Here is a 112977-nt window from a genome sequence, read left to right as displayed (position 1 = left end):
CTCGTCGGTCTGGAAGGCGGCGAGATCGCCGCCGGGGAACTGCTCCTGCGCATCGACATCGCCCAACTGCTGACCACCACCGCCCTGCGCGTCGGCCCGCACCGCGCGGTCGCCGCCGCGGCCGAGGTCATCGGCGCGGACCGGACCGCCACGGCCCTGCCCCTGCTCCAGCCCCTCGCCCTGTCCCGGCGCACGCGCGCCGCCCTCAAGGGCCTTCGCAAACGGCCCCGCCCGGCGGACACCACCCCGGCCCGGCGTCCCGTACCCGACCTGCTCGCCCAGCTCCGTGAGGAGATCCTGCGCACCCGCCCGCAGGCGGAGGCCGAGCCGGAGAAACTCGAACGCGTCCGCCCCCGCACGCTGATCACCCTGCTCGGCGGCGCCGCCGCCGGTTACGCCTTCCTGCTCCAGCTCTCCAGCGACGACGGGAACCCCCTCGCCGTCGTCGCCCAGGCGCGCCCCGGCTGGGTGGCCCTCGGGGCCCTCGCCTCCGCGGCGAGCTACCTGGCGGCCACCGTGGGCTTCGCCGGCTTCGTCCCCGAACGCCTCAGGCTCGGCCGGGCCGGGCTCGCGCAGGTCGCCGGATCCTTCGTCAACCTCGTCTCGCCCAGCGGCCTCGGCGGGCTCGCCCTCAACGTGCGCTTCCTGCAGTGCGCCGGGATCCCGACGCCGCTGGCACTGTCCAGCATCGGCGTCACCCAGGCCGCCGGCCTGATCCTGCACACGCTGCTGGTGGTCCTCTTCACCTGGCTCGCCAGCAGTACGTACGACTCCCCGCTGCCCTCCGGCGCCACCCTCACGAGCTGCTTCCTGGTGCTCGCCGTCCTGGTCGCCGCCGTCCTGGCGCTGCCCGTGGCGCGGCGGTGGCTGGCCGTGCGGCTGCGCCCGCTGCTGAGCGACGTGCTCCCCAGGCTCTTGGACCTGCTGCGCGACCCGCTCAAGCTCACGGCGGGCGTCGTGGGGCAGCTGCTGATCTCCCTGATGTCCGTGGCCTGCCTGTACTGCTGCGCGCTCGCCTTCGGCCAGCACCCCGACTTCGCGGCCGTCGCGGTCGCCAACCTCGTCGGGGTCGCCGTCGGCTCCGCCGTCCCGACGCCGGGCGGTGTCGGGGGCGTGGAGGCCGCGCTGGCCTTCGCCCTGGAGAAGATCACCGGGATGCCCGAGGGCAGCGCGATCGCACCGGTCCTGCTGTTCCGGCTGCTGACCTTCTGGCTGCCGGTCCTGCCCGGCTGGCTGGCCTTCGTCTGGCTCCAGCGGAACAAGGCGATCTGACGGCGCGGCCGCGCCGCGGCCGCCGCCGTCGAAGGCCCGTCAGTCGGCGTCGAGGTGGTACGCGCCGGCGGTGGCGTCGGCGAAGAGGGTGAACTGCACGGCGGGCGGCCCCGACGCGTCGTCGGTGTCCAGCTCCACCGGTTCCGCGTCCACGAGTACGTACTCGCCGTACCCTTCGAAGTCGCCCGGGGCGTCACAGACTCCGATGTGGATCGGGGTGTCGTCCGCCAGGCCCGCCAGTGCTTCACGAAGGCGCCCGGCGGTCCAGACGCTCGGAGTGTGGTCGAACATCTCAGCCATGCCAGCGAGGCTAGGGCCACCGGGCACCGAACGGTCCGCGCCGCGCCGCAGGCAGCACCCTGTCGGGCGCGGTCAGCCGTCGAAGCGGCGCCAGTCGACGGCGAGGCCGGCCAGCGGGGCCAGGGCGCCGCGGTGGCTCGCGCCGGCCCAGACCTCGAACTCCTCCCCGTCCTCGGTGCCGACCTGCACGACGAGCCCGGGGGCCACGTAGAAGCGGGTGGGGACCCAGGGCCAGAAGGGGCGCAGCGGTACGGGGTGCAGGGCGCGGGTCAACTGCTCGGCCCGGTCGGCGGTCAGGCGCCGGGGCAGGGCCAGGTAGTCGGCCGTCATGGACGCCTCGAAGAGGGAGAACTGGAGCAGGAAGCCGCTCAGCGGTTCCTGTTCGGCGACCGGCGGCTCGCCGGGCTCGCGGAACCAGACGGTCGGATCGGCCTCGGGCCCGTCCAGCGTCCACAGCAGCGACCAGAAGAAGCCGCCCTGGTTCTCGACGCCGAAGACGAGCATCTCCCCGAGCGCGTCGGTGTGCACCTCCGGCGGGGGCAGGATGCGGTTCTGGCCCCCGAGGACGGCCGGCCGGTGCCGTGCGAGCCGGTGGAGCTGCCTCAGCCCGTCGGGCAGGGGCACGGCGGATCCGGTGGCGGGCGGTCCGGGGGCGCGGGGGGCGGCGGGGACGGCGGGGTACCAGCCGGTGAGGAACTCCTCCAGGGCCTTCGCGCGGTCACCGTCGACATGGCCGAGCCACCCCAGCCCCGGCAGGCCCACCGGGGGCAGCGGCGGCCGCACCCGGTCGAGGAGGTCCCTGCCGAGGGGGGTCGCCAGGAGCAGCGCACAGTCGGTGAGCACGCCGTCGGCGGTTCCGCCCCGGCTCACCCGGGCGGTGCCCAGGTACAGGAGCTCCGCCCCGGTGCGGACCGCGACGTGGACCGGCAACGCCCGGGCGTCCGTACCCCAGGGCGCCCCGAGGAGGCGCTCGGTGACCGGTGCCGGCGCCGGGCCGAGCAGTCGGACCTCCACCGCGTTCCACACGCCGCTCCGGGACGGTACGTCGCCCGCCTCCACGACGACCGCCGTCCCGGCCGGGCCGAGCAGGACGCGGGCGCCGCCCACGGTGAAGGGACCCGCCGTGTCCGGACCGCCGACGAGCGCGGACAGCCAGGGCTCCTCGACCGCCCGCCCCGGGGCCACGGCAGGAACCTGATCAGTCATGCCCGCATCATCCTCGACGGCGGGCGCAGCCCCGACCCGGGGGTGGCCTACCCCTTCGGCGGCTGGCCGGCCCGGTCGGTGACGCCGCGTCCGGTGATGGCCACCGAGGTCACGGCCGTCCCTGCCTTCCCCCAGGCACTGTCCCGCAGGGTCACGGTGCGTTCGCCGAGCAGGCGCAGACTGTCCCTGTCGAAGATCCATTCGGTGCGCTCGCCCTTGTGGACGCGGGCGACCGCGACGCCCGTCCGTCCGGCGGCGTCGGTCGCCTCGGGGACGAGGACGACTCCGGGGATGCGGGCGGCCGCCCGGTAGAGGGCCGCGCTCACACCGGGCGGGGCCTCCATGCTCCGCAGCAGGTCGCCGATCGTGACGAAGGCTCCCTGATCGGGGCCGGTGGTGGAACCGGTGCCGGCGCCGTGGTTCGGGCGGGTGTCGGCGTAGATCACCTCCAACAGCCGGGCGGGGTCGGTCGGGAGGGATTCCAGGAACCGGTAGGTGGGGCCGTTCAGGGTGGGTTCGGCCTTGCCGTTCACGGGAGCGGTCCAGTCGCCGCTCGCGGTGCGCGCGAGGGTGCCGGCCGATCCGTCGACGGACACCCACCGCTCGGCGGACGCGTCCGAGGGCGAAGCCTCCATCCCTCCGCCCGGGGTCTCGGTCAAGGTGGTGGAGTGCCCGGTCGTCCGCGTGTACAGGAACTGGTCGTCGCGGACGGCAGGGGCCGGTTCCCGCTGCGCCGCGAGGGCTACGCGGTCCAGGAGCCGTACGGCGTCCGGCTGGGGCGGCGCCGCCGACGGGTGTCCGCCGGGCCCGCCCGCTCCGAGGCCGACGGCGACGGCCGTCGCCGCGACGGCGGCCGCGGCGGAGAGGGCCAGGACCAGGGCGCGGCGCGGCCGGGCGCGGGCGGGGGAGGCCCCGTCGGCGGCCGCTTCGCGCATCAGGTGCTCCCTCAGGCGGTGGTGCCCGGGGAAGGGCAGGTCCGTGTCGTCGAGCCCGGGCAGGCTCCGGAGGGTCTGCGCGTCCTCGGACGGGCCGGTGCGGGGGTGGTCGGCGGAGTTCACAGGGTTCCCTTCCGGGCGGTACGGGGGGCCGGGGCGGGGGTCGGCGCCGGGCCTTCGGGGCTTCGGCGGGCTTCGGCGAGCCGGGCGGCGGTGAGCTCGCGCAGGCGGGCGCGGGCCCGGGACAGCCGCGAGCGCACGGTGCCCACGGGCACGCCGCACGCCCGCGCCACCTCGTCGTGGCTGAGGCCCGACCACACGTGCAGCAGGATCGCCTCACGGTCCGCCCGGCGCAGCCGGTCCAGGACGGCGAGCGCCGCGGCGGCCCGGGCCGTGTCCGTGATGCGGGAGACGACCGCGTCCGCCGGGTCGGGCACGGCGGCGGGCGGGGGCAGCCTCGACATCGCCACCCGGTGGCGGCGCGCCGTCCGGCGGGTGTTGCGCATGACGTTCGTGGCGATGCCGAGGAGCCATCCCCGATGGCTGGTGACGGTGTCGAGGGTGCCGCGCAGGCGCCAAGCCTCGAGGAAGGTGAGGGACACGACGTCCTCGGCCCCGGCACGGTCGGCGGTCATGCGGAAGGCATGCGCGTACACGGCCCGGGCATGGGCGTCGTAGAGGTCCGCGAACAGTTGGTGGTCCACGCCCGGTAGTGTCCGCAGCCCCCGCCGCGTTGCACGTGATCTACGTCACCACCGCGGGCGGAAGTGGATCAGCCCCGAGGCGGATCCCGCCCCACCGGGGCGTGTTGCAGAATGCCGCCATGTACCTGATCACCTCCCCGGCCCGGTGGCGCACCGTCCTCGCGCTGGGCGCCGCCGCCCTCGCCGCGGCCGACCTCGCCCTGAAGGCCTGGGCCGAGGACGCGCTCGCCCAGGCGCCGGTCGGTCCCGGATTCGCCCAACTGCGCCTGGCCCACAACTCCGGAGTCGCCTTCTCCATGGGGGCCGAACTCCCCGCCTGGACGGTGATCGGCTTCACCGGCCTGATCACCGCCGCGCTCGCCGTCCTCGCCTGGCGTACGGCGGCCCGCTCGCAGGCCACGGCCGCGGCGCTCGCCGTGGTCCTCGCGGGCGCCGCCGCGAACCTGGTCGACCGTGCGGCCCACGGCGCGGTGACGGACTACCTGCACACCGGCTGGTGGCCCACCTTCAACCTCGCCGACGTGTTCGTGTGCTGCGGCGGCCTGGCCGTCGTCGCCCTGTCCTGGCGCCACCCGGCCCCCGCGCCGCAGGCCACGACGGCCCCGTAGAACGGCGTCAGGCAGACTGGACGGACCCCTCTCCGGCGCCCGGAGCGCTGCGGCTACGCTGTGCAGTCGCTTGACGCCGCGTCACCACGCGGCCCGGGGTGAACGGGGGGTACGTGGAGGACTTGGAGCCGCAGGATCCGCGCGAGGTCGGCGGATACCAGGTGGTGCGCAGGCTCGGCGCGGGTGGCATGGGCCGGGTCTACCTGGCCCGCGACGAGGGCGGGCAGCAGCACTTCGCGGTCAAGGTGGTGCATCCGGCGCTCGCGGGCGACCGCGTGCACCGCGAGCGCTTCGCCCGCGAGGTGCGGGCGGCGTGGAAGGTGCGCGGCCCCGGCGTGGTGCCCGTCCTGGCGGCGGACCCGCACGCGGACGTGCCCTGGCTGGCGGCCGCGTACGTGGCCGGACCGAACCTGGGGCAGGCCGTCGCCGAGCACGGGCCGCTGCCCGGGTACAGCTGGTGGCTGCTCGCGCGGGGGCTGACGGAGGCCCTGCACGGCGTGCACCGCGCCGGGGTGATCCACCGTGACCTCACCCCGGGCAACGTGCTGCTCGACCAGACCCGGCCGTGGCTGATCGACTTCGGCATCGCCCGCGCGGCCGACGAGAGCGGCCTCACCCGGGGCGGAGCCATCGGCACGCTGCGCTACATGGCGCCCGAACGCCAGCTCGGCCACGAGGCGACCCCCGCCTCGGACGTCTTCGCACTGGGCGCCGTCCTGGCGTACGCGGGCACGGGCCACCACGCGTACGGGCCCAGCACGGTGAACAGCGCGCCGCTGCTCGGCTCCCTCGAACCGCACCAGAGGTCGCTGGTCCTGGCCTGCCTCGACCCCACGCCGCACGCCCGCCCCTCGCTGACGGACCTGCTGCGGCGGATCGACGGTCGGCGGAGCGCCGCCGGGCCGCAGGACGTGACCGTACCGGTGGGGGAGCCGTGGCTGCCGAGGGACATCGCGGCCGACATCGTCGCGCGCATCCAGCGGCTCCAGCAGCTCGACGCCGGGAAAGGGGCGCGGCGCGGGGAGCGGCAGGCGCGCACGACGACCCGTACGAGGACAAGAGCCCAGGACCGGACGGCCCGGACCCGCGTCGGCGCGCCGCCCTGGGAGCCCCGCACCGGACAGCGGGACGACGGCCCCGGGGCAGCCGCCCGGCCGCCGCGCGTCCTGACCGCCCTGCAGCGCAGCACCCCGACGGGCCTGTCCCGCCAGGACCTGCGGCTGCTGTGGCGGGAACGCGCCCTGGGCCGCCACCTGTTCGCCGACGGCACGGGCACCGCCCCCGGGCGCGGGCCGGACCGTACGCTCGTCCTGCCCCTCGGCACCGACGAGGCCACCCGAGGCACGGTCACCCGGATGACCGTCGACCAGCCCTGCTTCGGCTGCGGGGGCACGGGCGCCGCCCCCGACAGCGGCCCCGCACGGCGCTGCCCCGCCGGCTGCCTCACCGGCTTCCGCGCCGGCAGCCGGGGCATCTGCCCGGCCTGCGACGGCCGTACGGCACTGCCCCGCACCCCCTGCCCCGCCTGCGACGCGGGCCGGGTCCCCTGCACCGTGGACGTGCGCGTCCCCGCCGGGGTCGCCGAGGGGCAGCGGCTGCGCGTCACCGGCAAGGGCGAGCCCGGGCGCCACGGCGGGCTGCCGGGCGACCTGTATCTGACCGTCACCTTCCGCGGGGCCAAGGTCGCCACCTCGGCGACCACCGTGGACGACGGCCCGGAGTACCGGCGCGCCCTGCGCGCCCGCCGCCGTTTCCTCCAGCTGCGCCCGCCGACCCCGCACCGGCCCGGGGCGGACCGGGAGCAGGAGCTCCGGCTGTGGCCCCGGGCGGCCCTCACCGGGGCGGTCCGGGAGGTCACCGCCGCGCGCTACGTCACCTGCGGGCAGTGCGGCGGCGGGGGCGTCCCCGCCGAACGGCTGCGCACCGTCGCCTGGTACCGCTGCGAGCCCTGCCGCGGCGCCGGCCACGTACGGGGACTGGACCACTGCCTGGGCTGCCTGGGGCTGGGCTCGGTCACCCCGACCCCCTGCCCGGGCTGCGAGGGGCGCGGTGTGGCGCTCACCCGGGAGAGGTTCAAGGTGGCGGTGCGGGGCGGTGTGAAGCAGGGGGACCGCATCCGGGTCACCGGGAAGGGCGACGCGGGCGCCATGTCCGGTTCCACGGGAGACCTCTACCTGCGCGTCAGGATCCGGTCCTCCGCCCTGCGTCGCGGAGCCGTCTGACGGCCTGCGGTCCGTCCTGCGGTCCGTTCCGCGTGAGGTGGATCACACCCTCATTCTCGTCTCTATGACGATAATCGTGATGTGGGCATGGTCAAATGGGCTGGCGCGCGCCCGGTGACCAGGTCCGGTGACGATGCCGGACCCTCGGGCGTACGCGAATCACCTTCCGGAGAGATCGAATTGACCAACCGTCAGCGTCTGACCGCGCAGGCGAGCGCCCTGCCCAACCCTCTGTCGGCGGCCCGGGCCCTGACCGGCACCGCCGCCGGGGACCGCATCGAGGACCCGGTCATCGCCGTGATGCAGCGCGTCCGCACGGGCCTGGGGCTGGTGGCCACCCTCTGGCTCCTGCTGGCCTACCCCCTGCGCGAGGGGCGCCAGGACTTCGTGCTCGGCAAGCTGGAGGAGCTGCTCATCGGCTGCGCCATCGTCGTGGCGGCCGCCGTGATCGGCGTCGGCGTCTGCGTCCTGTCGGCCCGGCCGCCCCTGCGGGGCATGTACGCGCGCCGCCTCGGCGGCCCGCTGACGGCGCTCGGGGCGCTGCCGCTCGGCGCCGGGGTGGTCTGGCTGCTGTGGGCCGTCCTGCGCGGGGACTTCAACGACATGGTGGAGATCGGCCCGCACGACATCACCTTCGGCCTCTTCGGCAGCTTCCTGGGCACGATCTTCACCGGACTGCTGATCGGCCTGCTGTTCGTACTGGCCACCATCGCCTGCGCCGCCGCCCTCGTCGCGGCCGTGCTCTTCACCCTGGCCGCCGCCGTCACCGGCCTGAACTCCGGCTTCCGCACGGGGGAGGTGCACGAGCTGCTGCCGGCCCTGATCGCGCCGCTGCTCGTCTGGTCCCTGTACTGCTTCCAGCTCTTCGACGGCCCGGACGTGGCCGCACCGCCCGTCGTGCTCTACGCCTTCTCGCTCGGCGCCCCGCTGTCGGTGACGGCCCTGTCCCTGTGGGAGATCCGGCGCCTGCGCACCCGGTACGGGGTGCACCTGCGCTCGCTGCTCGGCCGCTGAGCCCCGCCCGGCGGGCCGGCCGCCGTCCCGCCCGGAGAGGTGCTCCGGGGCGGGACGGCGGCCGGCTTCAGCCGTCCTGGGATCAGGTGTTGACGCAGACGTTGCCGAGCGTCGGGTTGAGCAGGCCGATGATGTTGACGCTGTTGCCGCACACGTTGATCGGAATGTGGATGGGCGCCTGGATGACGTTGCCGGACAGGACGCCGGGGGAGCCGACGGCCAGCCCCTCGGCGTGGGCGTCGGCGACGGCGGCACCAGAGGCGCCCAGGATGCCGGCCGCGGCCAGGACGGTGGCGGCGATCGCGGTTCGAATGCGCATGTCACTCCAAGGTAGATGACGGAACGTCGAAGCAGGATCACACCGCCCCCGGGGCCCTGAGCCCGGGCATTCACCTGACCACCGGCGTGTCACGGACAGGCGATGACGAGGAGCGTCCGCGCCGCGTCCGGGCCCGACAGGCGGCAGCGGTGCGGGACTTCACCGCGGTGGTGCGCGCTCTGGCCCGCCCGCAGGGTCAACGGCTCCTCGCCCTCCACCTCCAGGACGACCTCGCCCTCCAGGACGTACAGGAAGTCCTCGCCGGGGTGTTCGAACCAGCCCCGTTCGCCCTGGCCGGGCTCGAAGTGGTGCTCGTACGCCTCCATCAGGGAGCTGCGTCCGCCCGGGATGAGCACCCGCGCGAGCTGGCCCGCGGCCTCGTTCACCCGGATCACCTGCGGGTCGCTCTCGTGGCTGACCGCGCCCGGCCGTTCGGGGGGCCGCAGGAAGGTGCCGGGGGTGACGTCCAGCGCCTCGGCGATCCGGTAGATGGAGCTGAGGCTGGGCGTGGCGAGCCCGCGCTCCAGCTGGCTGAGGAAGGGCTGGGAGAGGCCCGAACGGGTGGCGAGTACGGCCATGGAGACGCCGCGCTGTTTGCGGCAGCCCCGGATCACCCGCCCGACCTCGATCGCCTCGGGCGTGGGTTCGGATCGTGACACGCACGTGAACGTACCCCATCGCCTTCCGGCGCTCCCGGGGCCCCCGGAGAGGTTTCGCACCGCTGCAACACTCCCGTCATAAGCGTGGTCAATTATTGACCTCACTTATCCCCGTCAGGTGGACGAGTGAAGGAACAGACAACCCCCGCCCGACCACGCCCAGGGAGCAGACCCGTGCACGCCACCCCCTCACCGCCCGGCCGGCTCCTCGGCCGGGCAGGACCGGCCCTCGGCACCGCCGCCGCCGTGCTCGCGCTGTGGTACCTGCTGGCCCGCTCCGGCGCGGTGGCACCCGGACTGCTCCCCACCCCCGCCCAGACGGCGGCCGCCCTGGCGGACAGCGCCCGCAGCGGCGTACTGGCCGCCGACCTCGGCGCCAGCCTCGCCCGGGCCGGACAGGGCTTCGCCCTCGGCGCACTCCTCGGCGCCGCCCTCGGATTCACCACCGGCTACCTGCCCAAGGTGTCCGCGGCCGTCACCCCCGCCGTCTCCTTCCTGCGCCCCATCCCCGCCATCGCCCTGGTGCCGCTCGCCACCGCCTGGTTCGGCATCGGCGAGAGCGCCAAACGGCTGCTCATCGCCTACGCCGTCCTGCTCGCCGTCTGGCTCTACGTCCACGACGGGGTGTCCCGGGTCCCGGCCAGCCACCTGCGCGCCGCCCGCTCGCTCGGAGCACCGCTGCACCGGCGGTTCACCGAGGTGCTGCTGCCCGCCGCCGCGCCCGCCGTCCTCGCGGCCCTGCGCTACGGCGCCTCGGTGGCGCTGCTCGCGCTGGTCGCGGCGGAACTGGGCGGCGCCGACAGCGGGTTGGCGTACCGCCTCCAGGTGGACGGCCAGTTCCTGCGCGTCGACCGGATGTTCGCGGGGCTGCTCGTCCTCGGGCTGCTCGGAGTGGCGGTCGACCTCGCCCTGGCCTCGATCGGCCGCCGCTTCGCCCACTGGAGCACCTCATGAGCCTGGACGTACGCCTCGAAGGGCTCCGCGTGACGTACGGGTCCGCGCCCGTACTGGAACGCACCGAACTGGAGCTGCCCGCAGGGTCCTTCACGGCGCTCCTGGGGCCGAGCGGCTGCGGCAAGTCCACCGTGCTCGGCGCCGTCGCCGGCTTCGTACGGCCCACCTCCGGGCAGGTGACGGCCGGTTCGGTGCCGGTGCGCGGACCGGGCCCGGAGCGGGGCGTGGTCTTCCAGCACTACGCGCTGTTCCCGTGGCGCACCGCCCGCGGCAACGTCGAGTTCGCCCTGAAACGGCTCGGCCTGCCCCGGGTCGAACGGCGCCGGCGCGCCCTCGCCGCACTGGAAGAGGTCGGACTGGCCGACGGGGCCGAGAAGTACCCGGCCCAGCTCTCGGGCGGCATGCAGCAGCGCGTCGCCCTGGCCCGCGCGCTGGCGGCCGAGCCCGAAGTGCTGCTGATGGACGAGCCGTTCGGGGCGCTCGACGCCCTGACCCGCACCCGGATGCAGAGCTTGCTGCGGGAGCTGTGGCAACGCCGGGGAACCACCGTCCTGTTCGTCACCCACGACATCGACGAGGCGCTGGCCCTCGCCGAACGGGTCGTCGTCCTCGGCGGCCCGCCCGGACGGGTGCTGGCCGACCACCCCGTACCCGCCGGACCGCCCGACCCCGCCCTGCGCGCCCGGATCGCAGCCCACCTCGGCGCCCCCTGACCCTCCGCCTCCGCCTCCGCTTCCCCCGACCGTCCTGAAAGGCCCAGCCGTGCCCCCTTCCCCCGCACCCCGCAGACCCGCCGGCCGCCGCCGTCCCCGCGTCCTCGCCGCCGCCTTCCTCGCGGCCCTGCTCGCCGCCACCGCCACCGCCTGCGCCGACCCGGCCGCCCGGGGCCACGGCGGGCGCCACGCCGTCACCGTCGCGGCCGGCGACCACCTCGGCGGCGCGCCCGTCTACGTGGCCCAGGAGCGGGCCCTGTGGCCCGCCGAGGGCGTCGACGCCACCGTCACCACCCAGCCGACCGGCCGCGACGCCCTCAACGCCGTCCTCGGCGGCCAGGCCCAGCTCGGCGTCGTCGGCGACCTGCCCGCCGTCACCGCCGCCCTGGGCGGGCGCGACCTGCGGATCGTCGCCGACCTGTCCCGCTTCTCCGACTGGCGGCTGCTGACCCGCACCGACACCGGCATCACCGCCTTCGCCGCGCTCAAGGGCCGCAAGGTCGGCGTCCCGCAGGGCACGAACGTCGAGTACGCCCTGTCGCGGATGCTCGCCTCGGCCCAGCTGTCCGCCGCCGACATCACCGTCGTCAACCTGGCCCCCAACCAGGTCCCCGCCGCGCTCGCCCGCGGCGACGTCGACGCCGGGGTCACCTTCCCCAGCTTCTACGACGCCACCCGCACCGCCCTCGGCGCCCGCCACGCCGAACTCCCCTTCACCGGCTACACCGCCAGGACCCTCCTCGTCGCCGGTCCCTCCGCGACCCCGGAGGGCACGGCCGCCGCGGTCCGTACGCTGCTGCGCGCGCAGCGCCTGATCACCGAGGACCCCGCGGCGGCCCGCAAGGACCTCCTCACCCAGTCCAAGGGCGCACTCCAGGCCGGCTACGTCGACGCCTTCCAGCCGCGCTACGCCTACGGGGCGACCCTCTCCCCGGAGCTGCTGGCGGAGCTGGCGCAGGAAGCGGCCTGGGCCAAGACCGCCCAGGGCCTGCCCGGAGCCGCGGACCAGGGCGCGCTGGCGCGGTACCTGGACCCCGGCCCCCTCACCGCCGCCGACCCGTCCGCCGTCACCGTCACCGGCGCGGGCCGCTGACCCGGATCCCCGCACCGACCCACCCCCACCAGCACAGGAGTTCACCATGACCGTCGATCAGAACACCCTCCGCCGCCGGGGCACCGGCCTCGTCGCCCACGACCCGGACCGCAGCTTCGGCGGGTACACCCTGTACACGCCGATCACCAGCGCCGGCGAGATCCACCTCGTCGACATCGAGGGCCGCACCGCCCACACCTGGACCTCTCCCCACCCGCCCGGCCGCCAGGCCCAGCTGCTCCCCGGCGGCAACCTCTTCTACGCGGCCAAGGACACCTCCGGCCCCTCCCTCTTCCCCATCTGGGACGTCTACCACGGCGGCATCTTCCAGGAACTGGCCCCCGATTCCACGGTCCTGCGCGAGGTCCGGCACCCCTTCCACCACCACGACGCCTCCGTCCTGCGCAACGGCAACCTCCTCATCACGGCCGTCGAGCCCCTGGACCCCGCCGACGCGGCCCGCATCCAGGGCGGCATCCCCGGCTCCGAGGCCCCGGGCGGCGTCATCTACGGCGACGTCGTGTACGAACTGACCTGGGACGGGGAGGTGGTGTGGCGCTGGGCCGCCATCGAGCACCTCGACCCCGAAGAACTCCCCCTGAACCGGCACTTCGCCCGCGAGCACTGGCCGATGGCCAACACCGTCAACGAACAGGCCGACGGCTCGGTCATCGTGGGCTTCCGCAGCGCCTCCACCACCGTGTCCGTCGACCGCGCCGACGGCTCCGTACGCTGGCGCATCGGCCCCGACGTCCTCGCCCAGCAGCACCACCCGCACGAACTGCCCGGCGGCACCGTCCTGGTCTTCGACAACGGCACCTACCGCGACACCACCTCGGTGCCCTACTCGCGCGTCCTGGAACTCGACCCGCACACCGGAAAGGAAGTGTGGTCCTACGAGGACAACCCGCCGCAGAACTTCTTCAGCCCCTACATGTCCAGTGCCCAGCGGCTGCCCAACGGGAACACCTTCGTCGCCGAAGGCTCCTTCGGGCGGCTCTTCGAGGTGACCCCCGGAGGTGACGTGGTCTGGGAGTTCGTGGTCCCGCAGTTCCGGTCCTTCGGCGACGGCATCGGCCTGGAGTCCTCCGCGGGCGCCCAGAACTCCGTGTTCCGCGCCTACCGTTACGCCCCGGAGCAGCTTCCCTGGCTGTGACCCGACCTCGTGCCCACGGCACCTCGCCGGCCCCGCGGACACCGTCCGCGGGGCCGGCAACACATCTGCCAAGTTCTCTTCACAATGCGGTCATTGTACGGGCCAGGCATCGGGCGTAGCGTTTTCCGAAGAATTCCGGAATCGATCGAACAGAAGAATTGCCGGCTTCGCTGACGGGACGAATTCACGCACCCGCACCGGACCACTTCCCGCACGCCCATCAGGAAGGCGCATTCCGACGTGCCCGTTCCCCCGTCCTCCTCCGCTTCCCTCCCGCCCACCGCACGAGCACCCCTGCACCTCGCCGTCGCCCTCGACGGCGCCGGCCGGCATCCCGCCGCCTGGCGCGAGCCGGGGGCGCGTCCGGAGGCGCTCCTCACCGCCCGGTACTGGGCCGACGCCGTCGCCGAGGCCGAGGCCGGACTCCTGGACTTCGTCACCTTCGACGACGCCTTCTCCCTCCAGTCCTCCGCGCCCGACGGCCCGGACGGCCGCACGGACCGGGTCCGGGGACGGCTGGACGCCGTACTGACCGCCGCCCGCGTCGCTCCGCTGACCCGGCACCTCGGACTCGTACCGAGCGTGACCACCACCCACACCGAGCCCTTCCACATCTCCAAGGCCGTCGCCACCCTCGACCACGTCAGCCGCGGCCGGGCCGGACTGCACCTGCGGATCGCCGGACCACCCCACGAGGAACGGCACTTCGGCCGCCGCCCCGCCCCGCTCCCCGCCGCCGCGCGGTACGAGGAGGCCGCCGACCACGTCGAGGTGGTCAGGCGGCTGTGGGACAGCTGGGAGGACGACGCGGAGATCCGCGACGTGGCCACCGGCCGCTTCGTGGACCGGGACAAACTGCACCACATCGACTTCGAGGGCCGCCACTTCAGCGTCCGGGGCCCCTCGATCACCCCGCGCCCCCCGCAGGGACAGCCCCTCGTGAGCGCGGCCGCCGCGCCCGCCGGCCACCGGGACGCCGAGGCCTCGTACCGCCTCCTCGCCCGGTCCGCCGACATCGGGTACGTGGGCCTCCGCGGCCGGGCCGAGTCCCTCGCGGCCGTCGCCGCGATCGGGCACGCCCGGGAGGCCGCCGGACCAGGCCTGGCACCGCTGCGCCTCCTCGGGGAACTGACCGTGTTCCTGGACGGGGACGGCCCGGCGGCCGCCGCCCGCAAGGAACGCCTCGACGCCCTCTCCGGCCACCCGTACGAGCAGGACGCCGAGGTGTTCACCGGGACCCCCGCCCAGCTGGCCGACCTCCTCGAAGAGCACCGGTCGGCGGGGCTGGACGGCTTCCGCCTGCGGCCCGGCGTACTCGCGCACGACCTGCCCGCCGTCACCCGGGCCCTGGTGCCCGAACTCCAGCGCCGCGGCCTCTTCCGCACCGCGTACGAGGCGGACACCCTGCGCGGACTGCTCGGACTGGAGCCCCGTCCCGCCAACCGCTACGCGAGCGCCCGCACCGCCTGAGCGTCCGCACGGCCCGCACCGCCCGACAGGCCGACCGCCCGACCGCCTGATCCCGACGATCCGGAAGGACGAATCAACCATGAGCACCAAGCCGCTCAAGCAGATCCACCTCGCGGCCCACTTCCCGGGCGTCAACAACACCACCGTGTGGAGCGACCCGGCGGCGGGCAGCCACATCGACTTCGACTCGTTCGTCCACTTCGCGCGGACCGCCGAACGCGCCAAGTTCGACTTCCTCTTCCTCGCCGAGGGACTGCGCCTGCGCGAACAGGGCGGCGAGATCTACGACCTGGACGTGGTGGGCCGCCCGGACACCTTCACCGTCCTCGCCGCCCTCGCGGCCGTCACCGAACGCCTCGGCCTGACCGGCACCATCAACTCCACCTTCAACGAGCCCTACGAGGTGGCCCGCCAGTTCGCCTCCCTCGACCACCTCTCCGAGGGCCGCGCCGCGTGGAACGTCGTCACCTCCTGGGACGCCTTCACCGGGGAGAACTTCCGGCGCGGCGGATTCCTGCCGCGCGAGGATCGCTACTCCCGCGCCCGCGAGTTCCTCTCCACCGCCGTCGAACTGTTCGACTCCTGGGACGGCTCGGAGATCGCCGCGGACCCCCGGGCCGGTACCTTCCTGCGCGACGCCCGCGCCGGAGCCTTCTCCCACCAGGGGCAGCACTTCGACATCGAGGGCCGTTTCGACGTCCCGCGCAGCCCCCAGGGCCGACCGGTGATCTTCCAGGCCGGGGACTCCGACGAGGGCCGGGAGTTCGCGGCCTCCGGCGCCGACGCCATCTTCGGCCGGTACGGGACCCTGGAGGAGGGCCGCGCGTTCTACGCCGACGTCAAGGGCCGGCTCGCCCGGTACGGGCGCACCCCCGACCAGCTGAAGATCCTGCCCGCCGCCACCTTCGTCCTCGGGGACACGGACGCCGAGGCCCACGAGCACGCCCACGAGGTCCGCCGCCTCCAGGTCAGCGGACAGACGGCCGTCAAATACCTGGAACACGTCTGGAACCGGGACCTGTCCGGCTACGACCCCGACGGCCCGCTGCCCGACGTCGACCCCGTGGTGGGCGAGAACACCGTGGCCCTGGGGCGCGCGAGCGTACGCCAGTTCAGCGACCCCCTCGCCACGGCCCGGCAGTGGCGGGAGCTGGCGGAGGCCAAGAACCTCTCCATCCGCGAACTCGTGATCGCGACCACCTCCCGCCAGACCTTCGTCGGCAGCGCCGCCACCGTCGCCGCGTCCATCGACTCCCTCGTGCAGCAGGACGCCGCCGACGGTTTCATCCTCGTCCCGCACCTCACCCCCGGCGGCCTCGACGTCTTCGCCGACACCGTCGTCCCGCTGCTCCAGGAACGCGGGGTCTTCCGCAGCGAGTACGAGGGCAGCACCCTGCGCGACCACCTGGGCCTCGCCGTCCCCGAAGCCCGGCGCGGAGCCCTGGGGCCTGTCGTCGAACTCCCGTCCGCCCCGGCCCCGTGACGCCGCCGCCCGTCATCCGGACCCGCACGACCCGACCTCCAAGGAGCTGAGCCATGTCCGGCATCCCCCTCGGTGTCCTCGACCTCGTCCCGGTCACCTCCGGCTCCACCGCCGCCGAGGCCCTCCGCCAGAGCATCGAACTCGCCCGGCAGACCGAGCGGTTCGGCTACGCCCGCTACTGGTTCGCCGAGCACCACCTGAACCCCGGCGTCGCCGGGACCTCACCCGCGGTGCTCCTCGCCCTGACCGCCTCCGCCACCTCCACGATCCGCATCGGCTCCGGCGCCGTGCAGCTCGGACACCGCACCGCGCTGTCCACGGTGGAGGAGTTCGGCCTCATCGACGCCCTGCACCCGGGCCGCCTCGACCTGGGCCTGGGCCGCTCGGCGGGCCGCCCGCCGCAGCCGGCGCCGGACGCCGCGCCGCCCTTCGAGGGGTGGACGCCGAACGGCCTGCGGATACCGGCCCGCTTCTCCTTCGCCCACCTCCTCGGGCACCCCCGCGTGGCCCTCCAGCAGCGGCTGCTGAACCTGCCCGGGGCCCGCCCGCAGGACTACGCCGAACAGGTGGCCGACGTACTGGCCCTGCTGCGCGGCGACTACCGCTCCCCGGAGGGCCTGGAGGCGCACCCCGTCCCCGGCGAGGGGGCCGACCTACAGGTGTGGATCCTGGGCAGCAGCGGCGGGGTGAGCGCCGAGACGGCCGGCCGGGAAGGCCTGCGCTTCGCCGCGAACTACCACGTCAGCCCCGCGTCGGTGCTGGAGGCCGCCGAGGGCTACCGGGCCGCCTTCAAACCGTCGGCCGCACTGGACCGGCCCTACCTGACGGTGTCCGCCGACGTGGTGGTGGCCGAGGACGACGCGACGGCCCGCGAACTGGCCGCCGGATACGCGCCCTGGGTCCACAGCATCCGCACCGCCGAGGGCGCCATCCCCTACCCCACCCCGCAGGAGGCCCGGGCCCTCACGGACCGCTGGACCCCGGCCGACCACGCCCTCGTCGAGGACCGCGTGGAGACCCAGTTCGTGGGCTCCCCGAAGACGGTCGCCGACCACCTGGAGCGCCTCCAGGAAGCCACCGGCGCGGACGAGCTCCTCATCACGACGATCACCCCCACCCCCGCCACCCGCATCAACTCCTACCGGCTCCTGGCGCGGGAGTGGGCCCGCCGCTCCTGACCCGCCGAGGCAGCGGCGGCCGCCGTCACGCGCCGACGTACGCCGCGAGGTGCTCGGCGGTGACGGTGGAGCGGGCCGCCACCAGATCGGCAGGGGTGCCCTCGAAGACGACCCGGCCGCCGTCGTGCCCGGCGCCGGGGCCGAGGTCGATGATCCAGTCCGCGTGCGCCATGACCGCCTGGTGGTGCTCGACGACGATCACCGACTTGCCGGAGTCCACCAGCCGGTCGAGCAGCCCGAGCAGCTGCTCGACGTCGGCGAGGTGGAGCCCGTTCGTCGGCTCGTCGAGGACGTAGACCCCGCCCTTGTCCGCCATGTGCGTGGCCAGCTTCAGCCGCTGCCGCTCGCCCCCCGACAGGGTGGTGAGCGGCTGGCCGAGGGTGAGGTAGCCGAGACCGACGTCCGCGAGCCGGTCCAGGACGCGCCGCGCGGCCGGGGTGTGGGCCTCGCCGGAGCCGAAGAACTCCCGGGCCTCCTCCACCGGCATCGCGAGCACCTCGCTGATGTCCCGGCCGCCGAGGCGGTGCTCCAGCACCGACGCGTCGAACCGCTTGCCCTCGCAGTCCTCGCAGGTGGTGGCGACGCCCGCCATCATCGCGAGGTCGGTGTAGATGACGCCCGCGCCGTTGCAGCTGGGGCAGGCGCCCTCCGAATTGGAGCTGAACAGCGCCGGCTTCACCCCGTTGGCCTTCGCGAACGCCTTGCGGATCGGGTCGAGCAGCCCGGTGTACGTCGCCGGGTTGCTGCGCCTGGAGCCGCGGATCGCGGTCTGGTCGACCGACACCACGCCCTCGCCGCCAGGGATCGACCCGTGCACGAGCGAGCTCTTGCCGGAGCCGGCGACGCCGGTGACGACGACCAGGACCCCGAGCGGGATGTCGACGTCGACATCCCGCAGGTTGTGCGTCGTCGCGCCGCGCACCTCCAGCGCGCCGGAGGGCGTGCGTACCGTCTCCTTGACGGAGGCCCGGTCGTCGAAGTGCCGGCCGGTGACGGTGTCGCCGGCCCGCAGCTCCTCGACCGTGCCCTCGAAGCAGACGGTGCCGCCCGCCGGGCCCGCGCCGGGGCCGAGGTCCACGACGTGGTCGGCGATCGCGATGGTCTCCGGCTTGTGCTCCACCACCAGCACCGTGTTGCCCTTGTCGCGCAGCCGCAGCAGGAGGCCGTTCATCCGCTGGATGTCGTGCGGGTGCAGACCGGCGGTGGGCTCGTCGAACACGTACGTGGTGTCGGTGAGCGAGGACCCGAGGTGGCGGATCATCTTGACGCGCTGCGCCTCGCCGCCCGACAGGGTGCCCGCCGGCCGGTCGAGCGAGAGGTATCCGAGGCCGATCTCCACGAACGAGTCGAGGGTCTGCCCCAGCGCCGACAGCAGCGGCGCCACCGAGGGCTCGTCGAGGGCGCCGACCCAGGCGGCCAGGTCGCTGATCTGCATCGCGCAGGCGTCGGCGATGCTGATCCGCCCGATCTTCGAGGCCCGGGCCCCCTCGCTGAGCCGCGTGCCCTCGCACTCGGGACAGGTGGTGAAGGTGACGGCCCGCTCCACGAACGCCCGGATGTGCGGCTGCATGGCCTCCTTGTCCTTCGACAGGAAAGACTTCTGGATCTTGGGGATCAGCCCTTCGTAGGTGAGGTTCACGCCCTCGACCTTGACCTTGGTCGGCTCCCGGTAGAGGAAGTCCTGCATCTCCCGCTTGGTGAACTTGGCGATGGGCTTGTCCGGGTCGAGGAGGCCCGACTCGGCGTAGACCCGCACGGTCCAGAAGCTGTCGGACTTCCAGCCGGGGATGGTGAACGCGCCCTCGGCGAGCGACTTGGAGTCGTCGTAGAGCTGGGTCAGGTCGATGTCGGAGACCGTGCCCCGCCCTTCGCAGCGCGTGCACATGCCGCCGGTGCGGTTGAAGGTCGCCTTCACCGTCTTCTTGTTGCCGCGCTCGACGGTGATGGCCCCGCTCGCCCGGACCGAGGGGACGTTGAAGGCGTACGCGCTGGGCGGCCCGATGTGCGGCTCGCCCAGACGGCTGAAGAGGATCCGCAGCATCGCGTTGGCGTCGGTGGCGGTCCCGACCGTGGAGCGCGGGTCGCCGCCCATCCGCTGCTGGTCGACGATGATCGCGGTGGTCAGCCCTTCGAGGACGTCGACCTCGGGCCGGGCAGGCGTCGGCATGAACCCCTGTACGAAGGCGCTGTAGGTCTCGTTGATCATCCGCTGCGACTCCGCGGCGATCGTGTCGAACACCAGCGAGCTCTTGCCCGAGCCCGACACCCCGGTGAACACCGTCAGCCGGCGCTTGGGGATCTCGATGCTGACGTCCTTGAGGTTGTTCTCCCGCGCCCCGTGCACACGGATCAGGTCGTGGCTGTCGGCACGGTGCGGTGCGGGCGACCGCGTGTCCGAGGTCCTGGCCTTGCTCATCGTGTCTCCATCCGACGGCGGCGCCGCCTTCGCCCGGCTCGGTCCGACCGGCTTCGTGCAGATAGGTCTGGTTCTACTTCGTCGGCGCGATCAAGGCAACGGTCCGCCACCGTCCGCCCGCCGCGCCCCGCTCAGCGGAGCTCGTTGAAGCGGACCAGGTTTGGTGATGTCCATGGCCCTCACGCTAGGCGGGGGCCCCGTCGCGGTGCTTCTCCGATCCTGACCGATCGCCCCGCAGGTGCAGGGCGCGGGCGCGGACGGTGTCGACGGGACCTTCCGCGGGCACGTGCAGGAAGTGCTCCACCTGCCAGGCCTGGCTCCCACGGGCCTGCCGCGCGACGGTGACCGCCCACGGCGGGTAGACGCGGAAGCCCCGCTTCCCGCCCGCCCCGCCCCGGGACACGACGCCGCGTTCGACCAGCACGTCCCTCGGGAACACGAACTGTCCGAAGTGCGAGCCCTCACGCGCGCTGACGACGAACAGGTCGACGGGATCGGCGGCGTCGAAGGGCTGGATCGGCCCGCTCCCGGACCTCTTCCACACCGTGACGAACTGACCGGCCTTCTTCGGGGTCGTCTTCGCCACGCGGAACCGGACGCGCAGACCGTCCAGGGTGAAGGCGCACGCCGCGTACTCGGCGCTCTCCGGTTCGGCGACCGGCCGCGAGCAGCTGAGCCCGGCCGGGTCGTAGACCTGCTGCTTCGCCAGCAGAAGGTCGGCCGGGATCTCCGCGCCGCCCGGCCAGGCCCCGCCCGGGCCGTCGTGTTCCGTCGCCATGCCCCACGTCCTGTCCTGGCCGTATATCGAACACGTGATCCTATCGGTCGGGGGTGTGCGGTCAGGACGCGATCGGGTGCCGGGCCAGGAAACGGACCAGGGCCTCGGCCACCGGCTTCGGGCGTTCGATGTGCAGCAGATGGCCGACCCCGTCGATGACGCTCTCCTCGACCTCGGGCACGGCCCCGCGCAGGAACGCGGCGACCTCGATCCACAGCGGCTGGGTCCTGCTTCCCCGCATCGACAGCACCGGCCGGCGGATCGCCGCGGCCTCGGCGGGACCGAACTTCCACTCGGCCAGGCCGGGGAGCTCGACCCCGAAGAACGTGTCGGCGTCCTTGACCGCCTGAGTGAAACTGCCCGGTATCCGCCGCTCCAGCAGGGCCCGGCAGTGCGGCGGGGTCATACCGCTGACGAGGGACAGGAACAGCCCGAGGGCGCGTTCGGCGTCACCGTCGGCGTACGCCTGGAAGGCGGGCCCCGCCTGCGCGAAGAACGCCTCGCCCGCCGGCACCGACAGCAGGGACAGCTCCAGCAGGGCCACCGTGGCGACCCGGTCGGGGTGGTCCTGGGCCAGCTGGGCGGCGACCGCCGCGCCGCTGGAATGTCCGGCCAGATGGGCGCGGCCGATGCCGAGGGCGTCGAGCAGTGCGACGGCGTCCGCGGCGTGGTCGGCGACGGAGACCGGACCCGGGGTGTGGGTACTGCCGCCCCAGCCCCGCTTGTGGTAGCGGATGACCTGGTAGCGGCTGGTCAGCGCCTCCTGGGCGACGAGCGGGACGAACCCGTCGGCGAGGACGGGGCTGATGAGCAGGACCGGCTCCCCGGTACCGCGGATCTCGTGTTCCAGGCGGATGCCGTTGACCGTGATGGTGTCCATGATGTCCTCCGATGCGGATGTGGCTCACCATGAGGGCGTAAGCGAGAGCGTTACCGCCGTAACCACCCCGTACGTACCGGGACCGGAGGAAACGATGACGCAGGCCTCCGACGACGGATCCGCGCTGGATCGGGCCCGCGGCGCCGCGGGCCGCGGCGCGTGGGCCGAGGCGTACGCCGCCTACCTCGAGGCCCGGGAGGCGGACGGGCTGGGCCCGGCGGAGCTCGCCGACTTCGCCGGTGTCGCCTACGCGGCGGGTCACCTCGACGTCGCCATCGAGACCTGGGAGCGGCTCCACGCCGATCTGGCCCGGCTCGGCGAGGACAACGGCGCGGCCGGGGCCGCCGTACGCGTCGCCATGCACCTGCTGTTCGACACCGCGCTGATGGCACCCGTACGCGGCTGGCTGCGCCGCGCCGAACGCCTCCTCGACCCGGCGGAGGTGACCGGCGCCCACGCGTGGTTCGCGGTGGTGCGCGCCTTCGAGCGGCTCCTCAGCGGCGACCTCGACGCCGCCCGCACCTGGGCGGCGCGGGCGGTCGAGGCCGGTACGGCCACCGATCCGGCGGCAGCGGCGATCGGGCGCGTGGCCCAGGCCCGGCTGGTGATCCTCGGCGGTGACGTCGAACGGGGCCTCGGGCTCCTCGACGACGCCGGCACGGCGGCGATGTCCGGCGACCTCGACGCGCTGTCGACCGGAGTCGTCTACTGCGAGCTGGTGTGCGCCCTGCAGGGCCTGGCCCAGTACGACCTGGCCGAACAGTGGACGGAGGCGATGGAGCGCTGGGCGCGCACGAACGCGGTCGGCAGCCTGCACGGCCGGTGCCGGGTGCACCGGGCGGAGATCATGCGCCTGCGCGGCCGGCACGCGAACGCCGAACAGCAGGTGCTGCTGGCCTGCGAGGAACTGCGCCCCTACGTACGCCGCGAGCTGGGCTGGCCGCTGACCGAACTGGGCCGGATCCGGCTGCGGCGCGGCGACCTGACCGGCGCCGAGGACGCCCTGCTCGCCGCGCACCGCCTCGGCTGGGATCCCGAACCGGGGCTCTCGCTCGTCCGGCTCGCCGGGGGCGACGTCGACGCGGCGGCCGCCGCGATCCGGGAGGCGCTGGCCAGGCCGCTGCCGGTGCCCTCGAAGGAACTGCCCCCCACCTCCGGGCTGCGCCGGGCTCCGCTGCTGGACGCCCAGGTCAGGATCGCCGTCGCGGGCGGCGATCTGGAGACGGCGCGGATCGCGGCCCGCGAGCTCGACGAGGTGGCCGTCCGCTTCGAGAGCACCGCACTGGCCGCGTCGGCATGCCGCGCGCGCGGCGAGGTCCTGCTCGCCGGGGGTGACGCGGCCGCCGCGTCGGAGTCGTTCGCGGAGGCGGCCCTGGCCTGGAGCGAGGTCGGCGCCCCCTACGAGACGGCCGAGTGCCGGCTCCGGCTCGCCGACGCCCAGCAGGCCCTGGGCAACCGCCGGGCGGAGGCCCTCGAACGGGAGGCGGCGCGTACCGAACTCGAACGGATCGCCCACGAGCCCGCGGCCGAGGCCTCGCAGCCGGCCACGGCCGAGCGGACCACGGTCGAGCAGACCACCGCCGGGCGGACCACGCCCGAGCGGGCCACCGTCGAGCCCGCCGCCATCGAGCCCGCCGCCATCGAGCCGGACACCTTCGTCCGGGAGGGCGACCACTGGAAGGTCGTCCTCGACGGCCGCCGCGTGAGCGTCCGCGACAGCAAGGGCATGCACCACCTCGCCCGGCTGCTCGCCGCACCGGGCCGGGAGTTCCACGTGCTCGACCTGGTCGCCGCCGACAGCGACGACCCCGCCGTGGCCGCGGTGCTCCTCGGCGCGGGGGACGCCGGCCCCCTCCTGGACGACCGCGCCAAGCAGGCGTACCGCCGGCGGCTCGCCGAGATCGAGGAGGACATCGAGGAGGCCGGCGCCGGCCACGACACCGCCCGGCAGGAGCAGGCCGCGCTGGAACGGGATTTCCTGATCGGCGAACTGGCCAGGGCCGTCGGGCTCGGCGGCCGTGACCGGCACGCCGGAGCGGCCTCGGAACGGGCCCGGGCCGCCGTCACCCAGGCCGTGCGCAAGGCCATCGGCCGCCTCCGCGACGCCTCGCCGCCGCTCGGCGACCACCTCGACCGCACGATCCGCACGGGGACCTACTGCGCCTACGCCCCCGATCCCCGCTTCCCTTCCCCGTGGGCCACCTGATCCGGCCTCAGGGAACGAGGAGGATCTTTCCCCGTGCCCGTCCCAGGTGCTGGCGGGTGATGGCGTCCGCCGCCCGGGGAAGGTCGTACGTGCGGTCGATGACGGGTTTCAGTTCGCCGGCCTCCACGTACCGTCTGAGGACGTCGAGGTCCTCGCCGAGTTCCTTGGCCATGAACCCGCGCAGGGTGTGGCGTACGAAGGGGTTCAGCAGTCCCGCGCGCAGGACCCGGTCGGTGCCGCCCAGCCAGCGGCCGCCGCCCTCCCCGCCGACGATGACGAGGGTGCCGCGCGGGGTGAGGGCCCGCCGCAGGAGCGACAGGGGGCGGTTGCCCGCGGTGTCGACGACGAGGTCGTAGCGGCGTCGGCCGTCGGTGATCTCCTCGCGGCCGCGGTCGACGACCTCGTCCGCGCCGAGTGCCCGCACGAGGTCCGTCTTGCCCGTGCCGCACACCCCGGTCACGTGGGCGCCGAAGGCCTTGGCCAGCTGGACCGCGAGGCTGCCGACCCCGCCGCCCGCTCCGATGACCAGCACCCGCTGGCCCGCCCGGACCCGGCCCGCGTCGCGCAGCGCCTGCAGCGCGGTCAGCCCGGACACGGGCAGGGCCGCCGCCTGATCCAGGGGGAGTCCGGCGGGCTTCGCCGCGAGCTTGTCGGGCCGGGCGAGCGCGTACTCGGCGAAGGAGCCCTCGCATATCCCGAACACCTCGTCACCCGGGCGGAAGCGGGTCACGCCCGCTCCGGCCGCCTCGACGACTCCGGCGACCTCCCGCCCCCGGACGGGGACCTTGGGCGCGCGCAGCCCGTAGCCCATCAGCCTCAGCAGGTACGGCATGCCGGTCATGAGGTGCCAGACGCCCGCGTCGACGGCGGCGGCGCGGACCCGGATCAGCACCTCGTCCGGTCCGGGCGAGGGCCTCTCGATCTCGGTGAGCTCCAGAACCTCGCAGGAGCCGTAGACGTGCTGAGCGATCGCCTTCACGGCGTCTTCCCTTCGTCGTCCGTCCACTGGAACACCTGCTCCAGCGGTACCGCGAACACGCGGGCGATCCGGAAGGCCGTCTCCAGCGAGGGCGAGTAGCGGCCCTTCTCGATGGCGATGACGGTCTGGCGCGTCACCCCGATGCGCCGGGCCAGCTCCGCCTGGGTCATCTCCTCGCGCTCGAAGCGCAGGGTGCGGATCCTGTTCGTGATCCCCGTCGGCTTCACCACGACTGGAACCCCCACCGGTAGGCGGCGATCTTCACGAGGGAGCCGAGGACCGCGGACAGGGCGAACCCCAGGTAGATCGCGTTGGAGATCCAGAAGTGGCCCGCCTCGGCCAGGGAGAGGCCCAGTGCCGTCACGGCGCCGACGACCAGGAAGGACTGGCCGGCGTACTCGCCGAGCCGGCCGATCTCCCGGTCCCGCTGGTCCTTGACGCCCGCGTCCTCGGGGGAGGCGACGGCGATCGCGATGCCGAGCGCGATCGAGGCCGCGATGGATGCTCCGATGCTCCACAGCATCGGAGCCATGTACGGCACTTCGGCGAGGGTCACACCGCCGCCCGCCCGTCCGAGGACGACGGCCAGGTAGGCGGCGTACCCGCCGATGGCGGTCACCGCCATGATCCACGCGCGCTTCTCCTGGAAGGCCACGCCCCTACCCACTCTCCATGTAAAAGAACTTTGACACCCGCAAGGTAAAGGCACCTGTACTCGGTGTCAAACAAACCAGACATGGGCGGGTGTCGTTCCCGAGGCGGCCGGGGTCCGCCGGGGCGGGTCAGAGGTTGCCGCGGTAGCCGGGGTCCGGGAGCTGGCGGGGGGTCCACCACGTGGTGAGGCCCCATGTGCCGAGCGCGAGCGCGGCCACGGCGGCGAGGGCCGCGACCCAGGGCCGCCGGGTCCAGCGCACGGTCAGGGTCCAGGCGGAGAGGGGGATCAGGGCGCCCCCGAGGAGGATGAGCGGCAGGTCCACGAAGACCACGCTCAGGTCGCGGGCATGGCCCTCGAAACCGCCGTCGATGCTGAAGGCGGCCCGGGGCGCCCACACCAGCAGCGCGATCGCCGCGCCGAGACCGGCGAGGAGGCGTCCCCCGAGGGTGGTGCGTCCGGCCTCAGGGCCCGGCCCTGTTGAGTTTGTCGTCATGCTCGCGACAGACGCGCGGGGGTGGTGGGTCGGTTGCGGTGGGACGAGGTGCGGTGCGGGAGCCGCTCAGGCCTTCCGGCACCATGACCCGATGACCTTGATGTCCGGCACCCGTGACCGCACCGCCCCCGCAGGGCGGGCGCGCACCCGCGCCGCGGCGGCAGCCGCCGCGGCGCTGACCGTCGGCGCGGGGCTGGGGCTCAGGGCCGTGACGGCGGGGGACGTGGCCAAGTACGGCGGCGACGCCCTGTACACCGTCCTGCTGCTCACCCTCGTCGTGGTGGCCGCCCCGAAGGTGACGCCCCTGAAGGCCGCGGCGATCGCCCTGGCCGCCAGCTGGGCCGTCGAGTTCCTCCAGCTCACCGCGGTCCCGGCGGAGCTCTCCGAGCGGAGCACGGTCGCCCGCCTCGTGCTCGGCTCCACCTTCAACGCGCCCGACCTGTTCTGGTACGCGGCCGGCGCCGCCGCGGGCTGGCTCGTCCACCGCGCACTGCGGCGGGAGCCCGCGCGTCCCTGACGGCTCAGAAGCCGGGCAGGGCGCCGATGACGCGGTCCCACACGGAGCGGGTGGCGCCGAAGCCGCTCTCGTGCACCCAGACATGGGTGCAGGCGGGGCACTGGAGGTGCAGGAGGCTGCCGGTGTTGGTGAGCAGGTAGCGCCAGTGCGTGGAGCACGTCCGCCGTTGCCCGCAGGGCTCGCAGCCGCGCGCGTCCTCGCACTTCGGGCAGGCCACCCAGGCGCGGCGCCCGGGGTCGGCCTGCGGGTCAAGCGGCAGCACGGCCGTCTCCCCGCAGGGGCAGCACACCGGCCGCGACGAGGTCGTCGTAGAGGCGCTGCTGCTCCGCGTCGAGTCCGGAGTACAGCAGGTCGTACGCGGCCGCCTCGCCGAGCAGCACCTCCACCGGATCCCAGTCCGGGCCGAGGGCCTCCATCACCTGGGCGCGCCGCAGCACCTCCTGCGAGGTGAGGTCGACGGCGAAGTCGGTCAGCGCGGACGGGCCGGGCGCGCCGGCCGCGTCGGGGGAGGGGGTGGGGTCGTGGGGGGCCATGACATCGAACTTAGGTAACCCTTCCTTTGCAGGTCAAGGGAGGGTGTGCGGAGTCACAGACCCGGCCCGGCGGGCGCGGCGCGCGCGGACGGAAGATGACTGGAGAGCCCCCGGCACGGTACGAAGACCTTCGTGAACGCACAGAGCCACGCCGAGACCCGTCGGATATTCATCGCCCTCGCCCCGCCCGACGACGCCAAGGCGGAACTGGAGCGGGCGCTGGGCCCCGCCTACGAGGCGTACCCGCGCATGCGGTGGAACCGGATCGAGGACTGGCACATCACCCTGGCCTTCCTGGGCGAGGTCCCGGCCGCGGCGGCCGCCCTCCTCGGGCCGCCGCTCGCCGAGCTCGCGGCGGCGCATCCGCCCCTCCGGCTGGCGCTGCGCGGCGGCGGCCACTTCGACGAGCGCGTGCTGTGGAGCGGGATCGACGGGGACCTCGACGGGCTGCACGTCCTCGCCGCCGAGGTGCGGGCCCTGGTCAAGGAGTGCGGCATCGCCTTCGAGGGCCGGCCGCTGCGCCCCCACCTGACCTTGGCCCGCGCCCGTCGGGGCGACCTCGCCAGCGCGGTGGAGGCCGCCGCCGGGCTGGCCGATTTCACCGGCCGTCCCTGGCGCACGGAACGCCTCCACCTGGTCGGGAGCAACTTCGGCCGGGGTCCCGGGCCGATCCACTACCGCGACATCGAGTCCTGGAACCTCGGCGGCGAGGACAGAATTTTGCATGAACATGCGTTGTGATGCATACTCTTCCCATGTCCAAGGTCCTCACCTCTCTGCCCACCGGCGAGCGCGTCGGCATCGCCTTCTCCGGCGGCCTCGACACCTCCGTCGCCGTCGCCTGGATGCGCGACAAGGGTGCCGTCCCCTGCACCTACACCGCCGACATCGGCCAGTACGACGAGCCCGACATCGCCTCGGTGCCCGGCCGCGCCCAGGCCTACGGCGCCGAGATCGCGCGCCTGGTCGACTGCCGTGCGGCCCTGGTCGAGGAGGGCCTCGCCGCCCTCGCCTGCGGCGCCTTCCACATCCGCTCGGGCGGCCGCGCCTACTTCAACACCACCCCGCTCGGCCGCGCCGTCACCGGCACCCTGCTGGTCCGGGCGATGCTCGAGGACGACGTACAGATCTGGGGCGACGGATCGACGTTCAAGGGCAATGACATCGAGCGGTTCTACCGCTACGGCCTCCTCGCCAACCCCCACCTGCGCATCTACAAGCCCTGGCTGGACGCGGACTTCGTCACCGAGCTCGGCGGCCGCAAGGAGATGTCGGAGTGGCTGCTCGCCCACGGGCTGCCCTACCGCGACAGCACGGAGAAGGCGTACTCGACGGACGCCAACATCTGGGGCGCCACCCACGAGGCCAAGACCCTTGAGCACCTGGACACCGGTGTCGAGACCGTGAACCCGATCATGGGCGTGCGGTTCTGGGACCCGGCGGTGGAGATCGCCGCCGAGGACGTCACGATCGGCTTCCAGCAGGGCCGGCCCGTGACGATCAACGGCAAGGAGTTCTCCTCCGCGGTCGACCTGGTGATGGAGGCCAACGCCATCGGCGGCCGCCACGGCATGGGCATGTCGGACCAGATCGAGAACCGCATCATCGAGGCGAAGAGCCGCGGCATCTACGAGGCGCCCGGCATGGCGCTGCTGCACGCCGCCTACGAGCGCCTGGTCAACGCCATCCACAACGAGGACACCCTCGCCCAGTACCACAACGAGGGCCGCCGCCTCGGCCGCCTGATGTACGAGGGCCGCTGGCTCGACCCGCAGGCCCTGATGGTGCGCGAGTCCCTCCAGCGCTGGGTCGGCTCGGCCGTCACCGGCGAGGTCACGCTGCGGCTGCGGCGCGGTGAGGACTACTCGATCCTCGACACCACCGGCCCGAACTTCAGCTACCACCCCGACAAGCTGTCGATGGAGCGCACCGAGGACTCGGCGTTCGGCCCGGTGGACCGGATCGGCCAGCTCACCATGCGCAACCTCGACATCGCCGACTCGCGCGCCCGGCTGGAGCAGTACGCCGGTCTCGGCATGGTCGGCACCGGCCAGGCCGCCCTCCTCGGCGCCGCGCAGGCGGCCTCGACCGGGCTGATCGGCGCCATGCCGCAGGGCGGCGCCGAGGCCATCGCCTCGCGGGGCGAGGTCTCCGGCGACGAGGAGATGCTCGACCGCGCCGCGATGGAGTTCGGCACGGACTAGCGGCCATCCGTACGTGAGCGGACGGGCCCGGTGGACATCCCACCGGGCCCGTCCGCCGTTCCGGGCCCGCCGCTGACGGGGTCCGCCGGTGACGGGCGCGCGGTTCCGCGGCCCCGCGCGCTCCTCCGCCGGGGTGGTTCCCCGGGGACCAGGTGGACGCGGTACGGCACGGGCGCTTGGGGTACGGCGGGCCGGGGCGGTACGACACTGTGCGCTCCCTCTGACCCGCCCGAACCGGAGGTTCGTACACCCATGCCCCTCGCCCCTCCCGGACGACCCCGCAGACGCTTCCCCCGGGCCCGGCTGCTGGCCGCCGCCGGGCTGGCCCTCGTCCTCGCGCTGCCCGGCACGGCCGTGGCCGCCCCCGGCGACCTCGATCCGGCCTTCGGACCCGACGGCCGGGTGACCACCCCCTTCGACGGGGGCGCGGAAGGCCACGACATCGCCCGGCAGGCCGACGGCAAGCTGGTCGTGGCGGGGGTGAGCGCGGGCGGTTTCTCGCTCGCCCGCTACCTCGCCGACGGCACCCTCGACCCCGGCTTCGGCGGCGACGGCACCGTGACCAGTGACTTCGGCGGCGGCGCCCACGTGGCCAACGCGGTCGCCGTCCAGCCCTCCGACGGGAAGATCGTCGTGGCGGGCACCACCGAGGTGTTCGCGGAGGAGGGCGGCGGCTGCTGCTTCTTCTCCGTGGCCCGCTACAACACCGACGGCAGCCTGGACGCCGGCTTCGGCGACGGCGGCCTGGTACGGGTCGAGGAGTTCGGCGGATCGGCGGACGGCGCGGACCTGGCGGTGCAGCCCGACGGCCGGATCATCGCCGCGGGCAAGGGCGGCGGCGGAGGCTTCGCGCTGGTCCGCCTGAACACCGACGGCAGCCTGGACCCGGGCCTCGGCGGTGACGGCGCGGTGGTCGCGGGCTTCACCCCGAACTCCCCCCAGGACGCCGGAGGCATCGCCCGCGGCATGACCCTCCAGCCGGACGGCAAGATCCTCGCGGTCGGGTACGTCGGCAACACCGCCTTCGACATCGGCGTGGCCCGCTACCTCCCGAACGGCACCCTGGACACCACCTTCAGCGGCGACGGCATGGTCACCGCGGACTTCGGCGGCACCGAGTTCGGCGAGGCCGTCGCCGTGCAGACGGACGGCAAGATCCTCGCCGCGGGCTCCGGCGGAGCGGGCTACGCCCTGCTCCGCTACAACGCCGACGGCAGCGCCGACACCGGCTTCGCCACCGGCGGCCGCACCTCGGTCGCCTTCCCCGGCGACGGGGGAGTGGCCTACGACATGGCACTCCAGCAGAACGGCAAGATCGTCCTCGCCGGACGCGCCGACGACCCGAACAGCTCGGAGGCCAACGACTTCGGCCTCGTCCGCTTCCACACCGACGGCACGGTGGACACCGGCTTCGGCGGCGACGGCTTCGTCGTCACCGGCTTCCTGGACTGGGACGAGGCCCGCGCGGTCCTCGTACAGCCCGACGGGAAGATCGTCGCGGCCGGCGTCGGCGCGGGCTTCGCCTTCGCCCTCGCCCGCTACCAGGGCGGCGACGGCACCCCGCCCCCGCCGCCCGTGCGGGCCGACCTGTCGGTGACGAAGACCGGCACGGCCACGGTGAGCATCGGCGACCCCGTCTCGTACACCGTGCGGGTCTCCAACTCCGCGACCTCCACGGCCACCGCCACCGGCGTCACCCTGACCGACACGCTCTCCGGAGCCGCCGCGACCCTCACCTCGGCCACCCCCTCCCAGGGCACCTGCACCACCACCGCGACCGGAGCCACCTGCACCCTCGGCTCCCTGGCCCCGGGCGCCAGCGCCACGGTCACCCTGACCGCCGAACCCCGCGCCACCGGCACGCTCACGAACACGGCCTCCGCCACCGCCGCCCAGACCGACCCGGTGACCTCGAACAACACGGCCGTCGCGAGCACGTCGGTGAACAACGCCCGCGGCTGCACCATCATCGGCACCAGCGGCGCCGACACCCTCAACGGCGGCTACTTCAACGACGTGATCTGCGCCCTCGGCGGCAACGACACCGTCCGCGCGAGCTACGGCAACGACACCGTGTACGGGGGCAACGGCAACGACAACATCGACGGCGGCTACGGCGACGACACCCTCAACGGACAGGTCGGCAACGACACCCTGACCGGCTACTACGGCAACGACCGCCTGACCACCACCGACGGCGTGTCCGGCAACGACACCGCCAACGGCGGCTTCGGCACCGACACCTGCACCACCGACCCCGGCGACATCCGCGTCAGCTGCCCCTGACCCACCGGCCCCGCTCCGCACCGCGCCGCGCCCTCCACGAAGCCGTGGGGGCGCGGCGCCCGCGTTCTCCCCTCACAGGTCGGCGATCAGGGCGTACCGCTCGTCGTCCACCGGGCCGCCCCACAACTGCGGGTCCCCGCTGAGCGGTTCCACGCGCACCGCCGCGACCAGAGGACGCACGGCCGCCGCGAGTTCCCCGGCCCCGATGCCGCCGCTCCACGGCAGGGACTCGGCGCCGGCCACGTACGGAACACCCTTCTGGCCCGCCTCGCGCCACCGGCCCTCGATCAGCAGCAGCCTGCCGCCCGGCCGCAAGCGGGCCACCCACGCGCGCAGCGCCGCCTCGGGATCGGGCAGCGTCCACACCAGATGCCGCGAGAGCACCACGTCGAACCGCTGCTCCCCGGTCGGCGGCGCCATGGCGTCACCCACCAGGAAACGGCCCTCCAGACCGGCGGCCTCGAACTTCCCGCGCGCCCGTTCCACCATGCGCGGCGCCAGGTCGACACCGGTCGGCCGGTGTCCGGCCCCGGCCAGCAGCAAGGACACCGAACCGGTGCCGCAGCCGACGTCGAGCACGTCGACCGGACCGGCCGGCATCAGGGAACCCAGGAGCCCGGCCCAGGCGGCGCGGGTGCCGTCGGGCCGCAGCCCGTGATCGGGTTCCTCGTCGAAGTCCGCCGCGGCGGCGTTCCAGTAGGCGGCGATCTGAGCAGCACGGTCCGTCATGACTCCATGCTCGCAGCAGGCACTGACAGTCCGGCAGCCCTGTGACCGGGGCAGTCCGCGCAAGTCCGGGCAGGCGGGCGGCCCAGGCCGCCTCCGCGGTGGGCCTGGGCGGGGGAACGGGCCCGCGCGGGTGTGTCGGGGCGGGGAGGCACGGCGGGGGCGGTGAGGATCGGGGCATGGGCTTCGTACTGCCGGTCCTCTTCGCGCTGTTCGCGGCGCTCAGCAACGCCCTCGCCACGGTGCTCCAGCGCCGCGCCGCGCTCACCGTGCCGCAGAGCGGGGGCTTCCGCCTCGGGCTGGTCCGCGACCTGCTGCGGCGGCCGCTGTGGATCTGCGGGATCCTGGCGGTGATCGCGGCCGGCGTCGGGCAGGCCGCGGCGCTGGCCACGGGCGCGCTGGCCCTCGTACAGCCCCTGTTCGTCCTGGAACTGCCGCTCGCGCTGCTCATCGCCTCGCTCGTGGCGCGCAGCCGGCTGCCCGGGGCGACATGGCTCGCGGTGGCGGGGGTGGTCGCCGGGCTCGGGATCGTGCTGGTGGCCGCCTCACCGACCGGCAACCGGACCTACGTCCCCCTCGACCGCTGGGCGCTGGCCCTGGCGGCGTGCGCGGGGGCGGTGGCCGTACTCGCCGTGGCCGGACTGCGGCGCCCGCCCGGCCGGATGCGCGCCGGATGCCTCGGCGCGGCCACCGCCGTCTGCTACGCGCTCACGGCCGCCCTGATGAAGTCGGCCGTGCACGTACTCGACGAAGGCGGCGTCGGTGCGTTCCTCACGACCTGGGAGACCTACGCCTTCGCCGCGAGCGGCGTCTGCGCCCTGCTGCTCCTCGAACACGCCATGCAGGGCGGCCCGCTGGTCGCCTCGCAGCCCGCGCTGACCCTCGGCGACGCGGGCGTGAGCGTCGCGCTGGGGGTGCTGCTGTACGAGGAACACCTACGGGCCCAGTGGTGGCTGCTGCCCCAACTGCTGGGCCTGGCCCTGATCTGCGCCGCGGTCCTCGCCCTGGTGAGGGCCGAAGCGGGGACCGCGGCCGACGCACCCTGACCGGCCCGCACCCGCCGGGCCGCCCCTCCAGGGGCCGGGTGCACCGTACCGGAATCATGCGCTACGATTGATCTTGTTCGCGCCGCCGGGATCCACGGCAGCGTGACCGGCGTTGGTGGTCCAAGGAAAGACACCCCACTTCCCGTGGGGGAATGCAGGTGCAAGGCCTGCCCAGCGCTCGATCAAGGCCCCGGCCTCCTTCTGGAGGCCGGGGCCTTTCGCCGTGCGCGGACGCCGCCGCGCGGCTCCCGCGGTTTCCGCGGTTAGGCTGGCCGCATGACTGTGCTCGTGTACGAAGACTTCGGTACCGGACGCCACCGCGAGGCCTCCCTGATCAGGCATGCCCTGGGCAGCGTCCACGACGAGGAGCTCGTCGCCGGACTGGCCGGCGGGATCGGCTTCATGTACTTCGTCTTCGAGTACGAGGGCCGGCTGCCCATCGCCACGATCGTGGCCCAGTCCCACCCCGAGCCCTGGGTGCAGGTCGCGCTCGGCCGCCTGGGTGTCCCGTACGACGCCACGCGCGCGATGAAGCCCCGCTGGGGCCGGGTCCGTGCCGCGCTCGACGAGGGCCAGCCCGCCTTCTGCGTCGTCGACCGGTCCTCCCTGCCCTGGCACGAGGCCGATCCGGACGCCGAGATGACCGGCGCCGACCCGTACACCGTCGTCATCGCCGGGTACGACGGCGACGAGCTGCTGATCGAGGACGGCGCCGACACCCCGTACCGGATCGACCGCGAGGAGTTCGGGGCCGCCTGGACCGCGCACCGCAAGGGCCGCCACCAGCTGATCGTGCCCACCGGGCCGGCGGAGGGCGAGCCGGATGTGGAAGGGGCCGTCGCCTCCACCGTCACCCACCTCACCGGGCCGGTGCTGGGGAACCAGTTCGACGTGAACTTCGGCTTCACCGGCATGGAGAAGTTCGCCGCGCAGCTGCGCGACAGCACCACCCAGGCGGGCTGGGAACGCCGGTTCGGCGGCTCGCCCGAGGCCCTGCGCGCCGGTACCGGGCGGCTGTACTCCTGCCTGGAGGAGGAGTGGACCGCTCCGGGCGCCACCCGGCCGCTGTACGCCGACTTCCTCGACCTCGTCGGCCGCCCCGAGGCCGCCGGACTCTTCAGGGAGTCAGCCCGCCACTGGTCGGCCCTGGCCACGCTCGCCCGGGACACCGCCCCGGACGCGGGCACGGAGGAGCGGCGGGCGCTCTTCGACGCCTGCGCGGACCACGTGGACCGCTGCCTCGACCTGGAACAGCAGGCGGTACGGGCCCTGCAGAAATAGCTGCACCTCGCCCAACTGCCCCGGATTCAGCCTTGGTTGATAATCCGTCATATCTGCCTCCGGGCCTTGAGGGGGGCGCCGGGCGTCTGCTTGAGTCTGCGCGGGAGCGGGGGGATCTCCAGGAGTCGCGGGTCCTCCGCTTCGGCGTGCCGGGAACCGCGGCCGCCTCTGGACGTCCCCTCCTTCGAAGGAAGCAGCGATGTTCGCACCCCGCCCGCGTGCCGCGCGGATCGGCGGCCTCCTCGCCGCCACTGCCACGATGCTCGCCGCCGGCCTGGTCCCGGCGACTCCCTCCGGCGCCGTGGAGGGCCCCGGGGTCCCGGCCGGCAGCCACCCCTCCGCGGTCCGGATCGGCCTCGGCGAGGAGGTGAACGGCCGTGCCTGCACGGGAACGCTCGTCGACCACTACTGGGTCCTGACCGCCGCGAGCTGCTTCGCCGCGACCGCGGGCGGCCCCGTCCAGCCGGGCAGGCCGGCGCTGAGGGCCGTGGCGGGCCTGAGCGACGGGACGGCCTCCGAAATCACCGAGATCGTCCCCCGTACCGACCGCGACGTGGTCCTCGCGCGCCTCGCCGCACCTGCCACCACCCTCACGCCCGCCACCCTCGCCGCCGCCGTCCCGAACACCGGCGCCGCCCTCACCGCCGCCGGGTTCGGCCGTACGAAGACGGTCTGGGTCCCGGACACCCTCCACACCGGCGCGTTCTCCCTGAACGCCACCGGGCCCACCACGCTCACGATCACCGGCAAGGGCTCCGACGTCCTGTGCAAGGGCGACACCGGCGGCCCGCTCCTCAACGCCGCGAACGAGCTCGTAGCCGTCAACTCGCGTTCCTGGCAGGGCGGCTGCCTCGGAGCGCCGGCAGGTGAAACGCGTACGGGAGCCGTCTCCGCCCGGGTCGACGACCTCGGCGACTGGCTGCGCCAGGTCCGGTTCACCACGGCCTCCCTCAAGAACGTGCACCACGGAAAGTGCGTGCTGATCTCCTGGCGCACCCCGGACAACGACGCCCCGGCCACCCAGCACGACTGCCTCCCGCAGTACGCCGACCAGATCTGGAAGATCACCCCGGTGAACGGCGCGGGCGACTACCAGATCCGCAACGGGGTGAGCGGCCGCTGCCTGTACGTGCCTTGGCAGACCCCCGACTACGACGCGCCCGTCCTCCAGGTCGACTGCGACCCGCGGTACGCCGACCAGGTCTGGAAGATCACCCCGGTGGGCGGCGGCCAGTACCAGATCCGCAACGTGCACCACGACCGCTGCATGTACGTCCCCTGGCAGACCCCCGACAACGGCGCGCTCGTGCGCCAGGCCGACTGCGACGCGCAGTACGGCGACCAGCTCTGGAGGATCTGACGGCCTAGGCCTCAGGCACGCGCCGGGCCCCAGCTCGGTGTCCAGGCGTCGGCCGGCGGTGCCGGCCGCGCCCGGACCAGGTGCCCGCGCAGCGCCGCGAGGACCGGGTGCCGGTCGGCCGTCCGGTACAGGAACGAGTACGGGTAGACCGGTGTGGGCCCCTCGACCGGGATGCGCCGCAGGCGGTGCGCCGCGGGCCACACGTAGCTGTCTCGGCTCCCGACGAGGGTGGCGAGCGCGGCGGAGCCGGCGAGGGAGTCCATCAGCGCCTCCGGCCCGAAGTCGGGGCCGATCGCGTCGATGCGCAGGTCGAAGGCTTCGGTGAGCTCGTCGTAGTAGGCACCCCACTCGGTGCCCGGCCGGATGCCCGGGATCCAGATCCGGTGCCCGGTCAGTTCGGCCGGGGTCAAGGACGCGGCGGCGGCGAGCGGGTGGTCCGGTCCGACGACGAGCTGGAGCGGGTCGTCCAGGACGCGTTCGGCGCTGATCCCCTCGGGCAGCTCGCCCGCGGGGACGGCTCGGAAGGTCGCGTCGACCTCGCCCGACAGCACGGCCCCGATCGCGGTGGTCACGTTCGCGTGCGTGAGCGTGACCACGTCCAGGTCCGTGCCCGGCCGGGACCGGTGGAAGCCCCGCAGGGCCAGGGCCGGGGCGCTGCGCCGGCCGAGGACGTCCACGCGGAGCACCCGCTCACCGGGCCGGACCGAGGCCGCCGCCCGTTCCACGGTCCGCAGGACCTCCTGGGCGTGCGGGAGGAACGCCTGCCCGTCCGGGGTGAGGCGCGCGCCGCGGGCGGTGCGCACGAACAGGGTCACCCCGAGCGCGCGCTCCAGGCTCGCCACGCGCTTGGAGACGGCCTGCTGGGTGACCCGCAGCTCCACGGCGGCCTCCTGGAACCGCCCGGAGTCCGCGACGGCGACGAAGGTGCGCACGGCTTCGATGTCCACGCCCCGAACCCTACGCCCGCACAACCAGCGGTTGTGGCTCGCCGATGCCGTGTTGTTGGATCACGGCCCCGTCCTCCTGTTCCAATCCTCGCCGTCAACGATGGGTCGTGACGGAAGGTCCCGCATGGCACGGCACAAGCTCGGACGCCCGTTCGGATGGCTGTGGTCGGCGTACGCCGCGTCCACGGTCGGCACCTGGCTCGGGTTCGGGGCGTTCCCCCTGATCGCGATCCAGGTGCTCCACGCCGGCCCGGCCGCGGTGTCGGCGCTGGCCGCCGCCGGCCTGGCGGCCGGCGCGCTCCTCGCGTTCCCGCTCGGCCCGTGGGTCGAGGCCCGGCGGAAGAAGCCCGTCATGATCGGCGCCGACCTGGTGCGCTGCGCCGCCCTGCTGACGGTCTCGGCCGCCTGTTTCACGGGCCGGCTGACCTGGACCCAGCTGCTGGCCGTCTCCGTGATCGGCACGGCGGCGAACATCGCGTTCACCGCGGCCGGCGGCGCCTACCTCAAGCAGCTCGTGCGCCCGGACCAGCTGCTCGTGGCCAACGGCCGCTTCGAGTCCACCACCTGGACCGCCACGGCCTTCGGCCCGACCGCGGGCGGAGCGGCGATCACCCTGCTCGGACCCACGGTCACCGTGATGGCCAACGCCACCGGGTTCCTGCTGTCCGCGCTGGGGATCGGCGCGATCCGCCGGCGGGAGGCCGAGCCCGGGCACGGGAGGGCCGCAGCCGGAAGGCTGCGCGCCGCGGACGTCCTCGAGGGCTGGAGGTTCATCCACGACGACCGGAACCTGCGCCCGCTGTTCTGGAACACCGTGGCCGTCAACGCGCTGATCATGGCCACCGAACCGCTGCTGGCCGTCCTGCTGCTCGACGGCCTGGGCTGGGCGGCCTGGCAGTACGGGCTCGCGTTCGGCCTGCCCTGCATCGGCGGGTTCGCCGGCGCCCGGGCCGCCCGGCGCCTGGAAGCCCGCTACGGGCGCCGCCGCGTCCTGGCGGTCTCCGGGACGCTGCGCGTGGTGTGGCCCGTCGGCCTGGTCCTCGTCGTGCCCGGCAACGCCGGGGTGGCCCTGGTCGTCGCCGTCGAACTGGGCCTGATCACCTGCATGGGCGTGTTCAACCCGCTGTTCGCGACGGAGCGCCTCCAGCGGGTGCCGGCCGAGCGGCTCGGGCGGGTCCTGGTCGCCTGGAAGGTCACCGGCACCGGCGCGATCGCCGGGCTGACCGCCCTGGGGGGCGCCCTGGCCACCGTCACCGGCCCGCGCACCACGATCGCCGTCGCGGGCGCGCTGCTGTTGGCCACCCCGCTGCTCCACCGCGCGGCAGCGGCTCCGGGGGCCCCGTGCCCCGTAGGTTCGTCATGGTCGCGTGACGGAACGGCCACAGACCCGTGCCCGGGAGAACCGGCCGGGGTACGGGGGCGTGTCCCTGCGCGAGTGCCGGCGCGTGACCGGTCGTGAACCTCGGGGAGTCCTCATGCAGTACACAGCAGGCGTAGGCCGGACCGCCCTGGCGCTGGCGGCGGCCTTGACGGTCGCGGCGCTGACGGCGGGCTGCACGCCGACCGGCGACGACGGGGCCGCCGCCCAGCCGCCCGCGCCGCCCGCGGCCTCGGAGCCGGCGAAGCCGACCCCGAGCGGCGCGGCCAAGCCCACCGCCCCCGCCACCACCGCTCCGGTACCCGCTCCCTCGTCGCCGGCCCCCGGCGGCGGGACGAAGGCCTGTACGACCGACCAGGTCAAGGTCTCCGACGCCCACCAGGCCGACGTCCGGCCGCCCGGTACGGGGACGGGAGCCGCCGTCATCTCGGTCACCAACACCTCGAAGCACGCCTGCACGCTCCAGGGCTTCCCCACGGTCGCCGGAGCGGGCAACGGCTCGCCGGGCAAGAACGTTCCGCTGGCCACCACCCACAGCGGATCGGCCACCACGGTGTCCCTGGCCGCGGGCGGCCGCGCCTGGACGAAGCTCACCTTCGTCAACGTCCAGGGAGAGGCCGACGGATACTGCGTGTCCGGCGCCACGCCCGTCACCTTCCCCACCGTCGTCCTCGGCGTTCCCGGCGCGGGCGCCCACCAGATCGCCATGGACGACGGCATCTTCGCGGAGTGCGACAACAAGGTGACCGTCACCGCCTTCTCCGCGACCAAGCCCTCCTGACGGCTAGGCGGTAGGGAGCGGCGGTCCGGCGGCGGGGGCGCCGCCGGGCGCCGTGGTCAGGCAGGTGACGAGCTCCTCGACGAACGCCTCCACGTGGGGCGGCCGGGGCCCGGTGCGGGTGGCGCAGAACCAGGTACGGGTCAGCGGCGTCGCGCCGATCCGGACCAGGGCGAGGCCGTGCGAGGCGGCGTACGGCGCGGCCACCCAGTTGGGCAGCACCGTCACCCCCTGCCCGCCCGCCACCATCTCGACCACCAGGTCGGTCACCACCGGCATGGTGGTGATCCGGCCGGGCCGGGCCCCGGCGGGGAGCGGCAGCGGCATCGACGGGATGCGCTTCTGGTCGTAGAAGTCGTAGAGGACCAGGTCCGCACCGTCGAAGTCACGGGCGGTCAGGTGCGTACGGGAGGCCCAGGGGTGTCCTTCGGGCACCACCGCCACCATCTCGTCGTCGAACAGCCTGGTCAGCGACACCCGGTCCATCTGCAGGTCCGGCTTGGTGACCAGAGCCACGTCGACGAGGTCGGCGAGCAGCGCCGGGACCGGCGCGTCGTCGGCGACGGCCTCGATGCGCACGTCGATCTCCGGCTCGCGTGCGCGGAAGGCCCGCAGGACCGGCGGCAGCCACGGGTACGTGGTGCTGCACTGCGCGGTGAACCGCACGCGCCGGTCGCGCCCGTCGCGCAGCTCCCGCAGGTCGCGGGAGGCCGACTCCAGTTCGCCGAGGACGTGGCGGGCGGCGACCAGCAGCCGGCGGCCCGCCGGGTTGGGGACCAGGCGGCGGCCCTTGCGGTCGAAGAGGGGCATGCCGAGGCGGGCCTCCAGACGGGTCAGCCGCTGGCTGAGGGCCGGCTGGCTGACGTAGAGCCGCTCGGCGGCGGCGGTCAGCGAACCCGCCTCGGCGGTGGCATTCAGCAGCTCCAGGTCACGCAGATCCACATCCATAACCGTGGATTATCACACGCTCCAATTTCCGTCGTGGTGTTATCGGTTGAGGGCTCATAGCTTTCAGGTGTCAGCAGGCCGGACGCACCGGCCGCCCACGAAAGGCACCCACCCCATGAGCGACACCCGCACCGCCGCCACCGCGGCCGCCGCCCCCGTCACCGCCCTCGTCACCGGTTCCTCCAGCGGGATCGGCCTGGACATCGCCCGCGCCTTCCTGGCGAGCGGTGCGAACGTCGTCCTGAACGGCCGCGACGCCGACCGGCTCGCCAAGGCCGCCGCCGGCCTCGGCCACCCGGAGCGCACCGCCTGGACCGTGGGCAGCATCGCCGCGCCGGAGACCGGCGAGGCCCTCGTCCGTACGGCCCTGGAGCGCTTCGGACGCATCGACGTCCTGGTCAACAACGCGGGCACCTTCGCACCCAAGCCCTTCACCGAGGTCACCGAGGACGAACTCGACGGCTTCCTGACCGGCAACCTCAAGGGCACCTACCTCACCACCCAGGCCGTCGTCCGGGCCCTGCGCGACCAGGGCCGGGGCGGCAGCATCGTCAACATCGGCACCGTCCTGGTGGACCACGCGCTGGCCGGGTTCCCGGCGTCCGCACCGGTGGTCAGCAAGGCCGGCGTGCACGCGCTGACGCGGAGCCTGGCCGCCGAACTCGCCGTCGACGGGATCCGCGTCAACCTCGTCGCGCCCGGCATCATCCGCACCCCGCTGCACGCGGGCTCCGACGTGGACTCCTTCGGCGGACTGGCCCTGCTCGACCGGGTCGGCGAGGTCGCCGAGATCTCCGACGCCGTGCTCTACCTCGCGGGCGCCGAGTTCGTGACCGGGCACTCCCTGCTCGTCGACGGCGGCCACGTCACCGGCCGCCGGATCTGACCACCCCACCCGAAGAAGGAGAACCGCCATGCCGTACGTCAACATCAAGATCACCCGTGAAGGCGCCACCGCAGAGCAGAAGGCGCAGCTCATCGCCGGTGTGACCGACCTGCTCGTGAAGGTCCTCGACAAGGACCCGGCGACCACCTTCGTCCTCGTCGACGAAGTGGCCCTGGAGGACTGGGGCGTCGGCGGCCTGCCGACGGCCGAGTACCGCCGGCGCGCCGCCCGGGGCTGACCCCGGCCAAGGCCTAGGGGAGTGCGGCGAGGACGCCCTCGGCGACGATCGCGACACCGCCGCCGACCTTCACCGAGCGGACCTGGTCCCCGTGTCCGTACGCGGTCACGCTCATCTCACCCGTGCGGCCGGTGAAGCGGCCCTGCCGCAGGACCGCCGGCTCGCCGTCGCCGATGCGGCCGTACCGGCGCAGGTACGCGGCGGCGCAGCCCGCGCCGCTGCCGGTGGCCGTGTCCTCCAGGGCGCCGTCGTTGGTCCAGTGCCTGCCCTCCATGGCGGTGGCGTCGAGGAGGTAGGCGTACCCGGCCCCCACGCGGCCCAGGGGACCGTCCAGCGGGGTGGCGACGCGGGCACGGGCCAGCGCGTCCCCCCGTACGGGAACCACCAGGTAGCGCAGGCCGGTCGACACCGTCAGCGGAGGCAGGTCCGGATCGAGGTCGTCGGCGTCCAGGGCGAACCAGGCGGCGATCTCCGCCGGGGTCGCCGCGCCCGCGTCGCACGGGCCGCCGGGGAACTCGGCGGGCCCCTGGTCCAGCGTGCTCTCGTAACGCAGTGGTCCGGTGCGGCGGGTGGCCACCTCCACCGTGCGGGCCCTCAGCCGCAGGGTCCAGGTCAGGTCGTCCTGCGCGGCGTGCCCGGCGTGCAGCACGCCCGCGGCGCCGATGAGGGGGTGCCCCGCGAAGTCCAGTTCCCCGGCGAGGTCGAAGACCCGGGCCCGGTAGGTGCGCGGCCGCGCCGGATCCCGGGCCAGGAACACCGACTCGAAGTGGCGCATCTCCCGGGTGATGCCCAGCATCTGGGCGGCGGTGAGGGCGTCGGCTTCGGGGAACACCGCGAGGCTGTTCCCGTCGTAGGGGCGGCCGGTGAAGACGTCGACGTGGGTGTAGCGCACGAGGTTCTCCTTGAAGGGGGTGTGGGGAGGCAGGGGTTCAGGGGTGTGCGGGCGGCGGGGCGTCGTGCGGCTCCTGCCCGCCGTCCGGCAGTTCACGGGCCGTGCGCAGTGGCGAGAGGAGGAGCGGGACCACGGCGAGGAGTTCGCCCAGGGCCCCTGCCCACAGGGCCGGCCCGGCCCCGAGATGCTGCCCCAGCATCCCCCCGACGAGCGCGCCGACCGGCATGGACCCCCACACCACGAAGCGGAACGTCGCGGTCATCCGGCCCATGAGCGGTTCGGGGCACAGCCGCTGCCGGTAGGCGACCGAGCTGATCTTGAACGTCATGAAGGCGGTCCATCCCAGCCCCTGGAGGACCACGGCGACGGCGAACCGCCAGTCCGCCGCGTAGAAGGGGAGTGCCAGCAGCCACAGCAGTGCGCTGACGACCAGCGACGCGCACATCGCCGGTCCCTGGCCCAGCGCGGCCGCGATCCGGCGGGTCAGGAGGCTGCCGATCAGCCCTCCCACGGCCTCGGCGGTGAACACCGCGCCGCACAGCAGCGGCGACAGCCCCAGGTCCCCGGCGAGCAGCACCAGCAGCATGGAGGCACCTACGGTCCCGCACAGGTTGGAGACGGCGGCGGCGAGGGTGAGGGCCCGCAGTGCCGGGTGCCCGAAGACGAAGCGCAGGCCCTCGGCGATGTCGGCGCGCAGCGTCGTCACCGGCCGCGCACCGGACTGCTTCGCCAGGGGGCGCACGCGCGCCACGAGCAGCGCCGAGACGGTGTAGCTGAGGGCGTCGGCGACGAGCGCGACGGGCGCGGTCAGCGCCCCGACCAGCGCCCCGGCCAGGCCCGGGCCGCCGACCTGCGTGATGTTGCGGGTGGCTTCCAGCCTGACGTTCGCCTGCACCAGCCGCTCCCCGTCGACCAGTTGGGGCAGCGCGCTCTGGGCGGCCACGTCGAAGAAGACCGTGCACACCGACATCCCGAAGCCGACGGCGTACAGCTGGGGGAGCGTCAGGACACCCAGCCAGCCCGCGACGGGGATCGACAGGAGCAGGACGGCGCGGCCGAGGTCCCCGGCGACCATCAGGGGGCGCAGCGGCAGCCGGTCCACCCAGGCCCCGGCGGGCAGGCCGATGAGGAGGAAGGCCAGGTACTCGGACATGACGAGCAGACCGGCCTCGAACGGCGTGGCGTCGAGGGTGCCGATCGCCACGAGGGGGAGCGCGAGCAGGGTCACGGCGGAACCGGACTGGCTGACGGCGTCGGCGATCCACAGAGGGCGGAAGCCGGAGCCGGCGGAAGGCCGGGCACGCCGGGGACGGACGGGTGCGGCGCCGGGGCGGGAGTACGTCATGGATGCGAAGATCACCGGCCCCCGGCCGGCCCGGCCAATGTTTTAGTCTGGGCGAAAACGTGACGGTCGGCGGGGCGGCCGGAGGGGGCGGGGGCATGGGTGAGGTGCGGTTCGGCGTGCACGACATCGCGGGCGTCAGGTTCGCGATATCGCCGCTGTGGGAGACCGTGGTCAGCTTCTCGGCCGTCTCGGATCCGGGGCGCTACGCCGTCCACCTGCCGTGGATCACCTCGGTACGGGCCCTGCGCGAGGACCGCGCCCTCGCCCGCAGGACCGCCCCGCTGCTGGCCCTGACCACCGCGGACCCCCTGCGGGCGGACGTGCCGGGCTTCCTGACGCCCCCTCCGCGCTGCCCGCTGGCCGAGTTCGAGGAGGAACTCGCGATCCTGCTCGCCACCGGAGCAGGACCGGCCGAATCGGCGGCACCGGCCGAACCGGCGGCACCGGCCGAACCGGCCGAACCGGCCGAACCGGCCGAACTCGCGCGCCTGGCCGACGCCCTGAGCGCCTGGTGGGAGGCGGCCGTCCGGCCCTACTGGCCGCGCATCCGGGCGGTCCTGGAGGCGGACATCGCCTACCGCACCCGGCAGCTCGCGGAGGACGGCATCCAGGAGGTGCTGGCCCGCCTCCATCCCGCGCTGAGCTGGACGGGCGACCGCCTGCTCTCCCCGGACCTGCCCCCGGCGGTCCACGACCTGGACGGCAGGGGACTCACCCTGGCCCCCAGCGCCTTCGCGGTCCGCTGCCACCTGCTGACCGCCCCCGGACCGACGCCCCCGGCCGTCGTCTACCCCGCACGGGCCGTCGGCACCCTGTGGGAGCGGCGCGGCGCCCGCGGCGAAGGACTGGCCCGGCTGCTCGGCCGCAGCCGGGCCCGGCTCCTCGCGTGCACCAGCTCCCCCGCCACCACGACGCAGCTGGCCGCCCGCACCGGGCTCAGCCTCGGCGCGGTCTCCCAGCACCTTGCGGTACTGCGCGACACCGGCCTCGTCACCAGCCACCGCTACCGGCGCGAGGTGCACTACGCCACGAGCGAGCTCGGGGACGCCCTGCTGGAACGGTCCTGAGGGGCGCGAGGTCGTCTCTTCCGGACCTTGCCTGGCCCGCGCCGCCCGCAGGGCGCCCACCAGGGCGGACGGCCGGTCGGCTCGTGGCCGGGTCCCCCCGGTCGTAGGGTGGAACCACCAGGAGGAGGTACCGTCCCCGTACCACCCGCGGCGGTGTCCGTCTCGTCACAGACCGCGCGCCCTCCCGCGGCCACCCCGTGCGGCCGCCGCCGGGTGCCGTGCGCGGCCGGCCAGCACCCCTGACGAAGGGGAACTCCCATGCGTACCAAGAACACCCGCGCCCGCCGCGTGTGCGTGGTCGTCTGTACGGCCCCGCTGCTCGTGCTCGGCAGCGCGGTCACCGCGAGTTCGGCCCTGGCGGCAGCGCCCGCGGCATCCGTCGTCCTCGCCCCGCAGGCGTCCACCCCGGGCGAGATCCTCACCCTGGTCAACGCCGAACGGGACAAGGCCGGTTGTGAACCCCTGAAGGTGGACCCGCGGCTCGCGCAGGCCGCCCAGGCCCACGCCGACGACATGGCCGCCAACCAGATCACCGATCACACCGGCTCGGACGGGTCCACCTACCTGGTCCGCATGGAGCGGGCCGGCTACTCGCCCAACGGCCCCTCCTCGGAGAACGTCTCCGGACCGGGCTACGCCGACTCCAAGGCCCACGTCGACGGCTGGATGGCCAGCGACCGCGGCCACCGTGCCGCGATCTTGAACTGCACCTACAAGGAGACCGGGATCGGCACCAGCGGCGACTACGCCGTCGAGCTGTTCGCCGTCTCGGCGCGGTAGCGCCGCCCCAACGATTCCGGAGAGCAGGTGTGTGCCATGCGCACGTCGACCCGTATCGCAAGTGTCCTCACCGGCCTGACCCTCGCACTGGGCGGCGCGGCCCTCACGGCCCCCGCCGCCCACGCGGACGTCACGGCCTGCATCAACCAGGTAGAGCGGGAGCTACGGGGCGGCGAGGCCCCGGACACCGTCCGGATGGCCTGCTACGTCGGGCTGGCCGGCGACCACGAGCACTGCGTGTCCGGCCTGACCGAGGGTGGCGTGACCAACGGGACGGCGGTCAGCGCCTGCCGCGTGGCCGCGCAGTAGCCCCCGGCTCCCGGCTCCGGGCTCCCCGCGAAAGGTTCTGCCACGGTTGTGGCAGAACTGCGGGAGAGTCTTGGATCTTCTGCCACGGATGTGGCAGTCTCAGGGTGCGGGTGCCCTCCGGTGCGGCCCCGCGTCCCGGTGGTCCCGGGACGATCCGTCCAGCGTGCCCCCGGGAGCCCGACCGGTGACAGAAGCGTCCGCATCACCCGCGGCCACCGCGCAACTGGCCGCGGCCGCCGACCGGATCGTGGACCTGGGAGCCAAACTCGGCCGCGGCCGCGACGAGGTCCTGGACAGCGCGCGCCTGCACCACGCCTCCGGGGTGCCCCTCGACGTGGTCCGGGCGCTCCTCCAGGGGCGGCCGGCCGGCGAACCCGACATCCACGAGCGCTTCCGCCAGCGGCTGGACCTCCTCCACGCGACGTACCTCAAGGACAACGGCCGCAAGTACTCGCACGGGGAGATCGCCCGCCAGAGCGGCATCTCCCGGCAGCAGGTACAGGCCCTGCTGGGGGGTGACCGCCGGCCGACGATGGACCACTGCTCGCGCCTGGAGCGGTTCTTCCGGCGGCCCGCCGGGTTCCTCCAGTCCGAGGACGCCGATGCCCTGCACTACGCACTGGCCGTCATCGAGAAGGCACTCCTCCAGGAGTACCGGGACCACAGCGAGCGCACCGCATCCGCGGCAGCCGGCAGCGCGGCCGGGCCGAGCCTCTACGCACGGCACGGCGTCGACGGGATCGCCCTGCGCGCGGCGCTGCTGCCCGACCACGCGCGCACGAGACTGCTCCAGTGGCTCGACAGCTACATGGACGAGCGCGCGGCGGAGGGGGAGACGGACGTGACCGGGAACCCGTACTGAGACGGTGCCTCCGGGCCGGTCCACGGGACCGGCCAAGGCGTTCGAAGGCTTCGAAGGGGGAGACGGCCTTGCCGCCGGACCGCGGCGCAGCGCGCGCCACGCGGCCGCGCCGCCGCGCGCGGGCGGTGCCGATTTCCCCGTCACGGGTGAGGGATATGGGGAGATCTGTGGTCAGACAGCGGGAGACACGGGAGATACGGACGCTCCGCGCGGCGGGTGCACGGCGCCCGCACCGCACGGGAGCGACGGGGAACGGCCGATGAGCGACGTGGCCTACTACATCCCCGCCCTGCTCCTCCTCGTCACCTTCGCCCTGCGGGTGCCCGGACTCGTCCGCCACTGGCGCGACCCGCTGGTCCGTTCGGTGGCCGTGGTGCTCCCCCTGGGCGCCGTCGTCTTCTCCTTCGCGGCGCCCCCGACCGTCGCCCAGGTCAACGCGCTCACCGGTGTCACCAACTTCTCCGCCCCGCTGGTCTACGTCGTCGTCACCGCCGGCAGCGCCGCGGTCATCAACCTGATGCTCGTCTGGCGCGGGGGCCCGGAGTCCCGCCGCCGTGCGGCCACCCGCTGGTGCGTCGGCGTCTACGGGGCCGTCGTCGTCGCGCTCCTGACGCTGTTCGCCCTCGGGGACGCCCCCGACGAACGCCTGCGGGATTTCGACACCTACTACGCCACCACCCCGTACATCCGGGAGATGGTCGTCCTCTACGTCCTGGCCCACGCGGTGTCGACCGTCATCCTGGCGACCCTGTGCCGGCGCTGGTCGCGCGAGGTCTCCGGCCTGCTGCGCGCCGGGCTCCTGCTCATCGTGGCCGGAGGCGTCCTCAGCATCGGGTACGTCGCCTGCAAGCTCTCCGCCGTCGGCGCCCGCTGGGCCGGCCACGACTGGGACGCCGTCAGCACCACTGCGGCCCCCTCCCTGGCCGCGATGTCCTCGCTGCTCCAGTGCGTCGGGCTCGCCCTCCCCGCCGTCGGCCAGGGGCTGGCGGAGCGGTGGCGGCGCAGGTCGCAGTACAAGCGGCTCGGGCCGCTGTGGCAGATCATGCGCGAGGTCAGCCCGTACGAGCTGGTGCGCATCCCCCGCTGGTCCTCGCTGAGCAGGCGCCACCTGCGCAGGACCTGCGACATCCTCGACGGCCTGCGGCTCCTCACGCCCTACCTGGAGCGCGACACGGGGACCGACGAGCACGAGCTCACGACCGGCCCCGGCGCCCTGACCCCGCAGGCGGCGGCGCGCGCGGCCCTGGTCATCGCCGCGTTCCGGTCCCTGCACACCGAGCCCGCGCCCGGCGGCAGCAGCGTCGCGGCCCTGACCGCGGGCGACGAGGGACTCGTACGCCTCTCCGACGCGGTCCGGGTCATGACCCTCCTCGACGGGGTCACCCCGCGCGAGACGGACCCCGCATCCGTGCCGGGGGCCGCCCGACGACACTCCGCGACCCGCCAACGGCAGCGTGGAGAACAGTGACATGACCGACCCGGACACCACCCTCGCCCCCGCCGGCGCGGCGCACCGGCGGGCCGTCGTCATCGGCGGAGGCCTCGCCGGGATGCTGGCGGCCGCGGCCCTGCGCGGCGTCGTGGACGAGGTCCTCGTCGTCGAGAGCGACGAGCTGCCGGACGGGCCGCTTCCGCGCAAGGGACTTCCCCAGGCCCGCCACGCGCACATGTTCTGGAGCGGCGGGGTCCACGCCGCCGAATCGCTGCTGCCCGGAGTCACCGACCGCTGGCTGGCCGCCGGCGCGAACCGCATCCCCGTCCCCACGGGCATGGTCGCGCTCAGCTCCCAGGGCTGGTTCAGGCGCTGGCACGACGCCCCGCACCCCGCGACCCACTTCGTGATCGGGTGCAGCCGCGACCTCCTCGACTCCGTCGTACGGGACCTCGTCCTGACCGGCGGAGGGGTGCGGGTCCTCGCCCACACCCGGGTCGAGGGCCTCACCGGCAGCGCCTCCCGCGTCACCGGGGTACGCGTACGCCGGGCGGACGGCCACGAGGAGGCCCTGCGGGCGGACTTCGTCGTCGACGCGAGCGGCCGCGGCTCCCGCGCCCCCCGCCACCTGGCGGAACTGGGGGTGCGCCCCGCACCCGAACGCTCCCTGGACCTCGGCCTGGTGTACGCCACCCGGGTCTTCCGCGCCCCGGAAGGAGCCGACGGCTCACCCGTCGTCAGCGTGCAGTCGGACCCCCGCAGCGGGCGCCCCGGACAGAGCGCCAGCATCCTCCCGATCGAGGACGGCCGGTGGATCGTCACGGAGACGGGCACCAGGGCGGGCGAACCGACCGACCGGGCCGAGGACTTCGAGGAGTTCGCCCGCCGGCTGCGCCACCCCGTCGTCGGCGCGATCATCTCCCGCCTCGAACCCCTCACCGACGTGGCGGTCAGCCGCAGCACGCGCAACACGCGCCGGTACTACGAACGGGTTCGCGACTGGCCGGAACGCTTCGTCGTCCTCGGCGACGCCCTGGCCGCCTTCAACCCCCTGTACGGGCACGGCATGTCCGTCGCCGCACAGGCCGCGGCCGTCCTGCGGGACCAGGCACGGGCCCACGGCGTGGACGCCCCCCGTCTGGCACGGCGCGTCCAACGGGCCCTCGCCCGGCCGGTCGGCGCGGCCTGGGACCTGGCCGTGGGGCAGGACGTGTTCTACCCGGAGGTCCAGGGCGGCAGCCCGAGCCGCCGGGACCGGATCCTGGCCGCCTACGTGGACCGCCTGGTGCGGACCAGCTGCGGCGACCTGCGCATGGTGAAGGACCTCACCGACGTCACCTCCCTCCAGGCCCCGCTGACCGCACTGGTCCGCCCCCGGGTCCTGCTGGGAGCCGTACGGGGCACCCGGCGCCCACCGCTGGGCGGCCCGCCGCTGACGGCGCGCGAACGGGCCCTCGTCCACCACACCGATGCCCTCACGTGAGCCGCGGGTGATCAGCCCCCGGCGCCTCGCTCCCCGCGCAGGGCCCGGCGCAGGCCCATGTTGCCGATGAGGATGCCCCCGTCCACGGGGAGGGTCACGCCCGTGATCCAGGCGGCGTCCGCGGAGGCGAGGAAGGCCACCGCCGCCGCGATGTCCTCGGGCCGGCCGACCCTGCCCAGCGGGTAGTGGGCGGCGGCGGCCTCCAGCCCGGCCGGGTGGCCCGCCCAGGCGTCCGTGCGCACCGTGCCGGGGGCCACGAGGTTCACGCGGACACCGCGCGGGGCCGCGTGGCCCGCGAGGGTGCGGGTCAGCCCGGCCAGGCCCGCCTTGGCCGCGCTGTAGGCGTGGTTGCCGAAGTCCTGCTCACCGTTGACGGAGCCGATGCCGACGATCGAGCCCCGGCGGCCGGGGGCGGCCGCGAGGTGCGGGAGGGCGGCGCGGGCACAGCGGTAGGCGCCCGTCAGGGTGACGTCGAGGTCCCGCTGCCACACCTCGTCGCTCTCGTCCTCGAAGAGCGGCGCGTCCGCATGGCAGGCGTAGGCGTTGTTGACGAGGACGTCGAGGGTGCCGAAGCTCCGGACCGCGTGCGCGACGGCCGCCTCGACCGAGGCGCGTTCGGCCACGTCGCAGCGCAGCGCCCCGGCGGTGGCCCCGCCCTCCCGCAGTCCGGCCGCCACCTTCTGCGCCCTGTCCTCCTCCAGGTCGGTGACCAGCACCCGCGCGCCCTCACCGGCCAGCCGGCGGGCGGTCTCCGCCCCGATGCCGCGGCCCGCTCCGGTGATCAGTACGCCGTACCCCTCGAAACGTCTCATGGGCGGCTCACTACCCGCTTCCCCCGGTACGGACGCCTACGCCGTACGGGCTCCGAGGGTCTCGACGGCGGCGACCATCCGGTCCCAGAACAGCTCCGTCTCCAGCCGCACCGCCACCCGGGCGTTGACCGGGCGGTCCCCGTAGCCGTGCAGGTCCACCACGGTGGCGCCGCGCGTGTACCGGCCCCGCAGCTCCACGACCACGTTCGCGTCCACGCAGCGCACGAGCCCGGGGTCGATGACGCGGGCCACCGCGACGGGGTCGTGCAGCGGCGGGTGCGGGAACCCCCACAGCGTGCGGTACGTCGACGCGAAGAAGGTCAGCAGCTCGGCGCACACCCGCCCGAGCGGCGTACCGAGCCCCTCGAAGCGGGCCACCACCTCGGGCGTGGCCAGCGCCTGGTGGGTGACGTTGAGCCCGCACATCGTCACGGGCACACCGCTGCGGAACACGATGTCCGCGGCCTCCGGGTCGGTGAGGATGTTGAACTCGGCCGCCGGAGTCCGGTTGCCCCGCTCCGTCGAGCCGCCCATCAGGACGATCTCGCGGATCCGGGAGGCGTCCTCGGGATAGCGGGTCAGCAGCAGGGCGATGTTGGTCAGCGGCGCGGTCGGGACGAGGGTGACCGGCTCCGGGTGCCCGTTGAGGATCCGGTGGATGAGGTCCACCGCGTGCTCCGCGACGACGTCCACGGTGGGTTCGGGGAACCGCGGCCCGTCCAGGCCGGACACGCCGTGCACGTCGTCCGCGACTCCGAGCGCCTGGACGAGGGGCCGGGCGCAACCCGCCGCGACGGGCACACCGGTGATCCCGGCGACCGTGCACACGCGCCGCGCGTTCAAGGTGGTCTTGTCGAGCGTCTGGTTGCCCGCGACGGTGGTCACGGCCAGCAGGTCGACCGCGGGATCCCCGGCCGCCAGCATGATCGCGAGGGCGTCGTCGTGCCCCGGATCGCAGTCGATGATGATCGGGACGGGCACGTCACTCCTGCCGGCGAGGGGACACGGGCCCCCAGTGTGCCGCCGCGCCACTCGCGTGACCAGACGGCGCCCGCACCGGTGCCCCGCTTCCGCCCGGTTACTCGCGAGGAAACCCGGCCTGCGGCTATGGTGAGCGCCCTCCGGTCGAAAACCCTTCGAATCCAGCTGTCAGCAGTGGATTCGCCATGACGATCGAAGGATGTTCCGCCACTCCGGGACACGTATGCATGTCGAGCGACGTGAAGGTCGGCAACTCCGCCAGACGTCGGCTCAATGCGAGCCGGCCTGCCCTCGCCCTGCCATCCAGGGCTGGAGGGCGGCGGTCTTCTCATTCACCTACCTCGCGAAGGCAAGGCAGAGATGGCAAGCGCCACCAGACATTCCTCCCGTACGTCCACGACGCGGCACCCCGTCGACGAGTTGCTCCCCTTCCCCCGACTCGCCCTGTACGGCTTCCAGCACGTCCTCGCGTTCTACGCCGCGGCCGTCATCGTCCCGGTCCTGCTCGGCAACGCGCTCGGACTCACCCGCCAGGAACTCGTCCACCTCATCAACGCGGACCTCCTGACCTGCGGCATCGCCACGATCATCCAGGCCCTGGGCGTCTGGAGGATCGGGGCCCGCCTCCCCCTGGTCCAGGGCGTCACCTTCACCGCCGTCTCACCCATGGTCGCCATCGGCCTCGGCGCCGGCGGCGGCACCGCCGGCCTGCTCGTCGTCTACGGCGCGGTGATCACGGCGGGCCTGGCCACCTTCGCGTTCGCCCCGCTCTTCAGCAGGCTCGTGAAGTACTTCCCGCCGGTCGTCATCGGCACGATCCTCACCGTCATCGGCATCACCCTCATACCCGTGGCCCTGCAGGACGCCGCCGGCGGCGCGCACCTGATGGGCACGCCCGCGTACGGATCCACGAAGAACCTCGCCTACGCGGCGGGCACCCTGCTCCTCATCCTCGTCCTGGTCCGGATCGGCAAGCCGTTCCTCAGCAGCCTCGCCGTCCTGCTCGGCCTCCTCGCCGGCACCACGGCCGCCTGGCTCTTCGGGGACGCCGACTTCGACGCGGTGGGGCAGGCCGACTGGGTCGGGATCACCACGCCCTTCCACTACGGCATGCCGCGCTTCGAACTCTTCCCGATCCTCGCGATGCTCGTCGTCATGCTGATCACGATGGTGGAGACCACCGGGGACGTCTACGCCATCGGCGAGATCACCCGCAAGCGGGTCGACGCCGACACGGTCGCGCGGGCCCTGCGCGCCGACGGAGCGGCGACGGTCCTCGGCGGCGTCCTCAACTCGTTCCCGTACGTGGCCTTCGCGGAGAACATCGGCATCGTGCGCATGTCCAGGGTCATGAGCCGCTACGTGGTGGTCGCGGCGGGCGTGTTCATGATCGTGCTCGGGCTGCTGCCCAAGGCGGGCAGCCTCGTCGCCTCGGTTCCCCACCCGGTGCTGGGCGGGGCCGCGGTCTCCATGTTCGGCATCGTCGCCGCGGTCGGCATCCAGATCCTGGGGAAGGCCGACCTGCGCGAGGAACGCAACACCCTGATCCTGGCGGTCAGTCTCGGGGCGGCACTGCTGCCCGGCACGGTCACGCCGTTCTTCGACCGGATGCCCGACGACCTCCGGGCGGTGCTGAACAGCGGCATCACGCTCGGCGCGCTCACGGCCATCGGCCTCAACCTGCTCTTCAACGTGTTCACCACCCGCAGCACGATGGAGATCGACTGGGACGACCTCGAGGACGACGACCCGTCGGCGGGACCGGTACCGGGCATGGCAACCGCCCGCTGACGGCCGCCGGTCCGCCCGGAGACGGGCCGGGACGAAGGGCCCCGGCCCCCGTCCCGGCCCGCTCCGGCCCGGCTCCGGCGTTACCCGGCGGCGCGTCAGAGACCCGCCGCCGGGTACGGCGACGCCTCGCCCGCCTCACCGATCAGCTCCCAGAAGTGGTCCACGAGGCGCCGCAGGTAGGCCGCGCGCTCCCTGGCCGTCTCCTTCAGCCGGGCGTCGTCGTTCCGGGCGACCAGGTGGCCCATGTACCGCTCCGAGAAGGCGGAGAACTCCGCGTGCATGGCCCGCAGGGCGTCGCCGACGCTCGTCGGGTCCAGCGCGGCCATCTCCACCACCGGGTCGACATGGACCTTCCACCGCCCGGCCACGGCCGCCCGCAGGTGCTCCTCCAGCTCCTCGACGCGCCCCATGACGGCGACCAGTTTGCGCAGCGACAGCCCGAGGGCCTCCACCAGGACCCTGGTCTGCCGGGGGTCCCCGGGCCAGTAGCCCTCCTCCTCGGCGGCGCGGTACTCGTCCGGGTCCATGCCCAGCCGGTGCGCGAGACGCTCGACGCCGAGCCGGCGGGCCAGCCGGAATTCGAGGAGGGTCCTCGGCTCGGTCCCCATGAGGGTGACCGCGTCGCACCACAACACGTCGGCCAGCGCGAAGAGATGACGGTCGGACGGCGTGTGGGTGCCCTGTTCCCAGGCGATGACCCACTGGGGGTGGACGGGGGTACCGCAGGCCGCCATGGAGTCGGCCACCTGTTGGGGACTCAGACCCATGCGCGCTCGCGCGGATCTGGCCTCGGCGGGGGAAAACGGAGTGCTGTACATGTACAAGACACCTCGCAACAACCCTCGGCGCGCACGGCGTCCGAGGGGAAACGGAATGATGGATGAACACCGAGCGCGGGCACACTAACAGATGTTCGGAAGGCGCGATTCGCCAACTTTCCTTCGATTCCATGGTTCTGGTGGGCTGTGAGTGTCGATCTCGCCCCTTGTGTGGCTCGGAAGGCGCGAAGGGTGAGGGGTGGGTGTCGTACGGCCGCCAGGCTCACGCCAGCCGCCCCCCGCGATCCGGAATGTCCGTCTCGTGCGGCGCGGCCGATCGTGGGGGCAGGCCCCCCGCGTCAGTAACCGATCGTGAAGCGGCGCTGGACGAAGCGCGGGAGCTCCGCCTCGTCGACGAGGGCGACGGCGGCGTCCTCCATGGAGATCCGGCTGCGCCCGTCCACGTCGCGCACCGGCTGGTCCCCGCCGATCCGGAACCGGCCGGTGCGTTCACCGGGGGCGATGTCCTCCGCGGGGCTGAAGTAGGTCCACAGCCGGTTGGAGAGGCGCAGGACGTCGAGGGCCTCGCGGTGGCCCCGTACCGCGGCGGCGTACTCCCTCGGCAGGCCGACCGCGTCGAGGGTCTCGTGGAGGAGTTCGTCGGAGTCGGCCGTGACGACTCCGGGCGCGACCTCCAGGCTGCCGGCGCCGCCCACGACGATGAGCCGGGTCCGCGGGTGGCTCTCCAGTGCCTTCAGCAGTGACCGCGCGGCGGTGGCGTACACCGTCGGATCGGCGATGGAGCGGGCCACGGTGTCGGCGAGGTCCCGGGCGGCGTTCCCGGGCTGGAACCCGCTGACCAGTACGTCGAGGCCGGGCAGTGCGGCGGCGACGCCGGCGGCGTCGAGGACGTCGACGCTCTTCCAGGCGACGTTCGCCCGGTCGTCGTCGATCCGCGCGGCGTCCCGGCTGAAGGCCGTGACCAGGTGCCCCCGGACGAGGGCTTCGCTGACGACGCGGCTGCCGATACCGCCCGTGGCCCCGATGACTCCGATGTGCATGGTTCTCCCCCTGATGGCTGTTGCTGCTGTTCGTCACGCCGCCTGTCCTGCACGGCATGCAGAGACTATACGGCGTGAAGTATTGATACGCCCCTCATTCAAGTGACGCTGTAGAGTGCCTGCTCATGGGGAGCGTGGGAAACACCAAGGGGCGCCGCGAGCGGCTGCGGGCCGAGACGACCGCCGAGATCAAGAAGGTCGCCCTGGAGCTGATGGCCTCGGGCGGGCCCGACGCGATCACGCTGCGGGCCATCGCGCGCGAGATGGGCATGACGGCCAATGCCATCTACGGCTACTTCGCCACCCGCGACGACCTGGTCACCACCCTGATCAGCGACGTCTACACCGCACTGGCCGACGTCGTGGACGCCGCCTGGGCCGCCGCCCCCGCCCCGGACCCGGCCGCCCGGATCCAGGCCTGGGCCCACGCCTTCAGGGACTGGGCCCTGACCCACCCCGAAGGATTCCGCCTCGTCTACGGCGACCCCGTCCCCGGCTACCGGCCCCCCGAGGGCGGCGCCGCCCCGGAGGCCGCCCACCGCGTCTGCACCGGCATCACCGCACTCGCGGCCGCGGCCTGGCCGTACGCCGGACCCCGCTACGCGGACAGCGACTTCCAGTGGTCCGACTTCGACCCCGGCCTGCTGGACAAGGTCCGCCCCGCCTTCCCGGACCTGCCGCCGGCCGCGGTGGCCCTCGCCCTGCGCATCTGGAGCCACCTGCACGGCCTGGTCTCCCTGGAGGTCTACGGCCACCTGCGGAGCCAGACCCTCAGCCCGGCCAAGCTCTTCCGTGAGGAGCTGGCCCAGCTCATCCGCTCCCTGGGCATCACCCCCGCGCGGGATCGACCGGTGACCTGACCCCCCACCCCGCACCTGTCAAGACACGAATTCCCGAGACATGACGTGCAGTTCTTCGATCATGCCTAGTGGATGCACTGCGGAACAGGACACGGGAGAGGTGAGTGGCGATGAATGCCGAGAACATTCCGATGCGATGCGCACGGGACATCCCCACGTCGACCCGCCGCACCGTCAAACGCTGGACGGCCCCCCACCGGCTGCCGGCGGACTGCGACGGCATCTCCCTCGCCCTGTCCGTCACGGAACACGTCCGGCGGTCGGGCAAGCACTTCCTGCCGGAGCGCCTCCTCACCCAGCTGGGCGGCGTCCGGCACCGGCACACCACCGGCCGCCCGTTCCTCGACGCCTTCCTCGACTGCCTGCTCGACAAGCACGAGGGCCGCTTCTGGAACCGCACCTACCTCGCCCTGCCGGTCCTGGAGCTCCTCATGGACGCGGGGCATCCCGAGCTCGGCGCGGACCGGATGGCCACCCTGCTGATGTCCGACGTCGTCCGCTTCGAGATCGAGACGGCGGGCGGCTCCCGCGAGGGCCCCGGCCGGGGCCGCCCGGATCCGGCGACCCTGAGCACGCGCCTGCGGCACGCCCTGCGCTTCGTGACGAAGGGCCTCGGCCACCCGCAGGAGGGCGAGGCGGGCGAGCTGCCGTCGCGGACGGCCCGCACCCCGCAGTCCCGCCTGGAAGACCTCGTCGACAGCCTGCCCCGGCCGCCGGCCACGGAGGCGGGCCGCTGGTTCGACGTCACCGTCCAGCCCGTCTACGTCCTGCACGACGAATACTTCTTCATCCGCGTCCTGCAGATCCACGAAGTCCTCTTCACCGCGATGGCGGCGGACATGAAGCAAGCCATAGCCGCACTGCGCGGAGGGTGCCCGCGAACGGCCGCGCACCGCATCGACCACGCGGTCTCCCTGTTCGAGGACGCCGCCGCACTGTTCCGTACCGTGGCCACGATGCGGGCGGACCAGTTCCACGGCTTCCGGCAGTACACCGAGGGCGCCAGCGCCATCCAGTCCGAACAGTACAAACGCTTCGAGAGCCTGTGCGGAGTCCCCACCGCCCCCCGCCTGTGCTCCTCCGCCTTCACGAGCGTGCCCGCAGTCCGGGCCGAGGTGGAGGACGACGGCCACGACACCGTCGCCCGCGCCCGTCTCGGCCTCCGCGACGGGGGAGGCTTCGCCCAGGCGGAACGGGACCACCTCGACGCGGCACTGGGCCGGCTGGAGAGCAAGCACCAGCGGTGGAAGTCGGCCCACCGGAGCCTGGCCGCCCGGATGCTCGGGGACGCACACGGCTCCGGATACACCGACGGCGTGCCGTACCTGACGGAATGTCTGGACAACCGCCTGTTCTGGCAGTTGGGCGCCACCGGCTGACCGGCGCCCCCCGCCCGGACCGTCCGTCCGGCTCCTTGCAGAGAAGAGATAGCACCCGGAGCTTCACTGGACGCCGATCCGGACAACCGGGCACTTCAGCATCAGGAGCAGTACATGTCAGTCAGTCGCAGAGCCCTGCTTCGGTCAGCCGTGGCCGCCGTCCCCGTGGTCGCCCTCGCCGGCGCGCTGCCGGGCACGGCATGGGCCGCGGGAACCCAGTGGGAGGACACGTACAAGGCGGCGGCGGGGGAGTCCTTCGTCTTCGCGGAGATGGAGTTCGACCCCACCGGCGCCGGATGGCTCGTCGGCGACATCGGCTGGTTCCCGGACGGGATGTGGGGCCCCCGCGAGAGCAGCGGCTTCGCCTGGGGCTGGAACGGCACCAAGTGGACCGGCTACGGCGCCACCAGCTTCCCCGACATCATCCGGCTGACCGCCGTCGCCGCCGCGGCCCGCAACGACGCCTGGGCGCTGGGCGAGCGCTGGGACAAGACGGCCATGAGGATGCTCAGCATCCCCTTCCACTGGGACGGCACCGCCTGGACCGTCCGCTCCCAGGGCGCTTCCGGCGGCGAGCTGACGGCCGTCGCCGGCTCCGGGACGAACGCCTGGGCCGTGGGACGCCAGGGCGTCGCGCCCTACACGGCGTCGATGCGCCGCTGGAACGGCTCGACCTGGACCGAGACCGCCCTGCCCGCGGACGTCCGGGACAAGGGCGCCACCCTGCGCGCCGTCCAGGTCACCGGCCCGAACGAGGTCTGGGCCGTAGGGGAGTACACGCCCGTCAGCGGCGGTTCGGCCAAGCCCCTGGTCCTGCGCTGGGACGGCACCACCGTCACACAGGTGGCGTCGCCGCTCGGCACCGCCAACGGCTACGCGACGGCCCTGCAGGTCAAGGGCGGTGAGGTCTGGGTGGCCGGTTCGAAGGCCGGCGGCTCCTACGCCGCGCGGTGGAACGGCAGCTCCTGGACGGTGTTCTCGCCCACGACCGCCCAGATCACCTCGCTCGCGCTGTACGGCACCGAACTGCGGGCGTCGGACTCCGGCGGCAAGGTGTTCCGCTGGGACGGCACGGCGTGGTCGGCCGCGAGCGCCCCCCGCCCGGCCACCTTCGGCACGCCGAAGCTCGCCGGAGGCCCCGACGGGTCCCTCTGGTACGCCGGGTTCGGCGGGGTGGACGAGGCGCACAAGTACGACGAGACCTTCATCGCCCGCCTCCGCCCCTGACGCCAGGCCCGCAGCCGGGTCACGGACGCCGCAGCCCGGCTCCGTGCCCCGGCGCGGGCACCCCCGGCTCCGTGCCCCGGCCGGTACGGCGCCTTCCGGTACGGCCCCGGCCGGTACGGCGCGGCGGGGCCCGTCGTCCCCCGGTGCGGGCATGCCGCGCCGGGACCGACAATCACCGTTCCCGCGTCTGTCCCCCCGGGCCCAACGGTGCGAACCTGTGCGGGCGCCCGCGAGTCCCCCGTTCTCGAGCGCTGCCCGTCCCTGCCACACCCGTCACAGAGGGAGTTCGCCGCATGCAGACCCGTTCAGCTCATGAACCGCGCAAACGAGTGGTGTGGGGGATAACCCTCGTCCTGGTCGCGGTCACCGCTCTCCTCGGCGCCGCGCCCGGAGCCGCCACGGCGACGGCCCTCGCCGCACCGCCCGTCCCCGTCCTGTCCTGGGGGCCTTGCGACGGCGCCGCCCCCGGCGACCCGGGCGACGGCTTCGAGTGCGCGACCGCCCAAGTGCCGCTGGACTACCGCCGGCCCACCGGGCCCACCCTCGCGCTCGCGGTCACCCGGCGGCTCGCGGCCGACCGCTCCCACCGCACCGGTGTCCTGCTCCTGCACCCCGGCGGACCCGGCAACTCCGGCGTGGACTTCGCCCGTAACAGCTACGACGCCCTCCCCGCCTCCCTCCGTGACGCCTTCGACGTCGTCGGGTACGACATGCGCGGCGTGAAGCGCAGCGGACAGGTGGAGTGCTGGAACGACCAGGAGTACTCGGCCGCCGTCGACGCCGCGCGCGGCGTACCCGCCCCGGGAGCCCTCCAGGGCGCCGTCCGCCAGGGCCTCGACTTCGCCACCGCCTGCCGGCAGCGGGCCGGCGACCTCGTGCCGTTCATCGGCACCGGCTCGAACGCCAAGGACATCGACCTGCTCCGCCAGGCCCTCGGCGAGGAGGCCCTCACCTTCTACGGCCGCTCCTTCGGCAGCTACGTCGGCACCGTCTACGCCGCGCAGTTCCCCCGCCGGGTCCGCGCCATGGTCCTGGACGGCGCCTACGACCCGCGCACGTACGCCGACGTGCCGTATGCCTACGACGCCGGGCAGTTCCTCGCCCTGGACGCGGCCGTCGGCCGGTTCCTGGACTGGTGCGCGCAGAACGCCACGACCTGCGGATTCGGCGACGGCCGGCCCCGCCAGGCCTTCGACCAGCTCAAGCGGGCGCTGGACGCCGACCCCGTCATCACCGCGAGCGGACGCCCGGCCACCGGCTACACCCTCGCCTACCGCCTGATGTTCAACATCAACTCCGGCAAGGAGATCTGGCCCGAACTCGGTCAGGCCCTGCGGGCCGCGCAGGCACGCCAGTCCACGTTCCTGCTGAACCCGCCCTCACCCGGATCCTTCGACTTCCTCAACGTCAACCTGGCCGTCGAATGCGCCGACCGCGTCTACCCGGCCGGTCCGCTGCTCCTGGGCGCCCTGGTCAGCGCCGAAGCCGCCGCCGCCCCGCTGCTCGGACCCCCCGTCGGCCTCGGGCCGCCCACCTACGACCACAACCACGCGCCCACCTGCGCCCAGTGGCAGGCGGAGCGCCCCAGCCGCTACGAGGGCTCCTACCGGGCGGCCGGTGCCGCCCCGATCCTGGTCCTCGGCACGACCGGTGACCCGGACACCCCCTATCAGGACGCCGTGGCCCTCGCCGGGACGCTGGAGAGCGGCCGGCTGCTGACCTTCGCCGGTGAAGGCCACACCGCCTACAACCGGAGCGCGTGCGTCAGCGCCCTCGTCACGGACTACCTCGCCACCCTGGCGCTGCCCGCCCGGGGCACCGTCTGCGCCGACGAACCGGCCCCGGGGTCGCTCGCCCGCCGCACCACGGGCATCGAGGTCGACGAGACGCGCGACGTGATCCCCGCACTCCACTGAGAACGCTGCGCCGTTCAGGCGGCGAGCGGTTCGAGGACGCGGTCCGTGGGCTGCGCGGAGAGCACCGGGTAGTCGGTGTAGCCCTCGCTCCCGCCGCCGTAGAACATGGTGTCGCGGACCTCGTTGAGCGGGGCGCCGGTGCGCAGCCGCTCGACCAGGTCGGGGTTGGCCAGGAACGACCGGCCCAGGGAGATCAGCTCGGCTCCGGCGGCCAGCAGCCGCTCGCCCGCGGCCTTTCCTCCGTCTTCGGGCAGCGGCCCGCCCCACCCCAGCGCGGGGTTGGCGACCAGCGTGCCCGGCCAGGCCTTGCGGATCTCCTGGAAGCGCGGGTCGTCGGGGTCGGCGAAGACGACGTGGAGGTAGGCGATCCCGTGGCGGGCGAGCGCGGGCACCAGCTCCCGGTAGATGGCGTCGGTGTCACCCTCCGCCATGCCGTTGACGTCGATTCCGGGGGAGATCCGCACCCCCACCCGGTCGGGGCCGATCGCGTCGGCGACGGCCTCCACCACTTCCAGGAGGAACCGGATCCGGTTGCCCACCGGACCGCCGTAGGCGTCCGTACGGCGGTTGGTGCCCCGGCCCAGGAACTGGTGCAGCAGGTAGCCGTTGGCCCCGTGGATCTCAACCCCGGCGAAGCCCGCCTCCACCGCCTTGCGGGCGGACTCGGCGAAGTCGGCGACCGTGGTGGCGATGTCGTCGAGGGTCATCTCGCGCGGCACCACCGCCGGCCGGGAGCCGTCCTTGGTGTGCACCGTGCCGGGCAGCACCACCGCCGAGGGGGCGAGGGGGGTGATGCCGCTGATGTCGGGGTGGCCGATCCGGCCGCCGTGCTCGAGCTGGAGGAACATCCGGCCGCCCGCCTCCCGGACGGCGTCGGTCACCAGCCGCCATCCGGCGACGTGCGAGGCGTCGTACAGGGCGGGGATGTCGGGGTAGGCCTGCCCCACGGCGTTCGGGGTGGTGCCCTCGGCGATGATCAGCCCGGCGGAGGCGCGCTGGGCGTAGTAGGTGGCCATCAGCTCTCCCGGCGTGCCGTCGGCGGCGGCGCGGTTGCGGGTCATCGGGGCCATGACGAGCCGGTTGGGCAGGTCGAGGGCGGCGAGGCGGGTGTTCTCGAAGAGCGAGGACATGACGTGCTCCGTTCGTGAAGGGCCGGGGTCCGGCTTCGGACCGGCGTCCGGGGGCGGGCCCCGGACTTCGTGGGATGAACTCTGCTCGGCGGCGCTTCGGACCCGCTGACGGTCCGCTGATGACCGCTGACGGTCGGCCCGCGGCCCGCTGACGGTCTGCCCGAGGCGGTGTGTACGGTGATCCACATGAGGTTCGGGGTACTTGGTCCGCTGGCGGTCTGGAACGACGAGGGCGAACCCGTCAGGGTGATCGAGGCCAAGGTGCGGGCCCTGCTGGCCGACCTGCTCGTGCACGACGGCCGGGTCGTCTCCGCCGACCGGCTCATCGACGACCTGTGGGGGGAGCACCCTCCCGGCAACCCCGCCAACGCCCTCCAGGCGAAGGTCTCCCAGCTCCGCCGGGCCGTCGGCCGCGCACAGGTGGTGCACCAGCCGCCGGGCTACCGCCTGGCACTCGGCGAGGACCCGCCCGCGCTCGACGCGCACCGCTTCCGGTCCCTCGCCGCCCGGGCCCGCGCCACCGCGCAGCCGCAGGCCCGCGCCGCCCTGTTCACCGAGGCGCTGGAACTGTGGCGCGGCGCCGCGTACGCCGATTTCCCGGACGCCGCCTTCGCCCGCCCGGCCGCCCACCGGCTCGCCGAGGAGCGGCTGGCCGTCCTGGAGGAACGCGCGGAGGCGCTGCTGGAGACGGGCGAGCACGCCTCACTGACCGGGGAGCTCGCCGGTCTCGTCGCCGCCCATCCCCTGCGGGAGCGGCTGCGCGCCGTCCAGCTGCGGGCGCTGTACCGCGCGGGACGGCCCAGCGAGGCCCTCGCCTCGTACGCCGCGCTCCGCGTCCGGCTCGCCGAGGAACTCGGCACCGACCCGGGCCCCGAACTGGCCGCGCTCCACACGGCGATCCTCCGCCAGGACCCGGCCCTCGCCGCGCCCGCCCCTGTCGTGGCGCCCCTCCCGCCTCCGCCGGCCACCACCGCCTTCCTGCCCACCCCCGCGACCCCGCTGATCGGCCGGTCCGCATCCCTGGCCGCCATCGAGGAGCTGTTCGCCGCCGCCCGCCTGGTGACGCTGACCGGGCCCGGCGGCGTCGGCAAGACCCGGCTCGCCATCGAGGCGGCCTCGCGCACGGCGGGCTCGCGGGACGTCCTCCTCGTCGAACTGGCCCCCCTGCAGGGCAGCGGCGGTACGGAGGCACTCGCGCAGGCCGTCTGCGCCGCGCTCGGCATCCGCCAGGACCCCCTGGACGCCCCGGCGCGGGCACTGCACCGACTGGCCGCGGCCCTGCGGGAGCGCCGGATGCTGCTCGTCCTGGACAACTGCGAGCACGTGGTCGACGCGGCCGCCGAGCTGTGCGCGACCCTCCTGCGGTCCGCGCCGCAGCTGACCGTCCTCGCGACCAGCCAGGAGCCCCTGGGGGTGGCGGGGGAGGCGGCGTACCCGCTCGGACCGCTCCCGGCACCGGACGCCGTACGGCTGTTCACCGAGCGCGCCGCCGCCGTCTCGCCGGGCTTCGCCCCCGACGCCGCGGGCCGGGCCCTCGTCGCCGGGATCTGCGCCCGTCTGGACGGCATACCCCTGGCCCTGGAACTCGCGGCGACGCGGGTGCGCGCCCTCGGCCTGGAGGAACTGGCCGCGCGCCTGAACGACCGCTTCCGGCTGCTGACCTCCGGCCGACGCGACGCCCCGGCCCGGCAGCAGACCCTCCGCGCGGTGATCGACTGGAGCTGGGGGCTGCTGAGCGGGCCCGAACGAGCCGTCCTGCGCCGCCTCGCCGTCCACCACGACGGATGCACCCTCGCCGCCGCCGAAGCCGTGTCCCCGGGGGAGGAGGTCGCGGAACACGACGTGCTGGACCTCGTCACCCGGCTGGTCGACCGCTCGCTGGTGGTCATGGCCCCCGGCCCCGCGGGCACGACCCCGCGCTACCGGCTGCTGGAGTCCGTGGCCGCGTACGCGCGCGAACGCCTCGAAGAACACGGCGAGCTGCCCGCCCTGCGCGCCCGGCACCTCGCCCACTACCTCGCGCTCGCGGAGACGGCCGACGCACACCTGCGCGGCCCGCAGCAGCACCTGTGGCTCACCCGCCTCGACGCCGAGGCCGCGAACCTCCGCGCCGCCCTCGCACAGGCGGGCGCCACCGCCGAGGGCGCCCGCCTGGCCGAGGCCCTGACCTGGTGGTGGCTGCTGCGCGGCCGGCTCACCGAAGCCCACCGGGCCCTCACCGAGCTGCTCCCCGAACTGCCTTCCCTGCAACGCTCCTTCACCCTGCTGACAGCCGGCGAACCGGCGCGGGCCGCCGGTCCCGCAGCCGCTCCGCCCACCCCCCGGCACCTGTGGCTGTCCGCGTACGCCCTCTTCCACGCGGGTCACCCGACCGCCGGCGCGGAGGTCAACGCCCGCGCCCTCACGCTCTTCACCGCGGCCGGTGACCGCTGGGGCACCGCGGCCTGCCTGGCCCTGCGCGCACACACCGCCCTGGCCACCGGCAACCTGTCGACCATCCGGGAGGACGGCGAGGCAGGCGCCCGGGGCTTTCGCGAACTGGGCGACGCCTGGGGCGAGTTGCAGACCGCCGTCCCGCTCGCGGCCCACGCGGAGATCAAGGGCGACTACGCCGGGGCCGCGCACCGCCACGCCGAGGGACTGCGCCTCGCCCGGGACCTCGGCATGCAGACCGAGGAGGCCGCCCACCTCTCGGGGCTCGGCCGCCTGGCCCTCCTCGAGCAGGACTGGGACCGCGCCCACGACCTGCACGAACAGGCACGCAGCCGGGCCGCCGCCCAGGGCAACAAGTTCGGTGAGATCCACGCCTGGATGGGCACCGCCCTCGGCGCCCGCCGCCGCGGCGACCTCGACGAGGCCGAGCGCCACCTGATCCGGCTGCGAGACGAGGAGGTCTCCGCCCCGATCGGCCTCCACCTCCTGCACGCCGAACTGGGCTTCGTCCACGAGCTGCGGGGCGACGCCACCCGGGCCCGGGAACACCACCTGAGCGGACTGGAGATCGCCCGCACCCTGGACGCCCGCGCCGTTGCCCTCTCCCTGGAAGGCCTCGCCGGCGCCGCCGTCCTGGACGCCGACGCGGAGCACGCCGCCCGTCTCCTCGGCCGGGCCGACGCGGCCCGCCGCACCACCGGAGCTCCGCTCCCCGAGGCCGAACGCGTCGACGTCGACCGCATCACCGCCGCGGCCACCGCCGCCCTGGGCCCCGCCGCCTTCACGGCGGCCTTCGCGGCAGGAGCCGCGCACCCGCAGGAGGCGGACCGGGGACGCTGAACCCGCACCGGACGCCGGGCACGGAGCCGTCGGCGGCGCACCCGTCAGGAAGGGCGTACGTCCCCTGCGCGAGCCGCGAGCGAACTGGTCACCGTACCGGCCATGGCCAGGGCCATGCGCTGGTGGAAGCGCCACAGGAACGGGTCCCGGGGGCTGGGCGCGCCGAAGTACCCCAGCGGCGTCACCTTGCGGGCGTGCTCGCCGCCCTTGCGCCATTCGGCCAGGTCATCCGGCCCCAGACCGGTCGGCTCCAGCCGGGCCATGGCGTCGTAGTCGACGAGCTCGGGGAACCAGCGCATCATCAGCGCGCTCTCGATCTCCTCCGCGTGGACCCCGAGTTCACCGGACAGCTCCAGGCCCTCGAACAGCGGCCGCATGGCGAACGTGGCCAGCGCGGGCGTCCGCGCCGCCTCGCCGAGACGGTCGGCGACGAAGTCGGGCTCGATGAGGACGACGCCCGTGCTGCCCTCCTCGTGGCGGCGGGTGACGACGTCGAGGAGCATCCGGTTGTGGGCGATGTCGCCCTGATGGTTGATCACGAAGATGTTCCGGAACCCGTCCGTGGCCAGCGACTCCATGATGTCGAAGTGCAGCGCCGCCGCGGTCTCGGGGCGCGTGCGGAACGTGCCGGCGAAGCCGCCGGACACCTGGTTGATGCCCCAGAACACGGGCGGGGCGATCAACGCCGGCACCTGGAGCCGGTCGAGCTCGTCCTTCACCATCCGGGACAGCTGGTAGGCGCCGTAGGCATCGGTCCCCAGCGGCAGATGGGGGCCGTGCTGCTCGATGACGCCGGTGGGCAGGAGGACGCAGGCGCCCGCGGCCGCCGCCTCCTCCACCTGCGGGTACGTGAGGTCGGCCATGGTTCCGGCAAAGACCGAGTATCCGCTGTTGTGCATGGCGATTCCCCCGTTTGTCGATGTCCTGTCGTGATCATCTTCGTCAGGGCGGGCAACCGCTCACGAGCGGCACCTACGCCGTAAATCCGGGCGGCGGCTTGTGGGGAGATCACAAACGGGCTGCCCGGGGCGGCTGTCGCGGCCGGGCCGGTTTTTGACTGGACAGTCGGGACGGGCCGCCGGAACATGGCGCGCAGGTGCGGGTGCCGGCCACGGGGAGGGGCGACAGGATGAGCGCGGACGGTGGGACGGAACCCGGCGGGCAGCGCCCCTGGCAGCGGGCGCGGGCGAGCGGCAACCCGCGGGCGGGGGCGGGCGGCAACCCCGGGCCCGGGGCGGGCCGGCTCGCAGGCGCGGGCGGACCGGGAGGACCCGGCCACGGGCCGATCCCGTCAGGTGCGCCGATGCCCCAGGCGGTGAAGAGCCTGCGCGTGCTGATGATGGTCCTGGGAGGCGTGCAGGCCCTCCTCGGACTGGCCCTGCTGACCAACAGCGTGCGCATAGCCACCGCCATCTGGGGCGGCGGGGACGCCTCGACCCCCTGCTGCACCACACCGGGCGAGGCGAACTCCGGGATCGTCGTGCTCGCCGGACTGCTCGTCCTCGCCGTGGCCGCCTGGGGCATCGTCACCGCACTCAAGTTCCCGACGCGGCAGGCGAACCTGCGGGTCTCCGCCTTCGCCTACGGCTGGACGGCGCTCCCCTTCACCGTGGCGTTCTACGCGGTGGTACCCGTCCTTGGCCTGTTCTGGCTCGTGCCGGCGATCCTGGCGCTCGTCCGCCCCAACCAGCCCGAGAGCCGGGCCTGGTTCGACGGCCGTACCGCCTGAGCTGATCCGCCGGCCTGAGCGGACCCCGCCTCACCGTCCGAAGTACGGTTCGCAGGCGACCCCGTCGCCGTCCCGGTGCGTGGTGGACCCGGGAAGTTGTCCGGTAACCGCCGTCCCGCCGGGTGACATCGGACGGTGAACGTGACACCGTCAACTTCCTTGCTGGGAAGTGGATTTGGGGGGCCAGTGTTTACTTCGTACAGCGTCTTGCTGGTGGTTGTGGGAGGTTGGCTGCTGATCGCGCTGATACCCATGCGCACGCGCTCCGGGCGCAGAGGTCTGGCGGCGTTCGTCCTGGGTGTTTCGGCGTTGTTGATCGTGGCCGCCGGCGTGGTGGCGTCGCAGGCGGAGAAGTCGGCGGACTTCGAAGGGTCACCGGCATTGATCGCGATGGGTGTGGTCGGCCTGCTGGTGGCACCGGCGGTGATCGCCGCACTGGTACGGCTGGCCCGGGCGGGCGGCAGGGACTGAGGGCGACGCGGGTCCGGGTGGGGTGGACGCTCAGCAGCCGCCGGGGGCGGACGGGGGGACGAAGGTCGCCGCGAGGACGCGGTCGGACGTGACCTTCACGTCCATGGCGCCCCGGCCCGCCGCCGTGTAGGACGTCGGCATCTCGAGGTCGGACGGCAGGTCCGCCTCCGTGATGTCGGCGCCCACGTGGACGACGGACAGCGAGCCCCGGCACGCCGAGGACTGCGGCGGCACACTGCCCTCGACGATCCCGTCCGTCGGACCGACCGTGAGCACGGGCCGGTCCATGAAGACGTACCGGAACTCCTGGCCCGGGGAGGGCCGGGACGAGCCCGGGGTCGTCCCGCCACGGCTGACGTCCACCCAGAACCGGCTCAGCGCCACCTTGACCGGAGCACAGGGGCGCTCGGTCGGATCGGGTGCGAAGCTCAGCCCGGCGCCGTCGATCTTCAGGGCCTTGCTGCCGTAGGAGCCGCTGCTGCTCTTCAGCCGGGCGAGGTAGGTGGCCAGCTTCTCCGGGGCCATGGCTCCGGTGTCGGCACACTCCGCACTCGGGGCGGTCGAGGTCGGGGCGGCGGAGGTCGGGGCCGGGGGTGCCGAGGCCGCCGGCGCGGGTGTGACGGGCCGCGCGGATCCTGAGGCCAGGGATGCCGGGGATGCCGGGGGCGGCGCCGCACCCTCCGAACACCCCGCCAGGGCCGACAGCAGCGCCGCCGTGACCGCGGTGACGGCGAGCTCTCGTGATCGGTGGCGCATGCCTGCTCCGCTCGGGTCGGGTGAAGGTGCGGGTCCTGCCGCAGCACGCTGACACCACATCAATTGTCAGGTGCGGGAGCTGTGTTGGAAGGATCTCACGGCGGGCCGGACGGTGGCGCTGAGCGGGGAAGACCGGTGCGTAGCTCTTAGGTATGACATCGCAGATGGCTCTGCGGAGCGACGACAGCTAAATCCCGGCAATGGGAGATTGAGGGCATCAGCAGAACGCAGGCAAGGAGCCCGTCGATGTCCCCGATCCGCCGAACCGTCCAGACGGCCACCCGCGCATTCCTGGCGCTGCCCGGCGGGCTGGTGGCGGTCCTGTTGACCCTGACGGGCCAGTCGGGACGGGCCGCCCGGCTGCAGGGACGGATAGCGGGCGGCCCGGGCTGGACCGGCGGCCGGGTGCTGGGCCGTGCGGTACTCGGCCTGCCGTTGGACGTGGCGGCCTTCGCTCTGGTCGGGTACGCCCTCTTCAACTCCGTCAGGAACTTCGCCTACCCGGTCTGGTACCTCGACACCGACTACCACCAGGCCTGGGGCGGCCCGACCATGGCGGGTGTCTGGGCGGTGCACGCGGGCGGATGGCTGCTGTGCCTCGCGGTGCTGCTGCACTGGCCGGTGCGGTGGCTGGCGAAGGGCCAGCAGGCGGTCGGCCGCCGAGTGACAGCCCCTCAGGACAAGTGACACCCGCGCCGCGGACCCCGAGGAGGCCGCCGTAGCGCAGTGTGACCAGAGGTTCACCCGGAGCACGCGGCCCGCCGGGTCCCGGAGCGGAGCCGGACGATCGAACATACGATGGGCGGGAACCGGCGCGGGCGACTCGCCGCGCCGCGATCCCGGACCGCTCGGGGTGGGAGACGCATGCCACAGGCCGCCGACACAGCGCGGACCGTCATCCTGACCGTGGACGACGACCCGGGGGTATCCCGTGCCATCGCCCGAGACCTGCGGCGCCGCTACGGCGCCGGCTACCGGATCGTGCGCGCCGAATCCGGTGCGACCGCGCTGGAGGCGCTGCGCGAGCTGAAGCTGCGGGGCGACCTCGTGGCGGTGATCCTCGCCGACTACCGCATGCCCCAGATGAACGGCATCGAATTCCTCGAACAGGCCCTGAACGTGTACCCGGGCGCGCGGCGCGTGCTGCTGACCGCCTACGCCGACACCAACGCCGCCATCGACGCGATCAACGTCGTCGACCTCGACCACTACCTGCTCAAGCCGTGGGACCCGCCGGAGGAGAAGCTCTACCCGGTCCTGGACGACCTCCTCGCCGCCTGGCGCGCCAGCGACTACAAGCCGGTACCCGCCACCAAGGTCGTCGGGCACCGCTGGTCGGCGCACTCCTCCGAGGTGCGGGAGTTCCTGGCCCGCAACCAGGTGCCGTACCGCTGGTACTCCTCCGACGAGCCCGAGGGCCGGCGGCTGCTGGAGGCGGCCGGGGCCGACGGTCAGCGCCTGCCCCTGGTGATCACCCCCGATGGCACCGCGCTGATCGAGCCGGAGGCACCCGACCTCGCCGCCCACGTCGGGCTCGAGACGACACCGGCCGCCGACTTCTACGACCTCGTCGTGATCGGCGGCGGCCCGGCCGGCCTCGGCTCCGCCGTCTACGGGGCCTCCGAGGGGCTGCGTACCGTACTGGTCGAGCGGTCCGCGACCGGCGGGCAGGCCGGGCAGAGCTCCCGCATCGAGAACTACCTCGGCTTCCCCGACGGGGTGTCCGGCGCACAGCTCACCGACCGCGCCCGCCGCCAGGCCGGCCGCTTCGGCGCCGAGATCCTCACCGCCCGCGAGGTCACCGGACTCGAGGTCAACGGCGCGGCGCGCGTCGTCCGCTTCTCCGACGGCTCCACGGTCGCCGCACACAGCGTCATCCTCGCGACCGGGGTGTCGTACCGCCAGCTCCACGCACCGGGCTGTGACAGCCTGACCGGCTGCGGCGTGTACTACGGCTCCTCCCTCACGGAGGCGGCCTCCTGCCAGGGCCAGGACGTGTACATCGTGGGCGGCGCCAACTCCGCGGGGCAGGCCGCGATGTACCTGGCGCGGGGCGCGAAGTCGGTGACGCTCCTGGTGCGCGGCGAGTCCCTGAAGGCGTCCATGTCCCACTACCTGATCCAGCAGGTCGAGGAGGCCCCGAACATCACGGTGCGCACCCGGACCGTCGTCGACGAGGCCCACGGCGACGGCCACCTGGAGCAGCTGACCCTGCGCGACGTGGACAGCGGCACGACCGAACTCGTCGATGCCCAGTGGATGTTCGTCTTCATCGGCGCGGCCCCGCTGACCGACTGGCTGGACGGCACGGTGCTGCGCGACGAGCACGGCTTCATCCTCGCCGGGCCGGACCTCACGCCCGACGGGCGGCCGCCCGCCGAGTGGGAACTGGACCGGCCGCCCTACCACCTGGAGACCAACATTCCCGGCGTGTTCGTGGCGGGCGACGCCCGCGCCCAGTCCGCGAAGCGCGTCGCCTCCGCCGTCGGAGAGGGAGCCATGGCCGTCATGCTCGTCCACCGGTACCTGGAGCAGTCATGAGCGGACAGGTCATGCCCTGCAGCCCGCAGGAGATCGCCTCGCTGTTCCTGTTCGAGAAGCTCTCCCCGGAGCAGCTCGTGCGGCTGTGCGGCGAGGGCCGGGTGGAGCGGTTCGACGCCGGCCCGGTGTACACCGAGGGCGATCCGGCGACCTGCTTCTACGTGATGATCGAGGGCACCGTCGTCCTGTACCGCAGGGTCGGCGGGGACGACGTGGAGGTGAGCCGCACCTCGCAGCGCGGCGTGTACGCGGGAGCCATGCAGGCCTACCTGGGCGACCAGGTACCGCAGACGTACAACAACTCCATGCGCGTGACCGAGCCGACACGGTTCTTCGTCCTGCCCGCGCAGTCGTTCGCGGACGTCATGCGTGAATGGTTCCCGATGGCCGCGCACCTGCTGGAAGGGCTCTTCTTCGGCTCGAAGAACACCCAGCGCGCCATCGGACAGCGCGAACGCCTCCTGGCGCTCGGCTCGTTGTCCGCCGGACTCACCCACGAACTCAACAACCCGGCCGCCGCGGCCGTCCGGGCCACCGCGACACTGCGCGAACGGGTCGGCAAGATGCGGCACAAGCTGGCCGTCATCGCCCGGGGCCCCTACTCCCGCGAAGCACTGGCCGAGCTCATCGAGATCCAGGAGCGCACCGCCGAACGCGTCGCCAAAGCACCGGTGCTGAGCCCCCTGGAGGCCTCCGACCGGGAGGACGAGCTCGCCGACTGGCTCGACGACCACGGCATCGCGGAGGGCTGGCGGATCGCACCGACCTTCGTACAGGCCGGGCTGGACGTCGACTGGCTGGAGCAGGTCGCGGCGACCGTGGCCGAGGACATCCTGCCCGGGGCGGTCGGCTGGCTCAACTACACGGTCGAGACCGAGCTGCTCATGGACGAGATCGACGACTCCACCACCCGCATCTCCCACCTGGTGGACGCCGCCAAGCAGTACTCGCAGCTCGACCGGGCCCCGCACCGGGTGGTCGACGTCCACGAACTCCTCGACAGCACGCTGCTGATGCTGTCCGGCAAGATCGGCCCCCGGGTCCGGGTGGTCAAGGACTACGACCGCTCCGTGCCCGACGTGCCCGCCTACCCGGCGGAGCTCAACCAGGTGTGGACCAACATCGTCGACAACGCCGTCTTCGCCATCGGCAGCACCGGCGGCGACGGCACCCTGACCGTGCGCACCGCGCGGGAGGGGGACCGGCTGCTCGTGGAGTTCCGGGACACCGGCCCCGGCATTCCCGAGGACATCCGCAGCCGCATCTTCGACCCCTTCTTCACCACCAAGCCGGTCGGCGAGGGCACGGGCCTCGGCCTGGACATCTCCTGGCGGATCGTCGTCGACAAGCACCACGGCAGCCTCCAGGTCGAGTCCGTACCGGGAGACACCCGCTTCCAGGTGCTGCTGCCGCTGACGGCCCCGGAAACCGAGGCCGAGACCGACACCGAGACCGGAACCGGAACCGAGACCGCGGAGGAGCCCGCATGACCGACATCACCGGCATCGACCCGAGCGTCCCGCCCGCCGGCACCGGCTGCGCCGATTGCGACGCGGCGGGCGGCTGGTGGTACCACCTGCGGCGCTGCGCCCAGTGCGGCCACATCGGCTGCTGCGATTCCTCACCCGCCCAGCACGCCACCGCCCACTGGAAGTCCACCGGTCACCCCCTGGTGCAGAGCTTCGAGCCGGGCGAGGACTGGTTCTGGGACTACGACCGCAACGAGGTCTACGACTCCGGCCCCGAGCTGGCGCCGCCCGGCGCCCACCCGGCGGACCAGCCGGCGCCGGGCCCCGCGGACCGCGTCCCGCAGGACTGGATGCGCCTGCTGCACCGCTGAACGCGGACCCAAATGATGCGCTCCGTAACAGACGGTGTCAGCGTGGGAACCGTCAGTTCTTCCCGATGCGCGAGGAGCGTCGTCATGAGCGGTAAGCAGGGCAAGAAGCAGCAGCCGGGCCAGTCCGGCAAGACTCCCGAGGAGATGGGGACGGAGCGCGGTCGCCCCACGGGGCCGGACCGCGCGCGCCCCCAGCAGCCCGAGAAGCCCTCCTCCAGCGGTGGGGACGACAAGTCCAAGCGGCGCCGCGAGGTGGACCCCCTGCGCGAGGGCACCATCGGCGGCGACGAGCTCTAGCGGCCCGGCGGCGCGGCTCACCCGGTTCCGGCTGGCCGGTGCACACCCGTCCGGCCGGGGCCGTCCGCCCCGCCGTCGTCGTCGATCGAGATGCCCAGCTCCGCCAGGAAGGCCGTCGCCGCGGGGGTGAGGGCCGAGCGGTTCCAGATGAGGTGCTCGATCCGGGCAGGGGCGTCCCGCACCGGTACGGTGATCACGCCCGTGAGGTGTCGCGTGTAGTTCGACGGGAGCAGGGCGACGCACAGGCTCTGGTGGATGAGCCGCGTCATCATCAGGTCGACGGTGGTCACCTCGAAGGCGACCTCGCGCTGGACGCCGGCCGCGGCGAAGGCCTGGTCGGACTGGGTGCGTCCGGCGGTTCCCGCCGGGAGGTCCACGAACGCCTCCGTCGACAGCCGGGCGATGTCGACCTCGCTCTCCCCGGCGAGCGGATGCCCGGGGGCGACCACGGCGACCAGCCGGTCGTGGGCCAGCGCCCTGCCGGCGACCCCTTCGGGCCGGGCCGTCACCGGCAGGCCGAGGAACGCGATCTCGATCGCCCCCTCCTTCACCTGGTCGATGAGCTGCTCGCTCGCGGCGACCCGCAGCCCGATGCTCACCTGCGGATACCGTTGGTGGAAGGCGTGCAGCGCGGCCGGGATGTCGACCGCCGCGACGGTGGGGATCACGCCGACGGTCAGCCGCCCGCGGATCTCACCGACGGCCGAGGCCACCTCGGCGGCAGCGCGCTCGGCGGCGTTGAGGCACTGCCGGGCGGCCGGCAGGAACGCCTCCCCGGCCGGGGTCAACCGCACCCGGCGGCTCGTGCGCTCGAAGAGCCGGGCGCCGAGTTCCCGTTCCAGGCGGGCGATCTGATGGCTGAGGGCCGACTGCACCACGAGACACCGCTCGGCGGCCCGGGTGAAGCTGTTCGTCTCGGCGACGGCGACGACGTACCGCATCTGCTGAAGCTCCATCCATCCATCGTGGATCACGATGGATGCAGTGACAAACATGTGTTGGACTCATCGATCCCCGCCGCCGAAGCTGGATCCCATGAAGAACCTCGCCAGCACCGCAGTCACGGCGCTCGCGCCCATGGTGTGGGGGACGACCTACGTGGTCACCACCGAACTCCTGCCCCAGGGCCACCCGTTGTTCGCGGGGCTCGTGCGCGCCCTGCCCGCGGGCCTGATCGCACTGGCGGTCACCCGTACGCTGCCCCGCGGAGCGTGGTGGTGGAAGGCGGCGGTGCTGGGCGTGCTCAACATCGGGCTGCTCTTCCCGCTGTTGTTCATCGCCGCCGAGCGGCTGCCCGGCGGGGTGGCCGCCACCCTGAGCGCCGCGCAGCCGCTGATCGTGGCCGTACTGGCGGTGACGGTTCTTCACCAGAGCCCGACGGTACGGAGCTTCGCCTGGGGGACCGCCGGTGTCGCGGGGGTCGCACTGGTCGTCATCGGCCCCGACGCCGCACTCGACGCGGCCGGAATCCTGGCCGGCCTCGGCGGCGCGGGCGCGATGGCGCTCGGAGTGACGCTCACCAAGCGCTGGGGACGCCCGGACGGCGTCGGACCGACGGCCTTCGCGGGCTGGCAGCTCACCGCGGGCGGCCTGTTCCTCGTACCGGTGACGTTCCTGTTCGAGGGCGCGCCGCCCGCCGTCGACGCGGGCTCCGGGCTCGGCTACCTCTGGCTGGGCCTGGTCGGCGGCCTGCTCGCCTACACCGTGTGGGTCCGCGGCGTCACCACGCTGCCCGTCGCGTCCGTAGCGGTCCTGACCCTGCTGTCGCCGATGGTGGCAGCGCTGCTGGGCGCGGTGCTGCTCGGGCAGTCGCTGGGCCCGGTCCAGCTGGCCGGTTTCGCCCTCTGCCTCGCCGCGATCGCCGCGGGCCAGATCGCTCCCAAGTCCCCTTCGAAGTCCCCCCGGAAGTCCACCTCCCACCCGATCGAAGAACGGATCACCCGATGAGGATCGCCGTCGTCGGAGCGGCCGGAATGGCCGGCTCCCGCATCATCACCGAAGCCCTCCGCCGAGGACACGGCGTCACCGCCGTCTTCCGCGGCGCACGGCCGCAGTCCCTGCCGGCGGACGTGACGGCCGTCCGCGGCGACGCCACCGACGTCGACCGCATGACCGGCCTGTTCAGCGCTGCCGACGCGGTCGTGGGAGCCACCCGCCCCGCGCCCGGCTCGGAGTCCACCGTCACCACGACCACCCGCGCCCTGCTCGACGCCGCCGCCGCGGCCGGATCCCGCGCCCTGTTCATCGGCGGCTCCGGACCCCTGCACAGCCCGTCCGGCGGGCTCGTGCTCGACGACCCCCGGTACGTGCCTCCGGCCTGGCGCGCCATCGCCGCGTCCAGCGTCGCGCAACTGGACGTCTGCCGCGCCCACACCGCCGACTGGTCCTACCTGAGCCCGCCCGCGCTCCTGGAGCCCGGCACCCGGACCGGCACGTACCGGCGCGGCACCACCACCCTCCTCGTGGCGGCGGACGGCTCGTCCCGCATCTCGGCGGAGGACCTCGCGACGGCCGCCGTCGACGAGCTGGAGAACCCGGGCGGAGAACGCCACTTCACGGTCGCCTACTGAACCCGACCCGCGGCCCTCCCCCGGCCCGCGCCCGTACCCGCGGCACCCTGTGCATTTCCCCTCCCGGCCATTGGAGTGACAGGCCGTTTCCTGCGACTTGTCCGTGATGTTCAGTCAGTCGACACGCCCCTTCCCCGGCGTGGCATCCAACGATATTTGGGAGTAGTCATGCGCATGCGCTCTGTCCTGACGGCGTCTGTCCTGGCCGCGGGCATCCTGGTGGGCGGCGCTGGAGCCGCGCTGGCCAACGACGGAGTCGGTATCGACTCCTTCTCCGGCGGGCGCGCGGGCTTCGCGGCCACCTGCTCGTCGTTCGCCGGCATCCCGGCGGCGGTCGGCCCCCTCTACACCTCGAACTGTGCGGCCGAGGGCGAGCGCGAGTGGGCCAAGTTCCACCACCTCGGCGCCTGACACCGGGCGTCAGTACGGGGGTGGTTCGGCCGAACGCGCCAACTGCCCCCGTACCGCCCGCACAAGCCCCGAACTGCCCCGGTCCTCGGTCCGGGGCAGTCGTGTTGCCGCCCCGCGAACCTCCCTGGCGGCCGTGCCTTCCCACGTCACGGTGCCGTGCGGACGAACACCTCGTGCAGGGTCAGGTCCGTGGCTTCCAGGATCTGTTCCAGTGTCCTGATCGCTTCCGTTCCCCGGGTCGTCGGGCGGGGGGACTCACTGTGGAAGCGGGTCGCGGGGGTCGCCGGGGGCGAGATGCGGTAGCCGTTCCAGATCCGGCCCGTCAAGCGGACCAGGTCGGGGGAGTTCCAGGCCAGGAAGCAGGACTTGCCGCGGCTGGCCGCGCGGACGAGGGCGGGGCCGGGCAGCCGCGCGGCCAGGAGGGTGGCCGCCTTGGCCGCCGAGGCCTGGACGTTGCCGAAGGATCCGGTGACCTCCCAGATGCCGTCCTCGTACGAGGCGGACATCCCCAGCTCCGCGAGTTCCCGTACCGCCTCGGCGCGCGGGTCCCTGACCGTACGGGCCCTCGCGGCCAGCGTCTCCAGGTCGCTCCGGGTCGCGACGTGCCCCGACTGCCCGCCGGCCGGCAGGAACAGGTCCTCGGCGTCCGAGGCCTCCGCCCGCCCCACCGCCACGCGGCTGCGCGCCCACGCCGCGGCGGACAGCGGGTCCGGATCGGCGCCCTCGACGTCCCCGTGCAGGCTGAGCAGCGCCATCAGCACGGCCAGGGCGGCGTCCACCCGGCGCCGTAGCTCCGGCGGTTCCCCTTCCGGGTCGGCGGGCGCCGCCAGCGCGGTCACCAGCTCCGCGGTCGTCCCGCGCCAGCCGTAGTCGCCGTCGTCCCACAGCCCGGTGGCGAGCAGCTGGAGGTGCAGGCGGGCGACGAGCAGGCCCACCGGGGCGGGGAACCGCGGCTGAGGGGTGGTGTGCGCGTCCTCGGCGAGGCGGCGCACGAGGCGGCGTATCCACGCCTGGTGGTAGGGGCGGGACTCCGGCGGCACGCACAGGACGTACTCGGCGGCTGCCTCCGGATCCGGCAGAGGCGCCTCCTCGCCCCCGTCCTCGTACGCGTTCTCGTACCCGTCGTCGGCCGTGACGGTGATCTCCGAGATCCGCCACGGCGTCGCCGCCCGCGGCCCGGGAAGTTCCGGAAGGTCGACGTGGAGGGTGCCGAAGGCCAGCTGGGTCAGGTCGGTGCCGAGCGCCCTGCGGCAGTCGGCGAGGTACGCGGCCCAGCCGTCCGGGTGCCGTACGGACAGCGCCCGCGGCGCGGCACCCGTCGCGGCGTGAGCCGTCGTGCTCTCGGCGGTCAGCTCCTGGAGGCGTACCAGGTCGTTCTCGAAGCGGCGCGCGGCGGCCGGGTCCCCGAACAGTTCCTGCGGCGTGTACGCGTATTTCAGCCTCGGCGTCGTGTCCGCAGTGCCGCGCGGCGCGCAGTGCTCGGCGCTGTAGAGGAAGGCGACGGCGGACTCGGCGTAGGAGCCGTCGGGGAGGGTGCAGCTGACGCGGACGGCGGAGCCGGGTTCCGTCCCGCCCACGGGCAGGTGCTTGCGCAGGACGCCCGGCGGCAGGGTGGCGACCGGGGTCCACGAGCCGGGCGAGCCGTCGGGGGAGAGCTCGACCTGTACCTCGACGCCGTCCGGCCGCCTGGCGAGGACGACCTCCAGGCCGACCGGCTCGTCGGCCCTCGCCCCCAGCAGGATCAGCGACGGGACGTCCTGGCGGCGGCCGGGGCCCTCGGCGGTGAGCGTCAGGGAGCCGAGGGGGAGCGACGGGCCGGCGTCCGGGAGCAGCGGTCGGGTGCCGGAGGCCAGGACGGCGAGCTCGCAGTTGGCGGGGTGAGCAGTGGCGTCGCCCGTCGCCCGGCCGAGTGCGGCCCGGGTCAGGTTGGGGCTGCCGACGAGGGCGTGCCACCGGTCGCCGACGCGCCATTCGATCAGCTTGCCGTGCCGGACGCGGTTCTCCTCCAGTCCGCGGACGCGGGCCGAGGGATGCCCGGCGAAGGCCTTGGCCAGACCGTCCGGGTCGTAGCTGCTCCAGTGGCGTTGCAGGCCGAGGGTGACGTCCGCGGGGGAGAAGAGGTCGAGGAGCCTCGTCAGGGTCTCGCCCGAGGGGTCCACGAAGGGTGCGTGCAGGCGCAGTTCGTCCACCGGGCCCTCGCAGGTCAGCTGCTCCAGGAGCGGGCGCGTCAGGTTGTGCACCAGGCGCGTCCCGGACGGGTCGGGGGCCGGATCGGGCGCGGACAGGTACCGGTCGGCGAGGAGGCCGGCGATCCGGGCGAGGTCCTCCCCCCACCACGGGGCCATGGCCACGCTCCCGGGCAGGGCTTCGAGCCAGTCCGCCAGGTCCGCGAACACGGGGTGCGAGGCCCCGTCCTCGGTGGCGACGACCGTCCACAGCTCGTCGTTCGCGCCCCATCCCGACAGGGTCGGGTTGCCGGAGCCCACCGCGAGGCGGCAGGCGTGCTCGCCGAGCAGCAGCGCCACCTTCGGATGGAAAGCGCCGCCGCCGCAGCTGGCGACTCCGTGCAGGTAGCCGCGGCCGGCCTGGCGTACGTCGACGGCCTGGTGGAGGCCGTGTCCGGCGTCGCCCAGGATCCCGACGCGGGCGCCGAGGTTGCGGGCCATGGGGACGGCCACCGCTTCGAGGAAGGGGAGGTCGACGGTGAAGCCCAGGACCAGGAACTCGTGCAGCGGCGCCTTGTCGGTGCGCTCCATCCACTCGCGCAGGAGGGTGACGGGGGAGGAGTAGGAGGTGTGGACGTACGGCCCGTCGCGGTGCTCCTCGTACGGCTCCTGCTGCCCGTTCACGCGGCCACCTCCAGGTCCAGGATCCGCCGGCCCGCGTCGGTCAGGGCGATCGAGCCCCGGCCCTCCGCGAAGAGGCCGAGCTGTACGGCGAACGAACGGAGCTGCGGGATGCGGGTGCCGATCTCCGCGTCGCTCTCGTCGTCGCTCTTGAAGTAGCGGTCGTTGCGCATGTGCAACCGGGAGAAGATCTTCAGGCCCCCCGTCGCCGGGTCGGGCCGCAGCTTGCGCAGGGCGACCCGGCGGGACTGCGCGAGCATGTCGTCGACCAGCCGGGCCGCCAGGTCCCGCACCGGACGGTCCCCGTACTCGCGGACGAGGCCCTCCACCCACCGGGGGTCCAGGAACTCGGGACGCCCACCGAGGAACACGGCCCGCGCGTCCCCGCCCAGCGCGCCCTCGCGCGAACGCAGGCCGCCGGCCAGCAGCAGCCGTACGTCCCGCCAGGGGCTCCGCTCCTCCTCCAGCAGCCCCGGCTCCACCCGCTCGGGATGCCCGGCCCGCGAGGTCAGGGGGCCGAGCGCCGCGAGTTCGCTGCTGACGGTGCCGCCGGGGACCTGGTCGGCCAGCCAGTCGCGCAGGTCGGCCGCCGACATGTCGCCGGAGCCGCTCTCCCCCTCCTCCCCGCCCACGTGCCCGACCAGGTCCGCCCAAAGCCGGCGCCAGGCGGAGACGGAGTAGTGGCGCAGCAGCAGCCCGCGCCAGCCGGCCGCCTCCCGGATCGAGGCGAGTACGGGATCCTCCGCGAGCCGCGGACCGAACACCACGGCGGAGCGCATCGCTTCGGCGCAGGAGTCCCCGCCGTGGAGGTCCACGGCACGGCCGAGCGTACGGAGCGTCGCGCGCCGGGTGCGGTCGGCCGGACCCCAGCGCGGGGGCTCGTGGACCCCCTGCTCCGTGGCCGTCAGCACCGACACCAGCCACTCCCGCTCCACCGGGCAGCTCTCGCCCAGCGCCGCCCGGCCGGCCCCGGCGAGCGCGGCCCGGCCGATGTCGGGGGCCTCGGTGGCGGCCAGCGCGAGCAGGGGCGCGAGCAGATCCCGGACCCCGTCGGGGCAGCCGTGCCGGCCGGGCCGGAACCCGTCACGGCCGTGGTCCACCAGCCCGAGCACGCGCGCCGGCCCGCCGTACTGGGCCCAGAAGCCCCAGTGGCGGGGCGAGTACCGGTCGGCCGCGTCGCCGAGGGCCAGGGAGCCCTCCGACAGGCGGGGACGTACGCCGTCGTGCCCGTGCGGCCACAGGGCGTCCGCGGGATCCGCGCCGTTGCCCTCCGCCTCTTCGGCCGCCTCGATCTGTACGGCGGCCAGCAGGACTTCGGCGCGGCGCAGCAGGTCGCGGCACCGGGCGTCGTCCAGCCCGCCCCGCTCGGCCTCGGCGGCTGTGGCGGCGTAGAGGGAGAAGTAGCGGGCGTAGCGCGTCTGGCTGGACAGGCCGGGCACCAGCTGCTCCACCGCCCGCATGACGGGCCCCTCGACGGCCAGCGGATACCGCGGATTGCGCTGCCCCAGCCCCTCCCGCGCCCACGCCGGCCCCACCACGTCCACCGTCATCCCGCCGCCCCCCACCGTCGACCCCGCCGGCCCCCATCATGCCGCGTGCGCGCGGGTGGGGGCGCGGGGGGTCTACCCGGCGTCACGGGGGCGGCTACCAAAGCCAGTTGAGCCGTGCTCCCCCTACGGCCGGTCCGCGAAGCAGTGGTACGTGCGGAGCCTGTAGGAGCCGGGACGCCGTCCGGTGTGGCGGCGGCCCGGCGCCCCGGCGGGGGCGTCGGATCAGGCGGTGCCGGTGGTGTGCGCGTCGCCGCCGGATTCGAGGGCGAGCCTGCGCAGGAGCGGCCCGTACTCGGGGTGGGCCAGGGCGGTGGCCATCTGGGCGACCAGGTAGTCGGCGGGGTTGCCGGTGTCGTACCAGCGTCCGGAGATGACCTGCCCGTACACGGCGCGGGTGGCGGCGTAGGCGTTGATGGCGTCGGTGAGATAGATCTCGCCCCGGCGGTGCTCGTACCAGCGGCGGGTCTGCTCGCGGAGTTCGTCGACGACGGCGGGGGTGATGACGTAGCCGCCGATCGCGGCGTACGAGGACGGCGCGTCGGCCGGGTCGGGCTTCTCGACCAGACCGGTGATGCGCAGCAGGCCGTCGCCGAGGTCTTCCTTGACGACGGGTACGCCGTAGCGCTGGGAGTCGGCCGGCTCCATCGGCAGCAGGGCCAGCACCGGGCAGTTCGTGCTCTCGTACGCGTGGATGAGCTGCTGGGCGCGGGGCACCTCGGCGACGAAGACGTCGTCCGGCCACAGCACGAGGACCGGTTCGTCGCCGAAGGCACGGGCGGCGTTCAGGACGGGGGTGCCGTTGCCGTACGGGCCGTGCTGGTCGAGGTAGGTGATGTGGCCCCGCCGGGACAGGTCACCGACCTCCTCCACCGCGTCCGCGTACGCCTCCTTGCCGTCGGCGCGCAACTGCTCGACGAGGGCCGGGTTGGGGCGGAAGTGGTCCTGGATGAGGGACTTGCCGCCGGAGACGACGATGGTGATGTCGGTGATCCCGGACGCGACGAGCTCGCGGACGGTGTGTTCGATCACGGGCCGGTCGCCGACCGGCAGCATCTCCTTCGGCGTGGCCTTGGTCAGCGGCAGGAGCCGTGAGCCGAGTCCGGCGGCGGGGATCACAGCCCTGCGGATCGTCGGGGTCGAAGGCATCAGGAGCGCTCTTTCGATCGGGCCGCGTGCCGCACCGGCCGGCACGACACGCCCCGACGCTACCAACGCCCGGCCGCACCGCTCCCTGCCACTGTCACGTCGCCGACTGGGTGGTCAGGCGCGGCAGCGCAGCATTTCCAGCGGTGGGTTGAGGTTGGCGACGAAGGAGACCGGCGGGTCGAGCAGCGCCGTGGTCCGGACCTGCCGACCGGTCTCGACCTCCTTGCCGGTGAGCTCGGTGCGGAAGCCGTACCGCTCCGGGGGCGATGACGAGGTCCTCCCGCTCAGCGGAAATCCGGCGTACCCGTGATCTGCGAAAGCTGTTCGTTCCGTTAACATGTTCGAGTTCACGACGACGACGTTGACATATGATAAAGCGGCTGAAAATTGACATCTACGGTAGCGCGAGTGATTTCGCGAATAGGCGGCGGAGCCGGCTTCGCCGCATGGCGACGACCACGCGTTCTGCTGTGGGGCGTCGTGAGTGTGGTGACGCTCGGATTCTTCATCGCGCTGGAGATCGCCGCACGCCACTACGGTGAGCTGGGACCCCTCACCAATCAGGCGCGCGAGCTGATATTCGCCCCCAAATCGGGGACGGTGCTCTACGTCAGCATGGCCCTGATGATGGTGGTCCTCACCTGGCGGCAGCGGTTCATCGCGGTCGGCGCGGCGGTCGGCATCGACGTCGTCTTCTGGCTCGTGCGCCGCGCCGTCGGCGCCGAGATGATGTTCGGCAACGGCGCGCTGTGGGTGACGGTGGCGTGCGCCGTGATCGCCGTCACGCGCCGTACCGGCCGGGAACGCGTCCTGCTGCTGCAGGGCGTCGGACTGGCCCTGCTACTGGTGACCGGCCGCAAGACCGGCTACACCTGGCTGCTGATCACCTCGAAGACCCGGCCGACGGTGCTCGACCAGTACGTGGCGACCGCCGATCACGCCCTGGGCAACCCGTCGTGGCTGGTGGGCCGGATCGTCGAGGCCACCGGCACGGTCGGCGCCCACGTGCTCGAGTGGGTCTACATCCAGCTGGCGGTGGCCGCGGTCGCCGTCGCGCTCTACCAACTGCGCCACGTGGCCGCCGAGCGCCGCTTCCCCCGCCACCACCTGGTGCGTACGTTCCTCGTCATCGGCCTGCTCGGGCCCGCGATCTACATGATCTTCCCCGTGGTCGGGCCGATCTTCGCCTACGGCGCGGACGGGGGCCAGTGGGCCGTCGCCAACCTGTGGCCCGACACGCCGCCGCCGGTCGGTACGCCGCTCGCGATGCCCTTCGACGAGGTCACCCCGCGCAATTGCATGCCCAGCCTGCACACGGCGTGGGCCACCGCGATCTTCATCCATTCCCGCAAGGGGCCGCTGGCCCTGCGGTTCGCCGGGGCGTTCTGGCTGATCGCCACGCTCGGCGCGACGCTCGGCTTCGGCTACCACTACGGCGCGGACATCCTCGCCGGTGTGGTGTTCACGCTCACCATCGAGACGGCGCTGCGCGCGATCGACTACGGCTGGGACCGGTCGGGAATCCGGCTGGCCTGCTACGGCGCCGCCGTCTTCACCGCGCTCCTGCTGTCGTACCGCTATCTGTCGGTGGAGATGGCCCACTATCCGTGGGTGTTCGGGCCGCTGCTCGTCCTCGCGACGGCCTCGGTGATCTACGGCTACGCACGCACCGCCAAGCGGTGGGACCGCAAGCCCGTACAGGTGCACCTGCCGGAACCGCGACGCGAATCGCAGCCCGAACTGGTCTGAGCGCCCCACCCCGCCACCCCGCCCCCTGAGTCCGTCGCGCCCCGAAGCGTCGGCCAGGGGGCGGCTGTGTGTCCGGGAGGCGCGGTGTCGGCGTCAGCGCAGGGCTGCGGCGACCAGGCCCTCCACGCAGGCCAGCAGGCTGTGGGTGCGGGCGTCGGTGTCACGGACGCCGTGTGCGGCCGGGAAGGCGCGTACGAGGTCGCGCCCCGCGTTGGCCCGCGGCACCAGGATCTCGCGCAGCTACTGCGCACCGTCACCGTCGAGCCGGTGTCCTTGGACACCGGCTTCGAGCTGACCTGGGGCCACGACATCCACGAGCTGGCCGTGACCCGCGACGCCCGCCGAGCGGGCCGGATGGCTCCCGTGTCCGGATCTGCCGCCAAGTCGTCATGGCCGCCGGCCGACGCGAGCGGAAGGATCTGGGACGTGACCGGCGCACTCCGCAGGGGGAGCCGAATTCCGCTCCTGCCCGTGCGGAGTGTGCCCTGGCGAACCGCACGACAGAAGCAGAAGGAGACATCATGCACGGCAAGGCCCGGACGATATCCGCGGTGGCGGCCGCCACCATTTCGGTCGTCTTGTTGGCTTCCTGCTCGTCCGGGGCCGGGACGAAGGCCGGAAAGGCCACCGCCACGTCGGCCTCCCCGACCGCGGCCCCGGCAGCGACCGGGACCCCCGGCCCGGGAAAGCAGGCCCGGTCCGAGTTCCTCTCCTTCCCCGAGCCCGGCCGCACCTGGAAGGAACTGCCGGACACCGGAGGGGTGAAGTACGCGAACGTGCGGGGCGACCTCGCCGGAAGCGGTGACTACGAGGCGTTCGTGTCCTTCCCCGCGGGAAAGGACAACCCGGAGCACCACCACAAGCAGGAACTTCCCACGGTGGTGCTCAAGGGCACCTTCTACGCGGAGTTCGACGGGAAGCGCGTCCGGTACCCCGCCGGCTCCTACTACAGCCTCCCGGCCGACCGGCCGCACCTGAGCGGCTGCGAGAAGGGGGAGGACTGCCTGCTCTTCCAGTACCAGCGGGACCACTTCGACCTGATCCCCACCAGGACCGGGTGACCGCCGGCGCGCGGCGCGCCTACTTCGGGTCGCGGTCGAACCTCGAGGTCGACCAGAAGTAGCCGAGCACGGTGAGGCCCACGCACCAGCCGACGGCGAGCCACCCGTTGTGGCCGATCTCGCTGCCGAGCAGCAGTCCGCGCAGGGTCTCGATGGCCGGGGTGAACGGCTGGTACTCGGCGATCGGCTGGAACCAGCCGGGCATCGAGTGGACCGGGGTGAAGGCGCTGGAGAGGAGCGGCAGCAGGATCAGCGGCATCGCGGTGTTGCTGGCGGCCTCGGCGTTCGGGCTGACCAGGCCCATGCCGACCGCGATCCAGGTGAGCGCCAGGGCGAAGAGCACGAGCAGCCCGAACGCCGCCAGCCACTCCAGGGCCGTGGCGTCCGTGGACCGGAAGCCGATGGCCACGGCGACGGCGCCCACGAGGGCCACGCTCATGACCGACTGCAGCACACTGCCGACCACGTGCCCCACGAGCACCGAAGGGCGGTGGATCGCCATCGTGCGGAAGCGGGCGATGACGCCCTCGGTCATGTCGTTGGAGACGGACACCGCGGTACCGACGACGGTGCTGCCGATGGTCATCAGCAGCAGGCCCGGGACGACGTACGCGATGTACGCGGAGCGGTCCGGGACGCCGCCGCCGATGCCGGCGCTCATCGTGTCGCCGAGGATGTAGACGAAGAGCAGCAGCAGCATCACCGGCGTGAGCAGCAGGTTCAGGGTGAGGGACGGGTAGCGCCGGGCGTGCAGGAGGTTGCGGCGCAGCATCGTGGACGAGTCGCGCACGGCGAGGGACAGGGAGCTCATCGGACATTCTCCTTGGGCTGGTCGGGGACACCGGCGCCGCCGGTCAGGGCGAAGAACACGTCGTCGAGGTCGGGGGTGTGCACGGTCAGCTCGTCCGCCTCGATGCCGGCCGAGTCCAGCCGGTCGAGGACGGCGCGCAGCTCGCGCTGGCTGCCGTCGCTGGGGATCTGCAGGGCCAGCGCCTCGTCGTCCCGGGTGACGTCGCGCAGGGCCCGGGCGGCGGACCGGTAGGCGGCCGGGTCGGCGAAGCGCAGGCGTACGTGCCCGCCGGGGATGAGCCGCTTGAGCTCCTCGGCGGTGCCCTGGGCGGCGATCCTGCCGTCGTTGAGCACGGCGATGCGGTCGGCGAGTTCGTCGGCCTCCTCCAGGTACTGGGTGGTGAGGAAGACGGTGACGCCGCCGGTGACCAGCTCGCGGATGATCTGCCACATGTTGTGGCGGGAGCGCGGGTCGAGGCCGGTGGTCGGCTCGTCGAGGAAGATGATCCGCGGGTTGCCGACCAGGGTCATGGCGATGTCCAGGCGGCGCTTCATGCCGCCGGAGTAGGTGGAGGCGGGCTTCCTCGCCGCCTCGACTAGGTCGAACCGTTCCAGCAGCTCGGCGGCGACCCGCCGGCCCTCGCGCTTGGACAGGTGGTGCAGGTCCGCCATGAGGAGCATGTTCTCCTCGCCGGTGATCAGTCCGTCGACGGCGGAGAACTGTCCGGTGACGCCGATCGCGGCGCGCACGGCCTGCGGGTCGGTGGTGAGGTCGTGGCCAGCGACCTGGGCCTGGCCGCCGTCGGCGGCGATGAGGGTGGACAGGATCTTCACGGCGGTGGTCTTGCCGGCGCCGTTCGGTCCGAGCAGCGCGAAGACGGACCCGGCCGGGATGTACAGGTCGATGCCGTCGAGGACGGTCTTGGCGCCGTACGACTTGCGCAGACCGACGGCGGAGACGGCGGCCGGCGAGGGGCGGCCGTCACCGTCACCCTGCTGCCTGGATGTGGGCATGACAAAAGAAGGCATGAGGCCCTCCGTTCGAAGGCTGAGGTGGGTCGGGGGAGTGGGTGGGGGGATGCTGGTCGTTTCGGTGTCAGGCCTTGGCGCGGCGGACGTCGATGTTGCCGTGCCGGGTGCGGGCGCGGATCTTGACGGTGTCCTCGGACGCCTCCGGGCTCTCGGACGCGGTGAGCGCGTTGCGCACCTGGCCGGAACCGGAACTGACGTCGAGCCAGGCGGCCGTTCCCTCGCGGACGCCGACCTCGATGGCGCCGTAGGAGGTCTCCAACTGGACGGTTCCACGGGCCACTTCGCCCACCCGCAGGGTGCCGTGGGCGGTGGTGGCGGTGACCGAGTCCTCGGCGCGCCGGATCTCGATGTCGCCGTTGGCGCCGCTCACCCGCAGCTCGCCCGTCGCGGCGCCGACGGTCGTGGAGCCGTGCGAGTTCTTCAGGACGGCGGGTCCGTCGACGAGGCCGACGCGCACGCTGCCGGAGCTGGTGGTGATCTCCGCCGGGCCCTCGACCCGGTCCACGGTGATCGAGCCGTGCGACGCGGTCAGCCTCAGCGGGCCGGTCGTGTCGAGGCGTACGTCGCCGGACGAGGTCTTCACGTGGACCTCGCCGAGCCGGCCCTCGCCGAGCACCTGGGTCCAGGCGCCGGTCGTGTCGACGCGCGAGGCGGTGGGCAGTTCGACGGTCACGTCGACGACGCCGGTACGGCCGAGGCCGAGCAGATTGGACTTGGGCGTCCTGACCGTCAGCACGCCGCTCGCGTACGTGACCTCGGTCTGCTCGGCCGCCCGTACGTCCTTGTCCTTCTTCGGGTCGCGGGGCCGCACCTCGACGACGGTGTCGAGGCGGTCGCCGGCGGTGAACTGGAGGGAACCGGCCTCCACGTGCGCGGTGACCGAGATCGGTTCGGGAGTGTCGAAAGAAGGCATGGCTGTCCCGTCCTCTTGGCTCTTCGCGGCGTCCCCGCTGGTGGGACGTCGTGTGGTGTCGTGTGGGTGAAGTGGTGCGGGAGAAGGGCGCGGGCGCGGCCAGGCCGTCTAGTGCTGTGGCCGGAAAGGTTTGCCGGGTCGCGGTGTCCGGTGCGGTACCTCGCAAGGCGGAGGGCCGCCGCTTGTACTGGACGTACTCGGGTGGTCCGACAACGCCGCGAGGTGCCGTGCCGGGCGCCGTGACACGGTGAACCTTTCCGGTCACAGCACTAGCGCACCCAGCCCGTGAAGCTCTGTCCGACGGTCCTGGTCTTCTCCGTCGGCCGCGGCCGGGTGCCGCCGTCGACCGCGGCGGAGACGGCCCGCACCAGCCAGGCGTTGACGGACAGGCCCTCGCGGCTCGCGGCCTCCTCGGCGCGTGCCTTGAGGTGGGCCGGCAGTCGCAGATTGACGCGGGCGGTGCCCCCCTCGTCGCTTTCGGCGGGCGCCTGCGCCGTGAACGGTTCCAGGGGCGCGGGGGGCGCCTCCGCGGGGCCGTCGGTGGGCGGCAGCGTCACCACGAAGTCGGGGTCGATCCCACGCAGCCGTACGTCGACCGAGCCGGGGGCGAGCTCGCGGGTGATCTCGTCCATCGCGGCGGAGAGCACGTTGAGCATGGTCAGCCGGGTCGCCGACTCCAGGGGAGCGGTGAGCCTCTCGGCCAGCGCGCGGGCTTCGTCACCGCCGGCTTCGGCGGCCACCGCGAGCTCGCGGCGGAGGGTGTCGACATACGGCGTGAGGTCCATAGCGCCATGATGGCGCCACAATGGCGCCATGCGCAAGCCGCGCGGCGAGATTTCTGGGCCGCCTTCTGGTGACGCCGCTCTGACCTGCGAAAATACCCTGGCGCCTACCTGGGTGCAGGTGGCGCCATGCGGGCTCGTGCGCCTTCGGTGGCGCCATGTGGCGCCGAGTGGCACCAGATGACGCCAAGCGGCGCCACCTGGTGCCGGTGGTGCCGGCAGGGCGGGACCGCCCGCGTCCGGGCGGCCACCGGCTGGTCCCCGTACGACCTCCTCCTCGCACCAGGGGACTTCTCCGGAGACGGCCGACAGGACCTGATCGCCCGCGACGCCGACGGTGACCTGTGGCTCCACACGGGCACCGGGGCCGGCTCCTACGCCTCCCCGGTCAAGATCGGCAACGGCTGGAACGTCTACGACCTGCTGCTCTTCTGAGGGGAACGGGCGCGCTACCGGGACGCAGCCGGTCCGGGGCGGACCTTGAGCTGGCGGAGGGTGTAGCCGTCGTGGGCCGGGTCCAGGGACCGGGTGGCCGTCTTGAACAGGTGCTCGGCCCGTTCGTAGGACAGCCGACGGCGGCCCGTGTCCGGGCACAGATCGGCCGGCGCGGGCGTGCGGGCCGGGCCGGGCCGCCGGTCGGAGAGGAACACCGGGCCCCGGGTCCGGCCGGCCAGCAGCTCGGGCAGCAGCCGGGCGGTCCCGGAGCGCCAGCTCACCCAGCTGCGGCCCGCGCGGGCCCGGCGGTCCTCCAGGTCCAGGTCCTCGACGTTCAGTGACAGGACGGCCTTCACCCCGGCCGCCGACTCGTGCAGCAGCCGCCACAGCGTCCGTTCCCGCAGGGGCAGACCGGGGTGGTTCCACAGCGCGTCGAGCTGCGCGGACCCCAGCGCCTGCGACCCGGAACGGGACTCCGTACGACGTTCCAGCCCTGCCGAGAGGTCGCCCAGGGAGGCCCAGGCGCTGAAGGAACGGACGGCCGCCCGGTGCCGGTTCCACGTGGCGGGCGCAGCCCCGCCCCAGGCGGTCGCGCACACCTGTGCCACCTGGCCCGCCGTCAGGGAGGCCAGCGGCCGCCGGTCGCCGAGGGCCAGGCACAGGCGGCGCAGGGTCTGCCCGTACGAGCGGACCGTGGCGGCGTTCAGTTCCTCCCGGGCCAGGAACGCCTGGGCGGCCTGCCCGAGCGTGGGCCCGGACGGGCCCGCGGCGGCGATCGCGTCCCCGCGACGGCGCAGGAAGGCACGCTCGGCGGCGTTCCGGGTGAGCGAGGCCGCCCGGTGGAACTCCAGCCGCGCCTCCTGGTGCCGCCCGAGGCGGGCCAGCAGGTCACCCCTGACGCTGGGAAGGAGGTGGTAGTCGCGCAGCGCCGGATCGGTGGTCAGGGAGTCGACCAGCTCGAGGCCCGCCTGCGGCCCGTACGCCATCCCGACCGCCACCGCCCGGTTGAGCTGGACGATCGGCGTCGGCAGCAGCTGCGCCAACCCCGCGTACAGGGAGGCGATCTGGGCCCAGTCGGTGTCCTCGGCGGTCCGCGCCTGCGCATGGCACACGGCGATCGCCGCCTGCAGCAGGTACGGGCCGGGCGGGCCGCCGGCCTCCCGTGCACGCAGCATCGCGGTGAACCCGCGGCGGATCAGCAACTGGTCCCAGCGGCCGCGGTTCTGCTCGTGCAGCTGGACGGGCTCGCCCGACGGCCCGGTGCGCGCGGCCGCCCGCGAGGCCTGGATCTCCATCAGCGCGACCAGGGCGTGCACCTCGGCCTCCTGCGGCGCCAGCTCGGCCAGCAGCCGGCCCAGCCGAAGCGCCTCCAGGCAGAGCCCGGGCCGCATCAGATCGTCGCCCGAGGTCGCCGAGTAACCCTCGTTGAAGATCAGGTAGATGACCTCCCGCACCGACGAGAGGCGCGCGGCCAGCTCCGCCCCCTCCGGCAGGTCGAAGGGCACGCGCTGTTCGGCCAGCGTCCGCTTGGCCGCGGCGATGCGCTGGGTGATCGCCGCCGGCGTGGCGAGGAAGGCCCGCGCGATCTCCTCGGCCGTCAGACCGCCGAGCAGCCGCAGAGTGAGCGCCGCCCGGTCCTCGGTCGCCAGCACCGGGTGGCAGGAGATGAGCATCAGCCGCAGGACGTCGTCCTGTTCGGGATCCGCCTGCGGGACGTCCGCGGGCCGCGCCGACTGCTGGTCCAGCTCGTGGGCGAGCTGCTCCTGCTTGCGCGTCAGCCGCTCGGAGCGCCGTATGTGATCGACGGCCCGTCTCTTGGCGGTGGTCGTCAGCCACGCGCCGGGGTTGTCCGGGACACCCGTGGCGGGCCACTGTTCGAGCGCGGCGACCAGCGCGTCCTGGGCCAGTTCCTCGGCGAGGCCGACGTCGTGCACCATGCGCGTGAGCGCGGCGATGATCTTGGCCGACTCCAGCTTCCAGACCGCGTCGACGGCGCGATGAGTACCCAGCACAGGCACGATGACAGCACCCGCCCCGGCCCGCTCGCAAGCCGGGGCAAGCGCCCGCCACCGTTCCGGTCAGGGACCGAAGACCTGCTGGACCACGCTCTCGCCGTCACCGACGATCCTGCGGAAGCGGCGGGCCAGCTCGATCGCCTCCTCCTGGGAACGCACCTCGATCAGCGCGAAGCCGGCGACGGCCTCCTTGGCCTCGGCGAACGGCCCGTCGGTCACCGTGATCTCCTCGCCGGAGGAGGTCACCCGGACGCCGCCCGGCTCCAGACCACCGGTGGCCAGCAGCACACCGGCCGCCGTCAACTCCTCGACGAACCGGCCCATCTCGGCGAACAGCTTCTCGTCGGGGGCGGTGTCGGAAGGCTTGGTCGTCATCAGGTAGCGCATGGGAAGTCCCTCGTCTCGTCGTGCGGTCTCCGTGCTTGCACCTGTACGTCGAACAGACCCATGTGACAGGGAACGCCCACCATTCCCTGTCACATCCGCGGATCGACGTACCAACGAGAGCAGAGCCGGACACGACGAACCCGAGAGGCACACGATGACCACCCAGACCCCCGCCGCCGCCACCGCTTCCCCCGCCGCCACTGGCACCCGGGCCGCCGCCACCCGCTCCCTGCTCACCTGCGCCGTCGTCGGACCCCCGCTGTGGGCGGTCGTCTCCCTGACCCAGGCCGCGGCCCGCGAAGGCTTCCACATCACCCGCCACCCCCTGAGCGCGCTCAGCAACGGCTCCCTCGGCTGGCTCCAGATCGCCAACTTCCTGATCGCCGGAGCCCTGCTCGCCATCGGCGCGACCGGCCTGCGCAAGGCCCTGCACGCAACCCCCGGAGGTACCTGGGCGCCACGGCTCGTACGGATCGCCGGCATCGGCATGATCGCCGCGGGACTGTTCGTCATGGACCCGGCCGACGGCTTCCCCGCAGGCACCCCCTACGGCGCACCGGCCACCCTCACCTGGCACAGCTACGCCCACTTCGCTGCCGGGTCCCTCACCTTCACCTCACTGATCGCCGCCTGCTACGTCCTCGGCCGCCACTTCGGCCGGGCCGGCGACCGAGGCCGCGCCCTCGCCTCCCGCGTGGCCGGCACCGCCCTCCTCCTCGGCAACGGCTGGGCGATGACCGGCGGCAAGGCCGGCACCCTCACCCTGGCCGTCGGCGCCGTCACCGCGATGCTCTGGATCGCCGCCACCGCACACCACTACCGCCGCACCCACTGAGCCACCCCTGCACCCCACCCCGGCCGGATGCCGCTGTGCTGTCAGCACAGCGGCATCCGGCCGCGCGCACGCTCCCGCATCGGGCGAAGGGACCGCTCTCCGCCGCCGATCGCCGACGTGGCAGGGGACCCCGGCGGCGGGGTCCGCCATACGGGCGCCGTCCCGGGCCCGTCCGGCACGGTGCCCGGGCGTGTGGCGCCGGGTGGAGGATGCTGGGGCCTCCGACCTGCAGGAGGGGCCCGTGAACGACCCGAGCGCTCGAGCGGGACGAAGGCCGGCGTCCGACGCGCCGGGCCATGACGCCGCGGGTCAGGCCGGGGTCGTCGGCGTCGGGCTCGCCGCCGTGCTGACGTTCGCACTGGCGCAGGGCTCCTGGCAGTGGTTCGCCACCTTCATCGGGGTGACGCTGTTCGCGGTGATCTTCGCCTTTCAGGGGCGGCCGGCGTGGACGCCCGGCATCCGAACGCCGTACATGCGCAGTCTGGTCGCCTATGCGCTGGTCGTCGGCCTGTGCGTCGCGATCACACTCGCCCCCATGCTGCAGCGCTGGGACTGGCTGTTCCCCATGTCCGGCACGCGGAGCGGCTGCCAGGAACTGGGCAGGTACGAGGCCGTCCGGACGAGGGCCGCGCTGGGAGACCTGGCGGACCGGGACAGGGCCGCCCTGGCGTACGCGCAGGTGAAGCAGAGCGGGGAGGCCGTCGCCGACTGCCTGTCAGCCACCACGACCCTGTGGCTGCCCCTCTACGGAGCCGGGGCAGCCGTGCTGGTCGGCGCCGGCGCGTGGCTTCGCGACCGGGCCCGGTCGAGGGAGGGCCTACGGCCCGCATCCTCGTCGACCGGACCGGCGGCGAACGGGCCACAGCCCTAGGCGGTCCTCGGCGACCGTGACCGCGACGGCGGCCGCGACGGCCCCGGCCCGGCCCGGCCGGTCGAGTGTCAGTGCCATGCCCGAGGATGAAACGCATGATCCAGATTCTTCCGCTGGCCCTGCCGGGCACCCTGGTGGACCACCACCGCATCGATATGACCGTGCTCTACTCCAAGGGCTGGGGCGTCCACGCCGTCGACGTCGCCGGCGCACCGAGCGGCGAGGTGTACGCGCTGTACAGCGTGTACCGCCACACCTACGGGATCGCCGACGACGAACAGGACCCGGGGACGGCCAACTTCGGGTACCGGATCATCACCCGGTACTCCGCGTCCGGCGAGGTCCTGGCGAGCGCCCTCTTCCCCACGGGCGGCAGGAAGAACTCGGATTCGGCCGTGGCCGACGGCGGCGAGATCAACCTGTGCGTGCTGCCCGACGGCACACTCGCCGTGAGCGCCGGCCCGAACAACACCACCCTCGTCGCCCCGGACCTGAGCCGGGTCCTGGCCGTCTACGACTCGGGGGACCGGCGCCCGTTCAAGGAGTTCACGCCGGGCGACCCCTTCGCCAGCTCCATCAGCGTCACGCCTTCGGGCCGCCTGCTGTGCACCGTCGCCGAGTACGGCGTCTGGAGGTACGGCAACACCCTCACCAACATCGTCGGCCTGGCCGACGGCAGCCTGACGGCCGAGTCGAAGCCGCAGATCAGGGCACTCGCCTCGCTCGACCCCGAACCGGCCCGCCACAGTGACGCCGATCTCCAGGCGCACGTCACCCACGCCTCCGCCCCCCTCGGCCGCACGAACCGGCCCCGCCCCGCGCTCACCGAGACCACGGCCGGCGAGGACCGTCTGTCGGGCTGGGACCACTCGCACCTCGGCCGGCCCGTGCCCCTGGCCGACGACCTGTTCGTCGTCCCCTTCTACGCCAAGACCTTCCGCGGCGGCAGCCGGGGCCAGCCCTTCGTCTTCGCCCTCGTCGACGACCAGGGGAAGATGACCGGCCGCCTCCACGGCATGCACGCGTGGCGCGACTCGCCCTTCACCGGTTTCTACTTCGACGTGGCCGCCGACCCGCACCGGGGACACGCCTTCCACCTCAACCGCTACGGCCTGTACGCCTGGAACCGCAGCGGGGTCCTGCGCGCCAAGCTGGACACCGCGACCAAGGCCTTCAAGCCGCTGACCCACTTCACCCTCCGCTCCTGCTCCGCCGACGGCGACCTGCTGCTGGTCCACACGAAGCAACACCTGATCCTGCGCGTCCCCGCCCCCGAGGACCTCGGCGAGCTCCCGGCCGCCGTCGAGGAGGCACTGCACGCGTACGGCCGGCAGCGCGCCGCCCTGAAGAAGGAATGGGGGCCCGTCAACTGGCACTGGACGCAGACCTCGGCGCCGGTCCACCGCCTCTGATCCGCTCAGTTCCCCCTCCCCGGGCGCCCGGGCCCTACGGTGGCCCCATGACGCCGACCACCGTGTCCTGGCCCGCCGCCACCGCCCGCCGGATGAGCCGCCAGTGGCTCACCACCCCCGCCCCCGCGGGCACCGGGCCGGCCGAGGTCGCGGCCCGCATGCTCGGCGCGCACGCCCAAGTGGCCTCGGCCGCCGAGGTCTCCCTCGCGCTGCGCACCGAGGGCGCCACGCGCGCGAACGTGCGCCACGCGGTGACCGGCGACCACACCCTGGTCAGGACCTTCGGCCCGCGCGGCACCGTCCACCTCCTGCCCGCCGCCGACCTGTCCTGGTGGACCGGAGCCCTGTCCGCCCTCCCCGCCGGCCCCGGCCCCTTCGCCCCCGACGTGCGCATGACCCCCGCGCAGACCGAAGAGGTCCTGGCCGCGATCGCCGACGCGCTCACGGGCACGGAACTGACCGTGGACGAACTGACCGAGGCCGTCGTACGGCGCGCCGGCCCCTGGGCCGGGGACCCGGTGATGCCCGCCTTCCAGACCCTGTGGCCGCGCTGGCGCCAGGTGACGCACACCGCCGCGCACCGAGGGGTGCTGGCCTTCGGCGCCGACCGGGGTCGCAAGGTGACCTACACCAACCCCGGCTGCGTACCGCAGGACGCCGACGAGTCCCTGGCCCGGCTCGTGGACCGCTACCTGCACGCCTACGGTCCGGTCGGCGCCCAGGACTTCGCGCTCTGGCTGGCCGCACCCCGGGCCTGGGCCGCGGAGCTGTTCGCCTCGCTCGCCGCCGGGGGCCGGATCGAGGAGGTTTCCTTCCCGGTGGGTCGGGCCGGGCCCGCGTACGTCGTCCCGGGCGACACCGCCTTCCCCGACGAGCCGGCCCGGGGTGTGCGCCTGCTGCCGTACTTCGACGGCTACGTCATCGCCACCCGCCCCCGCGAACTGCTCTTCCCCGGCCCCGCGGCCGGCCGCGCCCTGGCCGGCGGGCAGGCGGGCAACTATCCCGTCCTGCTGATCGACGGCACCGTCGCGGGCGTCTGGCACCAGCGCCGTGCGGGCCGCCGCATCGTGATCACGGTGGAGCCCCTCGCCCCGCTGGCCGCGGCCCATCACCGGGCCCTGGAACACGAGGCGGAACGTACGGCCGTCATCCTGGAGGGGGTCGCGGACCTGACGGTCGGCACCGTCACCGTGGGCCCGCACGCCTGATCCGGCGCCGCGGCCGACAGCCGGCCGTCGCCCTGCTCAGCGACGACCTGACCGCGCAGGCGACCTAGCGCAGGCGCCTCCAGAAGGGGGGTACCTCGCCCTCGATCCGGTCGGCTTGGGGGGTGACCTCGCGGGGGGTGACGGTCCAGGGGCAGTCGCAGGTGATGACCAGCAGGCGCGCCCCCCGCTTCAGCGCGACCGTGCTCCGCGCCGACTTGTACCCGCTGTACAGGTGGAGCCGCGAGCCGCTGCGCCTGATGGCCTCGAGCTGGAACCAGGCGTCGTCCTTGCGGTTGCGGTGCCTGACGGCGAGGTCGACGGCCGGACCGGCGTACGCCAGGACGTCCGGACCGGCCCCCTCGACGTGCTCCGAGACCTCTCGTAGCACCGAGACCGGACTCACGGTGATCTTCCACTCGCCCCGCGCCTTCACGCGCAGCCGCAGCACGCCGTTCCCGTCGTGGTCGACGATCCCGCGCCCGCTGAACTCATCCGCCCAGCTCTGGACGACGGCCGGGGACCGCTCGTTGTTGCGGTGGTCCAGCGCCGCGACCTCGAGGAGGCTTTCCCCCACCCTGACCACGTCGACCACGGCGAACCCGGCCGGCATGGGAACCTCCACCCGGACGATGTCATTCCCCTTGCCCTCCTGGGAGAAGACGGGGAAGTCCGGGCCGAAGTCGGTCGGGAGGCTGTTGAGCCGCGTGGTGACGGTACCCAGCAGGGGAGCGCCGGACTTGGAGACGGGAGTGCCGGCGGGCACGGGGTACGCCGGGGCGGGTGCGGCCGTGGATGCCGCGACGGCCGGCACGGCCTCCGAGGGAACCGGCGCCTGCGGAACCGGAGTTGCCGCCGCCGGAAGGGGCGGGGCGGGCGGGGGAGCCTCGGGCAGCCGTGGCGCGGGCGGCGGCGCGGCGGTCGCCTCGGCCTCCGGCTCGTCCTCCTCCACCGTGAACCCGTAGTCCGTGGCCAGCCCCGGCAGCCCGGAGTCGTAACCCTGTCCGACCGCGCGGAACTTCCAGCCCCCGTCCCGGCGGTAGAACTCGCCCAGCACGTACGCGGTTTCGGTCGTCGCGTCGTCCTCGTCGACCGAGTACACCACCAGGCGCTCACCCGTCACCGTGCTGACCGCCTCCAAGTACAGCCCCGGTACGTCCCCGAACGTTCCGCCCTCGGCGGAGGCCGCGATGAGGATCCGCTCCACCTCCGGCTCGACCCGGCCCGGGTCGATCTCCAGCCAGTCCGCCGTCCGCCCGTCCTCGCCCTGGGCGTTGCCCAGGAGCTGTACGGCGCCGGAGGCGTGCGAACGCTGGTTGTAGAAGATCAGGTCGCTCCGCCCCCGCACCTTGCCGCTGTCGTCCAGCAGCAGCGCCGCCGGGTCGAGTTCGGGCACACCGGGCCCGGCCGCGCCACGGACCACGGCGACCCGTACGGGCTCGCCGGACATGGGCAGATTGCCCCCCTTGATGATCTGCGTCATGGCGGCATCGTCGCAGGTCGGATGAGCTTGCGTCGAGCGTTTGTGCCCAAGGGGAGCGGATCGGCTCCGTCAGCCCCGCCGGCCGGGGTCAGCCGCCGGATCCCGGCAGCGCCCCGGGGCCGGCCGGTCCGTCGGGACCCGGCGAACGGGGCAGCTGACGGCGGCCGTTCTCGTCGTTCTCGACGGCGCGGGCGATCTCGTCGAGCAGGGCGCGCGCCGACTCGGCTCCGGAGGCGTTCGTACCGTCGACGGTGATCACGGTGCGCCCGCCCTCGCGGTCCTTCTCCCAGGACACCTTGAACCGGCCGGCCCGCAGTCGGATCCAGGACTGCACCACCGCTCCGAGCGCGATCAGCCCGGCGGCGCCCACCTCGGCGATCAGCCCGTACAGATCGCCGCCCAGGGTGCCCGGCCGGATCGGGGCGCGCAGTTCCTCGACCCGGCCCAGGCTGGGCTCCGCGCCGAGCTTGGCCGCGAGGTCGCGCCAGTCGTCGGCCTCCACCGAACCGGTGGGCCCGTCCGCGGTGAAGCTGATCCTCATGTGATTCCTCCAGTGGTGTGACGTACGGACGGGTGTGAGCTGCTCTAGGGAGCGGTGTCGCAGGCGGAGTCCAACGGGCCCCGGCCCCCGTAGGCGAGCCAGCGGGCCTCGACCTCGGCTCCGGACGGGGCCGGTACGGCGCACAGGCCCGAGACGAGGGCGCGGCGCGACAGGTCCGAGACCATCACCGGCCCGTCGGCGACGGCCACCGCGAGTCCTCCCGACGCCGACAGCGCGAGGGCCGTCACCCGGCCGGCCCGCCGGGGCAGTTCCGCCAGCGCCCGCCACGGTCCGGCGCCGGTGCGCCGCCACAGCCGGACGGTGCCCCGGTCGTCGCCGGTGGCCGCCAGGGAGCCGTCGGGCGCCAGCGCGAGCGCCGTCGGGGTGAGCCCCCGCATTTCGGGAGCCGTCCAGGCACCCTTGCCCGGCCGGGCGAACGCCTCGACCTCGGTGAGGCCGGCGCCCACGGCCAGCGCTCCGTCGGCGCCCGGCACCAACAGGGTGTCCGCCGGAGCCCCGGAGCCCGCCGTGCCGACGGCGCGCGGTGACGCGGGATCGGTCAGGTCCCACCAGGAACCGGTGAACCCCGCACTCCCGTCGGGGACCAGGGCCACCGGAGCGCCGGCCGCCCCCGTGCCGGGCTTCGAGGACAGCAGCCGGGGACGGGCGGGGGAGTCGAGGCCCCACCACTCGACGGCGCCGTGCGCGGTGCGTACGGACAACCGCGCGGCGCCGGAGGCCACGGCGGCGCGCACACCCGGTACCAGGGCAACCGGCCCCGCCGCGCCGGTGTCGGCGGTGTTCCACAGCTCCACCCCCCGCCCCCGGACGACCATCAGGGTGTGCCCGTCCGGGGCGAACGCCAGGTCCTGGACCCGTCGTCCGCCCGCCGCCGCGAGCCCGGCGGGGACGGGCAGCACCTCACCCGTGACCGCCCGCACCGAGACCGCGCCGTCCGCGCCGCCCACGGCCAGGGCCTGCCCGTCGGGCCGGTACGCCACCGCCGCCGCGGAGGACACCGGAGCGGCGGCGACGGCGCCCGGCTGGAGCAGGGCCCGCGTGTCCCACATCCGGGTCGAGGACGCGTCCGCCACCAGGAGCCGCTCCCCGTCCGGGAGGAACGCCACCACCTGCGCCGGACCGTGCCCGGAGGTCTCGCCCAGCAGTGCCGGGACGGGCCCGTGGACGTCCCACACCTGGACGCCCCCGATTCCCGCCAGGGCCAGCAGCCGCCCGTCGGGCGACAGCGCCGGCGAGGCCTCTGTGCTCTGCGCCGAGGCGACGGTCCCCGTACGGCGCGGCTCGCCCGACAAGGACCACAGTTCGGCCGTGCCGTCCTGCCGCAGGGCGGCCAGGGCGCCCGCGTCGGCCGTGACGCTCGTCGCGCCCACGTACGGGCCCGAAGACCCGGGCAGGGCCTGAGGCGCGCCCTCCGTACCGTCCTGGGCGACCCGGCGCACCAGCAGGCGTCCCTGACCGTCCAGGCCGGTGAGCAGCCTGCCGCCGGCGTCGTAGCGCAGTGCCTCGCCGGCCAGGGTCCGCACCCGCGGCGTGGGCCCCGCGCCGAGCGTGACCAGACGGGTGGAGTCCTTGGCGGTGAGGGCGACGGTGGTGGAATCGTGCGAGAACGTCATCTCGTCGACGAATCCGGTGCCGTCGGGCACCTCCACCCGACGGACCGGTTCCGGACCGGGCGCCGACGCGTCCCAGAACAGCAGGAAGCCGTAGGAGGCCACCACGATCCAACGCCCGTCCGGGGAGAAGGCCAGACCCACGGCGGGAGCGCGCAGGCGCAGCGAGGCGACGGGCGTCCGGGTGTCGACGGTGAACAGCTGGACCTGGTCCCCGCCGGCCAGGGCCATCACACGGCGGTCGGGCGCGACCGCGAAGGAGACCGCCGCCGGCAGGTCGGTGCTGCGGCCGCCGGAGTCGGCCGGGCGCAGCCCGGAGTTCGCGATCAGCGCGGCCCAGGCCTCGTCGGTGCGGGCACTGCCCTCCGCCGCCACGGCGAGCCGTCCCGCCAGCACCGGTTCGACGTGGCGCAGCGCCAGCGCCGACGCGGCCAGCTGCCGGGACCGTAGTGTCCCCGCCTCGGCCGTGGCTCGTTCCTGCGCCCGGTAGGCCACCCACCCCAGGACGGACGCGGCGGTCAGCACGACGGTGGAGGTGGTGGCACCGAGCAGCAGGAGACGGCGGCCGCTCCGGGCCCGGCGGGTGGCCGAGCGCTGGCTCCGGACGGAGGCTCCGAGGAACCGCAGTACCTCTGCCCCGACCTCCAGTTGTGTCCGGTCCGCGGTCAACTCCAGGGCCCGGCTGAGGGTGTGGCCGCGGTAGAGGTCCGCCTCGTTCTCCCCGGCGTCCCGCCACGACGCCGCCGCGTCCGTCAACTGGGCGTGCCGCACCCGCCATTCGGGGTCCGCCGCGAGCCACCTGCGCATGAGCGGCCAGCTCTGGAGCAGGGCCTCGTGGGCGGGCTGGACGGCCCGCCCGGTCTGGGTGAGCAGTCCGGCCCGCAGTAGCCGGTCCAGCAGGGGCAGCGTGTGCCGGCTGCCCAGTTCCCGTACGAGGGTGTCCCGGTCCACGGCGGTCCGGACCGGCGGTACGCCCTCCAGGGGGCGGCCCGGCCGGACGGTGCGCAGCAGCAGCTGCTGCGCCACGAGCCGTTGGTCCGGATCGAGGCCGCGCAGGACCTCGTCGGCGGACTGGGTGATGGCTCCGGCGATGCCCCCGGAGTCGTGGTAGCCCCGGACGGTCAGCACGCCGTCCACCCTTCGCTCCCAGGTCGCCGTCAGGGCCTGCGCGAGGTGGACGAGGCTGGTGCCGACGGCGGTGGCGCGCTCCGGGCCTCCGGGAGCGGGCGGGGGAGCGGGGTCGAGGCCGTGGCCGAGGTCGGTCAGGATGAGGTCGAGCAGGCCCGCTTCGATGCGCAGGTTCTCCTGCCGGGCGGGCTCCGTCACGGCCGCCCGGATCTCCCGGGGCGACAGCGGCGGCACCACGAACTGATGCTCCGTCACCGCCCGTACCAGTTCGGGGCGTTCGGCGCAGGCGGCGAAGGAGTGTGCGGTCAGGGAGAGCAGGACCGCCAAAGGGTTCCGCGGGTCGCCGCCGACGGCGGCGAGTTCGGTGACCGCGCGGATGAAGGCGGTGCGTTCCCGGGCGTCCTCGCAGAGGTTGAAGGTCTCCTCGAACTGGTCGACGAGCAGCGCGCGCCCGAGCCCGGGCCGCCGCAACCGGTCGGCCACCGCACGGGGTTCGTCCGCGAGCAGTCTCCTGAGGGGCCCGGCCGACATGTCGGCCGGTTCGGACAGGGCCTGCGCCAGCGCGTCCAAGGGGTGCTCCGTCGGGGCGAGGAGCACCGGTTCCCACCCGAGGGGCGTGCCGGCGGAGGGGGCTCCCCGGCGCAGGGCGGGCAGGAGCCCGGCGCGCAGCAGCGAGGACTTGCCGACACCGGACACGCCGAGCAGGATCAACGGCAGTCCGGGCCGGCCGGGCGAGGTGAGGGCCGCCGCGAGGTCCGCGCTCAGCTGCTCACGGCCGTGGAACCAGCGCTGGTTCGACTCCTCGAACGGGGCGAGCCCCGGGTAGGGGCAGATCCCCGTGTCCGGTGGCCCGGGCACGCTCCGGGAGCCGGGCACGAAGGCCTTGTTGCGGGCCAGCGCGAACCATCCGGTGGTGCTGTCCTGGTGGACGCGGGGCTCCAGCCCGCGCCCGGCCAGCCTGCGCCGGACGTCCTCCAGGGTGAGCTGGGCCGAAGCCCCCGGATCGCCCTCGTCGAGGAGGGCGAGCAGCTCCCCGGAGAACACCGTGTGCGCGGCGTCGGGCGGTGCGAGGGCCACCTCGTCGCGGGCGGCGGCGGGCAGCAGGTAGTGGCGGCGCAGCCCGGTGAAGGGATCGTCGGCGGCGCGGGCCCCGTGGCAGCAGTCCAGGACGGTGATCAGCCGCTCGGGCTTGTACCTGCGTACCAGGTCGAGGACCTGGCCGAAGGCGAGCGTGTTGTACGGGAGGGTGTCGGGGTGCCCGGTCGTGGCCCGGGTGCACAGGCGCAGTTCGTTGCGGGCGCCGACCAGCCCGTGCCCCACGTAGTAGAGGAGCAGGGTGTCGTGGGCGGCGCGCGCGGCCTCCGACACCGCCCGCGCGAAGGTCTCCGTGTCCGGCGGGTCCTCCAGCACCGTCAGCCGCTCGGGCGTGACCCCGCAGTGCTCGCGCAGGGCGGCGGCCAGGTCGGTCAGGGTCCGGTGCACGGCGGGGACGGGCGGCAGCACGTCCGGGGCGGCGCTCAGCCCGCTGCCGATCAGCAGGACGTGGCAGCCCGGGGCCGCCAGCCCGAGGTCAACGGTGCTCAACGCGTTCCTCCTCGGTTCGGGGACGGGCCCGCAGCGCGCGGGCCGGCAGGACCCGCGCCGACAGGGCCGTCGGCAGCAGCACCCGTGCCACCGAGGCGACGACCCACAGCCGGCGCCCGGGCCGCAGCTCCTCGCGTATCGATTCGGCCAGCAGCCAGGCGAGTTCGGCGTCCTGGGGGCTCATCCCGCTCAGCGAGGGATCGGCCCTCACCTCGCCGGCGGTCGGTTCGCAGAAGCGGGCGCGGGTGGCGAGCTGGGCCAGGGAGACGGCGGAGGCGCGGACGGCGGCCACCGGCTCCGCCCCCGACAGCATCCGGGCCGATTCCACCAGGGTGCGGGAGGGGTCGGGCGGGGCGGCGCCCGCCGCGTCGAAGGCGTGCCGGGCGTCGTGCCAGGCGGCGAGCACCCGTAGCGCGGGCGTACCCAGGCGGCGCCCCGCCCGACGGCGCAGCACGGGCCGTACGAGGACCATCCAGATACGGGCGCCCGCCGCCCCGGAGACGAGCGCCGTGAGGGCCGCCGCCGCCCAGGTACTCCAGGGGATCCCGGAGGCCGGGCCGAGCGCCCGCCCGCCTCCCGCCGGTGTCGGGGCGGCCGGGGAGGCCCCGGCGGCCGGGCCCGGCGAGGACGAGGACGAGGCCGAAGGCGAGGGGGAGGGCGAGGGCTGCGGCACGACCGGGTCCGGCTCCGGGCGTACCTCGTCCTCGGCGGCGGAGCTCGCGGCGGGCACGGGCTCGAAGGGCAGCCAGCCGACGCCCTCGAAGGCGACCTCGGTCCACAGGGCCGCGTCCCGCGCGAGGACGGTGTGCGGGCCCGTACCCGCCGGGACGCGGAATCCGACCACGATCCGGCACGGCAGGCCTTCGAGGCGGGCGGCGAGCGCGTACGCGGCGGCGAAGTCCACCGCCGACCCCTTGCGGTCGGCCAGGAACCGGCCGAGGGAGGCGACCGGCTGGTTCAGCGGCGCCTTCGCGACCCGCCGGTACTCGCGGGACAGCTCGGAGGCGAGGGCCTGGGCCCGCCCGTAGGGGGTGCTCGCCGCGCCCCGGACCCGGTCGGCCAGCTCCCGCAGCGACGGGGGTACGGATCCCGGTACGTCGAGGGCCTGCGGTACGCCGGACGCGGGGGACAGGCCCGCCGCGTCGGCCGGGGTGACAGCGGGGGCCACGCCCGCCGTGATGCCGTAGCGGGCGTCGGGTGCCAGGCCGGGCACGGCGAGCGCCGTGCGTTCGAAACGGTTGAACAGCAGACGGGTCCCGTCGGACCGGATCGCCGCCGGGCTGTCGGGCACGGGCAGCAGCCGGCCCCTCAGGTTCCGGATCACGGCCGAGGAACGCCCGCCCCCCTCCAGCCGCCCGGCGGCGCGCACCCCGAGGGCCGGATCGACCGGCAGCGGGCCGAAGACCGGGGTGAACACGTCGTGGAGGGTCCACCGACGGCCGTCGTAGGCGGTGAGCGAGGCCAGCCGCCACCGCTCCGGTCCGGCGGACGACGGGGGCGCGGAGGGGCCGCGCTCCACGGTGAACAGGGCTTCCTCCGGCTGCTGTTCCCACTGCGTGTACTGGGCCAGCGGACTGGTGACGGCCGCCGCCTCCTCGACGGTCGGACGGTGCTCACGCGGGTCGTACACGGGCTTTCCGCCCGGCCACAGCGCCGACAGCACGACGGCGGCCACGGTGGTGACCGCCACCGGCCCCAGGACGAGCCACACCGTACGGGGCGCCAGGACCGCACGCGGCAAGGTGGCCGCGGCGACGGCGCCGAGCGCGACGACCTGGCCGAGCAGCGCACCGCGCCCGGGCAGGCACAGCGCGGTCGCGACGACGAGCAGCGCGAAGCCGGGCACCGTCGCGGCGGTGACCCGCCGGGCGCGTACGGCCAGTTCGGCCCCCGCGGCCGACGCCGTCCACACGGCGGTGAACGGCACCGCCAGGAGCACCGGGTCCGCCGCCGCCGGAAGCGGCACGTCGAGGAAGGCGGCCCACCCCTGGGCGGCCGTACCCGGCATCGCGCGCAGCGAGGACAGGACCCCTTCGGAGGGCCCGGAACCGTACAGCACCACGGAGCCCGCCAGCAGGCACAGGCCCGCCGACAGCGGCAGCGAGACCTCCACCGGCAGCCGCCCGCGGCCCCCGGCCGCCACGACCACCAGGGCGACGGGCAGCAGGGCCGCCACCGCCAACGGCAGGGCGAGGGCCTCGTACCCGAACGCCCGGTGGAAGGCGGAGCCGGCGATGCCGGCCGCCGCACCGGCGGGCAGCGCCCGGCCGGCCGCGCGTGCGAACGTCCCGCTCACGCACGCCTCCCGGGCGCCCGGGCCGCGGCGGCCCACAGCAGCAGGGCCTGCTCCGCGTCCCGGGCGTGCCGGTGACGCACCGGGGCGGCCCCCGGGACCGGTCCGTCGCCGGACGCTTCGGCGCGGGGCGCGGCCGAACCCAGGTGCAGGGCGACGACGGCGCACCCGCCCGTGATGGGCGCCGGCAGCGGGTGACCGGCCGCGGACTCACCCGTCACCACCGTCAACAGGCCCTGGGCGGCGACCCGGTACGGGCCCCGGGAACGGCCGCCCGCCGTTCCGCCGTACGCCGCGGCCGGGGGCGAGGGACGGCCCTGCCCGGGGACGGCCCCGGTGGGCGCCACCTCGGTCAGGAACTCCAGCGAACGAGCCGACCCGGACGGACCGGGAGGAGCGCTCAGCACCGCCCCCTCGCTCGTCCACAGCCGCAGGGCGAGGCCGCGGCGGGCGGCGTCCGCGGCGAGGGAGGCCGCCGTGTCCACCGCCTCCTCGAACGCGGCACGATCCGGGTAGCAGACCGCCCGGGTGTCGAGCCACACGTACCGGGTGGGTTCCTCCACGGCGGTGTCCTGCCGCACGACCAGCGCCGAGGTGCGCGCGCTGCTCGGCCAGTGGATGCGCCGTACGTCGTCGCCGGGCCGGTACTCGCGGAGCGTGTGGAACTCCGGGCCGTCCCGGTGGGCGAGGGGCCGGCCCGTGACCTGCGTGCTGCGGGTCCGCCCCGCGCCCGGTCCGGGGACGGGCAGGGTGCGGGGAAGCACCCGTAGGGTCTGGGCGGCGCCCGCCCGGCTCTCGCGGTGGAACAGCCCCAGGGGGTCGCGTACGCGCAGCGCCGAGGGCCCGAGGACGAGGACGCCGTGGTGCTCGGTGGGCAGGCGCACGACGAGCCTCTCGCCGCCACCGGCCGACGCCGCCCGGCGGTGCTCCGCCGGTGTCCCCTGCCCCGGGAGGAGTTCGTAGACCAGCGGGATCCAGGCGGGGACGGCCGGCCGGTCGGCCGTCAGCGTCGCCGCCTCCCCGCGCGTCACGCTCGCCCTGTCCAGCCGGGCCGACACCCCGTTCCGCGCGGCCGCGCGCACCAGGAGGGCGGCGGCGCCGAGCGTGACCAGGCCGCCGACCGCCGGGGCCGCCAGCGTCGCCGTACCCAGGAGCCAGGCGCAGCCGGGCAGGAGGAGGCAGACGCCGAGGACTCCCGAGCCCCGCGCCGTGATCACCGGGGTACCGCCACGACGGCCAGGACACGGCGCAGGACGTCCTCACCGGTGAGCCCGTCGAGGAGGGCATGGTCGGTCAGCACCAGCCGGTGGGCCAGCACCGGCCCGGCGAGCGCCTTGACGTCGTCCGGTGTCACCCCCTGCCGGCCCTGGGCGAGGGCGTGCACCCGCGCGACCCGCAGCAGGGCGAGCCCGCCCCGGGTGCTCGCACCGAGCCGGACGTCCGGGGCGTGCCGGTCCGAGCGGGTCTCGCGCAGCAGGAGCGCGACGTACCGGTGCACGGCGGGGTCGACCCGCACCCGGCGCGCCGTCTCCACCATGGCGGTCAGCACACGGTCGTCGAAGACGGGCTCCAGGTGCGCCGGTGTCCCCGTGTGCCGGTCGTCGCGGGCGAGGATCTCGCTCTCCGCCTCCAGATCGGGCCGGCCGATGCGCAGCCGCATCATGAAACGGTCCAGCTGGGCCTCCGGCAGCGGGTAGGTGCCCTCGAAGTCGATCGGGTTCTGCGTGGCCACCACCATGAAAGGGCGCGGTACCGGGCGGGCCTGCCCGGCCACCGACACCTGCTGCTCCTGCATCACCTCCAGCAGCGCCGCCTGCGCCTTGGGCGAGGCCCGGTTGATCTCGTCGCAGACGACGACGTGCGCGAAGACCGGTCCGGGACGGAACACGAAGGTGCCGCCGCCCTGGTGGACCTCGACGCCCGTGACGTCGGACGGCATCAGGTCCGGCGTGAACTGGATCCTGGTGCTGGACACCCCGAACGCCGTGGCGAGGGCCCGGGCGAGCGAGGTCTTGCCCACCCCGGGGACGTCCTCGATCAGCAGGTGACCCTCGGCCAGCAGGCAGGCCAGCGCCAGCCGGACGGCTTCCCGCTTCCCGTTCAGCACCTGGTCCACGGCCTGGGCGACGAGCTCGAAGCGGCCCCGGAACCCCTGCAACTCCTCGGCGGGGTCGCCTCCGGGCGCCGGCCCGTTCAACCGACTTTCCACAGCTGTACGTTCCCCTCTCCTCCTACCGCCAGGACCCGCCCGTCAGGGCTGAATCCCAGCAGTGCCGCATCCTTGCGCGGCAGCGAACCGGTCTTGCGCAGGGCGTCGTCGTCGAGGCGCCACAGGGTGACGGAGCCGTCCGTCGACCGCGCCGCCACCGTGCGGCCGTCGGGGGACAGGACGCCGGCCGACACGGCACCGGCCTCGGGCAGTGCCCGCTCCCGCGGGCGGGCCGGATCGCGTACGTCCCACAAGGACAGGGAGGTACGCGTGCCTGCGGCCAGGACGTGCGTCCCGTCGGCGGAGAACAGCGGGGGCGCGTTGCCGGTGGTGGGGATGTTCACCACGCGCGCGTTGCCGCGGTCGTTCAGGTCCACGAAACGAAGGGTGTATTTCATACCGCTCAAGATGGAGGGGACGGCCAGCAGGGGTGCCGTCGGGCTGAAGGCCACCCGGCCTATGAGAAGACCGACGCCGCCGATCTCCGTGCCGTAGTGGATGGCGTGCGCGGCCCTGCCGGGGTCACTCACGTCGAGCAGCAGCAACTCGGCCCTCCCCATCGAGGTGCCGGCATCGTGGGTGGCGACGGCCCACAGGGTCCCGGTGGGGTCCAGGGAGCTGGAGGCGAAAATGTCGGACGCGCCGGAGAGCATGGAAGCCCAGGCCTGCCGGGGCGTCGTGGGATCCGTGAGGTCGTAGCGTGCGATACCGAGCGAGCTGAGCACGTACACGGAGGTGAAGTCCCTGGTGAAGTCCATGCTGTACGTGTCGTCCGCACCGATGGGGTGGAAGTCCGCCGGACCGGAGGGCTGGAAGCGGCCGAGCATGCGGAAGCCGTCGCCCTGTCTCCTCCACAGGCTGATCAGGCGCCCGTCGGAGATGGCGATCGTGTTGCCGTCGGGCGCGAACCTCGCGTGCCGGGCGGGGGTCTCCAGGGTGGTGAGCAGGCTCGGCCGCTGGGTGTCGTCGCCGGGCGCGGGAGGTGGGGCCGGCGCCGGCGCAGTGGTGGGCGTGGGGCTGGGCGTGGGTGTGGGTGTGGGCGTGGGGCTGGGGGCCTCCGGCTGCGGGAACTTGCGGAAGACCCGCGTGGTGCCCGCGTACGAGACCATGGCCTGCGGCCCGCCCGGATCGTCGGCCCACACCCGCTCACCCTGGGCGAAGACCGTGAGGTCCGGGGCGGGGGAGTGGTCGAGGCGGGCCTCGACCGCGGTGCGCCCCGATACGGGGTCGTGGGCCAGTACCTGAGCGCCGTCCCGGTCGGCGACCCAGACACGCCCGCCCTGCTCGAGGGGCGGCCCCCACCGGCGGGCCGCGCCGTCGAGGAGCCGCACGCGGTGCAGGGCCCGCCCGGTCTCGAGGTCCAGGGTCAGCAGGGTGTTCGTCGGGGAGAGCACCAGGTACAGGCGGCCGTCCTCGCCGAGACCGGCCTCCGCCACCCCCTCACCGCTCTCGAGGGCGACCGGCACCTCCCCCGCCTTCCCCGCATCGGACAGGACGACGAAGAACGGTGCGGAGCGATGGACGGCGACGGCCCGGCCCCCGCGCGCGACCAGCACGATGTCCTCGGCGGCCCCCGGCACGCCGATCCGCCGCACGGTACGGCCGGCTCCGTCCAGGTGCAGGACCTCGTGCCGGCCGGGCAGGTGGAGCCACGCTCCGCCGTGCCCGTCCGGTACCGCCTGGGCGACCGGATCCCCGGCCCGCAGCGTGCCGTCGCGCGTCGTCCGGGGCCCGGCGTCCTTCAGCGGGCTCAGCAGGCCCTGCGCGTGGTCCACGGAGTAGGCCGCCGCTCCCGAGACGAGGACGGTGGCGGACGGGGAGACCAGCCGCTCCGTCGACGCCAGGGCGAGCTGCTGCTCGTCCACCACGCTCGCGGTGGGGTTCCCGCCGATCTCCTTGGGCTGCCGTGCCACGAGTACGGGCGCCGCCCCGCCCCGTACGACCTCCAGCCGGCCGCCCGCGGCGTCCGGGACCCGGATCTGCGCGACGGGGCGGGCGGTGACCCCGTCCACGGCGGTGAGCAGGCCGGGCGCGTCGCTGACCAGCCACGCCGTGTCGGCGTCCAGGCGCAGGAGCGTGGTGTCCCGGGGCGGTCCCAGGGAGGTCAGGGCCACTGCGGCGAGCGCGCAGAACACGAGTACGGCAGCGACGACCCTGCGGTCACTGCCGCGTTCCCCCCTCGCAGACGTCACGCAGCCCCCATGCGTCGTCACCGGACGGCCATTGTGCCGTAGGTCACGCCAATTGAGCGAGTTTTTACGGTAGTTGACCGAAAGGAACGCAGGGCCGGACGGGGTACCCGCGCCCGCCCGGCGTGTCGGCCACCGGCGGGTGGGCGAGGGGGCCCGGCTTTCACCTGGTCGGGCCAAGCGAGGGTGGCCGGCTGCCGCGAATGGCCCAGCGCCAGGACCCCGGACAGGCCAGGAGCCCGATCAGACGCCTAATGTCGCAGCCAGACACATCAGCTCGCGAAGCGTGGGGAGATGTCATGTCCCGTCGAGGCCGCCGACTGGCCGGCGCCGGCACGAGTACGGTCGCCGCCCTCCTGCTCGCCACCGGCTGCGCCCTCGCCACGCCGCCGCGCGGGGCGTCCGGCCCCCACGGACCCCGCACCGAGGTCGCCGTCGGCGCCTACCTCCACTACGGCTCGCCGGGCGTCGAGCGGATGCAGAAGCTCTCGCGCTGGCTCGGGGGCGCCGAACTGCGCGCCGGGCACACCTACCTCCCCGGTGACACCTGGGCGAACATCGAAGGGGCGCCGGATTCCCTGCACAGCTGGGCCCGTTGGCGCAAGGCGGGAGCGGATCGGCTCTTCGTCCTGAACGTGCCCATGCTGGAGCACAACGAGGCGGACGTCCCCGACGACCAGGTCGCCGAACTGCTCCGCTCCGGCGCGGAAGGCGAGTACGACCACCACTTCCAGCGGCTGGCCGAGCGCCTGGTCGATCTCGGGGTGCCGGACACCGTCATCGTGCTCGGCTGGGAGATGAACGGCTTCAACTACACCCACCGGTGCCGCCCCGACCCCGAGAGCTGGCAGGAGTACTGGCGGCGCATCGTGTCGGCCATGCGCTCGGTGGAGGGGCAGCGGTTCCGCTTCGACTTCGCCCCCAACCGCGGCGGTGACGCGATCGCCTGGACCAGCTGCTACCCCGGTGACGACGTGGTCGACATCATCGGCATGGACTCCTACGACCAGCCGCCCGGCCACTCCTTCGCCGACCAGGTCACCCAGCCCTACGGACTCCAGCAGCAGGTCGACTTCGCCAAGGCGCACGGCAAGCGGATCTCGTACCCCGAGTGGGGGCTGTTCCGCAACGGCGACAACCCCGACTACATGCGGCGCATGCTGGCGTGGATCGCCCGGCACAAACCGCTTTACCACAGCATCACCGACTACTGCCCGCACGGCGTGTGGCAGTGCAGCGAGAACCCGCGCTCCGCACGGGTGTTCCGGGACTCCCTGTCCACCGGCAAGAAACGGCGGCCGGCCCACCGCCACCTCCCTTGAGGCAACCGGCCAAAGCCGCTGCCGACCGCGCTGTTAACGTTCCCCCTCGAACGAGGGGGAGGAACAGCACATGACTTCGGACGTGTTCCGCATCGGCGGGGACCTGGAAGTGCGCAGGCTCGGCTTCGGGGCCATGCGCCTGCGGACGGAGGCGGGCCCGGTCCGTGAGGCCTCGCTCGCGGTCGCCCGGCGGGCCGTCGACCTGGGCATCACCCTGATCGACACCGCCCACCTGTACGGCTGGGGAGCCAACGAGGAGCTCCTGGCCGAGGCCCTGCACCCCTACCCGGACGGGCTCCTCGTCACCACCAAGGTCGGGATCGCCAGGTCGGGCCGCCCCGACGGGCGGCCGGCCTTCCTGCGCGAGCAGGTCGAGCAGGCACTGCGCCGACTGCGCGTCGAGCGGATCGAACTGCTCCAACTGCACCGCCTGGACCCCGAAACGCCCCTCGCCGACCAGCTCGGCGCACTGCGGGACCTGCGGACCGAGGGCAAGATCGGCCGGATCGGGCTGTCCGAGGTCACCGCCGACGAACTCCACCGGGCGCGGGCCGTCGTCGACATCGCGAGCGTGCAGAACGGCTACAACGTGCTCGACCGCGAGCACGAGCCCGTGCTCGCCGCCTGCGAAGCGGCCGGTATCGCCTTCCTGCCCTGGCGCACCGTCGCCTGGGGGAAGTCCGGGGCGAACGCCGAGATCGCCGCCGTGGCGGCCGAGGCCGGAGCCACCCCCACACAGGTCGCGCTCGCCTGGCTCCTCGGCCGCTCACCGGTCGTCCTCCCGATCCCGGGCACCTCCCGGATCGAACACCTGGAGGAGAACCTCGCCGCGGAACGCCTCCACCTGACCGATGCCCAGCGCGCTCGCCTCGACGCGCTGCCGCAGGCGCAGCCGTGAGCGACTTCGACAACCCGGTGGACCGCACCACCGCCTCCTGTTGACCCCCGCGGGCAACGCCCCCGATCGCCCCTCCGGGAGACTTGGCATGGCCGCCAAACCCCCTCCGTCCCCGCCCGCCGTCGTCTGCGAAGTCCCGGACGGGCTCGGCATCATCGAACTCACCGGGGACGCCGGAGCCAGCCTGCTCGCCCTCGCCGGCGATCCCGTACTGCTGGAGGGCAACGACGGCTTCGGCAGCATCGGCTGGCTGGCCGCCCGCGCCGGAGCCCGCGCGCCCGGAACCGGCGAGGTCAAGGCCCTCACGGAGTGGCTGGGCTGCCCGGACCTCGCGGTGGACCCCGTCACCGGCCACCACCTGCCGCCCGACCCGCAGCGCCTGCGCCCGCTGCTGACGCTCCTGGCACCGGGCCGGTACGTGATGACCGCCCGGCAGGCTCCGCACCGGCTGCGCATCGTCCACCCGCGCGGCCACGCGGTCGAGCAGTGGTACCCCGAGGAGGACTTCGCGCTGCTCACCACCGACCACTGGCCGCCGCGCCACGAGGCCGCCGTACGGGACCACACGCGGCGGATCAGGGGCGGCGGCCTGCCCGCGCTGGTCGTGCTGTGCCCGACCCCCGACAGCCTGACGGGCTACCTCCTCGACGGCCACCACAAGCTGGCGGCCTACCACCGGGCCGGGGTCCGCCCCCTGATCCTCCAGCTCACCCCGCAACAGCCGAAACCCTTCCACCGCGAGGACTACGAGCGCGCCCGCGCGGCCTTCCTGGCCGACCGCCCCGACCGCGAACGCGATTCGCTGGGCGGGGTGTTGGCGTACATCCGCGACGAGGCACGCCACGTGTCCTGACGGGCCCGCGCGATGACCTGGGCGATGCCTTCGTCGATGTCGTCGACGACGACATCGAGGTGCAGGCGTGCCTTGCCGCGTTTGGGCTCGGCCACGGGCTGGAAGACCAGCCGCGGCTGCGGATCGCCTCGGTGCCCCAGGTAGACCCAGCCGGGCCGGGTCGGTCCCGGCCGGCGGTCCAGGAGCACGCTCCAGAAGCCGGCCACCCGCTCCACGTCGACGCAGTCGATCGTCACTCCGCCCCATCGGTTCGCCATGTCGTCAGCCCTCCTGCGTGGTGGTGATGGCGGTGCGGGATACCGACGGCCCGGCCGCCGCGCGAACCCGTTCCCCGGCGAGCCGACCGGCAGCGATCGCGGGCGTGACCCGGTGGGTCCGTGCCGTACGGAAGACCAGCCGCAGCGTGGCCGCGATGCCCTGGATGCGTTCCGTCAGCCGTTCCTCGGATTCCCGGCGCAGTTCGACACCGGTCGCGTGGATGACTCCTCCGGCGCTGACCACCACGTCCGGAGCCCAGAGGATCCCCCGCGCCGCGAGGAGGCCGGCGGTGGCCGGATCGTCGAGCTGATTGTTGGCCGGGCCGGCCACGGCGGCGCACCGCAGCAGCGGCGCCGTGCGCGCGCTCAGCAGGCCGCCGAGCGCGGCCGGCACCAGGACGTCGACCTCCGTGTGCAGGGCGCCGTCCGGGTCCACCCAGGCAGCACCCAGCTCCTCGGCCATGCCGCGTGCGGCCGGGTCGACGTCGGTCACCACGAGCCGCGCGCCGGCCCGGTGCAGGAGCCGGGCCACGTGGCCGCCGACCGCACCGAGGCCGATCACCCCGAAGCTCCGGCCCGCGAGCTCCGGTGACCCGAAGACCTCCTCGGCGACCGCGCCCAGTGCCGCGAGAGTGCCGCGCGCGGTGTGGAGGGAGGAGTCACCGCTGCCGCCGTCCTCGACGGGCCGGCAGCAGACGTGTGTGGTGCGTGTGCCGATCACCGTCATGTCGGCCGGGCTGCTTCCCACGTCAGGGCCCGCGATGTAGCGGCCGCCGAGCGATTCGATCGCGTCGCCGACGTCGTGGAGCAGCGCCGTGCGCTCCGCTCCGGCCGGGCGGGCCCGGACCTCCGTGATCTACCAGCACACCCACAACCAGGTGCTCGCCCCGCTCACCCCCTGACCGTCGAACCGGACGGCATGAAGACGGTGTCCTTCGGCCCGCGCAACTCCGGCGGCAGGACCCTTCAGTGCCCCTTGAGCAGGGCGCAGGCGAAGTCCTCCTGCACGGTGCGCAGGCGGGCCAGCAGGGCGGGCTTGTTGCTCTTGCTGGTCTGGGTGTTGATGGAGAAGGTCAGCGAACGCGTGCCGTCGGGGGTGGTGGCTGCGAGCTGGGTGTAGCCGGGGAAGTTTCCGCTGTGGCCGTAGAGCACACCGCAGCGGGTGGTGTACTGGAAGATCGCCAGCCCGGCGGCGTTGGTGCCGGGGCCGGCGGGCTCCGAGGAGTCGCCGGCGCGGAAGGTGAGCTGCTCCTTGCGGGTCTTCTCCGACAGCAGGGCGGGTCCGCCGTAGGCGCGGATGAAGGCGCCCAGCTCCGTGGGGGTGGAGACGATGCCGCCGGAGGCCCAGATGCCGGAGACGCCGACGACCTCACTGATGTCCTCCGGCTCGGCGGGCGGGAGGACGTCGTAGCCGTGCAGGTAGGGCCGGGGGAGCCGGAAGCCCACGGGCAGGCTGGTGCGGCGCAGATCCAGCGGGCGGTAGACGAGGTCCCGCAGGAGGTCCTCGTAGCGGCGGCCGGTGACGGCCTCGGCCATGAGCGCGACGGCGATGTTGTCCGAGTTGGAGTACTCGTACAAGGAGCCGGGCTGGAACAGCAGCGGCTCCCCGGCCACGAAGTCGAGGAGCCTGCGCGAGTCGAAGACGTGGTGCGGGTCGGCGCCGAGGATCTCGAGGAACCGGGGGGAGGCCGAGAAGTCGGGCAGGCCGCTGGTGTGCTGCAGGAGCTGGCGCAGGGTCACCGCGTGCCAGGCCGCGGGCTGCTCGGGCAGGTGCTCGCCGATGGTGTCGTCGAGGGACAGCCGGCCCTGGTCGACGAGTCGCAGGGCAACGGCCCCGCTGAACGCCTTGGCGATGCTGGCGATGCGCATGTGGTCGTCGGGCCGCGGCGGGCGGCCGGTCGCGGTGTCGCCGACACCGGCGGTGTACACCTGCGTACGGTCCTCCCGGGTGAGTACGGCGATCACCCCGGGCGGGCCGTCGTCCTGGGCGACGAGCCGGTCGAGCTGCTGCTGGAGGCTCTTGTCGTGGCGCGGGCCGCCATCGGCCGGACCGGGGCCGTCGGCCGCCTGCGCGGGCTGCAGCAGCCCGCCGAGCGCGGCGGCGGCGAGGGCGGTGGCGGACAGTCCGGTGCGCAGGCGGCGTCCGCGGGCGAAGGTCAGCACGTACGTGTCTCCTGGTGTGCGCTGGGGCGGCGGGGCGGGACCCGACCGGTACACCAGCCTGCCTAGCAGCCCGCGCCCCGCACCGGGCCCACGGCGCGCGCCCGCACCCCCGCTTGGCTGCGCAAGTCGCCGACGAACGGCCCGCTCCGGTCCTACGGCGAGCACCGCGAGCGCAGCCGTCGAGCCCGAAGACAGAGCGGTCGGGGCCGGCGGCGGCCTGGCGGTGGCGCCCGAACCGCCGGTGTACCGGTCCGTCAGCGGATACGGCAACAACATCGAGCACCCCGCATGCGGGGCGAACGGCTCGGCCTTCCTGCGGCGCACCCCCATCGGGTACGCCGACGGCGTGAGCGCCCCGGCCGGCGCCGACCGCCCGAGCGCCCGGGTGGTCAGCAACATCGTCTGCCGGCAGGAGACCGACACCCTCAACGCCCAGCGGCTGACGGACCTGACCTGGATGTGGGGGCAGTTCCTCAACCACGGCTTCAACCTCATCGCGGCCACCGATCCGCTGGAGACGATCGGTATCCCCGTCCCCGCCGACGACACGGCGTTCCCGCCGGGAAGCCAGATCCCGCTCACCCGCTCGGCGTACGACCCGTCC

General features: G+C 73.9%; 104 protein-coding genes and 1 pseudogene (2 of these 105 only partly in view). 56 read left to right on the top strand and 49 right to left on the bottom strand.

Annotation, left to right across the window (positions count from 1 at the left end):
• Positions 1 to 1272, top strand: partial view of a lysylphosphatidylglycerol synthase transmembrane domain-containing protein gene (locus tag OOK31_RS01085; protein ID WP_267010393.1) — the 3' portion only. It extends 1140 nt beyond the left edge of the window; the window shows 1272 of its 2412 coding nt (coding positions 1141-2412); its start codon lies beyond the left edge, outside the window; the stop codon is at positions 1270 to 1272.
• A 39-nt stretch (positions 1273 to 1311) separates the two neighbouring features.
• Here OOK31_RS01085 and OOK31_RS01080 read toward each other — a convergent pair whose 3' ends face one another.
• The 4 genes from OOK31_RS01080 to OOK31_RS01065 form a co-directional block, all read right to left on the bottom strand.
• Positions 1312 to 1572, bottom strand: coding sequence for a DUF6225 family protein (locus tag OOK31_RS01080; RefSeq protein WP_267010392.1), 261 nt, complete (start codon positions 1570 to 1572; stop codon positions 1312 to 1314).
• A gap of 72 nt (positions 1573 to 1644) precedes the next feature.
• Positions 1645 to 2778 (bottom strand): hypothetical protein, encoded by a 1134-nt coding sequence (locus tag OOK31_RS01075; RefSeq protein ID WP_267010391.1) that lies wholly within the window; start codon positions 2776 to 2778, stop codon positions 1645 to 1647.
• 47 nt (positions 2779 to 2825) lie between these two features.
• The gene (locus OOK31_RS01070; protein WP_267010390.1) at positions 2826 to 3836 is read right to left on the bottom strand and encodes a CU044_5270 family protein; all 1011 of its coding nucleotides are present in this window, start codon (positions 3834 to 3836) and stop codon (positions 2826 to 2828) included.
• Complete coding sequence (locus tag OOK31_RS01065; protein ID WP_267010389.1) at positions 3833 to 4417, bottom strand: RNA polymerase sigma factor; 585 nt, start codon at positions 4415 to 4417, stop codon at positions 3833 to 3835. Before OOK31_RS01065 ends, OOK31_RS01070 begins: the two co-directional genes overlap by 4 nt.
• A gap of 119 nt (positions 4418 to 4536) precedes the next feature.
• Between OOK31_RS01065 and lspA the strand changes: the two genes are divergently transcribed.
• From lspA to OOK31_RS01050, 3 genes are all read left to right on the top strand, one after another.
• On the top strand, positions 4537 to 5025 hold the full coding sequence (gene lspA / locus OOK31_RS01060; protein WP_267010388.1) for a signal peptidase II: 489 nt from the start codon (positions 4537 to 4539) through the stop codon (positions 5023 to 5025).
• A gap of 113 nt (positions 5026 to 5138) precedes the next feature.
• Positions 5139 to 7247: a DnaJ C-terminal domain-containing protein gene (locus OOK31_RS01055; RefSeq protein ID WP_267010387.1), complete on the top strand. Its 2109-nt coding sequence runs from the start codon at positions 5139 to 5141 to the stop codon at positions 7245 to 7247.
• Positions 7248 to 7427: 180 nt separating this feature from the next.
• Positions 7428 to 8261, top strand: coding sequence for a hypothetical protein (locus OOK31_RS01050; protein ID WP_267010386.1), 834 nt, complete (start codon positions 7428 to 7430; stop codon positions 8259 to 8261).
• Positions 8262 to 8343: 82 nt separating this feature from the next.
• Here OOK31_RS01050 and OOK31_RS01045 read toward each other — a convergent pair whose 3' ends face one another.
• Complete coding sequence (locus OOK31_RS01045) at positions 8344 to 8580, bottom strand: chaplin (RefSeq protein WP_267010385.1); 237 nt, start codon at positions 8578 to 8580, stop codon at positions 8344 to 8346.
• Positions 8581 to 8669: 89 nt separating this feature from the next.
• Positions 8670 to 9239, bottom strand: a complete 570-nt coding sequence (locus OOK31_RS01040) for a helix-turn-helix domain-containing protein (protein ID WP_267010384.1) — start codon at positions 9237 to 9239, stop codon at positions 8670 to 8672.
• 174 nt (positions 9240 to 9413) lie between these two features.
• Between OOK31_RS01040 and OOK31_RS01035 the strand changes: the two genes are divergently transcribed.
• The 7 genes from OOK31_RS01035 (at position 9414) to OOK31_RS01005 (ending at position 17286) form a co-directional block, all read left to right on the top strand.
• Positions 9414 to 10193, top strand: a complete 780-nt coding sequence (locus OOK31_RS01035) for an ABC transporter permease (RefSeq protein ID WP_267010383.1) — start codon at positions 9414 to 9416, stop codon at positions 10191 to 10193.
• Entirely contained in the window at positions 10190 to 10906 is a 717-nt protein-coding gene (locus tag OOK31_RS01030; protein WP_267010382.1) for an ABC transporter ATP-binding protein, read from the top strand. The genes OOK31_RS01035 and OOK31_RS01030 overlap by 4 nt, the downstream gene beginning before the upstream one ends.
• Positions 10907 to 10955: 49 nt before the next feature.
• Positions 10956 to 11999: an ABC transporter substrate-binding protein gene (locus tag OOK31_RS01025; protein WP_267010381.1), complete on the top strand. Its 1044-nt coding sequence runs from the start codon at positions 10956 to 10958 to the stop codon at positions 11997 to 11999.
• 46 nt (positions 12000 to 12045) lie between these two features.
• The gene (locus tag OOK31_RS01020; protein ID WP_267010380.1) at positions 12046 to 13155 is read left to right on the top strand and encodes an aryl-sulfate sulfotransferase; all 1110 of its coding nucleotides are present in this window, start codon (positions 12046 to 12048) and stop codon (positions 13153 to 13155) included.
• Positions 13156 to 13395: 240 nt separating this feature from the next.
• Positions 13396 to 14625, top strand: coding sequence for an LLM class flavin-dependent oxidoreductase (locus OOK31_RS01015; RefSeq protein WP_267010379.1), 1230 nt, complete (start codon positions 13396 to 13398; stop codon positions 14623 to 14625).
• Positions 14626 to 14704: 79 nt separating this feature from the next.
• Positions 14705 to 16108 (top strand): NtaA/DmoA family FMN-dependent monooxygenase, encoded by a 1404-nt coding sequence (locus OOK31_RS01010; protein WP_267010378.1) that lies wholly within the window; start codon positions 14705 to 14707, stop codon positions 16106 to 16108.
• A 53-nt stretch (positions 16109 to 16161) separates the two neighbouring features.
• The gene (locus tag OOK31_RS01005) at positions 16162 to 17286 is read left to right on the top strand and encodes an LLM class flavin-dependent oxidoreductase (RefSeq protein WP_267010377.1); all 1125 of its coding nucleotides are present in this window, start codon (positions 16162 to 16164) and stop codon (positions 17284 to 17286) included.
• Between the two features lie 25 nt (positions 17287 to 17311).
• Here OOK31_RS01005 and OOK31_RS01000 read toward each other — a convergent pair whose 3' ends face one another.
• The 3 genes from OOK31_RS01000 to OOK31_RS00990 all read right to left on the bottom strand — a co-directional run bounded on the left by OOK31_RS01000 (position 17312) and on the right by OOK31_RS00990 (position 21360).
• Complete coding sequence (locus OOK31_RS01000) at positions 17312 to 19702, bottom strand: excinuclease ABC subunit UvrA (protein ID WP_267010376.1); 2391 nt, start codon at positions 19700 to 19702, stop codon at positions 17312 to 17314.
• A gap of 184 nt (positions 19703 to 19886) precedes the next feature.
• Entirely contained in the window at positions 19887 to 20480 is a 594-nt protein-coding gene (locus OOK31_RS00995) for a MepB family protein (protein ID WP_267010375.1), read from the bottom strand.
• 61 nt (positions 20481 to 20541) lie between these two features.
• Positions 20542 to 21360, bottom strand: coding sequence for an alpha/beta fold hydrolase (locus OOK31_RS00990; protein ID WP_267010374.1), 819 nt, complete (start codon positions 21358 to 21360; stop codon positions 20542 to 20544).
• 94 nt (positions 21361 to 21454) lie between these two features.
• Here OOK31_RS00990 and OOK31_RS00985 point away from each other — a divergent pair, with 94 nt between their 5' ends.
• Positions 21455 to 23566, top strand: coding sequence for a transcriptional regulator (locus OOK31_RS00985; RefSeq protein ID WP_267010373.1), 2112 nt, complete (start codon positions 21455 to 21457; stop codon positions 23564 to 23566).
• Between the two features lie 7 nt (positions 23567 to 23573).
• On the opposite strand, the gene OOK31_RS00980 is transcribed toward OOK31_RS00985, so the two are convergent.
• The 4 genes from OOK31_RS00980 to OOK31_RS00965 form a co-directional block, all read right to left on the bottom strand.
• Complete coding sequence (locus OOK31_RS00980) at positions 23574 to 24545, bottom strand: NAD(P)-dependent alcohol dehydrogenase (RefSeq protein WP_267010372.1); 972 nt, start codon at positions 24543 to 24545, stop codon at positions 23574 to 23576.
• Positions 24542 to 24757, bottom strand: a complete 216-nt coding sequence (locus tag OOK31_RS00975) for a helix-turn-helix transcriptional regulator (protein WP_323188194.1) — start codon at positions 24755 to 24757, stop codon at positions 24542 to 24544. The genes OOK31_RS00980 and OOK31_RS00975 overlap by 4 nt, the downstream gene beginning before the upstream one ends.
• A gap of 11 nt (positions 24758 to 24768) precedes the next feature.
• On the bottom strand, positions 24769 to 25200 hold the full coding sequence (locus tag OOK31_RS00970; protein ID WP_267010370.1) for a hypothetical protein: 432 nt from the start codon (positions 25198 to 25200) through the stop codon (positions 24769 to 24771).
• Between the two features lie 127 nt (positions 25201 to 25327).
• Complete coding sequence (locus OOK31_RS00965; protein ID WP_267010369.1) at positions 25328 to 25693, bottom strand: hypothetical protein; 366 nt, start codon at positions 25691 to 25693, stop codon at positions 25328 to 25330.
• 100 nt (positions 25694 to 25793) lie between these two features.
• Between OOK31_RS00965 and OOK31_RS00960 the strand changes: the two genes are divergently transcribed.
• Positions 25794 to 26210 (top strand): DUF2809 domain-containing protein, encoded by a 417-nt coding sequence (locus OOK31_RS00960; RefSeq protein WP_267011788.1) that lies wholly within the window; start codon positions 25794 to 25796, stop codon positions 26208 to 26210.
• 4 nt (positions 26211 to 26214) lie between these two features.
• On the opposite strand, the gene OOK31_RS00955 is transcribed toward OOK31_RS00960, so the two are convergent.
• Positions 26215 to 26472 (bottom strand): hypothetical protein, encoded by a 258-nt coding sequence (locus OOK31_RS00955; protein ID WP_267010368.1) that lies wholly within the window; start codon positions 26470 to 26472, stop codon positions 26215 to 26217.
• Positions 26459 to 26743, bottom strand: a complete 285-nt coding sequence (locus tag OOK31_RS00950; RefSeq protein WP_267010367.1) for a DUF6400 family protein — start codon at positions 26741 to 26743, stop codon at positions 26459 to 26461. Before OOK31_RS00950 ends, OOK31_RS00955 begins: the two co-directional genes overlap by 14 nt.
• Before the next feature lie 132 nt (positions 26744 to 26875).
• On the opposite strand from OOK31_RS00950, the gene thpR reads away from it, so the two are divergent.
• The 3 genes from thpR to OOK31_RS00935 all read left to right on the top strand — a co-directional run bounded on the left by thpR (position 26876) and on the right by OOK31_RS00935 (position 31233).
• A complete protein-coding gene (gene thpR / locus OOK31_RS00945; RefSeq protein ID WP_267010366.1) occupies positions 26876 to 27484 on the top strand; it encodes an RNA 2',3'-cyclic phosphodiesterase in 609 nt (202 codons plus the stop codon).
• A gap of 14 nt (positions 27485 to 27498) precedes the next feature.
• Positions 27499 to 28947: an argininosuccinate synthase gene (gene argG / locus OOK31_RS00940; RefSeq protein ID WP_267010365.1), complete on the top strand. Its 1449-nt coding sequence runs from the start codon at positions 27499 to 27501 to the stop codon at positions 28945 to 28947.
• Positions 28948 to 29199: 252 nt separating this feature from the next.
• Positions 29200 to 31233 carry a calcium-binding protein gene (locus OOK31_RS00935; RefSeq protein ID WP_267010364.1) on the top strand — a complete coding sequence of 678 codons (2034 nt, stop codon included), beginning with the start codon at positions 29200 to 29202 and terminating at the stop codon, positions 31231 to 31233.
• A gap of 72 nt (positions 31234 to 31305) precedes the next feature.
• On the opposite strand, the gene OOK31_RS00930 is transcribed toward OOK31_RS00935, so the two are convergent.
• The gene (locus tag OOK31_RS00930; protein ID WP_267010363.1) at positions 31306 to 31962 is read right to left on the bottom strand and encodes a class I SAM-dependent methyltransferase; all 657 of its coding nucleotides are present in this window, start codon (positions 31960 to 31962) and stop codon (positions 31306 to 31308) included.
• 176 nt (positions 31963 to 32138) lie between these two features.
• Between OOK31_RS00930 and OOK31_RS00925 the strand changes: the two genes are divergently transcribed.
• From OOK31_RS00925 to OOK31_RS00915, 3 genes are all read left to right on the top strand, one after another.
• On the top strand, positions 32139 to 33005 hold the full coding sequence (locus OOK31_RS00925) for a DMT family transporter (RefSeq protein ID WP_267010362.1): 867 nt from the start codon (positions 32139 to 32141) through the stop codon (positions 33003 to 33005).
• Between the two features lie 276 nt (positions 33006 to 33281).
• Positions 33282 to 34286 carry a BtrH N-terminal domain-containing protein gene (locus OOK31_RS00920; RefSeq protein WP_267010361.1) on the top strand — a complete coding sequence of 335 codons (1005 nt, stop codon included), beginning with the start codon at positions 33282 to 33284 and terminating at the stop codon, positions 34284 to 34286.
• Positions 34287 to 34485: 199 nt separating this feature from the next.
• Positions 34486 to 35646 (top strand): RICIN domain-containing protein, encoded by a 1161-nt coding sequence (locus tag OOK31_RS00915; protein ID WP_267010360.1) that lies wholly within the window; start codon positions 34486 to 34488, stop codon positions 35644 to 35646.
• A gap of 11 nt (positions 35647 to 35657) precedes the next feature.
• Here the strand turns inward: OOK31_RS00915 and OOK31_RS00910 are convergent, their stop codons facing one another.
• Positions 35658 to 36593 carry a LysR family transcriptional regulator gene (locus tag OOK31_RS00910; protein WP_267010359.1) on the bottom strand — a complete coding sequence of 312 codons (936 nt, stop codon included), beginning with the start codon at positions 36591 to 36593 and terminating at the stop codon, positions 35658 to 35660.
• A gap of 124 nt (positions 36594 to 36717) precedes the next feature.
• On the opposite strand from OOK31_RS00910, the gene OOK31_RS00905 reads away from it, so the two are divergent.
• A complete protein-coding gene (locus tag OOK31_RS00905) occupies positions 36718 to 38052 on the top strand; it encodes an MFS transporter (protein ID WP_267010358.1) in 1335 nt (444 codons plus the stop codon).
• 16 nt (positions 38053 to 38068) lie between these two features.
• Positions 38069 to 38752 (top strand): DUF4232 domain-containing protein, encoded by a 684-nt coding sequence (locus OOK31_RS00900; protein WP_267010357.1) that lies wholly within the window; start codon positions 38069 to 38071, stop codon positions 38750 to 38752.
• A gap of 3 nt (positions 38753 to 38755) precedes the next feature.
• Here OOK31_RS00900 and OOK31_RS00895 read toward each other — a convergent pair whose 3' ends face one another.
• Positions 38756 to 39697, bottom strand: coding sequence for a LysR family transcriptional regulator (locus OOK31_RS00895; RefSeq protein WP_267010356.1), 942 nt, complete (start codon positions 39695 to 39697; stop codon positions 38756 to 38758).
• Positions 39698 to 39812: 115 nt separating this feature from the next.
• Here OOK31_RS00895 and OOK31_RS00890 point away from each other — a divergent pair, with 115 nt between their 5' ends.
• Both OOK31_RS00890 and OOK31_RS00885 read left to right on the top strand, forming a co-directional pair.
• The gene (locus tag OOK31_RS00890; protein WP_267010355.1) at positions 39813 to 40583 is read left to right on the top strand and encodes an SDR family NAD(P)-dependent oxidoreductase; all 771 of its coding nucleotides are present in this window, start codon (positions 39813 to 39815) and stop codon (positions 40581 to 40583) included.
• Between the two features lie 28 nt (positions 40584 to 40611).
• Positions 40612 to 40821, top strand: coding sequence for a 4-oxalocrotonate tautomerase family protein (locus OOK31_RS00885; RefSeq protein WP_267010354.1), 210 nt, complete (start codon positions 40612 to 40614; stop codon positions 40819 to 40821).
• 13 nt (positions 40822 to 40834) lie between these two features.
• Here OOK31_RS00885 and OOK31_RS00880 read toward each other — a convergent pair whose 3' ends face one another.
• Together OOK31_RS00880 and OOK31_RS00875 are read right to left on the bottom strand one after the other, a co-directional pair.
• Positions 40835 to 41713, bottom strand: a complete 879-nt coding sequence (locus tag OOK31_RS00880; protein ID WP_267010353.1) for a PhzF family phenazine biosynthesis protein — start codon at positions 41711 to 41713, stop codon at positions 40835 to 40837.
• Positions 41714 to 41750: 37 nt separating this feature from the next.
• Positions 41751 to 43058 carry an MFS transporter gene (locus tag OOK31_RS00875; RefSeq protein WP_267010352.1) on the bottom strand — a complete coding sequence of 436 codons (1308 nt, stop codon included), beginning with the start codon at positions 43056 to 43058 and terminating at the stop codon, positions 41751 to 41753.
• 95 nt (positions 43059 to 43153) lie between these two features.
• Here OOK31_RS00875 and OOK31_RS00870 point away from each other — a divergent pair, with 95 nt between their 5' ends.
• The 6 genes from OOK31_RS00870 (at position 43154) to OOK31_RS00845 (ending at position 48991) form a co-directional block, all read left to right on the top strand.
• Positions 43154 to 44125, top strand: coding sequence for an ArsR family transcriptional regulator (locus tag OOK31_RS00870; protein WP_267010351.1), 972 nt, complete (start codon positions 43154 to 43156; stop codon positions 44123 to 44125).
• A gap of 258 nt (positions 44126 to 44383) precedes the next feature.
• On the top strand, positions 44384 to 44905 hold the full coding sequence (locus tag OOK31_RS00865; RefSeq protein ID WP_267010350.1) for a CAP domain-containing protein: 522 nt from the start codon (positions 44384 to 44386) through the stop codon (positions 44903 to 44905).
• Between the two features lie 36 nt (positions 44906 to 44941).
• On the top strand, positions 44942 to 45214 hold the full coding sequence (locus OOK31_RS00860) for a hypothetical protein (RefSeq protein ID WP_267010349.1): 273 nt from the start codon (positions 44942 to 44944) through the stop codon (positions 45212 to 45214).
• 184 nt (positions 45215 to 45398) lie between these two features.
• Complete coding sequence (locus OOK31_RS00855; RefSeq protein WP_267010348.1) at positions 45399 to 46076, top strand: helix-turn-helix transcriptional regulator; 678 nt, start codon at positions 45399 to 45401, stop codon at positions 46074 to 46076.
• Positions 46077 to 46335: 259 nt separating this feature from the next.
• Positions 46336 to 47544 carry an MAB_1171c family putative transporter gene (locus OOK31_RS00850; protein WP_267010347.1) on the top strand — a complete coding sequence of 403 codons (1209 nt, stop codon included), beginning with the start codon at positions 46336 to 46338 and terminating at the stop codon, positions 47542 to 47544.
• A gap of 1 nt (position 47545) precedes the next feature.
• A complete protein-coding gene (locus OOK31_RS00845) occupies positions 47546 to 48991 on the top strand; it encodes an NAD(P)/FAD-dependent oxidoreductase (protein WP_267010346.1) in 1446 nt (481 codons plus the stop codon).
• Positions 48992 to 49002: 11 nt separating this feature from the next.
• On the opposite strand, the gene OOK31_RS00840 is transcribed toward OOK31_RS00845, so the two are convergent.
• Positions 49003 to 49803 carry an SDR family NAD(P)-dependent oxidoreductase gene (locus OOK31_RS00840; protein ID WP_267010345.1) on the bottom strand — a complete coding sequence of 267 codons (801 nt, stop codon included), beginning with the start codon at positions 49801 to 49803 and terminating at the stop codon, positions 49003 to 49005.
• 36 nt (positions 49804 to 49839) lie between these two features.
• Positions 49840 to 50784, bottom strand: coding sequence for a nucleoside hydrolase (locus OOK31_RS00835; protein WP_267010344.1), 945 nt, complete (start codon positions 50782 to 50784; stop codon positions 49840 to 49842).
• Positions 50785 to 51144: 360 nt separating this feature from the next.
• Between OOK31_RS00835 and OOK31_RS00830 the strand changes: the two genes are divergently transcribed.
• A complete protein-coding gene (locus tag OOK31_RS00830) occupies positions 51145 to 52575 on the top strand; it encodes a nucleobase:cation symporter-2 family protein (RefSeq protein WP_267010343.1) in 1431 nt (476 codons plus the stop codon).
• Positions 52576 to 52670: 95 nt separating this feature from the next.
• Here the strand turns inward: OOK31_RS00830 and OOK31_RS00825 are convergent, their stop codons facing one another.
• Together OOK31_RS00825 and OOK31_RS00820 are read right to left on the bottom strand one after the other, a co-directional pair.
• The gene (locus tag OOK31_RS00825; protein WP_267010342.1) at positions 52671 to 53342 is read right to left on the bottom strand and encodes a helix-turn-helix transcriptional regulator; all 672 of its coding nucleotides are present in this window, start codon (positions 53340 to 53342) and stop codon (positions 52671 to 52673) included.
• Positions 53343 to 53692: 350 nt separating this feature from the next.
• Complete coding sequence (locus OOK31_RS00820; protein ID WP_267010341.1) at positions 53693 to 54394, bottom strand: NAD(P)-dependent oxidoreductase; 702 nt, start codon at positions 54392 to 54394, stop codon at positions 53693 to 53695.
• A gap of 125 nt (positions 54395 to 54519) precedes the next feature.
• On the opposite strand from OOK31_RS00820, the gene OOK31_RS00815 reads away from it, so the two are divergent.
• From OOK31_RS00815 to OOK31_RS00800, 4 genes are all read left to right on the top strand, one after another.
• Positions 54520 to 55254, top strand: a complete 735-nt coding sequence (locus OOK31_RS00815) for a TetR/AcrR family transcriptional regulator (RefSeq protein WP_267010340.1) — start codon at positions 54520 to 54522, stop codon at positions 55252 to 55254.
• Between the two features lie 131 nt (positions 55255 to 55385).
• Positions 55386 to 56633 (top strand): tryptophan 2,3-dioxygenase family protein, encoded by a 1248-nt coding sequence (locus OOK31_RS00810; RefSeq protein ID WP_267010339.1) that lies wholly within the window; start codon positions 55386 to 55388, stop codon positions 56631 to 56633.
• A gap of 114 nt (positions 56634 to 56747) precedes the next feature.
• Positions 56748 to 57860: a hypothetical protein gene (locus OOK31_RS00805; RefSeq protein WP_267010338.1), complete on the top strand. Its 1113-nt coding sequence runs from the start codon at positions 56748 to 56750 to the stop codon at positions 57858 to 57860.
• A 293-nt stretch (positions 57861 to 58153) separates the two neighbouring features.
• Positions 58154 to 59776 (top strand): alpha/beta hydrolase, encoded by a 1623-nt coding sequence (locus OOK31_RS00800; protein WP_267010337.1) that lies wholly within the window; start codon positions 58154 to 58156, stop codon positions 59774 to 59776.
• 14 nt (positions 59777 to 59790) lie between these two features.
• On the opposite strand, the gene OOK31_RS00795 is transcribed toward OOK31_RS00800, so the two are convergent.
• The gene (locus OOK31_RS00795; RefSeq protein WP_267010336.1) at positions 59791 to 60906 is read right to left on the bottom strand and encodes an alkene reductase; all 1116 of its coding nucleotides are present in this window, start codon (positions 60904 to 60906) and stop codon (positions 59791 to 59793) included.
• Between the two features lie 186 nt (positions 60907 to 61092).
• Between OOK31_RS00795 and OOK31_RS00790 the strand changes: the two genes are divergently transcribed.
• On the top strand, positions 61093 to 64179 hold the full coding sequence (locus tag OOK31_RS00790) for a BTAD domain-containing putative transcriptional regulator (protein WP_267010335.1): 3087 nt from the start codon (positions 61093 to 61095) through the stop codon (positions 64177 to 64179).
• A 44-nt stretch (positions 64180 to 64223) separates the two neighbouring features.
• Here OOK31_RS00790 and OOK31_RS00785 read toward each other — a convergent pair whose 3' ends face one another.
• Positions 64224 to 65078: a creatininase family protein gene (locus tag OOK31_RS00785; protein WP_267010334.1), complete on the bottom strand. Its 855-nt coding sequence runs from the start codon at positions 65076 to 65078 to the stop codon at positions 64224 to 64226.
• 404 nt (positions 65079 to 65482) lie between these two features.
• On the opposite strand from OOK31_RS00785, the gene OOK31_RS00780 reads away from it, so the two are divergent.
• Entirely contained in the window at positions 65483 to 65908 is a 426-nt protein-coding gene (locus OOK31_RS00780; protein ID WP_267010333.1) for a hypothetical protein, read from the top strand.
• 186 nt (positions 65909 to 66094) lie between these two features.
• On the top strand, positions 66095 to 66379 hold the full coding sequence (locus tag OOK31_RS00775; RefSeq protein ID WP_267010332.1) for a hypothetical protein: 285 nt from the start codon (positions 66095 to 66097) through the stop codon (positions 66377 to 66379).
• A gap of 30 nt (positions 66380 to 66409) precedes the next feature.
• Here the strand turns inward: OOK31_RS00775 and OOK31_RS00770 are convergent, their stop codons facing one another.
• Complete coding sequence (locus OOK31_RS00770; protein ID WP_267010331.1) at positions 66410 to 67135, bottom strand: hypothetical protein; 726 nt, start codon at positions 67133 to 67135, stop codon at positions 66410 to 66412.
• Between the two features lie 246 nt (positions 67136 to 67381).
• On the opposite strand from OOK31_RS00770, the gene OOK31_RS00765 reads away from it, so the two are divergent.
• From OOK31_RS00765 to OOK31_RS00745, 5 genes are all read left to right on the top strand, one after another.
• Positions 67382 to 67822 carry a hypothetical protein gene (locus tag OOK31_RS00765; protein ID WP_267010330.1) on the top strand — a complete coding sequence of 147 codons (441 nt, stop codon included), beginning with the start codon at positions 67382 to 67384 and terminating at the stop codon, positions 67820 to 67822.
• A gap of 177 nt (positions 67823 to 67999) precedes the next feature.
• Positions 68000 to 69676 carry an FAD-dependent oxidoreductase gene (locus OOK31_RS00760; RefSeq protein WP_267010329.1) on the top strand — a complete coding sequence of 559 codons (1677 nt, stop codon included), beginning with the start codon at positions 68000 to 68002 and terminating at the stop codon, positions 69674 to 69676.
• A complete protein-coding gene (locus OOK31_RS00755) occupies positions 69673 to 71166 on the top strand; it encodes an ATP-binding protein (protein ID WP_267010328.1) in 1494 nt (497 codons plus the stop codon). Before OOK31_RS00760 ends, OOK31_RS00755 begins: the two co-directional genes overlap by 4 nt.
• Positions 71163 to 71516, top strand: coding sequence for a UBP-type zinc finger domain-containing protein (locus OOK31_RS00750; RefSeq protein WP_267010327.1), 354 nt, complete (start codon positions 71163 to 71165; stop codon positions 71514 to 71516). Before OOK31_RS00755 ends, OOK31_RS00750 begins: the two co-directional genes overlap by 4 nt.
• An 84-nt stretch (positions 71517 to 71600) precedes the next feature.
• Positions 71601 to 71813, top strand: coding sequence for a hypothetical protein (locus OOK31_RS00745; RefSeq protein ID WP_267010326.1), 213 nt, complete (start codon positions 71601 to 71603; stop codon positions 71811 to 71813).
• 17 nt (positions 71814 to 71830) lie between these two features.
• On the opposite strand, the gene OOK31_RS00740 is transcribed toward OOK31_RS00745, so the two are convergent.
• Positions 71831 to 72769 carry a LysR family transcriptional regulator gene (locus tag OOK31_RS00740; protein ID WP_267010325.1) on the bottom strand — a complete coding sequence of 313 codons (939 nt, stop codon included), beginning with the start codon at positions 72767 to 72769 and terminating at the stop codon, positions 71831 to 71833.
• Positions 72770 to 72848: 79 nt separating this feature from the next.
• Between OOK31_RS00740 and OOK31_RS00735 the strand changes: the two genes are divergently transcribed.
• The 3 genes from OOK31_RS00735 (at position 72849) to OOK31_RS00725 (ending at position 74794) form a co-directional block, all read left to right on the top strand.
• A complete protein-coding gene (locus tag OOK31_RS00735; protein WP_267010324.1) occupies positions 72849 to 73760 on the top strand; it encodes an EamA family transporter in 912 nt (303 codons plus the stop codon).
• Positions 73757 to 74383, top strand: a complete 627-nt coding sequence (locus OOK31_RS00730; protein ID WP_267010323.1) for an NAD(P)-dependent oxidoreductase — start codon at positions 73757 to 73759, stop codon at positions 74381 to 74383. Before OOK31_RS00735 ends, OOK31_RS00730 begins: the two co-directional genes overlap by 4 nt.
• A gap of 168 nt (positions 74384 to 74551) precedes the next feature.
• Positions 74552 to 74794: a hypothetical protein gene (locus OOK31_RS00725; protein ID WP_267010322.1), complete on the top strand. Its 243-nt coding sequence runs from the start codon at positions 74552 to 74554 to the stop codon at positions 74792 to 74794.
• A gap of 146 nt (positions 74795 to 74940) precedes the next feature.
• Here the strand turns inward: OOK31_RS00725 and OOK31_RS00720 are convergent, their stop codons facing one another.
• The 4 genes from OOK31_RS00720 to OOK31_RS00705 form a co-directional block, all read right to left on the bottom strand.
• A complete protein-coding gene (locus tag OOK31_RS00720) occupies positions 74941 to 77643 on the bottom strand; it encodes a hypothetical protein (RefSeq protein WP_267010321.1) in 2703 nt (900 codons plus the stop codon).
• Positions 77640 to 79190: a hypothetical protein gene (locus OOK31_RS00715; protein ID WP_267010320.1), complete on the bottom strand. Its 1551-nt coding sequence runs from the start codon at positions 79188 to 79190 to the stop codon at positions 77640 to 77642. The genes OOK31_RS00720 and OOK31_RS00715 overlap by 4 nt, the downstream gene beginning before the upstream one ends.
• A gap of 222 nt (positions 79191 to 79412) precedes the next feature.
• Complete coding sequence (locus OOK31_RS00710; protein ID WP_267010319.1) at positions 79413 to 80336, bottom strand: UTP--glucose-1-phosphate uridylyltransferase; 924 nt, start codon at positions 80334 to 80336, stop codon at positions 79413 to 79415.
• 114 nt (positions 80337 to 80450) lie between these two features.
• The gene (locus OOK31_RS00705; RefSeq protein WP_267010318.1) at positions 80451 to 80687 is read right to left on the bottom strand and encodes a hypothetical protein; all 237 of its coding nucleotides are present in this window, start codon (positions 80685 to 80687) and stop codon (positions 80451 to 80453) included.
• Positions 80688 to 80816: 129 nt separating this feature from the next.
• Here OOK31_RS00705 and OOK31_RS00700 point away from each other — a divergent pair, with 129 nt between their 5' ends.
• Complete coding sequence (locus OOK31_RS00700; RefSeq protein ID WP_267010317.1) at positions 80817 to 82085, top strand: phosphatase PAP2 family protein; 1269 nt, start codon at positions 80817 to 80819, stop codon at positions 82083 to 82085.
• Positions 82086 to 82205: 120 nt separating this feature from the next.
• Here the strand turns inward: OOK31_RS00700 and OOK31_RS00695 are convergent.
• A pseudogene (locus OOK31_RS00695) lies at positions 82206 to 82325 on the bottom strand (TetR family transcriptional regulator); the annotation flags it as partial.
• A gap of 281 nt (positions 82326 to 82606) precedes the next feature.
• On the opposite strand from OOK31_RS00695, the gene OOK31_RS00690 reads away from it, so the two are divergent.
• On the top strand, positions 82607 to 83146 hold the full coding sequence (locus tag OOK31_RS00690; RefSeq protein WP_267010316.1) for a cupin domain-containing protein: 540 nt from the start codon (positions 82607 to 82609) through the stop codon (positions 83144 to 83146).
• A gap of 19 nt (positions 83147 to 83165) precedes the next feature.
• Here OOK31_RS00690 and OOK31_RS00685 read toward each other — a convergent pair whose 3' ends face one another.
• The 4 genes from OOK31_RS00685 to OOK31_RS00670 all read right to left on the bottom strand — a co-directional run bounded on the left by OOK31_RS00685 (position 83166) and on the right by OOK31_RS00670 (position 86665).
• Positions 83166 to 83957: an ABC transporter permease gene (locus tag OOK31_RS00685; protein ID WP_267010315.1), complete on the bottom strand. Its 792-nt coding sequence runs from the start codon at positions 83955 to 83957 to the stop codon at positions 83166 to 83168.
• The gene (locus OOK31_RS00680) at positions 83954 to 84949 is read right to left on the bottom strand and encodes an ATP-binding cassette domain-containing protein (RefSeq protein WP_267010314.1); all 996 of its coding nucleotides are present in this window, start codon (positions 84947 to 84949) and stop codon (positions 83954 to 83956) included. The genes OOK31_RS00685 and OOK31_RS00680 overlap by 4 nt, the downstream gene beginning before the upstream one ends.
• A gap of 82 nt (positions 84950 to 85031) precedes the next feature.
• Positions 85032 to 85880: a DUF4097 family beta strand repeat-containing protein gene (locus tag OOK31_RS00675; protein ID WP_267010313.1), complete on the bottom strand. Its 849-nt coding sequence runs from the start codon at positions 85878 to 85880 to the stop codon at positions 85032 to 85034.
• 269 nt (positions 85881 to 86149) lie between these two features.
• Positions 86150 to 86665: a toxin-antitoxin system HicB family antitoxin gene (locus tag OOK31_RS00670; protein ID WP_267010312.1), complete on the bottom strand. Its 516-nt coding sequence runs from the start codon at positions 86663 to 86665 to the stop codon at positions 86150 to 86152.
• 177 nt (positions 86666 to 86842) lie between these two features.
• Between OOK31_RS00670 and OOK31_RS00665 the strand changes: the two genes are divergently transcribed.
• Entirely contained in the window at positions 86843 to 87097 is a 255-nt protein-coding gene (locus tag OOK31_RS00665; RefSeq protein WP_267010311.1) for a hypothetical protein, read from the top strand.
• 14 nt (positions 87098 to 87111) lie between these two features.
• Here OOK31_RS00665 and OOK31_RS00660 read toward each other — a convergent pair whose 3' ends face one another.
• Positions 87112 to 89109: a sigma-70 family RNA polymerase sigma factor gene (locus tag OOK31_RS00660; protein ID WP_267010310.1), complete on the bottom strand. Its 1998-nt coding sequence runs from the start codon at positions 89107 to 89109 to the stop codon at positions 87112 to 87114.
• A 66-nt stretch (positions 89110 to 89175) separates the two neighbouring features.
• Positions 89176 to 89499 (bottom strand): YciI family protein, encoded by a 324-nt coding sequence (locus OOK31_RS00655; RefSeq protein WP_267010309.1) that lies wholly within the window; start codon positions 89497 to 89499, stop codon positions 89176 to 89178.
• A gap of 154 nt (positions 89500 to 89653) precedes the next feature.
• Here OOK31_RS00655 and OOK31_RS00650 point away from each other — a divergent pair, with 154 nt between their 5' ends.
• The 4 genes from OOK31_RS00650 (at position 89654) to OOK31_RS00635 (ending at position 93825) form a co-directional block, all read left to right on the top strand.
• Complete coding sequence (locus OOK31_RS00650; protein WP_267010308.1) at positions 89654 to 90334, top strand: DUF998 domain-containing protein; 681 nt, start codon at positions 89654 to 89656, stop codon at positions 90332 to 90334.
• 241 nt (positions 90335 to 90575) lie between these two features.
• Positions 90576 to 91205, top strand: a complete 630-nt coding sequence (locus tag OOK31_RS00645) for a hypothetical protein (protein ID WP_267010307.1) — start codon at positions 90576 to 90578, stop codon at positions 91203 to 91205.
• 95 nt (positions 91206 to 91300) lie between these two features.
• Positions 91301 to 92617 carry a hypothetical protein gene (locus OOK31_RS00640; protein ID WP_267010306.1) on the top strand — a complete coding sequence of 439 codons (1317 nt, stop codon included), beginning with the start codon at positions 91301 to 91303 and terminating at the stop codon, positions 92615 to 92617.
• A gap of 47 nt (positions 92618 to 92664) precedes the next feature.
• Positions 92665 to 93825, top strand: a complete 1161-nt coding sequence (locus OOK31_RS00635) for a winged helix DNA-binding domain-containing protein (RefSeq protein WP_267010305.1) — start codon at positions 92665 to 92667, stop codon at positions 93823 to 93825.
• Between the two features lie 64 nt (positions 93826 to 93889).
• Here the strand turns inward: OOK31_RS00635 and OOK31_RS00630 are convergent, their stop codons facing one another.
• The 7 genes from OOK31_RS00630 to OOK31_RS00600 form a co-directional block, all read right to left on the bottom strand.
• A complete protein-coding gene (locus OOK31_RS00630; protein ID WP_267010304.1) occupies positions 93890 to 95305 on the bottom strand; it encodes a TerD family protein in 1416 nt (471 codons plus the stop codon).
• Between the two features lie 88 nt (positions 95306 to 95393).
• Positions 95394 to 95846, bottom strand: a complete 453-nt coding sequence (locus OOK31_RS00625; RefSeq protein ID WP_267010303.1) for a hypothetical protein — start codon at positions 95844 to 95846, stop codon at positions 95394 to 95396.
• 44 nt (positions 95847 to 95890) lie between these two features.
• Positions 95891 to 100189 carry an AAA family ATPase gene (locus OOK31_RS00620; protein WP_267010302.1) on the bottom strand — a complete coding sequence of 1433 codons (4299 nt, stop codon included), beginning with the start codon at positions 100187 to 100189 and terminating at the stop codon, positions 95891 to 95893.
• The gene (locus OOK31_RS00615; RefSeq protein ID WP_267010301.1) at positions 100176 to 102485 is read right to left on the bottom strand and encodes a transglutaminase-like domain-containing protein; all 2310 of its coding nucleotides are present in this window, start codon (positions 102483 to 102485) and stop codon (positions 100176 to 100178) included. Before OOK31_RS00615 ends, OOK31_RS00620 begins: the two co-directional genes overlap by 14 nt.
• On the bottom strand, positions 102482 to 103699 hold the full coding sequence (locus OOK31_RS00610) for a DUF58 domain-containing protein (RefSeq protein WP_267010300.1): 1218 nt from the start codon (positions 103697 to 103699) through the stop codon (positions 102482 to 102484). Before OOK31_RS00610 ends, OOK31_RS00615 begins: the two co-directional genes overlap by 4 nt.
• Positions 103696 to 104691: a MoxR family ATPase gene (locus OOK31_RS00605; protein ID WP_267010299.1), complete on the bottom strand. Its 996-nt coding sequence runs from the start codon at positions 104689 to 104691 to the stop codon at positions 103696 to 103698. The genes OOK31_RS00610 and OOK31_RS00605 overlap by 4 nt, the downstream gene beginning before the upstream one ends.
• On the bottom strand, positions 104676 to 106883 hold the full coding sequence (locus OOK31_RS00600; RefSeq protein ID WP_267010298.1) for a WD40 repeat domain-containing protein: 2208 nt from the start codon (positions 106881 to 106883) through the stop codon (positions 104676 to 104678). The genes OOK31_RS00605 and OOK31_RS00600 overlap by 16 nt, the downstream gene beginning before the upstream one ends.
• 296 nt (positions 106884 to 107179) lie before the next feature.
• Here OOK31_RS00600 and OOK31_RS00595 point away from each other — a divergent pair, with 296 nt between their 5' ends.
• The 3 genes from OOK31_RS00595 (at position 107180) to OOK31_RS00585 (ending at position 109953) form a co-directional block, all read left to right on the top strand.
• The gene (locus OOK31_RS00595) at positions 107180 to 108202 is read left to right on the top strand and encodes a glycoside hydrolase family 26 protein (protein WP_267010297.1); all 1023 of its coding nucleotides are present in this window, start codon (positions 107180 to 107182) and stop codon (positions 108200 to 108202) included.
• A 70-nt stretch (positions 108203 to 108272) separates the two neighbouring features.
• Positions 108273 to 109100, top strand: coding sequence for an aldo/keto reductase (locus OOK31_RS00590; RefSeq protein ID WP_267010296.1), 828 nt, complete (start codon positions 108273 to 108275; stop codon positions 109098 to 109100).
• Between the two features lie 88 nt (positions 109101 to 109188).
• On the top strand, positions 109189 to 109953 hold the full coding sequence (locus tag OOK31_RS00585) for a hypothetical protein (protein WP_267010295.1): 765 nt from the start codon (positions 109189 to 109191) through the stop codon (positions 109951 to 109953).
• Here OOK31_RS00585 and OOK31_RS00580 read toward each other — a convergent pair.
• The 3 genes from OOK31_RS00580 to OOK31_RS00570 all read right to left on the bottom strand — a co-directional run bounded on the left by OOK31_RS00580 (position 109845) and on the right by OOK31_RS00570 (position 112373).
• Positions 109845 to 110210 carry a VOC family protein gene (locus tag OOK31_RS00580; protein WP_267010294.1) on the bottom strand — a complete coding sequence of 122 codons (366 nt, stop codon included), beginning with the start codon at positions 110208 to 110210 and terminating at the stop codon, positions 109845 to 109847. The genes OOK31_RS00585 and OOK31_RS00580 overlap by 109 nt on opposite strands.
• Positions 110211 to 110214: 4 nt before the next feature.
• Positions 110215 to 110958, bottom strand: a complete 744-nt coding sequence (locus OOK31_RS00575) for an NAD(P)-dependent oxidoreductase (protein ID WP_267010293.1) — start codon at positions 110956 to 110958, stop codon at positions 110215 to 110217.
• 218 nt (positions 110959 to 111176) lie between these two features.
• On the bottom strand, positions 111177 to 112373 hold the full coding sequence (locus OOK31_RS00570; RefSeq protein WP_267010292.1) for a serine hydrolase: 1197 nt from the start codon (positions 112371 to 112373) through the stop codon (positions 111177 to 111179).
• 223 nt (positions 112374 to 112596) lie between these two features.
• Between OOK31_RS00570 and OOK31_RS00565 the strand changes: the two genes are divergently transcribed.
• Positions 112597 to 112977: the beginning of a peroxidase family protein gene (locus OOK31_RS00565; protein ID WP_267010291.1), read on the top strand. It continues 447 nt past the right edge of the window; 381 of the gene's 828 nt are visible here — the first part of the coding sequence; its start codon is at positions 112597 to 112599; the stop codon falls past the right edge of the window.

It is taken from the genome of Streptomyces sp. NBC_00249 (assembly GCF_026342355.1).
In the GTDB taxonomy this organism is placed as follows: Bacteria; Actinomycetota; Actinomycetes; order Streptomycetales; family Streptomycetaceae; genus Streptomyces.
Note: the sequence above shows the minus strand (reverse complement) of the source record. Positions and strands in the feature narration are given on the sequence as shown.

What these genes read in the sequence shown, in the direction of transcription:
- OOK31_RS01080 (WP_267010392.1), bottom strand. Translation starts at nt 1,572, where the DNA reads ATGGCTGAGATGTTCGACCACACTCCGAGCGTCTGGACCGCCGGGCGC.
- OOK31_RS01075 (WP_267010391.1), bottom strand. Translation starts at nt 2,778, where the DNA reads ATGACTGATCAGGTTCCTGCCGTGGCCCCGGGGCGGGCGGTCGAGGAG.
- lspA (WP_267010388.1), top strand. Translation starts at nt 4,537, where the DNA reads ATGTACCTGATCACCTCCCCGGCCCGGTGGCGCACCGTCCTCGCGCTG.
- OOK31_RS01045 (WP_267010385.1), bottom strand. Translation starts at nt 8,580, where the DNA reads ATGCGCATTCGAACCGCGATCGCCGCCACCGTCCTGGCCGCGGCCGGC.
- OOK31_RS01030 (WP_267010382.1), top strand. Translation starts at nt 10,190, where the DNA reads ATGAGCCTGGACGTACGCCTCGAAGGGCTCCGCGTGACGTACGGGTCC.
- OOK31_RS01020 (WP_267010380.1), top strand. Translation starts at nt 12,046, where the DNA reads ATGACCGTCGATCAGAACACCCTCCGCCGCCGGGGCACCGGCCTCGTC.
- OOK31_RS01010 (WP_267010378.1), top strand. Translation starts at nt 14,705, where the DNA reads ATGAGCACCAAGCCGCTCAAGCAGATCCACCTCGCGGCCCACTTCCCG.
- OOK31_RS01005 (WP_267010377.1), top strand. Translation starts at nt 16,162, where the DNA reads ATGTCCGGCATCCCCCTCGGTGTCCTCGACCTCGTCCCGGTCACCTCC.
- OOK31_RS01000 (WP_267010376.1), bottom strand. Translation starts at nt 19,702, where the DNA reads ATGAGCAAGGCCAGGACCTCGGACACGCGGTCGCCCGCACCGCACCGT.
- OOK31_RS00995 (WP_267010375.1), bottom strand. Translation starts at nt 20,480, where the DNA reads ATGGCGACGGAACACGACGGCCCGGGCGGGGCCTGGCCGGGCGGCGCG.
- OOK31_RS00990 (WP_267010374.1), bottom strand. Translation starts at nt 21,360, where the DNA reads ATGGACACCATCACGGTCAACGGCATCCGCCTGGAACACGAGATCCGC.
- OOK31_RS00985 (WP_267010373.1), top strand. Translation starts at nt 21,455, where the DNA reads ATGACGCAGGCCTCCGACGACGGATCCGCGCTGGATCGGGCCCGCGGC.
- OOK31_RS00965 (WP_267010369.1), bottom strand. Translation starts at nt 25,693, where the DNA reads ATGACGACAAACTCAACAGGGCCGGGCCCTGAGGCCGGACGCACCACC.
- OOK31_RS00960 (WP_267011788.1), top strand. Translation starts at nt 25,794, where the DNA reads ATGTCCGGCACCCGTGACCGCACCGCCCCCGCAGGGCGGGCGCGCACC.
- OOK31_RS00950 (WP_267010367.1), bottom strand. Translation starts at nt 26,743, where the DNA reads ATGGCCCCCCACGACCCCACCCCCTCCCCCGACGCGGCCGGCGCGCCC.
- argG (WP_267010365.1), top strand. Translation starts at nt 27,499, where the DNA reads ATGTCCAAGGTCCTCACCTCTCTGCCCACCGGCGAGCGCGTCGGCATC.
- OOK31_RS00935 (WP_267010364.1), top strand. Translation starts at nt 29,200, where the DNA reads ATGCCCCTCGCCCCTCCCGGACGACCCCGCAGACGCTTCCCCCGGGCC.
- OOK31_RS00930 (WP_267010363.1), bottom strand. Translation starts at nt 31,962, where the DNA reads ATGACGGACCGTGCTGCTCAGATCGCCGCCTACTGGAACGCCGCCGCG.
- OOK31_RS00925 (WP_267010362.1), top strand. Translation starts at nt 32,139, where the DNA reads ATGGGCTTCGTACTGCCGGTCCTCTTCGCGCTGTTCGCGGCGCTCAGC.
- OOK31_RS00920 (WP_267010361.1), top strand. Translation starts at nt 33,282, where the DNA reads ATGACTGTGCTCGTGTACGAAGACTTCGGTACCGGACGCCACCGCGAG.
- OOK31_RS00915 (WP_267010360.1), top strand. Translation starts at nt 34,486, where the DNA reads ATGTTCGCACCCCGCCCGCGTGCCGCGCGGATCGGCGGCCTCCTCGCC.
- OOK31_RS00905 (WP_267010358.1), top strand. Translation starts at nt 36,718, where the DNA reads ATGGCACGGCACAAGCTCGGACGCCCGTTCGGATGGCTGTGGTCGGCG.
- OOK31_RS00900 (WP_267010357.1), top strand. Translation starts at nt 38,069, where the DNA reads ATGCAGTACACAGCAGGCGTAGGCCGGACCGCCCTGGCGCTGGCGGCG.
- OOK31_RS00895 (WP_267010356.1), bottom strand. Translation starts at nt 39,697, where the DNA reads ATGGATGTGGATCTGCGTGACCTGGAGCTGCTGAATGCCACCGCCGAG.
- OOK31_RS00890 (WP_267010355.1), top strand. Translation starts at nt 39,813, where the DNA reads ATGAGCGACACCCGCACCGCCGCCACCGCGGCCGCCGCCCCCGTCACC.
- OOK31_RS00885 (WP_267010354.1), top strand. Translation starts at nt 40,612, where the DNA reads ATGCCGTACGTCAACATCAAGATCACCCGTGAAGGCGCCACCGCAGAG.
- OOK31_RS00875 (WP_267010352.1), bottom strand. Translation starts at nt 43,058, where the DNA reads ATGACGTACTCCCGCCCCGGCGCCGCACCCGTCCGTCCCCGGCGTGCC.
- OOK31_RS00870 (WP_267010351.1), top strand. Translation starts at nt 43,154, where the DNA reads ATGGGTGAGGTGCGGTTCGGCGTGCACGACATCGCGGGCGTCAGGTTC.
- OOK31_RS00865 (WP_267010350.1), top strand. Translation starts at nt 44,384, where the DNA reads ATGCGTACCAAGAACACCCGCGCCCGCCGCGTGTGCGTGGTCGTCTGT.
- OOK31_RS00860 (WP_267010349.1), top strand. Translation starts at nt 44,942, where the DNA reads ATGCGCACGTCGACCCGTATCGCAAGTGTCCTCACCGGCCTGACCCTC.
- OOK31_RS00850 (WP_267010347.1), top strand. Translation starts at nt 46,336, where the DNA reads ATGAGCGACGTGGCCTACTACATCCCCGCCCTGCTCCTCCTCGTCACC.
- OOK31_RS00845 (WP_267010346.1), top strand. Translation starts at nt 47,546, where the DNA reads ATGACCGACCCGGACACCACCCTCGCCCCCGCCGGCGCGGCGCACCGG.
- OOK31_RS00840 (WP_267010345.1), bottom strand. Translation starts at nt 49,803, where the DNA reads ATGAGACGTTTCGAGGGGTACGGCGTACTGATCACCGGAGCGGGCCGC.
- OOK31_RS00830 (WP_267010343.1), top strand. Translation starts at nt 51,145, where the DNA reads ATGGCAAGCGCCACCAGACATTCCTCCCGTACGTCCACGACGCGGCAC.
- OOK31_RS00825 (WP_267010342.1), bottom strand. Translation starts at nt 53,342, where the DNA reads ATGGGTCTGAGTCCCCAACAGGTGGCCGACTCCATGGCGGCCTGCGGT.
- OOK31_RS00820 (WP_267010341.1), bottom strand. Translation starts at nt 54,394, where the DNA reads ATGCACATCGGAGTCATCGGGGCCACGGGCGGTATCGGCAGCCGCGTC.
- OOK31_RS00815 (WP_267010340.1), top strand. Translation starts at nt 54,520, where the DNA reads ATGGGGAGCGTGGGAAACACCAAGGGGCGCCGCGAGCGGCTGCGGGCC.
- OOK31_RS00810 (WP_267010339.1), top strand. Translation starts at nt 55,386, where the DNA reads ATGCGATGCGCACGGGACATCCCCACGTCGACCCGCCGCACCGTCAAA.
- OOK31_RS00805 (WP_267010338.1), top strand. Translation starts at nt 56,748, where the DNA reads ATGTCAGTCAGTCGCAGAGCCCTGCTTCGGTCAGCCGTGGCCGCCGTC.
- OOK31_RS00800 (WP_267010337.1), top strand. Translation starts at nt 58,154, where the DNA reads ATGCAGACCCGTTCAGCTCATGAACCGCGCAAACGAGTGGTGTGGGGG.
- OOK31_RS00795 (WP_267010336.1), bottom strand. Translation starts at nt 60,906, where the DNA reads ATGTCCTCGCTCTTCGAGAACACCCGCCTCGCCGCCCTCGACCTGCCC.
- OOK31_RS00790 (WP_267010335.1), top strand. Translation starts at nt 61,093, where the DNA reads ATGAGGTTCGGGGTACTTGGTCCGCTGGCGGTCTGGAACGACGAGGGC.
- OOK31_RS00785 (WP_267010334.1), bottom strand. Translation starts at nt 65,078, where the DNA reads ATGCACAACAGCGGATACTCGGTCTTTGCCGGAACCATGGCCGACCTC.
- OOK31_RS00780 (WP_267010333.1), top strand. Translation starts at nt 65,483, where the DNA reads ATGCCCCAGGCGGTGAAGAGCCTGCGCGTGCTGATGATGGTCCTGGGA.
- OOK31_RS00770 (WP_267010331.1), bottom strand. Translation starts at nt 67,135, where the DNA reads ATGCGCCACCGATCACGAGAGCTCGCCGTCACCGCGGTCACGGCGGCG.
- OOK31_RS00765 (WP_267010330.1), top strand. Translation starts at nt 67,382, where the DNA reads ATGTCCCCGATCCGCCGAACCGTCCAGACGGCCACCCGCGCATTCCTG.
- OOK31_RS00760 (WP_267010329.1), top strand. Translation starts at nt 68,000, where the DNA reads ATGCCACAGGCCGCCGACACAGCGCGGACCGTCATCCTGACCGTGGAC.
- OOK31_RS00755 (WP_267010328.1), top strand. Translation starts at nt 69,673, where the DNA reads ATGAGCGGACAGGTCATGCCCTGCAGCCCGCAGGAGATCGCCTCGCTG.
- OOK31_RS00750 (WP_267010327.1), top strand. Translation starts at nt 71,163, where the DNA reads ATGACCGACATCACCGGCATCGACCCGAGCGTCCCGCCCGCCGGCACC.
- OOK31_RS00745 (WP_267010326.1), top strand. Translation starts at nt 71,601, where the DNA reads ATGAGCGGTAAGCAGGGCAAGAAGCAGCAGCCGGGCCAGTCCGGCAAG.
- OOK31_RS00740 (WP_267010325.1), bottom strand. Translation starts at nt 72,769, where the DNA reads ATGGAGCTTCAGCAGATGCGGTACGTCGTCGCCGTCGCCGAGACGAAC.
- OOK31_RS00735 (WP_267010324.1), top strand. Translation starts at nt 72,849, where the DNA reads ATGAAGAACCTCGCCAGCACCGCAGTCACGGCGCTCGCGCCCATGGTG.
- OOK31_RS00730 (WP_267010323.1), top strand. Translation starts at nt 73,757, where the DNA reads ATGAGGATCGCCGTCGTCGGAGCGGCCGGAATGGCCGGCTCCCGCATC.
- OOK31_RS00725 (WP_267010322.1), top strand. Translation starts at nt 74,552, where the DNA reads ATGCGCATGCGCTCTGTCCTGACGGCGTCTGTCCTGGCCGCGGGCATC.
- OOK31_RS00715 (WP_267010320.1), bottom strand. Translation starts at nt 79,190, where the DNA reads ATGACGGTGGACGTGGTGGGGCCGGCGTGGGCGCGGGAGGGGCTGGGG.
- OOK31_RS00710 (WP_267010319.1), bottom strand. Translation starts at nt 80,336, where the DNA reads ATGCCTTCGACCCCGACGATCCGCAGGGCTGTGATCCCCGCCGCCGGA.
- OOK31_RS00690 (WP_267010316.1), top strand. Translation starts at nt 82,607, where the DNA reads ATGCACGGCAAGGCCCGGACGATATCCGCGGTGGCGGCCGCCACCATT.
- OOK31_RS00685 (WP_267010315.1), bottom strand. Translation starts at nt 83,957, where the DNA reads ATGAGCTCCCTGTCCCTCGCCGTGCGCGACTCGTCCACGATGCTGCGC.
- OOK31_RS00680 (WP_267010314.1), bottom strand. Translation starts at nt 84,949, where the DNA reads ATGCCCACATCCAGGCAGCAGGGTGACGGTGACGGCCGCCCCTCGCCG.
- OOK31_RS00675 (WP_267010313.1), bottom strand. Translation starts at nt 85,880, where the DNA reads ATGCCTTCTTTCGACACTCCCGAACCGATCTCGGTCACCGCGCACGTG.
- OOK31_RS00670 (WP_267010312.1), bottom strand. Translation starts at nt 86,665, where the DNA reads ATGGACCTCACGCCGTATGTCGACACCCTCCGCCGCGAGCTCGCGGTG.
- OOK31_RS00665 (WP_267010311.1), top strand. Translation starts at nt 86,843, where the DNA reads ATGACGCCAAGCGGCGCCACCTGGTGCCGGTGGTGCCGGCAGGGCGGG.
- OOK31_RS00655 (WP_267010309.1), bottom strand. Translation starts at nt 89,499, where the DNA reads ATGCGCTACCTGATGACGACCAAGCCTTCCGACACCGCCCCCGACGAG.
- OOK31_RS00650 (WP_267010308.1), top strand. Translation starts at nt 89,654, where the DNA reads ATGACCACCCAGACCCCCGCCGCCGCCACCGCTTCCCCCGCCGCCACT.
- OOK31_RS00640 (WP_267010306.1), top strand. Translation starts at nt 91,301, where the DNA reads ATGATCCAGATTCTTCCGCTGGCCCTGCCGGGCACCCTGGTGGACCAC.
- OOK31_RS00635 (WP_267010305.1), top strand. Translation starts at nt 92,665, where the DNA reads ATGACGCCGACCACCGTGTCCTGGCCCGCCGCCACCGCCCGCCGGATG.
- OOK31_RS00630 (WP_267010304.1), bottom strand. Translation starts at nt 95,305, where the DNA reads ATGACGCAGATCATCAAGGGGGGCAATCTGCCCATGTCCGGCGAGCCC.
- OOK31_RS00625 (WP_267010303.1), bottom strand. Translation starts at nt 95,846, where the DNA reads ATGAGGATCAGCTTCACCGCGGACGGGCCCACCGGTTCGGTGGAGGCC.
- OOK31_RS00595 (WP_267010297.1), top strand. Translation starts at nt 107,180, where the DNA reads ATGTCCCGTCGAGGCCGCCGACTGGCCGGCGCCGGCACGAGTACGGTC.
- OOK31_RS00590 (WP_267010296.1), top strand. Translation starts at nt 108,273, where the DNA reads ATGACTTCGGACGTGTTCCGCATCGGCGGGGACCTGGAAGTGCGCAGG.
- OOK31_RS00585 (WP_267010295.1), top strand. Translation starts at nt 109,189, where the DNA reads ATGGCCGCCAAACCCCCTCCGTCCCCGCCCGCCGTCGTCTGCGAAGTC.
- OOK31_RS00580 (WP_267010294.1), bottom strand. Translation starts at nt 110,210, where the DNA reads ATGGCGAACCGATGGGGCGGAGTGACGATCGACTGCGTCGACGTGGAG.